This is a genomic window from Myxococcus llanfairpwllgwyngyllgogerychwyrndrobwllllantysiliogogogochensis (assembly GCF_006636215.1).
In the GTDB taxonomy this organism is placed as follows: domain Bacteria; phylum Myxococcota; class Myxococcia; order Myxococcales; family Myxococcaceae; genus Myxococcus; species Myxococcus llanfairpwllgwyngyllgogerychwyrndrobwllllantysiliogogogochensis.
The window spans coordinates 1-111116 of sequence record NZ_VIFM01000006.1 but is presented as its reverse complement, the minus strand read 5'-3'; the positions used below and the strand labels follow the sequence as shown (position 1 = coordinate 111116).

The following is a 111116-nucleotide window of genomic DNA, read 5'->3' as shown; positions in this document are numbered from 1 at the left end:
CCCAAGCCCCCCGCGAGTCCGCCCCCCGCTCCCAAGGAAACACCGACCAAGCGCACCTCCTCGGAGCTGCGCGCGCCGAACCAGATTCGCAACCGCAAGGCCGTCGTCGCGGGCATCAACAACTACCGTCCCCAAATCAATCAACTGTCGAGTTGTATCAACGACGCCAACCTGATGGTGAGCCTGCTGGGGACGCAGTATGGGTTCGCGCCGAAGGACATCCAGGTCCGGCTGGACGAGGCCGCCACGCTGAGCAACCTGAAGGAGTCGCTGGCCTGGCTGTTCGACGGTGCCACGCAGGATGACGCGCTGGTCTTCTTCTTCTCCGGCCATGGCTACCGCGTGCAGATAGACGAGGTCTGGCGAGAGAGCCTGGTGCTCTACGACGACTTCTTCTTCGACCAGGACTTCTCCAAGCTGACCCAGCCGCTCCCCGAGGGCGTGCTGACCACCGTCCTGGACGCGTGCCACTCCGGGGGGATGGAGAAGGACCTCTTCATCGCGTCGGATTTCGCCCGGAAGCTCCATCAACTGGGGGCCACCCGCCGCGTCGAGCTGGCCAAGGTGAAGGCATACATCGACCCTCGCGACTTCGGCGCCACCACGGGAGAGAAGGCCTTCCTGCCCGCCACGCAGGCGCACCAGCGCTCCTGGCTGCACCGGAGCTCCGACGAGCGCGCCGGGGAGATTCCCTTCCGGGGCTTCGGCCGGCCCGTCCAGATTCTCCCGGGAGTGGCCGTCACCAAGGCGTATGACCCGCAGGTGGCGGCCGAGCCACCCCAGGCCAACTGCACGCTGCTGACGGCCTGCACCGCCGAGCAGACGGCGGCCGCGGGCACGCAGCTCACCAAGAACCTGTCTGTGTTCACCTTCACGCTGGGACAGGTGCTCGGCGGGACGCCGAATGTCTCCTACGCGCAGTGCCTCCAGCAGGCCGCGGCCCAGATTTCCAGCCTGGGCTTCCAGCAGACGCCTGAGTTGCTGGTGACGCCCGACACCAACTGGGTGCGCAACCGCTCCGTCTTCCTCAACACCGATTTCGGCGCAGCGCCGAAAACCGTGGTCCCGGTCAGCCTGCCGTTCGGGCTGGGCGCTCCCACGGCTCCCGCAGTCACCCAGTCGAACGAAGGAGTCAAAACCATGACGTATCCGCAGATGCCGAATCTCCCTGGCCTCTCGCAGCTCGTTGGCCTGCCCATCGGCCTCACACATCCCCTGATGGCCACGGGTCCGCAGGGCGCGGACAAGGGCTGGACGGATGTGCTCCAGCACCTGGTCAGCACCGCGCCCGCGCTCATCGGGCCCCTGGTGAACACCATCGGCGGCGCGGTCTCCGCCGCCAGCAAGGGCTACCAGCCGGCCGCCGACAAGGGCTGGTCGGACGTGTTCCAGCACCTGGTCAGCACCGCGCCCGCCCTCATCGGCCCGCTGGTGAACACCATCGGTGGCGCCGTCTCCGCCGCCAGCAAGGGCTACCAGCCGGCCGGCGCGGACAAGGGTTGGACGGACGTGCTCTCGTCGCTCGCCTCCTCCGCGCCCGCGCTCCTCGGGCCGCTGGTGAACACCATCGGTGGCGCCGTCTCCGCCGCCAGCAAGGGCTACCAGCCCGCGGTGATGGGCACCGCCGCCGACAAGGGCTGGACGGACGTGCTCCAGCACCTGGTCAGCACCGCGCCCGCCCTCATCGGGCCGCTGGTGAACACCATCGGCGGCGCCGTCTCCGCCGCCAGCAAGGGCTACCAGCCCGCCGCCGACAAGGGCTGGTCGGACGTGTTCCAGCACCTGGTCAACACCGCGCCCGCCCTCATCGGGCCGCTCGTGAACACCATCGGTGGCGCCGTCTCCGCCGCCAGCAAGGGCTACCAGCCGGCCGGCGCGGACAAGGGTTGGACGGACGTGCTCTCGTCCCTCGTCTCCTCCGCGCCCCACCTCATCGGGCCGCTGGTGAACACCATCGGCGGCGCCGTCTCCGCCGCCAGCAAGGGCTACCAGCCCGCGGTGATGGGCACCGCCGCCGACAAGGGCTGGACGGACGTGCTCCAGCACCTGGTCAGCACCGCGCCCGCCCTCATCGGGCCCCTGGTCAGCACCGTCACCGGTGCCGTCGCCGCCGCGCGCCAGTGAGCCTTCGTCGCGGCTGAAACCGGGCCGGCTCCCATCCCTCCTTCTTGGATGGGAGCCGGCTCGGCGCGCATCAGCCGTCCGTCCGCTTGCGCCGCCCCGACAGCCAGCGATGGAAGCTGGCCTCGTCGCGAATCACCCCCGCCTGGGCCAGCGGCTGGACGAGCCGCTTGCGGGAGCGCTCCACGATTTTGCGCACGTTGGCGGGCGTCAGCCGGAGCGTCGCCGCGATGTCCGCGTAGCCCTGCTGTTCGACGAAGGCCAGACGCGCACAGGCCCTCAACTGCGGCGGCAACGACTCCAGCAGCTCCAGCAACAGCGCTTGCAACTGCTGCTCCTCCTGCTCCCCACACGGCCGCGCCGCCTCCAGCTCCGCGCCATCCCCCAGCTCCTCGTCGAGCGACGTCCACCGCCACGACTGGCGGCGCCGCTCACGCTGGAGGTCGATGCAGACGTTGATGGCCACCCGACGCAGCAGCGCCCAGGGCCACTCCTCCTGGGAGGAGGAGCGCGACATCTGAAGCCAGACACGAACTCCCGTGCGGCTCATCGCCTCCCTGGCCGCGTCCAGGTCCCCCAGCGTCCGCTCGCAGATTCGCAGCAGGGCGCGTTGGTGCTGACTCCAGAGCGCCTCGAAGCGCGTGGACCCGGACGCGCTCGACTCCTCTTGCTCGGGGCGCATTCAGACCTTCCCGAGCGACAGGTCCACCAGGTCCGTGAAGGGCGAGGGCGACTGCCCCACCGCCTCGACGAGCGCGTCCACCTTCCGCAGCTCGCGCTCGAGCGCCTTGTAGTGATTGCGATTCTTCAAGAGCCGCTTGCGGCCCAACAGGAGGAAGGCCTCCTCCCGCCCCACCTGCCGCACGGCGGTGCCGAGCACGAAGCCACGAAACGCATCCGCCAGGTCCAGGTCCCACGGCACCGCGGCGCGCTGGGCCTCCATGACGAAACACGCGGACGCCACGCGCAGCGCCTCGATGAGCGAGCGCGACGTGGGCGACTCCTCGTAGCCCAGCGCCTGCATCACATGACTGTCCCTCAGCAGGACCTCGTGCTCGACCTGGGACATCACCGCCAGCGAGTACGCACGGCGGACGATGTTGTCGAGCTGCCGGAGGTTGCCCGGCCAGCTGCGGCTCAGCAGTTGCGCCTGTGCATCCGGGGCCAACTGCGCCCCACCTTCGCGCTCGCGCTCCTGGTGTCGCCGACTCAACATGTACTGCGCCCACGGGATGATTTCGTCCCGGCGCGCATCCAGGGGCGGAATCTGGATGGGGAGGACATTGACGCGGTAGTAGAGGTCCTCGCGGAACCTCCCGGCCGTCACCGCCTCGTGGAGGTCCACGTTCGTCCCCACGATGAAGCGCACGTCGGCGCGGTGCAGCGTGCCCTCCCCCAGCACCCGGTACGTCCGCTCCTCCAGCACGTGCAGCAGCCCCGCCTGCGCGCGCAGGGACAGCTTGTCGATTTCGTCGATGAACAGCGTGCCGCCCTTCGCGAGCGCCAGGCAGCCCGGGCTGTTCTGCACCGCCCCCGTGAAGGCGCCCTTCCTCCAGCCGAACAGCGCCCCCATCTGCAGCTCCTCCGGCACCGTCATCAAATCCAGCACCTCGAAGGTCCCCTCCTTGCGCCCCGAGTGCTCGTGGCTCCAGCGCGCCAGCCTCGACTTTCCCGAGCCCGTGGGCCCGCTGATGAGGATGGTGTCCTCCTGCTGCGTGAAGACCCGCAGGACCTGAATCAGTCCGGACATGGATTCACCAATGACCGGAAGAAACGCGTCGGTTCGACTCGTCGGCATTCGTCCGCTCCAAACTCAAACATGGGTGGGGGAAGCGGGGCGCACCGGCCTGCAAAACCTCAACCAGTCAAAAATCTCGACAACCCTCTCCTTTCGCGCGCGTCTGGGATGAAAACGCGTGTGCCGGCGTCCCCGTGACAAGCAAATGCTTGTGGCAAGCAAGCAGCGCGGCGACTTTCGAGACGCGGGATGTGTCGCATCCCAGCGACAGGACTCGCGAGCGAGGCGGTGCCCGCGTCTGGCGTGCGTCATGCACAACGCGGCGGCGGCCCTGTCGAGCGTGTCTTCGCGTACTGGTTTTTCATCCGGGGCCGCTCACCACTCGCAGCGAGGCATGAACATGGCGGACTTCCGCACGGCGTACTCCAAGCTCATCCAGGATGTCTGGGCGAACCCTGGCAAGAAAGGCCAGATTGAGCAGGACCCGGACCTGTTGAAGGTCTACGGCTTCGACACCATCCCCAAGTCGGTGGCCTTCACCGAGGCGTACAGCGGAGCGACGACGACGGGCTACGACGAGCAGCTCAAGAGCTGGGACCGCAACAAGGACGGGAACATCACCCTGTTCATCCCGCCGCAGCCCACCGTGACGCCGGGCGGGGCGGCGGGCGCCGCGGCCAAGGATGTCTCGGTCTGCTGCTGCTGCTGTCCCTGCTGCACCTGCACCTGAGCCCCGCGCATCGCTCCGGACCCGGCGGCCGCGCGCCACCGGGCTCCGGTGTCGCCCCTGTCGTTCCAGCGGTGCCCACGCTTCATGCCCCCGGGAGTCACGAATGCTGTCGAGACCTGTCTGGAAGAGCCACTGCCGCGTGGAGCGCGTCGACGAGTCGACGGTGCTGCTCCTGCACGAGAAGGACTACCTGCTCCTGCGAGGTCGCGCCTTCCCCTTGCTCGTGCCGCTGCTGGACGGACACCACTCGCTGCCGGAGGTCTTCGAGGCGCTCTCCTCGCGACTGTCCCTGGTGGAGGTCTCCCACGCGCTGGAGATCGCCGCGGAGCAGGGCTGCATCCTCGAGGGAAGCACCGACGCGCCGGAGCAGGCGCCCTTCTGGCACGCGCTCGGCGTGGACATGGCCACCGTGGCCGAGCGCCTCCAGACGCCCGTGTCCATCGTCTCGCTCGGGGGCGAGTGGGAGGAGTCCCAGCGAGAGGCCTTGCATGCCCAGGGCCTGCGCTCGGAGGGCGAGGCGGGCTTCCAACTGGTGCTCTGCGACGACTACCTGCACCCCGCGCTCGACGCGCTCAACCGCCAGGCGCTCGCGGCGCGGCGGCCCTGGATGCTGGCCAGGCCCGTGGGCGGCACGCTGTGGCTGGGGCCCGTCTTCCGTCCCGCGTTGACGGCGTGCTGGGCCTGCCTCGCGCAGCGCCTGCGCTCCAACCGGCAGCTCGAGTCCTTCCTGGAGCGGGAGCAGGGCCACGTCCATCCCCTGGTGCTGCCGGCCGCGAGCCTGTCGGCCACCACCGGGACGGCCTTCCAGCTCGCGGCGCTGGAGGTGGCCAAGGCGCTGGTGCTCGGCCCCGAGCACCCGCTCAGCGAACAGCTGGTCACCCTGGACCTGACGACGCTGGAATTGGAGCGACACGCGCTCGTGCGCAGGCCCCAGTGTCCGGTGTGTTCGGACGCGGAGGCCACGTCGCGCGCGCCGCTGCCCGTCATCCCCAGGCCCTGTCCCAAGCGGTTCGACGGTGACGGGGGCCATCGCACCCAGTCCCCCGAGCAGACCTTCGCGCGACTGGAGAAGCACATCAGCCCCATCACCGGCGTGGTGCGCAACCTGGAGCCGCTGAGCGCGGACGACGGCGCGGGGCTGGTCCACAGCTACGCGGCCGGACACAACTTCGCGCTGATGCAGCAGGACCTGCGCTTCGTCCTGCTCAACCTCCGGGGCCGCAGCGGGGGCAAGGGGACGACGGATGCCCAGGCCCGGGTGAGCGCGCTGTGCGAGGCCATCGAGCGCTACTCCGGTGTCTACCGGGGTGAGGAGTGGAGCCACGTGGCAAGCCTCCACGAGCTCCGGGACGAAGCCGTCCACCCCAACGCGCTGATGAACTTCAGCCCCGCGCAGTACGCACAGCGCGCGGAGTGGAACGCCTCACACCCGTCCGGCTTCCACCATGTGCCGGAGGTCTTCGACCCCGACCGGCGCATCCATTGGACCCACGCGTGGTCCCTCACGCACGAGCGCTTCCGCCACGTCCCCAGCGCCTACTGCTCCTTCGGGCACCCGGACCTGCGCAAGTGGTTCTTCTGCTCCAGCGACTCCAACGGCTGCGCGGCGGGCAACACGCTGGAGGAGGCCATCCTCCAAGGCTTCCTGGAGCTGGTGGAGCGCGACTCGGTGGCGCTCTGGTGGTACTCGCGGACGCGGCGGCCCGCCGTGGACCTGGACAGCGTGGACCTGCCGTATGTCCACGCGCTGCGGGAGCACTACGGCCGACTCCAGCGAGAGCTGTGGGTGTTGGACATCACCGCGGACCTGGGCATTCCCACGCTCGCGGCGGTGTCACGGCGATGGGACTCGCCGGTGGAGGACATCGTCGTGGGCTTCGGCGCGCACCTGGACGCGCGCGTCGCGCTGCTGCGGGCGCTCACGGAGGTCAACCAGTTCCTCCCCGCCGTGCAGCACCGGGACGCGGACGGCAAGACGCTCTACTGGTTCCCCGAGCGGGAGGCCGTCCGGTGGTGGCAGACGGCGACGGCGGCGAACCAGCCCTACCTGCTCCCGGATCCGAACGCCGCCGCGCGCCCCCTGGGCATGCTCCCCGACCTGTCCTCCGGTGACTTGCGCGTGGACGTGGAGCGCTGTGTCGCGCACGCCAGGCGCGCGGGCATGGAGACGCTGGTGCTGGACCAGACGCAGCCCGACGTGGGGCTGCCCGTCGTCAAGGTGATGGTCCCCGGCATGCGTCACTTCTGGAAGCGCTTCGGGCCGGGCCGGCTCTACGACGTGCCCGCGCGGCTGGGCTGGGTCCAGCGGCCGCTGCGCGAGGAGCAGCTCAACCCCACCGGCATCTTCTTCTGAGGAGCGGACGCGATGCGGCTCCATGAATCCTTCGGGCTCACGCCCGGCATCAAGGTCCACACGCTGGAGGATGGGCGGCGCGTCGTCGCCAGTCCTCGCTTCGGTCTGGAGTTCGGCGGCCTGTCCGCTGGCGCCCGGGCCGCGCTCCAGCAATTGGAGACAGGCGGCACGGAACACGAGCTGCTCGACACCGCGGAGCCGCATGACGGGCCCACCGCGAGCCTCCTGCTGGACCACCTGCTCCAATCCCTCGCACGGAACGACTTCCTGTACCGGACCCTGCTGCTGGAGGACGCACCGCTCGCGACGCTGCTGCCGAGCACGGCCCCCGGCCACTCGGAGCCCCGGAGGCCCGAGGCGAAGTATGTCCTCTCACGGCTCGCGTGCGTGCGTCGCGAGGACCACCACCTCGTGGTGGAAGTCCCCGCGTCCCACGCCCGCGTGCTGCTGCGGGACACACGGGCGGCGGCGCTCCTCCCGGAGCTGTCTTGCCCGCGCTCCCTGGCCGAGCTGACGGAGCGCGCCGCCACGCTGCCCATCAAGGCCGTGGACCTCCTCCTGGGGATGCTCCTGGACGCGAAGGCGGTGCACGTCCCCGAGGAGGAGGACGCCGCGCTGGCGCTGTGGGAGCCGGAGGACCTGCTGTTCCATGGGCACAGCCGACTGGGGCGACTGCCGAGCCCCTATGGCGCCACCTATCGCTTCGAGCACCGGATGGAGCCCCTGCCCGCGCTGAAGCCCCGGATGACGGAGGCGGTGGTGCCGTTGCCCCGGCCCGACCTCAAGCGGCTCTCGCAGGAGGACGCGCCCTTCACCCAGGTGCTGGAGCGGCGCCGCTCGCTCCGCACGTATGGCGAGCCGCCCATCAGCCTCGAACAGCTCGGTGAGCTGCTGTACCGCGCGGCGCGCACGCGTCGGGTCCTCTCCACGGAACATGGCGAGCTGGGTGAGCGCCCCTACCCCGGTGGAGGCGCGCTGTATGAGTTGGAGCTGTACCTCGTCGTGGACCGCTGCGAGGGCCTGGAGTCCGGCCTGTATCAGTACCGCTCCGGGCAGCACGAGCTGTGCAGGCTGACGCCGCGAACACAGCAGGTGGAGCAGTTGTTGGAAGGCGCCTGGCACACGCTCGCCCGGGAGGGACGGCCGCAGGTCTTGCTTGTCATCACGGCCCGCTTCCCGCGCGTCTTCTGGAAGTACCAGGCCATGGGCTACGCGCTCATCCTCAAGAACGTCGGGGTGCTGTTCCAGACGCTGTATCTGGCGGCGACCGCCATGGACCTGGCGCCGTGCGCGCTGGGCGGCGGCGACTCCGAGCTGTTCGCGCGCGCCAGTGGAATCCCCCCGCTGGCCGAGGGCGCGGTGGGTGAGTTCGCGCTCGGCACCCGAGCGAAGGAGGACGGCACATGAAGGTCCTGTTGCTCTATCCCAACGCGAAGAGGGAGCTCATCGGCTGGGGAGATTTGGGCGCCATCGCGGAGCCGCTCGCCCTGGAGTACCTGGCCGCGGGGGCCCGTCAGGATGGCCACGAGGTGCGGCTGCTCGATTTGCGCCTGCATCCCCATGATTTGACGCTGACGCTGTGGAGCTTCGAGCCCGACGTGGTGGGCGTCACGGGCTACTCCATGCATGTGCCCCGGATGCTGGAGCTGTGTCGGCAGGCCAAGGCGTTGCTGCCCCGGGTGCGCACGGTGGTGGGGGGACACCATGCGACGCTGATGCCGGAGGACTTCTTCGAGCCCCAGATTGACTGTGTCGTGAGCGGCGAGGGAGTCCGCCCGTTCCGGCGCATCCTCCAGGCGCTGGAGGCGGGAGACGGGCTCACGGGAATCCCAGGCGCGTGGGCACGCGCCCCGGACACGTTCCGCTTCGGAGGCGAGGCGCCCAAGCTGGACATCGACGCGCTGCCCTTTCCGGACCGGAGCCTCGTGCCGGCGGACCGGGCGCGCTACTTCATCGACTGGATGAAGCCCATCGCGCTGCTGCGGACCACGGTGGGCTGTCCCTTCCGGTGCAACTTCTGCTCGCTGTGGAAGATCATGGACGGCCGCTACTACAAGCGCGACGTCGAGCGCGTCGTCGAGGAGCTGGCCACCATCCCCGAGCGCTATGTCTTCCTCGTGGACGACGAGCCCTTCGTCAACCCGCGTCGCATGTGGGCGCTGGCCGAGCAGATTGAAGCCGCTCGACTGGAGAAGGAGTACTTCGCGTACTGCCGCATCGACTCCTTCCTGAGGGATTTGGACCTGATGCGGCGGTGGCGGGACATCGGCCTGCGGCGCGTCTTCTTCGGGCTGGAGGCGGTGCTCGACCACGAGCTGAAGGACTACAACAAGCGGCAGGCGCGCGAGCAGATCCTCCAGGGGCTCCAGGCGGCGAAAGAGTTGGGCATCCACGTCTTCGCCAGCTTCATCGTCAAGCCGGAGTACACGCCTCGGGAGTTCGACCAGCTCGCGACATTCATCCGAGAGCAGGGCGTCGACTATCCGTCCTTCACCCTGCTCACGCCGCTGCCAGGCACGCCCGCGTGCGAGTCATTCGAGCACATCCTGGAGCGGCAGCCGAATGGCCGGCCCCACTGGGAGCACTTCGACTTGCAGCACGCGGTGACGCGGACGCGGATGCCTCGGGAGGAGTTCATGCGGGAGTACCGCAAGCTCCAGGGGGTGTTCTCAGCGTCGTACCGCGCGGCGAAACATCCCCTCTTCCAGGACCACGAGCCTGTGCTCAGGGTGATGCCATGAGCCTGGCGGACCTCAACCTGCCCCTGCCTCCGCTGGTGACGGATGCTCCTGATTTGGGAGCCCTGCGCGCCCGGCCGCTGCGCTTCCTCACGGAGAGCGCCAGCAGGTACGGGGGCCTCTTCCGCTACACGGCGGGAGGCTGGTCCACCGTGGTGGTGAACCATCCCCTCCACGCGCAGCACGTCCTCCAGAGTCACGCGCGCAACTACGTCAAGCAGGGCACGCCCGACTTGATGATGCTCCTGCCCATGCTGGGCCAGGGCCTGATGACGACCGAGGGTGAGCCCTGGGCCGAGCAGCGCCGCGTGGCCCGTCCCGCCTTCGAGCACAGTCGCATCGAGCCCTGGGTCCAGGTCATGGCGGAGTGCACCGAGGACATGTTGCGTCGCTGGGAGGACCCGGCGCGCACGGGCATCCCCTTCGACGTGGAGCGCGAGCTGGGGCACCTCACGCTGCGCATCGTCACCCGCTGTCTGTTCGGCTGTGATTTGGAGGACGCCACGACGGACTTCGCCGGGGCGGTGCAGCAGCTCAACAGCTTCATGTCCCGCTTCGACGCCGAGGACGCGGTGGGCCTGCGACAGTTCCGCGAGGCGAGCCAGCTCATCGACACGCTCGTCCAGCGCATCCTCTCGCGGCGGCGCGAGACGGGTGGAGGCACGGACCTGCTGGCCCTGCTCCTGGAAGGGCATCCTCCCGCGCTCGACGGACCCGCCGGTGAGCGCGTCCTGCGCGAGCAGATCTTCACCTTCCTGATGGCGGGCCACGAGACGACGGCCAAGGCGCTCACCTGGAGCCTGCACCTGCTCGGCCTGCATCCGGAGGCGCGGCTTCGCGTGCGCGAGGAGGCGCGGGCGCTGCTGGGCACGAAGCCACTGGTGGCGGAGCGGGTGCGGGCGCTCGACTTCGGAGGACGGGTGCTCCAGGAGGCGATGCGCCTGTATCCCCCGGTGTGGTTGATGTCGCGCATCTGCCGGGAGGACGACTGCGTGGGGGGCTATCACCTCCCCGCCGGCACCCTGGTCATCGTCAGCCCGTACCTGCTCCATCGCCATCCTGACTACTGGAGCGAGCCGGAGACCTTCGACCCGGAGCGCTTCCGGGACAGCCGCGCCTCGGCTCGACATCCCTATGCGTACCTGCCCTTCAGCGGAGGCCCACGTGTCTGCATCGGTCGCAACTTCGCGATGATGGAGGCGCGACTCGTCCTGGCCATGGTCGTCCAGCGCTTCCAGCTTCAGCACGTGGAAGGACACCGCGTGGAGCCGGAGGCGCTGGTGACACTGCGTCCCTCGGGCGGGCTGCCGATGCGTGCTCGCCGCTGGGATGCGGAATGAGCGGCTCGTATCGCCCGGAGGAGCACGCGGGAGGGCTCGGCGAGGAGCTCGCGAGGCTGAAGTCCCAGGTGGAGCTGAGCTGGCCGGAGGAGCGACGGCTCCTTCGTGCCCTGGGGCTGACGGAGGGGATGACAGTGGTGGAACTGGGCGGCGGGCCCGGGTTCGTCGCGGAGAAGCTGCTGGAGCTGGTGCCCTCCGGCGCGTTGCATGTCGTGGAGCTGAACCCTGGGATGTGTGTGCTCGCGGAGGCCCGACTGGGCGCACGCGCGCGGGTGCACCGCTGCTCCGTCCTGGAGACAGGGCTGCCCGACGCGCGCTTCGACCTGGCGCTGGCGCGCTTCGTGTTTCAACACCTGGAGGAGCCCCTGCTCGCGGCGCGCGAGGCCCTCAGATTGCTTCGTCCTGGAGGGCGGCTGGTGGTCAGCGAGTTGGACGCGGGACTGTGGGGCGTGGCGGAGCCGTCACTGCCGGAGCTGGAGTCCATCCACCGCAAGGCGGAGCGGCTTCAGCTCCAGCGCGGCGGCAATCGCTTCATCGGTCGCCAGCTCGTGCGCCTGCTCACCGCCGCGGGGTTCACGGACGTCCGGCTGGACGTCATCGCGTACCACAGCGACGCGCTGGGCCTGGAGGCGTTCCGACGCCAGCTGGACCCGGAGCGGCTGCGCCCGGCGATGGACGCCGGACTTATCTCCCAGGAGGAGCTGGAACAGGTGCGCGCGGGATACCGCCGTTTCTACAGCACCCCATCCGCCTCCATCCTGATGCTGGGCTTCGTGGCCCACGGCCTCCGGGCGCTTCCCGTGGAAACATTGTAACGACGCCGCTACTGGAGACCTAGGGGGGCTGAGACCCTCTTCAGGAGCAGGAACGTGACGGCCAAGGACATCTCCCAACTCCCCGCCTCGCCGCCCATCTCCCCCGGCTTCTTGTCGTGGGTGGCGGAGCTGGTGCATGAGCACCGGGAGCGTTTGCTCACCCATGCCCGCCGTCGGGGCCTGGATGCGGAGGATGCGCTCGACGCGGTCCAGGAGAGCTTCTTTTCGTTCTTCCGCCTCCCGGAGGCGCGGGAAATCGCGCGGGACTCCGACGACTCGGTGAAGCTGCTGACGGTCATCCTCCGCCACAACCTCATGAACCGCCGACGCAAACATTCCCGCCAGTCCAAGGCGCGACTGCTGCTCGAAGCGGGGGAGGCGGCGCGGGACACCGCGACGAGCGAGGAGCTCATCTCCCGCACCGAACAACTGGCCTGGATGCACGGGTGCATCTCCCGCATGGCCCAGCTCCAGCGTCGCGTGGTCATGCTCAGTCTGTTGGATGAACAGCCCAGCGGCGAGGTGGGAAAGCTGCTCGGCATCTCCGACGGCTATGTCCGAGTCCTCCTCCACCGCGCCCGTGAGCAATTGCGCCATTGCTCCTTCGAATACGACGGCCTGTAACAGTCCGGCGCATGACGACCTAGGCCCGTCGAGACGGGCTTTTCGCCCGTTCACGGAGCGAAGCCATGGGTTCACAGGTCGCGGTCGTCACGGGTGCGTCGAGTGGAATTGGTCTGGGCCTCACCCGGGCCCTGCTGGAGCGAGGGTTCTCGGTGGTGGGGACGGCGAGGCAGACGTCGCGCGAGCCCTCGCTCGTTCCAACGGAGCAACTGGCGCTCGTGGACGGCGATGTCGGGGACAAGGCGACGGCGCGGAAGGTCTTCGAGGTCGCGGAGTCGCGCTTCGGGCAGGTGGACCTGCTCATCAACAACGCGGGCCTCTTCATCGCAAAGCCCTTCACGGATTATGACGAGAGCGATTTCGCCCAACTGGTATCGACGAACATCGCGGGCTTCTTCCACATGAGCCAGCAGGCCCTCCGGTGGATGGTGCCCCGGAAGGCAGGGCACATCGTGAACATCGGCACGTCCCTGGTGGGTCAGCCCATCTCGGGCGTCTCCGGAGCGCTCGCCATCCTGACCAAGGGCGGACTCGAGACCGCCACCCGCGCGCTCTCCATCGAATACGCGGGCCAGGGCATCCGCGTGAACACCGTGGCCGCGGGCGCCATCGACACGCCCATGCACTCCCAGGACAAACATCCCTTTCTCAGGACCATGTCCCCCATGCACCGGGTCGGCACGGTGGCGGAGATGGTGGACGCGGTGCTCTACCTTCACGGCGCGACCTATGTCTCGGGCGAAGTCCTCCACGTGGACGGAGGCGCACACGCCGGCAAGTGGTGACATGACATTACATGCGAATTACACGAATAACAACTTTTGCGGATTTGAAACCCTGTGACTGATGCAAGATGTCCTCTTCCCCATCCCGAGGAGGACACCTTGCGACGGCTTCAATCCCTCATCAGCATGCTGGCTGCGAGTGCGCTCGTGAGCTGCGGAGCACCGGAGGGCGACGAGCGCGCCCTCCAGCCCGCGCAGCAGCGCGCCAGAATCGACGAGCTCATCAACGTCACCCTGAACAAGCCGGCCACGGCCAGCTCCACGCAGGACCCATTCCGTCCTGAGTACGCGGTGGATGGGGACATCAATACCGATACGTCGCGCTGGTGCCCTGGCATCTACAACCAGACGCGCCTGCTCGACATCGACCTGCAGGGGACGTTCGACCTGGCCCGGATGGAGCTCTACACCGGCTTCCGGGACACCCGCGTCATCCAGAGCTACGAGCTGTTCTACGACGACGGGACGGGCTGGAAGCCCATCCCCGGAGCCAGCCAGACGGCCAACACGAGCATCGCGGTGTCCACCACGTTCACGCAGCCGGTGACGGCGAACAAGGTGCGCTTCTCGTGCAGGGACCCGCTCGCGGACAACTGCCGGGTGAAGGAGCTGTGGGTCTTCGGCACGCCCCACTCGACGCAGGTGAACATCCCGCCCGTGGCCGACGCGGGCGCGGACAGGTCGCTGACGCTGCCCACCAGCAGCGTGACGCTGGTCGGCGGAGCCACCGACGCGGACGGCACGGTGACGTCGCTGGCCTGGACGCAGGTGAGCGGCCCTTCGGCCACGCTGAGCGGCACCACCACCGCCTCCTTGAGCGTCGCAGGCCTGTCCGCCGGCGTCTTCGTCTTCCGGCTCACCGCCACGGACGACGACGGAGCCACGGCCTCCGACGAGGTGAGCGTGACGGTGACGGCGCCGCCAGCCGTGCTCACCGACGTGGCGTTCAAGAAACCCGCCACAGCGGGCTCCTTCAACACATCCCTCCCGCCGGCGAACGCGGTGGATGGAGACCTCGCCACCCGGTGGGAGTCCGGTTTCCACTTCCAGACGCACAACTACCTCGACGTGGACCTCCAGGGCGCCTACGAGGTGAGCAGCGCGGAGCTGCACCTGGGCACCTCGGCGACCGCGACCAACGCGATGCCTGCCTTCGAGTTGCAGGCCTGGAATGGCGGCTGCTGGAAGACCATTCCCGGCACCGTGGTGGACGGCAACCCGCTCAGCACCACGCAGAAGACGCTCACCTTCACCACGCCCGTCATCACCACGCAGGTCCGGGTGGTGTGCAAGGACAAGCCCCATTGCCGGCTGCGCGAGCTGAAGCTCATGGGCATACCGGCCGCCACTCCCACCGGCCCCACCACGTGCGCGGCCGGACAGCAGACGCTGGTCCGCAACGTCCGCTACGACTACGCCCTCTTCCTGCCCGAGCAGTACAACAATGACCGCACCACCCGCTGGCCGCTCATCATCGGGATGCACGGCATCGCTGGCAGCACCCTCACCGTCGACCGCACCGCGGTGCTGAGCAATCCGGAGGGCCTGGCCCGGCAATTCTCCTCCGCCAGCTTCCGCGCCGCGATGAAGGCCATCGTCATCTCGCCCAATCAGCGCCTCCCCTTCGACAACGCGGGCACCGGCTGGTTCGCCGCGCCCTCGCTGCTCGCGCTCATCGAGGACGCCAAGAAGGACTACCGCGTGGACTCGGACCGCGTCTACGTCACCGGCCTGAGCGGCGGCGGCAACATCAGCATCGAGCTGGGCATGAACCACACCAGCCAACTGGCGGCCATCGTCCCCATCTCCATCACCTCCACGCCCACCAATAACGCGAACATCTGCAACCTGAAGCCGCTGCCCATCTGGGCCTTCCACGGCGCCCTGGACACGCCATCCCGCGCCACGAGCGTCAAGACGTGGCTCGACACGAAATGCGGCCCGGGTGAGAGCAAGATGCGCGTCACCATCATCCCCAACGCAGGTCACAACGAGGCGACGTGGGACACCGCCTACGCCACCCTGGAGCTCTACGACTGGCTGTTGCAGCAGCGAATCAGCGACCGGTTGTAATCGCCTGTCGGTCCCACCTCCGGGCGTGGTGTGCTAGGCACCAGCACGAGCACCCTGACGCCCGGGGTGGGGAGCGCGAATGCGAGCAGTCCGCTGGTTGGCGCTGGTGGCATGCATCCTGGGGGTGACGTGGGCCGAGCCTGCCCTGGCCGGCCGCCGCCCCTTCATCTGGACGTTCGACACCGACATCGTGCCCAAGGGCGATGTCGAGTTGGAGCAGTGGCTGTGGGCCCGCAGCCGCGCGCCCGCGTTCCCGGACCGTCCTTCCGTCTACTGGATTTGGTGGGGCCCCGTCATCGGCTTGAGCCAGCACCTGGAGCTCGCCATCCCCTTCCAGGTGCGCGCCAACCGGGACATCACGGAGCTGGACTCCTTCGAGGCCGACTTCCGCTACCGCCTCTTTCCCCGAGGCGATGACCGCGCGTTCCAACCGCTCATCCGCGCCGTCTGGCACCAGTCCATCCGCGAGGCGAGCCCGTCGCGCGTGGACGCAGACCTCGTCGGCTCCTACCAGTGGGACAGCGGGCTGCGCGTGGCGCTGGACCTGGGCGCACAGGTGGGCATCCCCGGGCTGCGCGGCGGCGACGCCCCGGTCCAAATCCTCGGGACGTACTCCGCGGGCGTCTCCTATCCCGTCATCCCGGACGAGCTGCGGCTGTCGTTCGAGTCCTTCGGTGAGTTCGGGCTGAAGGACGTGAAAGGCGACCCGCACCTCTTCGTCGGGCCGAGCGTGGCCTGGACGTTCGGGCGCATGTGGATTACCGCCGGCACCTTCGTCGGGTTGACGGGCATCACCGACGAAACCCCTCGCTTCATGCCGAGGCTCATCTGGGCGGTGGCGCTGTGAAGTCGCTCCTCCTGTCGCTCCTGCTGACCGCGTCCCTCGCGAGCGCCGAGCCGGGCGCGGTGCGAGGAGAGGTGCGCATCCTCGTCATCGGTCCGGACGGCAAGCCGACGCCCAAGGCGGACCGCTCCGGCGTGGTCGTCTACCTCACCGGCTACACCGAGGAGCCCCCCGCCGAGGTGGCGAAGATGAGCCAGCGGGACAAGACCTTCTTCCCCTCGGTGCTGCCCATCGTCGCGGGACAGAAGGTGGAGTTCTCCAACCGGGACGTGGTGCTGCACAACGTCTTCTCGCGCTCGGTGGCGCGCAGGTTCGACGCGGGCAAGAACCGGCCGGGCGAGGCCTACGTCGAGACCTTCAAGAAGACGGGCATCATCGACGTGTACTGCGACATCCACGAGCAGATGGTGGCGACGGTGGTGGTGGTGCCCAACCGCGCCTTCGCGGTGACGGACAAGGACGGGCGCTTCGAGCTGCGAGGCGTGCCTCCCGGACGCCATCCCCTCTTCGCCGTGCATCGGCGGGACGAGAAGAGCAACATCGCCCGCGTGGAGGTCGTCGTGGAGTCGGGCGGCACCGCCACCGCCACGCTCGAGCTGACCGAGACGCGCGCCGACGACACCCACCTGGACAAACACGGCAAGAAGTACGGCCCCCGGCCCGATTACTCCGGCAAGGGCCCCTAGACTCGCGGGGAGCGCCCGGGCGCGGCTATCCTTCGCGCGGTGACGCTGACCCGGAAGCTCGTTCTCGCCTTCATGGCGCTCGCAGGCGCGGCGCTCGTCGCGGCGCTCGTGCTCACCACGCTCGCGGTGGAGGCGGCGGCCAAGCAGAAGATCGCCAGCGACCTGGAGCGCACGCTGGTGGCCTTCCAGCAGCTCGCCCGCGCCAGTCAGGAGCGCATCCGCGACGTGGCCGAGGCGCGGACGATGGACCACTCCTTCAGGGGGATGTCCCTCTCGGTCAACTCCCTCGACGCCGCGGCCGGGCTCGGAGACGAGACGGCGGAGACCGACGGCATCCGCTATGCCCGCGAGGTCATCTCCTCCGCCGACACCGACGCGTTCGGGGGCGAGCCTCCCTGGGCCTTCTTCAACGCCAGCGGGCGGCTCGTCTACACCCGCGCGGAGCCGGAGCAGCTGGGGGACCAGCCGCTGGCGCTGCCGCTGCTCGACACCGCGCTGAGGCGCGGTCCCACGTCGGCGCTCTGGTCTCCCGCGCAGCTGCGCGCCCTGCCCTTCACGTTCATCCCCTTGGAGCAGGTGCGCGAGGGGGACCTGCTGCTCGTCCATGCGCAGCCCGCCTATGGGGCCTCGCGCGAACCGGTGGGGGTGGTGCTGTCGGGCCAGTGGGTGAAGGACGTGCTGATGGAGGACCCGATGGCTCCCAGGGCACCGGGGCCGCAGATGGCGGACACCCGCGCCAGCTTCGCTGTCCGCGCGGAGGACGGAGCCACGGCGTCCCAGCTCCCGCTGGAGACGCGGTTGGACGGTCCGGAGCTGGAGGCCGGGCAGGCGCGTGATGTGTACCTCGGCGACACGCACTACCTGGTGCGCGAGGGGACGCTCCTCGGCGTGGACGGGGCCCGGATGGGACAGGTGTTCGTCCTCCGGGACTTCGACGCTGAAATCAAGCCCATCCTCCGGCGCTTCCGACTGTGGTTGGTGCCCACGGCCGTGGGCATCGCGCTGTTCGCACTGGCGGCCGCCTTCTTCCTCGCGCGCGGGCTGGCCTCGCCGCTGGTGCGGTTGGAGGAGGCGGCGGGGCGCGTGCGGCTGGGAGACCTCACCGTCGAGGTGCCCGTGCGCGGCACCGACGAGGTGGGCCGGGTGGCGCAGGCATTCAACGAGATGGTCAGCGGCCTGCGACAGAGAGATCAGATCAAAGGCCTCTTCAAGCGCTACCTCGCGCCGCAGGTGGTGGACGAGCTGCTCAAGAATCCGGAGAAGGCCGCGCCGGGAGGCGAGCGGAAGCTGCTCACGGTGCTGTTCAGCGACCTGGTGGGCTTCACCTCGATGAGCGAGCAACTCAGCCCGGAGGAGCTGGTCGCGCTGCTCAACACCTACTTCGAGCAGGCGACGGGCGTGCTGACCCAGCACGGGGCCACGCTCGACAAGTTCATCGGCGACGCCATCATGTGCTTCTGGAACGCGCCGCTCCCGCTGGAGGACCATGCGGCGCGCGCGTGCCTCACCGCGTTGGACCTGCTCGCGGTGGTGGACCGGCTGTCTCCGGTGTTCGAGGCGCGAGGGCTGCCCCGGCTCGACTGCCGCATCGGCATCAACACCGGCCACGCCGTGGCGGGCAACCTGGGCTCCAGCGCGGCCCAGGACTACACCGTCATCGGCGACACGGTGAACCTCGCCTCGCGCCTGGAGGGTGCCGCCAAGGTCTACGGCACCCGCACGCTCGTCGCCGAGGACACGCTGCTCGCCGCGCGCGGTGTGGTGCTGGCCCGCGAGCTGGACTTGTTGCGAGTCAAAGGCAAGCAGCAGCCCGTCCGAGTGTTCGAGCTCGTGGGCGTGGCGGGCACCTCTCCCGCGCCTCACCTCGTCCGCTTCGCGGAGGGCCTCGCGCTCTACCGGGCCCGGCGCTTCACCGAGGCCCGCGCGGTGTTCCTCGCCTCGCCCGAGGACCCTCCCTCCCAGCGCTTCGCCGCGCGGTGCGACACCCTGCTCGTGACGCCGCCGCCCGAGGACTGGGATGGCGTCTTCACGCTCGACAGCAAGTAGCGCGCACTGGCGGCGCCCACTATGGCGCGTGGCAGGCGCGATAGGAGTCCGTCACCAACGGGGAGTAGTTGCCCAGCGCGTCGCGCACCCGGAGGGTCGGCTGCTCGTCGAAGGTCGCGGGCTGCTCTTCGGAAGGAGGCGTGCAGCCATAGGGGTACCAACCCCCCGTGCCCGGCCCCGTCACCGAGTACTGCCGCCCCGTCTCGTACTCGATGATGTTCCGCCCGAAATAGAAGGTGTAGGGCGCCACGCCCCCTGTCACGTACCCCTCGCACGACGTGAAGACATTCGGCGGGTCACAGACGATGAAGGCCTGCAACGACATGGCATGCACCTGTCCATCCGGGGTGCTGGGGAGGTGGGGTGCCATCTCCGGTGGGGCCGGACTTTCGACGGGCGCGTCACCGCACGAGGCCAGCAACAACCCAAGGGCCACCACCAGGGAACGGCGGCACCCACTGACGAGGTTTCGCATCGAGATGGACTCCAGTCAGGCGCGGCGCGAAAGCGCGCTCGAACGCCCGCGGTCATCATGAAGCCCTCTTCTCACGCCACCAAACAACCGTTGCAATCACGCTGCTGAGTTCAGCGTCGACCAGAATCCCCTTGAGTTCCGGCGCCCCGTGACTGGGGCACTGGCAGGCGCGCCACACCGACACCTCCCTGGGGTCTGCTTCCCCTCCGACCTCGCGGCCTTGGATTCGACCGGGGCGGGTCGACGGACACGGGGTCGAGGGAAGCGGATGAGCGCGTCGGTCATGGTGGGCCAGGCGAGGGCCTGACACACCGGCCCTCGCCAGCGCTCAAGCCGAGGCCGCTTCCGTCGACCGCGCCAGCTCCGCCAGGGTGGCCGAGACACCCTTGAAGCGCAGCTCCCGTCGGAAGTGGACGCAGTCCTTCACGAACCCGGGATGTTCAGCCAGACCCCACCCCTGGAACAGCTCCAGGCCCAGGGGCGCCTTCAAGTCCGTGGCGTGCGCGCGCCTCACCTCGGCCCCCGTCAGGTGCGGCTCCAGGGGAAGGAAGACATGGCCGCGCTCGTCGACTCCCCGCAGGTACTCGCAGAACGCGGCGAGCAGGAACGCGATGCGCCGGGTGTCGCGGCCCTGGCGCAACGCCTCTCGCGCCGTGGGCTGGACGAAGAGGGGGAGCTTGGAGGCACTGTCGCTGGCGATGCGCAGGAGCTGGTCGTTGATGGCGGGGTTGCTGAATCGCTCCAGCACCGTGTCGCCGTAGTCCCGCACGGAGAACCCTCGCGGCGGATGCAGCAACGGCTCCGCATCCTCGCGTAGGAACGCTTGCAGCAAGGACACCAGCGCGGGGTCCTCCATGGCCTGGGCGACGAAGCGGTAGCCCATCAGGAGGCCGGGGAATGCGAGCAGGCTGTGTGAGGCATTCAGCAGCCGCAGCTTGACCTGCTCATAAGGTCCGACGTCGTCGGTGAACTGGACACCCACCCGCTCCAGGGGCGGCCGCCCGGCGCAGAACCTGTCCTCGATGACCCATTGGATGAATGACTCGGAGTACACCGGCAGCGCGTCATCCAGTCCGCTGGCCTCGTTGAGCCGGGCCGCCTCGTGCTCCGTCACGCCGGGGGTGATGCGGTCCACCATGGCGCTGGGAAACGTGACGTGTTCCTCCATCCAGTTCGCGAGCGACGGCACCCGGGCCCGGGCGAATGACAGGAAGGCGTCCCGGGCCACCTCGCCATTCTGACGGAGGTTGTCGCAGCTCAGCACGGTGAACGGCCCCAGGCCCCGCTCACGTCGTCGACGCAGCGCCTCGGTGACGAGCCCGAAGGCGGTGGTCGGCACCTGGCTGTCCAAATCCCTCGCGACGGCGGGCGTCTCCAGCAGGAACTGCCCTGCCTCGTCCAGGTTGTAGCCCCCTTCCGTGAGCGTGAGGGTGACGAGGCGAAGGTCCGGAGCCGCCAGCAGCTCCAGCACGCGCTCGGGGTCCTCGGGTGCATGGAGGTAGCCCACCAGCGAGCCCACCACTCGCACCGTGGGACGGCCCCGCGCGGGAAACTCCGTCAGACTGTAGAGGCCCTGTTGCGTGTGGAGCGCGTCCGCCTTGTGTCGCTCCCGGGCTCCATCCAGGACGCCAATGCCGACGATGCCCCAGCGCTCCTGCCCGGGGAGGGCGAGGCAGCGGTCCAGGTAGAGCGCCTGGTGCGCGCGATGGAACTGGCCCACGCCCAGGTGGGCGATGCCCGGCGTCACCCGGGTGCGGTCATAGGCGGGGCCCTCCACGCCGGCCGGAAGGGACACCAGGGTGCTGTTGCTCAGACGAATCACGAGCCGACCTCCAGGGCGAACCGTCGCGCTTCCACGTCGGTCCAGGGCCGCGCGACCCATGCGTCGCTCGGAGCGCTTCCGCCCACGAAATGGACCGTGACCTCTTGGAGGAGATGCGTGTCCACGTTCCACCAATGAGGCAACGCCCGACCCTCGGCCCAGGGCTCGCGACCTCGGCCGCCGCGAAGCAGGCGTCGACGCGAATCCCCGAACCCGCCCCTTCAAGCGCGATGGCCCGAAACCCCACCCCGTGCCCTCTGGCTCCGTGGTCGACGAGCGCCCTCGGCCATGGTTAGTGGGGCCGCATGATTGTTCGTCCGCGAATGCACTGGCTTCGCATGCTGTTCGTCTGGCGCGGTTCCGTCGTCCCCCGCATCCTGCCTCGGCTGGGCTTCTTCCTGGCGCTCGCCTGCCTGGCGGTGGCCACCGGCCCCCATCCCTTCAACCTGCGGGAAGGCCCCCTGGGCCTGCTCGGCGTCGCGCTGGCCATCTTCCTCGGCTTCCGGAACAGCACCGCGTATGACCGCTTCTGGGAGGCCCGCAAGCTCTGGGGCTCGCTGATGATTGTCTCGCGCTCCTTCATGAGACAGGCCCTCACCCATCCCTCCCCCGCGCTCTCCCTGGAGGAGCGTCGCGAGGTGACGGACCTGCTCCGTGCCCTGGCCGTCTCGCTGAACCACCAACTCCGCGGCACCTCGGTGCCACTCGATGCCCTGGACTCCGGCGTGCGCGAGCGCGTGGTGGCCGCGGAGCACCGCCCCGCGCGGGTGGTCCTCGGCCTGGCCGAGTGGGTCGCCCGCCTGCGCCACCAGGGCCGCCTGGGCGAGGTGCTCGTGACCTCGTTCGACGACAACCTGGACCGACTCTCGGAGGTGCTCGGCGGGTGTGAGCGCATCGCCGGCACGCCCATTCCCTATGTCTACAGCGTGATGCTGCATCGCACGGTGTACCTCTACATCCTGCTGCTGCCCTTCGCGCTGACCGGCAGCCTGGGCTGGTCCACGCCACTCGTCTCCGTCTTCGTCGCCTACACCTTCATCGCGCTCGACACGGTGACGGCGGAGCTGGAAGACCCCTTCGGCACCGAACCCAATGACTTGCCGCTGGACGCCATGACCCGCGCCATCGAGCGCTCGGTGATGGACCTCGCGGGAGAGCCGCTCCCTCCGCCCCTGCTCCCGGACAAGGATTTCGTGCTGACCTGAGCCCTGGCGCGTTTTTCACTGCGAGCCCCCGCAAGACCATATTACGCTCATCATACGTCACCCGGGAGCTACCCCATGCAGCTGAAGAGCGCGGTCCCCTTGAGCACCGAGGCCAGCAGCGAGCGCGGGACGAGCCCCGGGGGAGCGAGCGGCATCCGAGAGGCCCTGCTCAACGCCCCCATCCTCCCGACGCTGCTGAAGCTGGCGGTGCCCACCACGGTGGTGCTGGTGGCGCAGGCGTTCGTCGGGGTGGTGGAGACCTGGTACGTGAGCTTCCTCGGCACCGACGCGCTGGCCGGGGTGTCGCTGGTGTTCCCCATCTTCATGTTGATGACGATGATGTCCAACGGTGGCATCGGCAGCGGAGTGGCCTCCGCGGTCGCCCGCGCGACGGGGGCGAATCGCAAGGAGGACGCGGACGCGCTGGTGTGGCACGCGGTGGTGATGGGGCTCGGGCTGGGACTGGCCTCCACCGTGCTCGCGTGGCTCTTCGGACCGGCGCTCTACCGGGCGCTGGGGGGCGCGGAGGGGGCGCTGGAGGCGGCGGTCCGGTACTCGAACTATCTCTTCGCGGGCGCCATCCCTTTCTGGGTCGTCAACCTGCTCGCGGCGGCGCTGCGCGGCGCGGGCAACGTCAAGCTGCCGGCGACGGTGACGCTGGCGGGCGCGGGCATCCTGGTGGTCATCTCCCCCGTGCTCATCTTCGGAGCCGGGCCGCTGCCCGCGCTGGGCATCGCGGGCGCGGGGCTGGCCATGGTCCTGTTCTATCTGGGGGCCTCGCTCTGGCTCTTGCGGCACCTGGCGTCGGGCCGCACCTCGCTGCGCCTGGCGCCGGTGCGGCTGGAGGCGCGGCTGATTCGAGACATCCTGCGCGTGGGCCTGCCGACGGCGCTGAGCGCGGTGCAGCCCAACCTGACGGTCATCATCGTCACGGGCGCGGTGGGGTTGTTCGGCGTGGAGGCGCTGGCGGGCTACGGAATCGCGGCCCGGCTCGACTACCTGCTCGTGCCGCTGCTCTTCGGCCTGGGCACGGCGGTGTTGACGATGGTCGGCACCAACGCGGGCGCGGGCAATTGGGAGCGCGCCCGGCGCACCGCCTGGGTGGGCGCGTGGCTGGGCTTCGGGGTGGCGGGGTCCATCGGGCTGCTCGCCGCCGTGGCGCCGAATGCGTGGCTGCACTTCTTCAGCAAGGACGCGGCGGTGCTGGCGCCGGGCGTGACGTACCTGCGCATCGTCGCGCCGTTCTACGGCCTGCTGGGGTTGGGCTTCGTGCTGGGGTTCGCGGCCCAGGGCGTGGCGCGCGTCTTCTGGCCCGTGCTCGCGGGCACCGCGCGCATGGTCATCGCGGCGGGCGTGGGCTGGGTCGCCGTCGTGTACTTCGACGCGGGGCTGCCCATGTTGTTCTCGCTCGTCTCCGCGGCGCTCGTGGCGTTCGCCGGCGTGACGGTGGCGGCCACCCTCGCGGGAGCCATCTTCCGCGAAGGGCCGAAGTAGTCCCCCATCCGGAAGCAACGCCGCGAAGGCCGCGGGGCCGGGCTTTACACCCATGCCCGGCCCCAGGCCCCGCGCGTGCGGCCTATGCGCCCACGACCTGCTTCGCCAGCAGGCGCACGAGCGGCACGTCGGAGGTGACGAACGGACGCGCGAGTTCGCGGCCCAGGTCCGGGTGTGCCCGCAGCGCCAGCAGCGCCCAGGCCAGGAGCGCGTACCCGTCATAGCCCGTCCAGTACTTGGAGGAGCGCGCCTCCCACTGCGTCAGCACGCCCGTCACCAGCTCGCGCAGGTTCGCCAGCGCCTCCTCGCGCCGAGCGCCTTCGGTGAGCCCGGCCATCGCGACCTCCAGCATCAACTGACCCGACGCCGCCACCGTCAGGCCGCCCACGTCGCGGAAGAGCCCGGCGATGGTATTCGGGTGCTTCTGCTTGTTCACGTCGATGAAGAACCCCTTCGAGAAGCGGTTGCTCTCGAGCAACGCGAGGGCCTTCTCGCGCGACGCGGGGTCGGCGGTTCCAGCGAGCCGACCGAGCGCGAAGCACGTCGCGGGCGAGCTGGAGAGCTTCCACGGCTTCTCCTCGAAGCGCGCCAGCAGGGGCGCCAGCGCCCGGGTCTCCCCCACCGCGCCCAGCGCGTAACAGACGGCCTCCGAGAAGGAGATGGGCGCCTCCTTGCCCACGGCGTCCACCGTGCGCTCCAGGTAGCGCAGGAGCGTGTCACCGACAGCCGGGTCCCCCAGCTCGCCGAGCGCGAAGACGAGCGCGCCGAGCATCCGGTTGCGCTCCGAATCCCCGTCCTTCAGCGGATACATGCGCAGCACCGCCAGCAGGTGCTTCGTGTTCGCCTTGTCTCCCAGGGCCTGGATGAGCTGGATGAACAGGTGGCGCTTGAGGTGGAAGCGGTCCTCGGCGAACGCCGCGTCACGGACGAGTTCGACGGCGCGAGGCTCGGCCCACGCCGCGAGCACCTCCAGCGCGATGAGGTCCTCGCCACCCTCCCCGTACCGGGCGATGGAGATGAGCAGCGGCGTGGCGCGACGGTCTCCTTCCGCGATGAGCTCCGCGATGACCCCCTCGTCGCGGTAGTTCTCCTCGTCCTTCCACGCAGACATCAGGGCGACGGTGGCCTGCATGGACGGATCCGCCGCATAGGCCTCCTGGATGGCGGCGCCGAGCGCGGGGTCCTTCACGGCCTCCCAGGCGAGCGCGTCGAGCGAACCCTCTCGCGCGGCGCTCGCGACCTTCACCGCCGCCGCCGCGGCCTCCTTCTCCTTCGCCCGCGCACGCCCCTCCTCGTCCCACAGCGCCAGTCCCATCACCCGCTGTCGCAGGGCCTGGACGTCGGAGATGGCGCCCAGCTGCTTGCGGCCCGCGCGAAGCTCCTCCATCAGCGCGACCAGGTCCTTCACCAGGGGGGCATCGCTCAGCCGACACAGCTCCAGTGCCTGAGTGAGCCGCGCCTCGTCGCCAGCGAAGAAGCTCGCCATGCAGAAGTAGAAGGCCGCGGGCGGATACGTCTTGAACCGCTCCGCGCTCGTGGCGAGTCGCTCCTCGGTGAGCGGCGGGTTCATCTCGACGTCGAAGGCTCCGCGCAGCTCCGCGTCGGACGCGCCCACTTCCGTCAGCAACGTCACCAGCCAGCCAGCCCTGAGGTCGTTTTTGTAGGCCGGCTCCTCCTTGGCCACGTAGGGCTTCACTCCCGCCAGGGTCTCCTCGAAGCCCAGCTCTCCGACACACGTGTCCAGCTTCTGACGGGCCTGCTTGAACGTCTCCGCGTCGACCTCGCCCCGCGCATGGGCCCGCACGAGCGCGGCGCGGAAGACCAGGGCGTCGAGGTTCTCGGCCTGCGGCGCCTCGATGCCATCCGTCTCATGGTTGAAGAGATAGATTTGCGCGCGAGCCTTTCCACGCTGGGGCTCACGGGCATACAGCCAGAGGTCACCCGAGGACGTGGCGCCAATCTCGACGAAGCCGCCCGTGAGTTCCTTCCAGAGCGGCCGGTAGCTCTGGGCCGCGACGATGCGCTGCTCCATCAGGTTGCCGGGCGTCGTCCGCGGAGCATCCGAGCCGAGCGTGAGCTCCTCGAGCGGCGGGGGCTCACACTCCGCCAGCGGCTGCAGCAACTGGGTCAAATCCTTGGGCAGGGGTTGCCCCCAGGACGCGAACGCGTCGCTGATGGGCCCCCCTCGCGACCACGGCTTCTTTCCGGCCGAATGCTTTTCAACGAACGACGGCCACTGCGTTCCCAGGAACTTGCCGACCTGGCTCCAGGAGGCCGCCACGGGGGACTCACTCGACGTGGACTTCTTCTTGCTCGCCATGCGCGGCACGCTACCAGCTTGCCCGATACCCCTGGCAGGCTGTTTCAGGCGGGGCGCGCCTCCCATTTTCCAGGGCTCCTGTCCTCTCGCGGCTCACGGGATGACACGCCCGGAACACGGCTGTGACGTGTCTCACGCAGGTGACAACCGGCCTGGCCCGACGGAGGCCCTCTGGTAGCTTGCGTCGCGGCATGGCCTCCCATCGCGACTCGACCTCCCTGGCTCCATCGACGCTCTGGCTCCTCCTCGCCTGGCTCCCATGGCTCACGGGTGCGGCGCCCGCGCCAGCCGACCCGGCGCAGGCCCTGGTGGGCACGTGGGGAAGTGAGCGCGTCCTGGGTCCGGAGGTCCGGGGCGAGCTGACGCTGACGCGCGATGCGCACGCCTGGCGCGCACGCATCGCGGGCTTCGACGTGCCCGCGCGCCTGGAGGGAAACGCGGTCTCCTTCATCCTCCCCGGCGGCCAGGGCGAGCTGCGAGGGACGCTCTCGGACGATGGCCAGCGCATCAGCGGCCACTGGATTCAGCCGCGCGTGCGCACCAGCGGCATGAAGTTCGCCACCCCGGTGGAGCTGCGTGCCCTCCGGGCCAACATCTGGCGGGGCGACGTCGCACCGCTCGAGGACCGCTTCTCCCTGTATCTGGTCATCCAGAAGCAGGCCGACGGCACGCTGAGCGCCTTCATCCGCAATCCGGAGCGAAACTTCGGCAACAGGCTGCTGTTTCGCGTCAGCGTCCAGGACGGCCTCGTCCAGCTCGTCGCGACCCGGGGCACCACGCGCCTCGAAGGGCGCTTCGACGCCCAGGCCCGGCGGCTGTCCCTGTTCTACCCACCGCTGGACGCCACGTTCGACTTCACGCCCCGGGAGCGGGACCAGGCCGTGGGCCTCCATCCGCGCATCCCCGCGACGGGCGCGTACGTGTATGAAAAACCCATCGCGGAGGAGGATGGCTGGACGACGGCTTCGCTCGACGACGTCGGCATGGACGTCCAGCCCCTGCGCGAGCTCGTGCAGCGCATCCTGGACCAGCAGCCCGGCCCCGACGCGGCGCCCGCCATCCAGGGGCTGCTCGTGGCGCGCCATGGGAAGCTGGTGCTCGAGGAGTACTTCCAGGGCTTCGACAAGGAGCGGCCCCATGACCTGCGCTCCGCGTCCAAGACACATGCGCCCCTCTTGATGGGCATCGCCCTGGACCAGGGCGCGCCCTTCACTGTCGACACGCCGGTGGTCTCCCTGTTTCCCGAGTACCGGGGGAAGCTCGCCCACCTGGATGCGCGCAAGCGCAAGCTCACCGTCGAGCATTTGATGACCATGTCGACGGGCCTCGCGTGTGACGACGACGACGAGGCCTCTCCGGGCAACGAGGAGCGCCTCGATGACACGGTGCCCGACTGGTACAAGTACACGCTGGACCTGCCGATGACGCGGGCGCCGGGCGAGAAGGGCGTGTACTGCTCGGCGAACATCAACCTGCTGGGCGGCGTGCTGCGCAAGGCCACGCGGACGTGGATACCGGAGTTCTTCACCCGGTACGTCGCCGAGCCGCTCCAACTGCGCGGCTACCACCTGGACCTCATGCCTTCAGGGGAGCAGTACCTGGGCGGCGGCATCTTCATGCGGCCCCGCGACGCGCTGAAGCTCGGGCAGCTCTACCTGTCGGGCGGCGTGTGGAACGGACGGCGCGTCGTGAGCCAGCGCTGGGTGGAGCGCTCCACGGCGCTCCACGCGACGATGGAGCCCGGCAGGACGTACGGCTATGCGTGGTGGCGCCACGAGCTGCGCGTGGGCGACCGGGTGTATTCGCAGTACGAAGCCAGCGGCAACGGCGGACAGCTGGTGATGGTCGTCCCCGAGCTGGACCTCGTGGTGATGTTCACCGCGGGCAACTACAACCACGTGGCCCTCTGGAGGAAGTTCCGCGAGGAGCTGCTCCCCCAGTTCATCCTCCGCGCGGCGCGGCCCACGTCGCCGAGCCGTAGTCCAGACGGAACGCGTCCGTGAGCCACTCCGCGAGCTGGGCCCGGTGGGCCGCGAGGTCCAGCTGAAGCGACTTCTCGCGCACCCGCTCGCGCACGCGCGTCATCACCTCCCCGCAGTCCCGCTCCTCCACCAGACGCCCGCCTTCGAAGAGCAGCTCCTGGATGCGCTTGCGACTCCAGGCGGGATGCAGTCCGTCCTGGACGGGCACCCCTCGGGTGAAGCCGTCCACCACCAGCAGGCCCCCGGTGAAGGCCACGGGCGCGCGCAAGCGCGTGTAGATGACCCGCTCGTGCGTCTCGCTGACGTAGGCGGGAAGCTGGCCGAACAGCGGCGTGCCCCGGCCCTCCTGGACGGCCTGCTCCTCCTGCGCCGACAGGCCGATGCGCAGCTCCTCCAGTTGGAGCCGCTTTTCCGCGACGCGGTACAGACAGAGGAAGCCTCGCTGGCAGGCCGTCGACATGGCCGCGGGAGTCAGCCCCTGCGTCGATGGCTCGAACAGGCTGGAGCCACGGACCCCCGCGAGCTCGAAGGCGTGCTTGCGGTATTCGACGGTGTCGCGGAGCTGCGCGGTCATGGTGGCGTGCCTTCGCTGAAGAGATTCCCCCACAGCGTACCCCAGACCACCCCCTCACGAGGGGACCGAGTCCCTGTTGTCAGCGAGGTCGGTTGGGTGATTCGTTGCGTCCCCTGTCGCCCGCGCGATGGGGGGAATCATGAACCGTGGCATCCGAGGAAGCTCCGGCGCTTCGAGCTGGGGTCCGTGCGAGCAGCCGAGGGCTTCGCTCGACAGGGCACGGTGCTCGGGGGTCGCAACCACTCCCTGGCCCTGCGCTCGGATGGGACGGTGTGGGCCTGGGGCGACAACACCCAGGGGCAGCTCGGAGTCAGCACGCCGGCCTTCTCACGGACACCGCCCCAGGTGCCGGGCCTCTTCGGCATCACCGCCATCGACGGTGGCGACGGGCACACACTCGCCTTGAAGACAGGAGGCACGGTGTGGAGCTTCGGCGCCAACGACACGGGACAGCTTGGCGATGGAAGCCTGGGGGTCCGGCGGACATCACCCGTGCAGGTGCAGGGGCTCTTCGGGATGGTGTCCATCTCCGCGGGCGCCCAGCACTCCCTCGCCGTGAAGTCGGACGGCGTCGTCTGGGGGTGGGGAGACAACTCCCAGGGCGCGCTCGGCAATGGCATGTCCTCGATTCGGCTCCGGCCCGTTCGCGTCTTCTAGGGTTTGGGGCTCCCCGCGATTCATTCCGGGCGAATGCTGAACCAGCGACAGCGGAACATTGCGTTCGTCCCGGGAACAACGGGTGGCATGTGAGGAATTGAGCCGGCGACGACACTGTGTCCCGGTAACATTTGCATTGGAGTGGGCGCACGGCGCACCGCGCGAGCAGGCGGGCGCCGGGTTCCCTCTCGACATCCCGTCGAGCCTCGCCAGGATGAGGAGACCGCCTCCGATGAGGTGGCCACACATCTGCTTGAGAAAGGATTCGACATGACCTCCCGCTCCATTCCCTTGTTCCTGCTGGGTGCCGCGCTGCTCGGTGGCTGTGGTGGTCCGGAGACGCCGTCCTCCATCGCGGAGGAGGAAGGCGCCCTGGTGCCAGCGGTCCGCACGGAGACAGGTGGCACCGCGGCCGGCGACGTCACGGCCAGCGCGGTCTGCGACGATGTGGCGACGTGGGACCCGGCCTGGGCGGGCTTCGAGGACCAGGTCCTCGCGCTCGTCAACCAGCGCCGGGCCGCGGGCGCGGTCTGTGGCGGGGTGACGCAAGCGCCCGCGCCCGCCCTGACGCACCACGCGAGCCTGCGGTGTGCGGCGCGCAGGCACTCCAAGGACATGGGCACCAACAACTTCATGAGCCACACCGGCTCCAATGGCTCCACGCCGTGGCAGCGCATCACCGCGACGGGCTACACCTACCGGCGCGCCGCGGAGAATGTCGCGGCCGGGTATTCCACGCCGGCGGCGGTGGTCAACGGGTGGATGGCCAGCAGCGGGCACTGCACGAACATCATGAACCCGCTGCTCGTGCACATTGGCATCGGCTACTTCAATGCCCCGAGCAGCACCTACCGGCACTACTGGACCCAGGACTTCGGCACGCCGTGACGCCGAGGGAGCTTCGCCGTGGGCATGGACGCGCCCACGGCGTCTGTCTTGCGCCTCCGGTGCGGGCCACGCGAGTAGCGTCACGCGCTACACCCCGGGCGGTTTCGTGGCGCAAAAGGCCACGAGCCCCTGTCCAAAGTCAGACACACCCCTCCCAAGACCTCCGCGTCAGCCCTGCTAAAACAGACATTTCTCATCAACCGGCATGGGACCTGCTTGGACAGACATTCACGGACGACAACCCCTGTCGACCGTGTCTCCTGCTTCATAAGGAGTTTCCCCATGTCATATCGTTCCGTACGAGGTCTCCTGGATCTCGTCTCGCTCCCCCTGCGTTCCCTTCCGCTGTCCGTGCTCGCGCTCGGGGGCCTGTTGCTGGCTCCGTCGGCGCGGGCCGCCGCCGAGCCTGGTGAAGGAGAGGAAGGCCCGGTCGCGACCATCACCAGCCTGAAGCTGGAGGAAGGAGCCCTGCGGGTGGGCATCCTCTGGTCGGACAAGCAGGCCCTTCCCGAGGGCGCGAAGCTCGTCTCCTATGACGGCAAGGACAGCGCCAATGACAGCGTGGAGGTGAGCCCGCAGCCCGGCAAGGAGTCGGAGGTCAAGCTGGAGAAGGCACTCCTGCGGCCCTGGGAGACTGGCTGGAACCAGCGGCTGGTCCTGGTGGACACCAAGGACCCGAAGGCCGAGCCCCTCGCCACCCTTCCCATCACCGTCAACCTGGACTGCACGGATGGGGACGACAAGTGCACGCTGACGGTGGCGCCCGGCGCGGCGTCCAACTCGGACGTGGTGCATTTGAGCGCGGAGCTGGATGAGGTCATCACCAAGCTCGAGGAGAGCAACCCCGACAAGGAGATTGACCTCATCGAGGCGGTGAAGGCCAACAACCCCCGGCTGCTCGGCGAGGCGCTCGCCTACACCCACGCGATGTCGAAGTACATGCTCAGCGGCCCCTGCACCTGCGTGTGGCAGGCCGTCTACACCCACAGCCCGGCCTTCCTGGGCTATGGCATCAACTTCACGAACGCCTCGGGCACCCTCGCGGGCTGGAACGGGCCGGGCGCCAAGCACTCCCTGGTCGCCATTGGAGGCAACGCGTCAGGCATCGCCACCAGCGTGACAGGCATCAGCCAGGTCAGGCTCAAGCTCAACTGCACGAAGTGGGTCTTCTATTACTACAAGGACATCATCCTCAACTGGCCCTGGGGCAAGGTGATTGTCATTCCCTTCCCCTTCCCTCGCCTCGTCCCCTGCATTTCCAGTTGCACGGCCCGCTTCGACCACCAGGGACGCGTCAGTGGCTCCACGTTCGTCACCTACACGAGCCCCGGCAGCTCCGCCACCGCGAAGGAGCAGGCCGTCTACCGCGTGGATGGCACCCCGTTGCTGACCCCGTCCGCCAGCCAGGGCGGCTCGTTCAATCAAATCAACGGCGCCACGGTCTTCTCCAACATCGGCAGCACGGGCCGGGTCGACTCGTATGGCTACGTGCAGGCGGCGGCGACCTTCCCCTACTTCGCGTCGGCCTCCGTGGCCAACGGCCACTCCATCGCCATCCACGGGTACGCCCGGTGCCCGTACGGCCCCAATGGGCATGCCGCGGTCTGGACCTACGGTACGTCGCAGGGCATCCCGCAGACCAACAGCCTGCGCTCGTCCATCCAGAACTTCTTCCTGCAGTGGGGCATCCTGACCTTGCCGTAGGCAGGAGCCGAGGCTGATGGCGCCCCGGAGGCCGGCCCCTGTCGCGGGTGCCCGGCGTCCGGGGTTCGTCGTTTCAGCCTCGCGGCGTCAGCGTCCCGACGCCTGTGCATCCACGGCGGCCAGTTCCTCCTTGCCGAGCTTCACCTCCGCGCCCGCGAGGTTCTCCTCCAGGTGCTTCACGGACGAGGTGCCCGGAATGGGCAGCATCACCGGCGAGCGGGCCAGCAGCCAGGCGAGGGCAATCTGCGCGGGCGTGGCCTGGTGCTTGCGTGCCACCGCGTCGAGCGCGCCGCCGGGCTTCGCCAGTCCGCCCGTGGCCAGGGGGAACCAGGGAATGAAGCCCAGCTTCTCCCGCTCGCAGTAGTCGAGCACCTTTTCGTGGACGCGGTCCGTGAGGTTGTAGCGGTTCTGCACCGACACCACGTCCACCACCTTGCGCGCCCGCTGGATGTCCTCCACGGAGACCTCCGACAGGCCGATGTGGCGAATCTTCCCTTCCTTCTGGAGGTCCTTCAGCTCCCCGAGCGACTCCTCCACGGGGACCTTCGGGTCGATGCGGTGAAGTTGGTACAGGTCGATGCGCTCCAACTTCAGCCGGCGCAAGGACAGCTCGAGTTCCTGGCGCAGGTACTTCGGCGCGGCCACGGGGTGCCACTCATGGGGGCCCGTGCGCACGAGCCCCGCCTTGGTCGCCACGACGACGCCCTTGGCGTAGGGGTGCAGGGCCTCGGCGATGAGTTCCTCGCTGACGTAGGGGCCGTAGGAGTCGGCGGTGTCGATGAAGTCCACGCCCAGCTCGACGGCGCGGCGCAGGACGCGCACGGCCTCCGCCCTGTCTTCCGGAGGTCCCCAGATGCCGGGGCCGGTGAGCTGCATGGCGCCGTAGCCCAGACGGTGGATGGGCAGGTCTCCGCCCAACTTGAAGGTTCCGCTTTTCTCGACGGGTCGTGACGAGGCTCCGCTCATGGGACGCTTCCTCCTGGACTGAAAGTAGGGTGTCTGGATGACGAGCCACGAGCTCGTCCGCACGGCCCGTCAGCGGGCGTGGAGGCGGGAGCGGCCAGTCGCCAGCCACCTCATCCCAGCATCGTCGGGTCGACGACGTCGAGGTCCTGGAGCACAAGGCCATGCGTGGGGAGTATCCAGAACACGCCGCGACCTTCTGGAGACCATCCCAGCGCCCTGCCGAGCAGGATGGCGGCGCGAGCGTCCTGAGGCACGGCGGCCGCGCAATCGACCATGCCGCCGTGCCTGTTCACCAGCTTCACCGACAGCACCGGGCCCACCGGCCGCTCGTCGTCGGTCTGGTGCCACGCGCGCAGCGACACCACGCGCCTCCCACCGATGTGGGACCAGTCGCCCGCCCAGGCGAAGGTGACGTCATCGACCACGATTCGGCGGTGCTTCTTCTTCATGCACGGAGACTCTCGGATTCACCCAAGGGCCCTGTCAACGCGGGCCCCTGGGTGGCGCCGCTATCCAAGGACTCCGGGAACGCAACGGGCGCCGGTGTCGAACTCCCGCCCAGGTCCTGGTGGCGATAGCAGCAGGGTTAGTGGTGATGGGTGGCCCCGGCAGGTGGCCGCACCGCACGTGCCGTCAGGGCCCCGCCGGTGACGTCCACCGCGACAACTTCCGACTCCTCCAGCTCGCGTTCCAAACGCTCGACGACACGCTCGCTCACCACCACGACGGACGCACCGCTCCGCGCGAAATCGACGGTGGGCACTTCACTCAGGCGAAGTTGGCCAAAAGGGGGCAGCACAAAGCCCGTGCGCCCGCAGGTACTGCAGGGCTCATGGGCAGCGGCTCCCGAAATGCTTCCGCCAGGCCGCACCTCAAGCTCGACCAGGTCACGCATCCCAGGACGCGCCTTGAAGCGCGTCGCGACGGGGATGAACCCCGTAAGCCCCTTGAGCCGCGCCACCACTGCCGGCTCCATCAGGAGCATCCACGGCACGTGGATGACCACGGGGGGAAATTTCCCACGGGCCCTGCCAGTCAACGCGCCAAACCCCGTGCCTGGTTTAACGATGGCTCCCGGCGGAACCAGCGGTAACACGCGCTCTCGCAGGCGCACGAATTGGTCCCAGGGCACGCACCGCGGCTGCTCGAAGTCCCGACGCTGCGGCAGTTCGGAGAGGTCGACCGTCGGGTAGTCGTACCCTCCACCTCCCCAAGCAGTCTTGCAGGTAGGGCACTCCACTCCGGGAAGTACCCACTCCCGTCCCAGGTCGTAGGCACCGGTCCACCTCGACGGCTCGACGCCTCGCTGTGTCAGCGTGTAGTACCGCATTCAATCTCCCGCCGCAGCGGACAGCGCCAGTCGCTTCCAGTACGTCATGGGGACGCCGATGAGACCATAGCGCTCGACCATTCGTCCGCCCTGCTGGAAGTGGTCCTCACGTGTCGCGTCCAGCTGGTGTGCGCGTATCCAGTCGTACCAGTCTTTGTTCCACGGGGCACCCGCTGTTCCCGCATGAACCCGCCGGTGTTCCGCGACGTCGACGAGCAATGTGTACTGGTGGATGTCGATGCCGACGCCCCGGAAGTACGCCTCAAAGGCGCGCGGGAAGATGTGGTGTCGCTCCTTCTCGCGACGGCTCCAATCCGCGATGGCCTTCCGCGCCGCCTTGACGCTCGGCAGACTGTCGCGCCGGTACCACGGGATGATGAACACCGGCTGCCGCCCTGGAAGGGGAACAGCTCCGCCCCAGTACCTCTGGATGCGCGCTGTCGCGCCTCCTGCGGCCTGCGCGGGTGGGAATCTCAGTGCATACGGCGGCGAGGCGAGGTCCTCGCAGCGGTAGAGGCCACACTCCTCCTCGCCACAGGAAGGGGCGTAGCAGCCTTCGTCGTTGTCCCCGGCTGACTGCGCGCAGTCCTCCGCCGAGTCATCCACGCTTGTGTCGAGCAACTCACCGGCACGGCTGTACTCGGGTGCTCCGGCGCAGCCGGTGACCCATAGCAGGACGATCCACCACCTGTGTGTCGTCATTCCGGCCCCCCGGGCAATCATCATCGTGAAGATGCCGAGGTGCCGCGCTCGCGTGACACCGCGGTGCGAGCGTGTTGTCGGACATTCACCACTTCATCGTCGGGGTGACCCACTCAACCCGCAGGTGCGTTGGAGCGCGAGCACGTCCCCATCGAGCCTGGACGAGGGAAGAGCCCTCCCCTCCTCGACGGTGACGAACGGCCCATGGAGGACCTGGTGGACGCTTCCGATATTCTTCGGGCGGCCGGACGTTCCAGCCCCGCCTGCGGAATTTCGAAGGAAGAGAGCCCTCCGATGCGTCGAGCCCTGGCCGGTCTCGTGTTGCTCCTCGCGGGATGTGCGACGACCGCGCGTCCCACGCAGGCGCCAGCCGTGGCGGAGGCCACGCCCCCCGTCGCGCCCGAACCCGAGCAGCCCCGTTACGAGCACATCTTCATGATACCCGTGGACAAGGCCCTGGCCGAGGCCACGAAGCTCATGACGGAGAAGGGCTGGGTCCTCAAGCCCCTCGAGGACCCGAGATATCTGCTGACCGAGTGGCGGACCGCGCAGCTCAGCGCGCAGTCCTGGGGCTGGCAGAGCGACGGTGACTCCACGCGTTACCTGGTGGCCGGCGAGCTGATCTCCGAGCGCGAGTCCGTCATCCGCATCTTCCGCATGAAACGCGTGGCCTTCAGCAACGACGTTGAAATCAAGCCCGAGGCGTCAGGGGAGCTGAACTCGCGGTTCATGCTGATGGAGCGGTTCGAGCAGAGCTTCGTGAGGCGAGGCGCTCCCGTGGAGCTCGCCCAGCGGGAGCGCGATGTGGCGCCCTGGGTCGAACTGAACGGAGCCGTGCAGGGCACCCGGGATTTGGAGCTGGAGCAGACCCTCACCTTGCGGTTGGAGTCGCGCCCCTCGCTGGAGACGCTCACCGGCTCGCTCCGCCTCGCACGCGATGACTCGTTCGCCAGGGACCCGTCCTTCTATCTCACGCGCTGGAAGGACGAGGTGCAGGAGCCCTGCGCACGGGAAGTCGCCGGCTTCCAGTCGCTGCTGCGGCCCGGGCTGACGGTGCTCATCGGCGAGCAGCTCGGCACCCGCGAGATTCCCGCCACCGTGGGCGACCTGGCGTGCGAGGCCGTCCAGACGGGGCTCGGCGTCACCGTGGCCCTCGCCATCCCGGAGAAGGAGCAGGAGCGCATCAATACCTATCTGGCGAGCCCGGGACGCCCCGCGGACCAGGATGCGCTGCTGCGCGGGAACTTCTGGCGCAAGCTGCAACAGGACGGCCGGGGAAGCCGCGCGGTGATGGACCTCATCGACCGGGTCCGGGCGCTGCGTGCCGCCGGGCGCTCCGTCTTCGTCGTGGCCATGGACACGGACATGAACCATGGGAAGGCACGCGATGCATACATGGCCCGGAAGGTGCTGAACCCGCGCAGCGCGCGCCCCCAGGACGTGTTCCTGGTGCTCGCGGGCAATGCCCACACACGGCTGGGGGACGCGGACTGGAGCGACGACTTCGTCCCCATGTCGAAGCACCTGCTTCAGAGCACCCGGGATTTGAAGGTGCTGGAGGTGGGCTACGCGCAGGGCCGACGGTGGGGATGTGACCTGGAGCTGAACGGGGAGATGGACTGCAACATCATGGGCATCACCCCGGGTCCCCAGGTCGCGATTCGCCCGGAGACGCCCGCGGCAATCCGCATGCTCCCGGAGCTGGCCGACGAGGGGTTCCACGGCTTCCTCGACGTGGGTGTGCTGACCGCCTCACTGCCCGCCATCGCCCTGCGCGGACACGAGCCACCCGAGCCCGAGGTGCCAGGAGAGTCCCCGGGCCCCGCGAACCTCGTGACTCCGACGGGGACCTCCGCGCCCGTGAACACCGTGGCTCCTCCACAAGACACCGTGCCCCCCGCGCGGCCTCCGACGCCGTAGGCCCCTGGGCGTCGCGGAGGTTGACCGGCGCCGAGGGCCTCGTCTACGTGAGCAGCCCGTGAGCCCCCCGCCCTCCATCGAGCGCTTCCCCGCGACCCGGTATCAGGGCAGCAAGCTCAAGGTCCTCGGGTGGCTCTGGGAGCAGCTCCAGTCCCTGGAGTTCGACTCCGTCGTCGACCTCTTCGGCGGCACGGGCTCGGTGTCCTATCTCTTCAAGGTGCAAGGCAAGCAGGTCCACTACAACGACTGCCTTCGCTCCAACCACCTCATCGGCAAGGCGCTCATCGAGAACCCCTCGACGCGCTTCGAGCGCGACGACGTGTCAGCACTGCTCGCCCGGCGGCAGCGGACCTATGGAGACTTCATCGCGCGGACCTTCGGTGGAATCTACTACCCGGACGACGAGAACCAGCTCCTCGACGTCCTGGCGCAGAACCTGGCCGAGCTGCCGGGTGATTACAAACAAGCCCTCGCGTACCACGCGGTGTTCCAGGCCTGCATCGCCAAGCGCCCCTACAACCTGTTCCACCGCGCCAACCTCTACATGCGAGAGGCGAGCGTCGAGCGCTCCTTCGGGAACAAGGCGACGTGGGACAGGCCCTTCGCGGACCACATCGCCAAGGCCGCCTCCGCCGCGAGTGACGCCATCTTCGACAACGGCCGGGCGAACGTCGCGACGTGTGGGGACGCGGTGCGGCTCGAAGGCCAAGCAGACCTGGCGTACCTCGACCCGCCATACATCTCGGCCAAGGGTGTTGGCGTCGACTACCTGGGCTTCTATCACTTCATGGAGGGATTGACGGAGTACAGCAATTGGCCGGAGCGGTTCGATGCCCGCTACAAACACAAACCCTACCGGCGGGTGGAGACGCCGTGGGCCAGCCCGGCGCGAATCGCGTCGGCCTTCGAGGCGGTGTTCGAGCGGTGGCGGGACAGCATCCTCGTCGTGTCCTATCGCTCGGATGGAGTCCCCTCGGTGGAGGAGTTGAAGCGGATGCTCCAGCGTCACAAGCGCAAAGTCACAATGAGAGCGCGGGACTACCAGTACGCGCTCTCCACGAACCAGACGAGCCGCGAGGTGCTGCTCATCGCCGAGTAGGTGAGGGAATCACACCACGGCGGAGCGCGCGCGCTTGAGGGCCCGCGCCGCGGCGTCGAGGAACTCGTTGCTGGCCTCGGCGAGGTCCACCGCACGGGCATCCACCCAGCCCTGCAAGGAGTTGTAGCCCATCACCGCGGGGATGGCGACGAGCAGCCCGAAGGCGGTGGTGACCAGCGCCTCGGAGATGCCTGTCGAGATGGTGCCAATGCCGCCCGCCCCTGCCTCGCCCATCTGCTCGAACGCGGTGACGATGCCCATGGTGGTGCCGAGCAGGCCCACGAAGGGGGCGGTGGAGGCCACGGTGGCCAGATGGCCCAGGCCGCGCTTGAGGCTCTGCACCTCGCGCTGAGCCTGGCGCTCCAGGCTGCGCGCCACCGACTCCATCACCTCGTCACGACTGTCATCGGAGGAGATGCGGTACGCGGTCAGCCCCGCGCGGATGGTCCGGCCGAGGTAGCCCACGTCCGCGCCCAGCTTCGCGTGGGACGCGGTCTCGAAGTCCCCTTGAGAGAGCAACGTGGCCATCTCCGAGGCGAACCTGCGGGAGTGTCGACGGGACGCACGGAAGACCAGCGAGCGCTCGGCGAGGATGACCAATGACAGCACCGACATGATGCCCATCGCGATGACGATGCCCTGCGCGAAGAGGCCCATGTGGCCCCACAGCCCCGAGAGGGTGAATTGCATGGCGGATCCGGGACGCGCCTCCTCGCGCGTGGGGCCACGAAGGCCCCTGGGTGGGAGCACCCAACCGCCACGGTACGCAGCCACTCGCCCACGAGGGTGTGTTCGCCTCCATCAGACGGTCATCATTCAGTCATGGCCGACGCGAGGGCTCAGAAGTAGCTGGGCGACTCGATACCTCCACCTTGAAGGACGGTGATGAGCGAGGAGGCGCTGAAGTCACCTTGGTAGCGCGCGCCGTTGATGAAGAAGCCCGGGGTGCCGCTGACTCCGCTGCGAACCCCGCCCATGAAGTCGCGACGGATGCGCTCCAGGTAGCGGTGCTCGGAGACTTCGCGGGTGAAGCGCTCCATGTCCAATCCCAGCTTCTGGGCGTAGGCCAGCAGTGACTCGGGGTCGAGCGCCTGCTGGTTCTCGTAGAGCATGCCGTGCATCTCCCAGAACTTGCCCTGGCCATCGGCGGCCTCCGCGGCTTCGGCGGCCTGGAGCGCGTAGGGGTGCGCCTGGGTGAGGGGGAAGTGGCGGAAGACGTAGCGCAGCTGGTCGCCCATCGAGGCCAGCACCTTGTTCACTTCCTCGTAGGCCTGTCCGCAGAAGGGGCACTGGAAGTCGCCGTACTCCACCAGGATGACGGGAGCGTCGACAGGTCCGAGGATGTGGTCATGGGAACCCACGGGAGTGCGCAGTCTGCTCATGGCCGTGCCTCCTGCTCGGTGCTCTCCTCGCGCTGACTCAGGGACGGACCTCCATCGTCTTCGGCGGTGCCCTGCTCCGCGAGGCGCTCCAGCGCGTCCAGGACTCCATCGGCACCAGGGTTGACCGCCACGGGCGAGACATAGCTCCAGAAAATCTTGCCCTCGGCGTCGATGACGAAGAGCGCGCGTTCGGAGATACCGTCCTCTTCCCGGTAGGCATGGTAGGCGCGCGAAATCTCTCCCTTCGGGTGGAAGTCGGAGGCCAGCACCATGTGGAGGTTGCGCGCGCGGGCGAAGGCCAGGTGGCACCACACGCCGTCGCACGAGATGGCGACCACCTTCGCGCCGAGGCGCTCGAACTCGGGCATCAGCTCGTTGAAGAGTGCCAGCTCATCGCTGCACACCGGGCTCCAGTCGGCTGGGTAGAACACCAGCACCAGCGGGGCTCCTCGGAACTCCTCGAGCGAGACCTTCTGGTCCGGAGTCACCGGAGCACGGATGGGCGGCGCGAGAGTGCCGAGAGGCAAGGGCGCGGTCGACTGTCTGGCGGAAAAGGCCATGGAATCCTCCTCGCGCAAAGCTGGGCCGTGGGGCCGCTGGCTGCACCGAGGGGCTCGGCACTCCACCGTCAGCGTGGCTGCTCTCGCGCCACTGCCACGCTGACCGTTCCAACGACTACCAGAGGAGGCTGCGCAGCGTGGCGCCGTCTTCCACCCGCACCCACGGCTGGACGACCTGCGCCAGCGAGGGAAAGGGCCGTCCCGGGTCGGCGACGAAGAGCATGCCCGGGTCGGCGTTCACCAGCGTCTCCTGTCCGCGCCCGTCGCCATCGGAGAAGAACACCGTGAACTGGGCCGTGGCCCTTGTCGGGTCGTAATAATCGAGCTTCGCGGGCGTCGGCATGAACCAGGCCAGGGGCACCTCCACCTCCACGGCCTCCGGGGAGGTCCACCGAATCGTCGGCGGTGGCGTGTCCTTCTTCTTGGGAGGCTTGAACCACGTGGCCACGGGCGCCCCCTGTTTGTTGCGCGCGACCCCGAGTTCCACCTGCTGGTCCCTCATGAACCTGGTGGTGCCCCACTCCATCCATCGCAGCTCGAGGTGGTCCGCGGCGAGGATGGCCTTGGGACTCGCATCCGCGGCGACCACTGTCTTGTCATCCCTCAGCCGGACACTGACCACCATCAGGTCGCCCCGACGACGCAGGCTCACCGTCAGGTCCGCATCCTCGGGCCCCTTCCAGTTCTTCTGCCCCCAGGTGACCTGTCCCGGAGAAGGAAGCACCGTGGACTCCAGGTCCGACACCACCCGAGCCGAACCCTCCCACTTGGACTCATTCCCTTCGGAGTCCGGGTCCTCGGGGTCCGGTGGTGTGTAGTGGAACGTGGCGGCGCTCTGGGCCAGCAAATCCATGCGCCTCAAGCTGAAGCGTGGATTCACGTTGCTCGCCACGAGCATCGGGCCCTTCCGGTCGAAGCGCAGCGTCACCGATGACGAGGTCCCCGCGCCGGCACGTTGCAGGAGCAGGGTCGGCAAGCCCGAGCCGGAGGCGGTCGAGGTGGGCGACGGACAGCCCAGAGGCTCGTCCACTCCCGCGCCTCCGCTCATCGCGAAGCGCTCGCCACTGGCCAGTCCCACCAGCGTGACGGGAGGTCCGTCCCAGGTTTTCGGACGGTCGACTGACGCCATGGGAAAGCAGACCACCTCGTCCTCGCGACCATCACCGTCGAGGTCCACCTGGTACCGCTCAGTGATATTCGGCGCCTCCTCCTTTACGCGCGCGTCGAACCAGCTCGCGAAGGAGACAGGTGCAGGCGCCGGTTTCGCTGGGGCGGCGGGTACGGAATGCAGGGCGACGAGCAAGGGCAGCCAGGGGACGAAGGCCATGGCTGTCTACTGAACCCTGGATGCAACAGTCTCGCAAGGACAGCCTTCAGGGAGCGCCAGCTCCATGTCCCAGGGGAGCCATGTGTCACCCCTCGGTGGGCGGTGAGCGAGACACCGAGTACGGCGACAGGAAGCGGAGTGTCTCCCACCACGAGGGCGCGCGGTGTAGGGTGCGCGAGTGCTGCTCAACGATGGCTATGTGTACCGCGAGAAGCTCGGGAGCCGACCGGGCAGCAGCGCGCTCGCCCACCTGACGGACAAGTATCGTCACTCCTCGGAGGAGGAGTGGCGGGCGCGCTTCGCGCGGGGCGAGGTGCGACTCGATGACGTCATCGCCGACGGCTCGGAGTCACTGAGGCCGGGGCAGCTACTCTGCTGGCACCGCCCACCCTGGGAAGAGGCGGACACTCCGCGGTCCTTCGAACTCGTGTACGAGGACGCGGAGCTGGTCGTCGTGGTGAAGCCGAGCGGACTGCCGACCCTGCCCTCGGGGGGCTTCCTCAAGAACACCCTGCTCTCCTTCGTCCAGGCGCGATGGCCCGAGGCGGTTCCCATGCACCGGCTGGGACGCGCGACGTCGGGCCTCGTGCTCTTCACCCGCACCCGCGACGCCGCCGCGCGCCTGGCGAGCGATTGGCGAGAGGGCCGCGTACACAAGCGCTACCGCGCACTCGCCCAGGGAATCGCGACCCAGGAGACGTACGACATCCGCGCGCCCATCGGACTGGTGCCCCACCCGCTGCTGGGCGAGGTGCATGGCGCCACTGCACGGGGAAAGCCCTCACACAGCACGGCCCGCGTGCTGGAGCGGCGCACCGAGCACACCCTCTTCGAGGTGGACATCCACACGGGACGCTCCGAGCAGATCCGCATCCACCTCGCCTTCATCGGCCACCCGCTCGTGGGAGACCCGCTCTTCGCCGTGGGGGGCCTGCCGTTGGCGGAGCACCCCGGCCTACCCGGAGACGGCGGCTACCTGCTGCACGCGGAGTCGCTCACCTTCCAGCATCCACGCTCGGGCGAGCAGGTTCAGCTTCAGGCGCCGCTCCCGCTCGAACTCCACGCCCAAGGATCCTCGCGGTAACGCCGAGCAACTCCCCATCCAGCGGTCGAACCGCTCGTGCGCGTCGGGCACCGGTTGCCACGCAATGGGCTGTCCGACCGTGAGGCACGGACAGTCCTCTGGCCCATCACCCAGGCGGGCCGCGTCCGCACGGGTCTGTTCGACCGTGAGGCACGGACAGGAGGTCATCGGCCGGGATGCCGCGGGCGGCCTGCCTGCGTCAGGTGCCAGTCTTCTGGCTCTGGCTCAGGTCCAGGTCCGCGAACCGCCACAGCCCCATGTGGCGGCCCTTGTGAGCGTCCTCCACCAGGTGGATGGGCTCCGGAAAATGGAACGGCGCCAGCCGCAGGTTCACCGGCCGCCACAGGCCAGTGACGATGTCCTCGTTGCGGCTCAAGCCCACATGGGTCGTCGCGAGCAGGTGCTCGGTGCCGCTGCGCCGGAGGTTGGCCAGCGCCCGGAAGATGTTCCGATACGACAGGTGGATGAACAGGTCCCTCACCATGACCAGTCCCACCTTCGGCAGGTCATCCTGGATGAGGTCTCGGACGATGAACTGGCGGCGCTCGCTTCCATGTCGCTGCTGGTTGAGCGCGATGAGGTCCGGGACGATGTCCGCGCCGATGTACTGCTCCAGGTCCAGCTCCACGTGCTGCATCCAGTTGAAGTCGCCGCAGGGCACGTCCAGCATCGTCCTTGCCTGGGCCTTGCGGAGCACCTCCGGCAACTCGCGGCGGATGGACTCCGTCGCCTTCAGCGTGGAGCCCGGCCCCGAGCGCGACTCCGAATCCAGCCAGAAGTTGTGCTGGTAGATGCGCGAGAACCAGAGCTGCCGGTACTTCTGCTCCAGCGCCCCGAACTGGGGAACGTGCTCGTTGAGCCGCGTCCGCGCCGACGACACGGCCTCGTTCAGGTACGACTTCATCGTCGACCACACCACGGCACGCCGAGGGCTCTTGGGCGAGGAAGAGGAATCCATGGTGCGAGGGGCCTTTCGCTGACGCGGAGAGAGTGAAACATTGTATGCGAAGCTTCACTCTCCGTGCCACACCCCGCCATTCCCCTCCCGGCCTCCGCGCGCGGGGACTCAGCCCCGAGCCTGCCAGGTCAGCCACTCTCCCGGACGCGCCAGCTCCACGTTCACCTTCCTCTTGCGCGCCGTGGCCAGGAGCAGCGCTTCCGCGCCCGGAACCTCCTGATAGTCCTCGGAGGACGTGACGCCGTAGTGGATGGGCACGAGGAGCTTTGCTCCCAGCACGACAGCCGCGGCGACCGCCTGCTCCGGGGTCAGGACGCCATGCACGTCACTGACGGGCTTGCGCCAGCCGAAGCGCGCCCCGTTGATGGGCAGGAACGCCGCGTCGAAGGGGCCGAACTGACGTCCGATGTGCCACCAGGACCCGTGCCACAGCGTGTCACCGCAGTGGATGACGCGGCGGCCTCCACCGGAGACGATCCACGACACCTGGGTGTCTCCGTAACCATCCTCGGCGGGAACGGCGGTGGCGGTGAAGTCATTGAGCAGGACCGGCTCGTAGAGCGGAGCGGGCCGCACGCGGAAGCCCGACGCGGCGGCGGTCGCGGCCATGTCCGGGGGGCACACCAGCGTGCCGGTGTCGCCCAGCGCCTGACGGACGGCCATCCGGTCGAAGTGGTCGGGATGGCGATGCGTCACCAGCACGTAGCGCCCGCCGTCACCCGCGTCCATCGGGACGAGCGGATCCTTCAGCGCGGCCCCCCACACGGTGGAGTCGACCAATGGGTCCAGGAACAGCGTGTCCTGACCGAGCCGCAATCGCACTCCGGCCCAGGCCAGCCGCTGGGCGCGCAGCGTCGCGGTGTCGACAGGTTTCGTCGCGCGTCCCACGCCAGGGGATGACAGGACCGCGCCCGCGGAGAGCACGGCCGCCGCACGCAGGAAGTCCCGGCGGCCCGTCCGCGCGGGCCGAACCAGCATGTCCCCGTTGTCGATGCTCATCGCGCCACCGAGGAGGCCACGAGATTGATGCCGAAGAGGCGCACGCCGGTCTCGGTGCGCGGCTGGTGATGGCTCGCGGGCGGGAAGAACAGGTAGGTGCCTGGGCCCAGGCGCTGCTCTCCCTCGATGAGCTCACCGCTCACCACGAAGACCTCCTCGCCGGTGTCGTGGACGTCCACGGAGGGCCACTGAGCTCCGGGAGCCATGTCCACGACCCAGACCCTCACGTCACGCGTGCTTGGCAGGTCCCTGCGCAGGCAGCCAGGGCCGACGATGACGGGCTCGATGTCGTCGATTCGCACGGACGACCAGGGGGATACGACAGGGCTCTGCGGGCTCGGGAAGCTGTCGGTGTGGGGCATCTGTCCGCCCTCCTTGCATGGGGACGCCAACGTTAAGGAGGCCAAGGCCATGAGCGCAGCGAAACGATTTCTCCATGATGCTGAATAGGGTTCATGTGAAACTGCCCGGCATGCTCGAGCTCCGTCACTTCAAGCTGATTGCCGCGGTCGCCGACACCGGGAGTCTGGCCGCCGCGAGCCGGCAGCTCCACCTCACGTCCTCGGCGCTGAGCCATCAGCTCCGCGATGCCGAGGAGCGCCTGGGCGTGCAGCTCTTCCAGCGCCGCCAGCGCCGCCTGCTCCTGACCGGCTCGGGCGAGAAGCTGCTCGTCTCCGCGCGGCGCGTCTTGAGCGAGGTGGCCCAGGCCGAAGCCATCTGCCGCGCGCACCCGCAGGACGACCTGCTGCGGCTCAGCACGGGTTGCTACACGGTGTATGGCTGGCTGCCGCCCATCCTCGGGCGATGGCAGGCCGAGCACCCGCGCGTCGAGCTGCGCATCGTCCTGGAGGCCACGCGCCAGCCGCTGGGGGCGCTGCTGAATGGCGAGCTGGACCTCGCCTTGACGACGGACGTCCCTCGGCAGGCCCGCCTGGCGCAGACGGCGCTCTTCGAGGACGAGCTCATGCTGGTGGTCCCCGAGGGCCACGCGCTGGCGCGACGAGCGCACGTCACGGCGCGGGAACTGGTGTCGGAGAACCTGCTCACCTATGCCGCGCCTCGGGAGCAGCTCGACATCTTCACGCGCGTGTTCTGGCCCGAGGGCCTCGAGCCGCAGCGGGTCTCCCCCGTGCCCCTCACCGAGGCGCTGATTGAGCTGGTGCGTGGCGGCGTCGGCGTGACGGCGCTGCCCGAATGGATGCTGCCGGCCCAACGCAACGGGCTGCACACGGTCCGACTCACCCCTCGCGGAATCCGCCGCCGCTGGAGCGCCGTCACCCGCGCCTCCCGCCAGCGCTCCGCGCCGCTGACGTATTTCATCCAGCTCCTGAGCGAGCGCTTCTCCCTCCAGGGAAAGGCACGGCCACGGGCGGCCTCACGAAAGGGGATTCAGCCGAACATGGAAGGCCGCGCTCGATGAACCACCCGAGGATGGAGGGGTGCGGGACCTGCTCCCGACCACTTCACCGCGGATAGGAGTCTCGAGCGCCTTGTTCGCGCGCCTGCTGCGCGTCCTTCCGCGCCTTCAGCTCGCGGTCGTACGCCTCTCTCTGCTCACGCTGCCGGAGAAGCACGGGCGGGTACTGCTCGAGGATGAGGGGCGCGAGCTGCTCCAGGGCGCCCTTGAGCGCGGGGAGCGCCACCCGGTCCTTGTCGACCAGGACCTCCCACGGCTCCGCCCTGGACTGACGGGCCATGTCGAAGGTGACGCCCTCCGTCCTCCGCTCGACGGGCACGTCGACACCGACGACCTCACTGGACTCGGCACACGAGAAGACCTTCACCGAATCCGAGGAGCCAAAGACCTGGCGACCGCCACGACGCGCGCCATACTCAATCCTGCACGCGTCCAAGGGCTGCAACTGTGACTGGATGGACGCCAGCTCCGCGAGGCCCCCGACATCCTCCGAGGTCCGCGCGAAGTTCCGGCCGCCACGGAGAAGCATCATCGCGAGGCCCAGGACGACGAGCAGCCCCACTCCTGCGGCGATGAGGAGGGGGGACTTCGTGCGGCGGTTGTCCGGAGGCGGCATGGGCGGAGTGTGCATCAGGCCCGCACGCTAACGAAGCGCCATACCCAAGACCACCGACGTCTGAGTGGCGTCGCTCTGGAAACGCGCGCTTGAAATCGTCTTCGCACGCCGGCTTCGCTACAAAGGAGCCCAGACATGCGCGGACCGAGCTGGCGACTGGTGATTCTGGCGTGGGTACTCACCTCCTGTGCGGCTCGCCCCGCCCTCCGCCAGGCCGAGGTCCTTCAACCCTCCCCGACCGAGCAGGACCTCCGCGCACGCGTGTATCTGGCGAAGGGGGACACAGCCCTCGAGTCCCGACAGTGGGGGCTCGCCGTGGGCTACTTCTCCGTGGCTCGGGCGACACAGGACTCCGCCGATGCGCGATGGGGCTTGGGGTGGGCAACGGACCGGGCCTCCCGCCAGCTCTGGACGACGAAGACAGAGGGCTCCGTGCTCGCGGCGGCCTTCTCGCCGGACGGGAAGCTGCTGGCCTCCGCGGGCTTCGACGCCGTCATCCGTCTCTGGAACACGGCCAGCGGTGAGCCGGTGGCGGAGCTGAAGGGCCATGCGGCGGAGGTGCACGCCGTCGCGTTCTCTCCGGACGGCCGCCTGCTGGCCTCCGCCGGACGACCGGGAGAGATTCGCCTCTGGGATGTTCGCAAGGGCCAGCAGGTGGCCGTCTTCCAGGGACACACCGATGTCGTGCGGGGACTGGCCTTCGCCCCCAGCGGGAACCAGCTCGCGTCATGCGGATTGGACAAGACCGTGCGCGTCTGGGACGTGGGGACAGGCACGGAGCAACTGCGTTTCGAGCACGACGCGTATGCCGTCGCCGTGGCCTTCTCGGGTGACGGCCGGTTGCTGCTGTCGACGAGCATGGACAAGACCGCTCGCGTCTGGGACCTGGAGACCCGCGAGGCGCTCCATCGCCTCACCGGCCATGAGGAGATGGTGGTGTCGGCCGCCTTCTCCGCCGATGGAAGCCTCGCCATGTCGGCGGCCTCGGACCATTCCATCCGCTTCTGGAATCCCCGGTCCGGGCAGCTCGTCGACGTGTTGAGGATTCAGGCCGACATCTCGACGACAGCCATCGACCCCCTGTTCCGACTCGTCGTCCAGGCGGGCTGGGATGGGCGCGTGCAGCTCTTCGATGCGCGCAGCGGCGAGCTGCTGGAGCGCCTGGATGCCCACCGCGCCGCCGTGGCGTGCATCGCCTTGTCGCCGGATGGACGCACCTTCGCGTCCGGGGGAATGGATGGAGCGCTGCATGTCTGGGCCCGGCCCGCCTCACCCGCCGAGGTCCTGCTTCGAGGTCACGAGGCCTGGGTGGAAGCGCTGGCCTTCACCCAGGAGCAGGAACTCCTCACCGGGGCGGAGGACGGCGTGCGCCGCTGGAACCTCGCGGACAGGAGCGCCCCCGCATCACGAGCAGAGCGCGCGGAGGCGGTGGTCTCGCTCGCGTCGAGCCCGGACCGTCGGCTTCTCGCGGCGGGCACACTGACGGGACAGGTGCGCTTGCTCGAAGCCGCCACGGGCCTGCAGCTCCGTGAGCTGCCCACGGTGAAAGGCTCGGTGCGGGCGCTCGCCTTCAGTCCGGACGGGAAGGTCCTCGCCGTGGGCGATGAGCGGGACGTCTCCTTGTGGTCGGTGCCGGACGGCGCGCAGCTCGGGCGACTCGTCGGGCACACGGGGAAGCTCTGGGCCCTGGCCATCGACTCGACTGGGACGCGACTTGCCTCCGGAGGCGCGGACAAGGTCGTGCGTCTCTGGGACCTGGCGCGGCGCCAGCCCCTGCGCCAGTGGGACGTCGGAGACCGCGTCCGCGCCCTGGCCTTCACGCCGGGCGACAACCACCTGGTGACGGCGGGGATGAAGCAGCCCATCCGGCTCTGGAACGCCAGCGATGGCCTCCTGCTGAAGAGCATGGATGAGGGCGCCGTGGGCGTGCTGTCGCTGAGCGTGTCGCCCGATGGCAGGTTCCTGGCCTCCGGCGGCATGGACATGCGGGTGAAGGTCTGGAGCCTTCCCAGCGGGGACTTGCTGGGCAGCGTCCGAGGCCAACAGGGCTTTGTCTCGGCGGTGGCCTTCTCACCTGGGATGTCCGTGCTGGCCTCGGCGTCCTCCGACCGCACCCTCCGACTCCTCCACTTCGACACCCTGGCGCATCCTCCGCCCGCGGGAGCACCACTCTCGGAGACCTTGCTGCGTCATGGGCTCGTCTGGGACGAAGCGCGACTCGTCATCCAGAACCGCTAAAGGCCCCCGCTTCCGCCTCGGCACCTACGAGCCCGCGCGGATGAACTGCCCAAGGGGGCGAGAGTCGGCGGGGCCTGGCTCGTTGATGACAGCTCAACCGGCGACAGGTGGCCACGCGAGCATCGCGGCATCGATGATGGCGGTCAGCTTCTCGACGGAAGCACCATCGCGGGCCTGGATGGACAGGCCCTCGAGCACCGTGGTGTAGAACGCGGCGAGCTTCTCCACGGGAGTGGACTTGGGAAGCTCTCCGTTGGCGACTCCCCGCTGAAGCCGGCGCTTCAACGCGCGCTCACCGCTCAGGCGGTTCTCCGCGAGGAAGGTCCGCACCGCCTCGTTCTCCGGCGCACCCAACAGCGACGCCAGGACAATCATGCACCCGCGTGGCTTGTCGGCGGCCGTATAGGCCCGTGCATTGGCGCGCAGCATGTCCTCCACCGCCTCGCGCGCGGAGGTCGCTTCCTCCAGGCTGCGCGAGACATGGATGCCTTCGGTCCGGTCATAGAGTTCGACGGCTTCACGGAAGAGTTCCTCCTTGCAGCCGAAGATGGAATAGAGGCTGGGCTTGTTGACGCCCATCGCCTCGACGAGGTCCTGGATGGACGTGCCTTCGTAGCCACGTGCCCAGAAGACACGCATGGCCTCGACGAGCGCCTCGTCGCGGTCGAACCCTCGGGGCCGCCCCATCACGGAGACGGGCTTCTGCTTCTTCGCCTTCTTCGTCGTCATCTGTCGCCTGCTGACGCGGGTCACGCGGTGAAGCCGCCATCGACCGCGATAGAAGCCCCCGTGATGAAGCGCCCGCTCGGGCCCGCCAGATGTCCGACGGTGGCGGCGATGTCCTCGGGTCGAGCGAAGTGCTTGACCGCCATGAGCGCCAGCTCGGCCGAGACCTGGGGGCCATCCGCCGGATTCATGTCCGTATCGGTCGACCCGGGGTCGACCACGTTCACGGTGATGCCTCGCTCACCGACTTCCCGCGCCAGGCCCTTCGTGAGGCCCACCAGCGCGGACTTGCTCATCGCGTAGAGCGTGACGCCGCCATAGGGAACGCGCTGAGCGAAGCACGAGCCGATGGAGATGATGCGGCCACCGTGGGTCATGTGGGCGAGCGCGGCTTGAGCGGCGACGAACACGCCTCGGACATGGACCGCCAGGGTCCGGTCGATTTCCTCGAGGGAGACTCCTTCAAACGGTCCGGACGGGAAGATGCCGGCGTTGTTGACCAGGATGTCGAGGCGCCCCAGCTCCGACGCCGCGCGCTCCACGGCTTGCCGGACCGCGTGGGCGTCACCACTGTCCGCCTGGATGGCCACGCAGCGGCGGCCCTGCGCCGTGAGTTCATCCACCAGCGCGGCCGCCTTCTCCCCGGAGCTCGCATAGGTGAAGGCGACGTCCGCGCCGCCCCTCGCCAGATGCCGGACGATGGCAGCGCCGATTCCCCGCGTACCACCCGTCACCAATGCCGCCTTGCCACTGAACTCCGCCATGTCGGCCTCAACTTATGTACCGGTCGTTTAAAATATCTAGAGCCCGAGGTCTCCCTCGTCAACACTTTTTAACCGACCAGTTCATATGTGCGTGTGGGCCGCCCCGCGCATCGAAGACCCATTCGATACGCTCGGGGCCCGTGCGCTGTCAGCGTGTCGCCTTCGCGCGTGCGTCCTGCCTCAGTGGACAGGACGGACTGGGACGTGCTCACGCCTTCGGTTCATCGTGAGGCGTGCCTGTCGGGCGAGGCGGCGGCGTGGGTGGCGCCCCCTTCTGACCTGGCAGCGGGGTCTCCCGGGCAAATGTGGCCGTTGCGTCCGCGAGCACCTGCGTGGCCGACTTGCCCGTGTCTGGCAGCTCATCGCGCAGATGGAAGGAGAAGCGGCAGACGACCCCAAGCCAGTAGCGGATGGACTCGATGGGGAGTGAATCGACTGACTTCTCCAGGTCGAGCTGCGCCAGGGTCCGCGCGAGCTGGGCAAGCCGGGTATCGCTTGCGAACAAGTCCCTGAGCTCGCCCCAGTTCTTCTGGGTCAGCCCTGGGTCCTTCGCCCGTTGCAGGACGTGCGAGAACTCCTCGGGGAAGCCGATCATCATTGCCAGCAAGGTGACCACCAACGGGTACTCCGCGGGGCCTGCCTTGCCAAGGAACGCGGCCTCGCGTGACTCCGAGAGGCGCACGCGCAGGAGTCGGTAGCAGTTCGCAAGCCGGTTGGTCGCGCGGGGTGTGGGAATGAGCCGCCACATGCGCTTGATGACCGCGACTTCCGTGGGGGAAAGCTGGAGCAGCCTGGGCCGCAACTTCAGCATCGGCTTCGGTGTCACCACGGCGGGCTGCTTGCTCGTGCCCCCAGCCGTGGGATGAACGTCCCGCTGTGGCCCCTGCATGGGCGGCACGGGAGGCCGCGCTGGCGCCTCGGGCGACACCGCGAGGGGGCTCGTGGACGGCGTCACGTGGGCCGGAGGGGCTGTTCCCTGGCTTTTCGTCGCGGTGGGCAGGAGAAAGTCGATGAGCTGTCCGAACCCATCCGCCTCCATGCGATGAAGCGTGAAGGGGATTTGAAAAATCTTCTCGAGATACGCCTGCGGCGTCGCGGCGTCCTCCGACGAGAAGGCCTCGAAGCGCTTCTTCAAGGCATGCAGCAGCCAACGAGAATCCACCCCCACGACCACGACGAAGAGTGGGAAGGCGAGCAGGAGATGCACGGCCTCCAGCACCTGGACGATGCGCTCCTCGGGGCAGCGGTCGAGGTCGTCGATGTAGAGCACGATGCGGTCGACGGCCGGCAACCCGGCGCTCTGGGTGTCTCGCGCGCTTCCGAGCAAGTCGCTCAGCGCGGAGAGGTCGTTGCGTATCAGGGAGATGAGTCCCAGGTGCTGCCGGTAGTCACCACTCTGGTCCCGGTCGGAGAGGAAGTCGCGCAGTCGCTGCGTGGGATGAGCCTTGGCCAGGTCGGTCTTGAGGCGCTCGACCTCCACGCTCGCCTTGCGCGCGACCTCCTGGGCACTGGCCTCCTCTTTCTCGAGCTCACCCAGCTTCGTCTGCACGTCCTTGACGAGCGTGGCGTCTATCGTGTCGAGGTCCTTCCGTGCGGCATCGAGCGCGGCGAAGACCTTGTTCACCTTGGGAAGGAGGAAGGCGCTCCACCCCGCCAGGGACGTCAGCAGCCCGCCTACGGCGCTGACCACCTTGCCCCAGAATTCCGAGCCGAACAGCGTGGCGAGGGCGAACGGTCCCACCGTGGTGACGAGCGCGGCGAAGATGAGCAACGCCGCACGGGCGCGTCCGCCCTGTCGGACCCAGGCCCAGAGTTCGGTGAAGCGTCCCCAACCCTGGTGAAGCTGGTCATGCCACTTCAGCAACTCCTTCGGGCCGAACTCGGGCCACCTCGCGGCGATCTGCTCGGAGAGCTGATCCTTGACCTTGTCGAGCACTCCCTTGCCCACGCCTCGAAGGAAGGTCGCCTCCAACTGGCGCTGTCGCTGATGCACGTCACGGGCGTGCTGCTCGGCCTGCTGGCGCCGGGCCTGGGCGACGGTGATTCGTCCCTGGGCGTCACCGAGGACGACTTCCGCACTGCGGAGCTGAGCCCGGAGTTTCTCCTCCACATCCGCGCGCCCGTTCTCCATGCCATAGCGTGACAGTCCCTCGAAGAGACGCGCCATCAGGCTCGCCCAGAGGTTTCCATCGGAGTAGTGCCAGGCATTGAAGCGAATCTGCGCGATGTGACGGAAGTAGTAGAGATTCCCAGCCGCGTCCTGCACGGGGGGCTCCTGGGCGCAGATCATCCGGAGCCGCTTCTCCATCTTCGACATGAAGAAGCTCTTGCCCGTGCCCCAATCACCGAAGAGCCCAATGGCCAGGGGAGGCTCGACCGAGCGCGCGGCGATGATGGACGCCAGGGCGCTCACATCGGGCTCGATGTTCAGCCGGTCCGCGAGGTCCACTCCATCCACGACGTCGGAGCGAATCCCGCCGACTGGCTCCAGCAGGAAGTCCGAGCCAATCGACGAGGCAAGTCCTGCGCCATCGTTTGGCGGGGCGGCGTGTTCAGCCGGGCCCTCTGCCCCCGTGGGGGCCTGCGGTCCCTGCGTTTCAGGGAGCGGGCTCTCGTGGATGGAAGGGGACGCTCCTGTCGTGGGCTCCTCGGGTGGAAGCAAGGAGAGCAGGCGCGGAAGGCTGAAGACGATGCGCCAGGTCGCTGGTGGATCGTGCCGTTGCTCGCCACCGTCCAGGAACATGACGAGTCCCTGGCGCAGGCTGTGGAGCACCTCGGAGGCTGCCTTCTCGGAGCCCATGCTCCCCGCCAGCTCCAGTTCGAGTGGAGAGAAACCTTGAGGTGCGGGGGCCAGGAGCGCTCCCGCGAGATGGCGGGCGTGGACTTCTCTTGGATGCGTTCCCGTGAACTGGGCGTAGACACGGGCGGCCCTGAGCAAGGGAACCAGGGTCGGGTGCGACAGGTCCACCGCCCCTCCTTCTCCCCGTGGGCCTGAGACGTTCATCCATCGCTCCAGCCCCGGAAGCGAGTCAGCCAGGTGATAGATGTAGCTCGCCGAGGTATCCCGGACGCGGGCCCCCACATGAAGGAATCCCGCCAGCACGTGAAGCGGCGTCACCGCCGGGCTGCCGGAAATTTCGCGAGCGGCATCCAACACCGCTTGCGTCGTGTCACTGAGCCTGAGGTTGGAAGGAAGGCCGCCCCAATCGGGGTGCTGAAGCATGGCCGCGAGCGCTCGCGCTCGGTTGGCTTCGCTCAGGAGCGGGTCCCCAAATCGACGTGCCGCGAGCAGCTTGAAGACGCGACCTGGCAACGGGTCATTGAGGTCTACTCCTGGCAGAACACTCATGAACGATTCCCCCCGGGGGCAGCACTGGCACGACCACGCATGCGTGTATGCCCATGCTAGCGGTTCGCCAGACAGGAAGTCGAAACGGGCACGCATCACGACGCAGCCCGGCGCGTCAGGACAGAGTCAGGTGAAGCGCTCCACCACGGACGTTGGGACAGGGTGCCTTTCGACCTGGCACGGTCCGCCAGGAAGGCGCTCCCCTGCCCCCCTTGACAGGATTCTCGAAATCGTTATTTTGAAATCCATCAAACAATCAAAAAGGTAGCGATGCGGACGCAGGAAGTCTTCAAGGCGATTTCGGACCCGACCCGGCGCAAGGTGCTCAAGCTCCTGCAGGGCGGCTCGAAGAGCGCGGGGGAGCTCGCGGAGGCGTTCGACATCACGAAGGGGTCGTTGTCGCATCACTTCAACGTCCTCAAGGCCGCCGACCTGGTGCGCTGCGAGCGACGCGGACAACAAATCGTCTACTCCCTCAACACGACTGTGTTCGAGGACGTAGCGGCCCTGCTTCTCGACCTCTTCAAGGTCGACAAGCCGAATGGAGAAGAGCGATGAGAATCAGCCGCGCGAACGTGCTGAGCCTGGGACTCGTCATCGCGTCGTTCGTGATGGCGGCCGTGCTCTACAGCCGACTCCCGGAAGCGATACCCACCCACTGGAATGCGCGGGGAGTCGTGGATGGCCACACGCCGAAACCGTGGGGGCCCTTCGTCCTGCCGTTGATGATGGCCGGCATCTACCTGTTGCTGGTGGTGCTCCCCCGGATTTCGCCCAAGGGCTACCGCATGGAGCGGTTTCAGGGTGTCTTCGAATTCGTCCTGGCGACGACGCTCGCGTTCCTGTTCCTGATGAATGCCTTGCTCCTGCTCGCGGGCATCGGGACCGCCGTGCCCATGGAGCGCGTGGTTCCCGCGGCGACGGGTCTGCTCTTCGTGCTCCTGGGCAACGTCATGGGGAAGCTCACCAAGAACTTCTTCGTTGGCATCCGAACCCCCTGGACGCTGGCGAGCGACGAAGTCTGGCTTCGCACGCACCGCCTGGGCGGAAGACTCTTTGTCCTCGCGGGCATCGTCATCTTCGTCTCGGGGCTGCTGGGCGCCGGGCCGAACCCCGTGCTCGTGGCCGTTTCCATCGCCTGCATCATCCCTGTCATCTACTCGTACGTCCTCTATCGCCGCATCGAGGGGGGCAAAGGCAGGTCGACGAACAACGAAGGCCCACGACGTTTCGTGTGACGAGGAGAGCCACATGCTTCGCGCTGCCTGTCGCCCATCAGACGCCGCCCCTCATCGGGCGAAGATGCTTGGAGTCATCACCCTGTTCGCCGCGGCCTGTGCGAGTTCGCCGGAGCCGCGTGTGTCGGAGCCCGCCCCCGCGAAGGCCGTCGTGCAACCCACGTCCGCCACGCCCGCCGTCACCGGCGCCGCGTTCCGGACCGAGGAAGTCTCCGTGGGACGAGCGCCGTTCCTGCTGAAGGGCACGTTGACGGTGCCGACCGGGAGCGGCCCATTCCCTGGCGTCGTCCTGGTCCACGGCTCCGGTCCCCATGACAGGGATGAGAGCATTGGCCCCAACAAGCCCTTCAAGGATATCGCGGAGGGGCTCTCATCTCGCGGCATCGCCGTCCTGCGCTACGACAAGCGAACCTTTCAGTACGGCCCGCAGCTCACGAACTTCTCCATCGACGATGAGGTCGTCGTGGATGCAGTCGCGGCCGTGGGCGTCCTCAAGGCACGTCCGGAGATTCATCCCGAGCGGGTCTTCGTGGTGGGGCACAGCCTGGGCGCCCTCCTCGCTCCGGAAATCGCGGTCCTCGCGGCGCCCGTCGCGGGCGCGGTCCTGTTGGCGCCTCCCGGACGTCCGCCCTGGGACCTGGTGCTCGCACAACTGCGGTATCTCGAAGTACCGGCCGAGAAGCTCGCCGAGTTCGAGCAGACCGTGGGCCTGCTGAAGGCAGGGAAGCTCGGCACCGGGACACTGCTGGGAGCGCCCGCCGCATATTGGCAGGACTGGGCGTCACGCGACGGCGTCGCGATGGCCCGGAAGCTCCAGCGCCCCATCCTCATCATGCGAGGCGCACGAGACTACCAGGTCACCGACGAGGACCTGACGTCCTGGAGAAGTGGTCTCGCCAGCGTTGCCCAGGTCGAGGTGGTGACTGTTCCGGAGAACAATCACCTGTTCATCAAGGGCACCGGCAAACCCGGGCCCGCCGAATACGCGGTCCCAGGTCATGTGGACGAGCAGGTCGTCGAGAAGCTCGCGTCCTTTCTCCTCTCCAAGCCGTAGCGCCGGCTCCGTTCGACGTGCGCCCTGGGGGGCATGGTAGACAGAGGGGCATGGATGCGACGCACGCTCCGTGCCCCCTACATCCCGAGCGCCCCGCGGAGGGGACCTGCAGCCGCTGTGGCACCTTCCTGTGTGAAAGGTGCCGCAAGTGGCAGGTGGGACGGATGCTCTGCTCGCGCTGTCACACGGTGGCGTTGGGGGAGAAGCCCTCTCAGCGCGCGACGCTGGCGCTCATCTTCGCCACCGTGGGCTTCATCGGCTTCGTGCCGGGACTCGTGGGGCTCGTGCTCGGCTACCAGGAGCTGGCGGCCATCCGGCGCGGCACCTCACCGGGCTCGGGCGAGGGCTGGGCCCTGCTCGCTCGCAACGTGGGCTGGTTCCACCTGACGGTGCTGCTCATCATCGGACTGGGATGGATGGCGCGGAGCTGAGCTTTGCATCGCCCCTCTTCGGACGGCTAGCGTCGGCCTCCCGACCCGGTCCGGGTCGGAGGTGGGGGCTTCACATGGGTGCGAAGAAGCTGGCGCTGGAGGAAGGCGGGCCGCAACGACTGGAGCTGTCGTGGGGACTGGCCTGGAAGAAGTTCACGGTCATCCTCGATGGCAAGGTCGTGGGGACCACGGACGGCGGGTCGTCCGAGCTCAAGAAGGGCGTGAACTTCACGCTCCCGGACGGAAGCACCCTGAGCGTTCAAATCCAATCCGGGGTGTTCAACGTGGAGCTGGCGGTGCTGCGCAACGGGCTGCCCCTGCCCGGGTCCTCCACGGACCCCGAGCAGCGGATAAAGTCCGCCGCGTACATGCTCTACTTCCTGGCGGGCTTGAACACCCTGCTCGGCGTGGTCGCCATGGTGACGGAGAATGAGGCGCTGACAGCCCTGGGGATGGGCGTGGGCTCCCTCCTCTTCGGCGCGGTGACCGCGGTGTTTGGATTCTTCACCTATCGCGGCACCCGCGCGGGCCCCATCCTCGCCATCCTCCTGTACCTCAGCGACACGGTCCTGACGGTGATGGACACCATCAACCAGGGCGGCAAGCCCCAGGTCTTCGGCCTCATCATCCGCGCCTATATCGTCATCACGCTCGTCAAGGCGGTGCAGGCCGCGGGCGAGCTGAAGCGCCGTGGCGAGGCGGGCGTGTCGCTCCAGCCCTGACGCCCGAATCCCAGACGCCGACGCGCCTGGCGCGCGGTCGGCGTCAACGGACCACTTGCTCCCGCTGCATCAGGGGCGCGACCTGGCGCTGGATGGCCTGCAGTTGATGGAGCTTGTCCCTCAGCGAGTCGCGCAGCTCGCGCATGTCGGTGTGGATGACCTCGTCATGCAGGTCCTCGATGCTTTCAGCCAGACAGGCGTAGAGGAGATGAATCTGCTGCTGGGAGAGCTCCAGGACCATGGGACACCTCTCTGACAGCGGAACAGCGGTGGCACTCATCCCTCACACCCGAGGGAGCGGGTGCGAGCGCGTCAGGCTCGCGAGGGTCGCTGCTGCTGCCCCCCCATGCCTGGTGCGCAGGCGGTCGCGAAACACCCCGAAAGGTAGCACGCGCGCACGCACCGCCCCGGTGCCCCGCATGGCGGAGTCCGTGAGGTGTTCGCTGTCTGACATTGGAGGAGCGAGCCGCTTGCGGGCTCACGCGTCCAGGAGGTGCGCAGGGGCCAAAGGCCCGCGTCTTCCTCCCGTCGGAGCTTCCGAGGACCCACGCGGCCCCTGGAGGAGGCCGCGAGGTCCGTGCCACTGACTGCCATGCGGCGCCTCGGAACCGAGGCGCCGCGCCACATCACGCGGACTACCGGAGCGCGATGAGGGAGGCCACGAGCAGCGAGACGACGCTCATGACCTTGATGAGGATGGCAACGCCAGGACCCGAGGTGTCCTTGAACGGGTCGCCCACCATGTCGCCGACGACGGCGGCCTTGTGGACGTGCGAGCCCTTCGCGTGGCCCGGCAGCTTGCCCTTCTCGATGTACTTCTTGGCGTTGTCCCACGCGCCACCCGCGTTGGCCATGTAGAGGGCCATGGTGGCGCCGACGACGAGCGCACCGGCCAGGAGGCCCGCCAGGGCGCTGGGCCCCAGCACGTAGCCCACCAGCGGCGGGGCGACGACGGCGACGAGGCCCGGGAAGATCATCTCGCGCAGCGCGCTCTTGGTCGCGATGTCGACGATCTTCTTGGGGTCCGGGTCCGCCTTGAGCTCCATCAGGCCCGGAATCTCGCGGAACTGGCGGCCAATCTCCTCGACGATGGCACCCGCCGCGCGACCGACGGCGAGCATCGTGGAGGCGCCCACCATGAACGGCAGGATGGAGCCGAGCAGCAGGCCCACGATGACCTTCGGGTTGGTCAGCAGCAGGCTCATCTCCGGCAGACCCGCCGCGATGCGCGTGTGGTTGACCTCCATGTTGAACGCCGAGAAGAGCGCGATGACGGTGAGCGTCGCCGAGCCGATGGCGAAGCCCTTGCCGATGGCCGCCGTGGTGTTGCCCACCGCGTCCAGCTCGTCGGTGATGGCGCGGACCTCGGGGCCCAGGCCGGACATCTCGGAGATGCCACCCGCGTTGTCGGAGATGGGGCCGTAGGCGTCCACCGTCATCACGACGGCGGTGCCACCCAGCATGCCCACCGCGGACAGCGCGATGCCGTACAGGCCGAGCGCCTGGTCGGCGATGTAGGCCACCAGCGCGATGGTGGCCATCGAGATGCCCACGCTCTCCATGCCGACGGCGAGGCCGCGGATGAGGTTGGTGCCGGCGCCGGTGATGGACGCCTCCGCGATGCGCTGCACGGGCGTGGAGGACGTGTAGTAGTCCGTGACGAGGCCGATGATGGCGCCGCCGAAGGCGCCCGCGGCCAGGGCCACCGTGATGTTCTGGGAGAGTCCGAACACGTTCATCATCACGAACGACAGGCCCACCAGGATGACGGGGGGCAGGATGAGGGCGCTGCGCAGCACCTGCGCGGGGTTCATCTTCTTGAGGGCGCGCGCGATGAAGATGCTCAGCAGGCTGACGATGAGGCCCACCGCGGACAGCACCAGCGGGAGCACCACGCCGGCCACCTTCGCGCCTCCCGTAGCCGAGGAGTCGACGACGAGGCGGGAGAGCTCCGTGGCGTTGGCCGTCAGGGCAATCGCCATGGCGGCGACGATGGCGGCCACCATGGACTCGTAGATGTCCGCGCCCATGCCGGCCACGTCGCCCACGTTGTCGCCCACGTTGTCGGCGATGACGCCGGGGTTGCGCGGGTCGTCCTCGGGGATGTTCTCGATGACCTTGCCGGCGATGTCGGAGCCGACGTCCGCGGCCTTGGTGTAGATGCCGCCGCCCACGCGCGCGAAGAGCGCGATGGAGCTGGCCCCCACGGCGAACGAGTGGAGGATGGGCGACAGCTGCGCGTGGCCCTTGAAGAAGTAGTAGACGCCGCCCATGCCAATCAGGCCCAGGCCGGCGACGGCGAGCCCCATCACCGCGCCGCCATCCAGGGCGACCAGGAGCGCGTTCGGCTTCGAGCCGGTGCGAGCGGCCTGCGCGGTGCGCACGTTCGCGAACGTCGCGGCCTTCATGCCGATGTAGCCCGCGAGCAGCGACAGGAACGCGCCCACCACGAAGCTCACGCTCGCGAGACCGCCGAGGGCCCAGCCGATGAACACCGCGATGACCGCGCAGTACACCGCGAGCACCTTGTACTCACGGACGAGGAACGCCATCGCGCCTTCGCGGATGTAGCCCGCGATGCGATTCATCGTCGCGTCGCCGTCGGGGAGTGCCTTGACCCGGAAGTAGAAGAACGCAGAGAAGAGCAGCCCCACGGCGCCGATGACACCCGGTGCGATTGCCCAGAAATTCGACTCGAGACTCGACAACTCCATCCAATCCTCCAGAGCAGTCCCCGGGGCTGATATCCCCCCTCTGGGGCGCTCGCGTGCCGCGCACGTTGCGAGCAGGCCCTATACGGGATTTCCACCGAACCTGGGAGCCTTCTGGGAGCGATCAGGGAGGCGGCCTGTCGAGGGAGGGCGCTGGTGCAGGGAGGCGAAGAAGGGCTCATGACGCCCGCTCTCACGCCTCCACGGGGAAGGGGCTTCACTCCGAGTCATTCTCGGCGAGCGCCTGGCCGGGGAGCGGGGAGCACCCGCTCCCAGTGTCACATCCCAGGCGGGAGCCAGGCCGCACGCACCCAGAGCGAAATCATGGTCTGTGTTTCACCCGTGGGGTGAATCCCGACTTCTTCGTCCGCGCCCGTTTCACCGGGCGGAAGCGGTGCTCAGCGCCTGTATCAGGGCTCGCGGAGACGACGCCCGCCCGCCCTGGGAAGGGCGGATCGGCTGTCCATCTTCTTGGTGGATGTAGACATGTTTATCTCGAAATCTCTTATTCCAGAGAAGACGTGAGCGCCACGCATGCGCCCCGGCCCTGGCACATGCGTGGCGGCACCGGCGAAGACGGGAGGCGCCGCTCAGCGACTTGAGGACGCGGGCTTGTTGGGGGGCTCCGCGCGCAGAATCTGGAGCGCGCGCTCCAGCAGCTCGTCACGCCCCGCCTGGAGTCCCGCCACCGTCGGCCGCAGCTTCACGTCGGGCTCCAGGCCCTTGCGCTGCAGTTGCCGGCCGTCCCCGTGGAGCACTTGCTGACCGGTGAAATAGAAGGAGATGTCTCCGGGCAGTATCGCCTCGGTGACGTCGCCATTGGTGCCCGCGGTGGCGCTGCCCACGAAGACGGTATCCGCCGCGGCCTTCAGCAGCAGCCCGGTGTGCTCGGCCTGGCTGATGGTGCGCGAGTCGATCAACGTCACCGTGCGGCCCCGATACTTGGGGAGGTCCGTCTCCCGCAGCGAGTCGACGTACTTCACCCAACCGACGTTCTGTCCTCCCGCGTAGGGGCGCATGTACCAGGCAAAGGGGCGTGAGCCCTTCACGTCGAAGTAGGGCCCGAGCGCCCACATCGTGCCACGGGGATAGGCGCGCAGGTCGAACACGATGCCGCGTGTGTCCTTGAGCTTCTCGAACATCGCGGGCACGTCCTGGACCTCCAGCTTCCCCAGGTCCACGAAGCCGAGGTTTCCCTCCAGCAGCCGGTAGGACTCCGCCTTCGAGGGAGGCAGATTCCGCCGAGACGTGCGGACGAGCTTTGCCTCCTTGGGCCCCTTGGCACCTCGCACGCCCAGGACGGCGGTGGAGCCCACCTCGCCCCCAAGCGCGATCTGCAGGGTCAGGTCCCTGTGGTAGCTGGCGAGGGAGGCCGCCACGTAGGGGGCGAACCGGCGCGCCAGTGCGTCGATGGGCTCCCCGTCAACCTTCTCGATGATGTCACCTGGAACGAGCCCCGACGAGGAGGCCGCTTCGTGCACCTCCACCACCACCGCCTTGCCATCGAGGTCCGTCACCCAGACCGGCGGGATGGCGCCGTAGAACCGCTGGAGCTCCGGGTGGCCTCGCACCATCGCATGGGCGTCCTGGAGCCAGGTGGTCGCCTCGGCCAACGCGAGCACGTACGCCTTCGCGTCCTTCGCCGCTTCCAGCTTCTCGAGCAGCCCTGGCAGGCGACTGTCCCAGGGCCGGTCCATCAGCTCCCGGTAGGCGAAGAAGAAGCGCACCACCGTCCACAGCTTGGCCCCGGCCAGCAGCCGCAGCTCACGAGAGGGATAGAGCGCCTCCTTGTAGGTTGGCTCGGGGCGCCAGGGGAGCGCGGGCCGGGGGAGCGCGGCCGAAGCCTTCGGCTTGGGAGGAGGGCGGGAGGCCAGCAGGAGCGCCTGGCGCATCCCTTCATCCGGGCCCTCCAGACGAACACGCGCGGGGCGACTCACGTCCGCCTCCAGGGGCAGCACCGGCTCGTCCACGCTCAGCAAGGCGTTGTAGCCCTCTCCCAGCGGCAAGGTGTCCTGGTTGTTCATGGCGCCGTCATCGAGTGGGCCTTCGGCGACCAGGAGCGCCTTGCCGCGAGCGCGCAGGGCCAGGACGGGCTGGTCGATGGCGGAGTCCGTGTCGACCAGGAAGACGAGCAGCGCGGGCTTCTTGCCCGGAGTGCCCGTGACGACATCGTCCGTGGGTATCCTGAACTCACTGCCGTAGAAGCCCTGCATTTCACCCTGTGGCCGCAGGCCACTGTGGCGAACATCGCGCAGACCGGGAACACGCAGCTCACCGTCGACGAGGTGGGGCAACAACGACGCCACCATCCAGGCGAGGCCGTAGCGCTTGAGACCGCGCATGCGCAAGTCCAGCACCACCGCGCGAGCCTTCGCCGCGTCCGCGTCCAGCGTCGTCCTCAACTCCTGCAACGACGTGGAGCCCTGTGGCCCCAGGAGGTTGCGCAGGTCGAGCACGAGGACATCCTTCTCCCAGCTCTTGAGCGCGCGAAGCGTGGGGGGCTGGCCCGCGTCAGGACGCTTCTCGGACTCCACTCGCGTGGCCCCGTCTCCCAGGGTCGCGAGCATGCCCTGGACCGCGGCGGCATAGGCCGCCGAGTCCCCCGCCGCCTCCACCTTGGGCAGCGCGGAGAGGAACGCGGCATCCCACTCGGCGGGCATGGAGAAGGCCCTGGGATGGCGGAACCGGACGTCGCCCCACAGCTTCACCAATTTCACCCGACGTTCGGCCCGGAGCGTCTCCGGCGACACCGTGACGGGAGCCTGCGCCAGGGCATTGCCCGTGACGAACAGGGCTCCCAGGCTCAACACCGACATCCATCGCAGCCAAGCGCGCTTCATCGTGCCAACCCCCATGTCGCATGGAGCCTGCGAGAGTAGCCCAGTTTCAAGAAGCCTTCGAAGGGATGGCGGCGGCACTTCGAATCCGCCACGGAGTGGGCGGGGAGCCCTGGCCCAACACATCACAAACATCATCGCCATTGAGGTCGTGCGACGCTGACGCGGTCAGGGTTAGGCTGGGCGGATGCGCACAGCGATCCTCACCCTCCTCTTGTCTTCCATGGCCGCCACCGCGTGTAGCGCCGCGGGGCGCTCCACCCCGCCCACCCCGGAGGACTTCTTCCGCCGCCCGGACCGGGTGCAAATCTTCCTCGCGGACAATGACCAGACGTGGGACATGGGGCCCGCACGCGACGACACCACTCCTCGCAGCGGCTTCTTCCTCCTCCCCAAGGAGGGTCCCGAGCTGAGCTCGAAGCAACGCCGGGCCCTGGCGGACCTCTGGGTCTCCGCCAAGGACCCCGCGTCCTATCCTCCGAGGAAGTGTGGGTTCAACCCGGACATCGCCTTCCGCTTCTGGATTGGCAAGACGTGGGTGGACGCGGTGGTCTGCTTCACGTGTCGGGAGATCGCCTTCCATGACGCGAGCGGCAAACCCATCCCCGCCGCCCAGGCAGGCTTCCTGGACGGCTTCCCGGTGATGCAGGAACTCGCGAAGCAGGCGTTTCCCGAGGGAGGCTTCAACCCGGGGTTCTGAATGGCGGCAGTGGACGTGGAGCCCCTTTCGACTGGAGACAGCCATGGGCGCATTGGATGGGAAGCTCGCAATCATCACGGGTGGCAGCACAGGCATTGGACTGGCCATCGCCGAGCGATATGCCATTGAAGGGGCCGAGGTCGTCATCGCGGGACGGAACAAGGGGCGCATGGACGAAGCCCTCGCGCGAATCGGGCATGGCGCCCGGGGCGTGGTGACGGATGTCGGTGACGAAGCGCAGGTGCAGCGGCTCATCGACTCCGTGCCACGCGTGGACCTGCTGGTGACGTGCGCGGGCGGCGCGGTGTTCGGTCCCGTGGAGACGGTGCCGATGAGCGCCTGGCGGGCCCTCTTCAATGACCGCTTCTTCGGCCAGCTCTCCGCATGTCGCTACGCCGTCCCGAAGATGGCCGAAGGCAGCGCCATCGTGTTGTGCTCGGGCATCGCGGGCCACGCGGCGCTCGCCAACTACGCGGGCGGCGCGGGCCTGTGCGGCGCCATCAACGCCATGGGCCGCTCGCTCGCCATCGAGCTCGCGCCCAAGGGCATCCGGGTGAACGTCCTGTCTCCGGGCCTCACGCGCGACACCGCCATCGACTGGGGCGTGCCCGCCTCGCAGGTGGGCGCGTTCCTGGACACGCTCGCGAGCAACGTCCCGATGAAGCGGCCCGGTGTCCCTCGGGACATGGCCGACGCGGCCTGGTTCCTGGCGACGTGCGCCTACGCCACCGGCATGGTGCTCGACGTGGACGGAGGATGGACGGCGGTGTGAGCGCCTCGTCGACTTGAGGCGATGTCGCGCGACCCCGCGTGAGCAGCCTCGTTCTTCCTGTCGAGGACCGGGGCGCGGCCGCCGCGCCCTGGCAACCCACTCCATGCCAGGCCCCTTCATCGACCTCCACGCCCTGAACCACTCCTCCGACGAGGCCCTCGAGTCGCTGCTGAAGCAGGCCGACTTCAGCCACTTCGAGGCCCACAGGGACCTGCCTCCCCTGCGGGCGCGGCTGCGGCGACTCCAGCGCCGAAGGGGCGTCACGGACCTCCACCGATGGGTCTCCGAGCGCGTCCTGGATACGGGCGCGCGGCTGGTGGAGACGCCGCACTCCTCGGGCGACCAGAGTTCCTTCGCGTTGAGCCCTTCCGGAAGGCATCTGGCCGTCGCCAGCCTCCGCGTCGACGCCTGGTTCGGCTTCTTCGGGGGCGACGTGCGCATCTGGGAGTTGGCGACGGGCCGAGTCGTCGCCAGCCACGGCTTCGACAAGGGCGTGGCGAGTCGCAGGGTGTCCTCCTGCCTCCAGTGGTCTCCGTCGGGCCAGTGGCTCGGCGTCGTCTTCAATGACGTCGTCATCGGCGCGCTGCGTCCCTTCTCCGCGGGCCCTCCGTCCTTCAAGGTCGACGTCACCCGGCGCTGGGGCTCGCCGGATCCCCGCTACGTCAAGCGCCCCGAGGACGTGAAGAACCTCGGACACCTTCCCGCCTGGTGCTGGTCGCCCGACGAGACGCGCCTGTTCGTCTCCACTCCCGGCCCCGACGGAGGACTCGGCTGTATCGTCCCATTCCGGGAAGGCGCTTCGCTCAACGAGGACTGCACGGACGTGCGCTGGTGCCCGCCACCGCCGGTCCCGCCTCGCGACCGCCCGAACCCGGACACGTGGGTTCGCTGGAGCCGCGATGGCTCCCGCGTTCATGGCTACCGTTTTACGCCGGGAGGCGATTGGGACGAGGAGACCTTCGATTACGCCGGCACGGGCGGCGCATCGTCCACCGACGTGGCGAGCGGCACGAGCCAGTTCCAGCTCGGAGGCGTGAAACCACCCATCGCGTTTTCACCCGACGGTGCGCGCCTGGTCCATGACGACCAACGGCTCGAGCTCATCGATGGGCACACCGGCGAGCACCTCGCCACGCTCGTCGAACGCATCCCCGGCAAGCAGCCTCATGTCGGTATCAGCGAGGTCGTCTGGTCCTCCGATGGACGACGCCTGGCGGTGCTCATGGATGACTATGTCCATCCCACCGTCTGCATCTTCGAGGACGAAGCCTTCCTGTGTCGGCTGAAGCTCTCCGCGCTCGCGCACCCCAGTGACCAGACCGACACCCACCGTTGGGCCTGGTCCCCCGATGGCACCGTGGCCGCGTGCCTGACCACTGACGGTGGCGTCGAGCTATGGGCCATCGGGCGGAAGCCCCGCCGCCTGCGCCGGCTCACCGCCATCAAGGGCCTCCAGGGATTGCTCTGGGGAGGCGACGACACGCTCGTGGGCATCGGTCCCTATGCGCTCGCGTTCTGGAGCGCATCCAACGGAGAGCTGAGGACGCAGGCCTCGTTCGACCTCGAAGCGGGCCGTCTGCCCCCACCCGCCTCCTGGTGTCCCTGGCCAGAGAAGCCAGGGCAGTTCCTCCCGACGGAGCGAGGCTGGGCCTTCACCCACGTGCGGTCGGACGGCACCGTATCCTGCCCTCCTGGACTGCTCGAGAAGCTTGAACGCCGGCTGATGTTCGCCGTCGACGGGCAATATGCCTGGCCCTGGAGCTGGGCCCTGGGGACGCGGCACACGCGACTGGAGGACAGCGCCAGGGGACATGCGGTGAAGCCCCCGACTCCTCCGCCCGGCGAACTCCCCACCAATCACTACCAGGCCCAGCCCGTCTTCACGCGGGGCCCCGACCTTTGCCGCGACAACCTCACCCCCTATATCGGTCAGGTGATGCTGGTGCGGCTCGGCTACCACGGCCTCGTCACGGACCTCGCGACCCTGTTGGAGGTCACCGGGAAAGGGGTCCGCCTCCGCATCCAGGGCCGCATCGGGCCGGGCCCCGAGGAAGTCCTTCCCTACTCCTCGATTGGTTGGATGGGGCCCGCCGTCCAGCTCGAAGCGCCTGAGTCCCTCGCGGGCGCGCCGGAAGACTCCCGCTAGCGCGAGCCCCGGGTGCGCCACGGACCGACGTGGAAAGAGGCGACGGCGGAGCCGAGGTTTCAATCAACCGTGTGGAGTGACGACCCGTGCCCCGACAGGCCCCGCGAGGAGCGCGATGCCCACGCCGGGCACGAAGGTGGCCACCGGCTCGCTCTTTCCCTTCACCGCTACCGGGGCCGCGGGGGACCAGGTGAAGGTCTCTCCCGCGTTGGCGCGCGTGGTCGCGGACACGAGCAGCGGCGTTCCCACCTGCTTGGTGAGCCCTTCGATGCGGCTGGCCAGGTTCACCGCGTCGCCAATCACCGTGTACTCGCGCCGCTGGGTGCTGCCCACGTCCCCCACGACGACGCGGCCGGTGTGGATGCCAATGCCGATGCGCAGCGGCTCCTCGCCCCGCGCCACGCGCTCCTCGTTGAGCACTGTCAGCGCGTCGAGCATCTCCAGCCCGCACGCCACCGCCGCGCGCGCATGCTCCGGGTGGTCCAGAGGCGCGCCAAAGTACGCGAGGATGCCGTCGCCGATGAACTTGTCGAGCGTCCCGCCATGGCGGAACACCACCTCCACCATGCGCGACAGGTACTCGTTGAGCAGCGCCACCACCCGGGGGCTGTCCATCCGCTCGGACATGGAGGTGAAGTCTCGGATGTCGGAGAACAGCAGCGTCACCTCGCGATGCTGGCCATTCGCCAGTCCAGTCCCCCGCTCCGCGATGTGGCGAGCCACCTCGGGGGAGAAGTAGCGCCCCAGCCGCTCGAGCCGGGCCTGCTCGCGGGAGATGCCGTGCAGCAGGCGTTGAATGCGGTGCGTGGCGTAGCCGAGCGTCAGGGCCGTGACGCCGAGGATGACGACGAGCACGGGGGCGAGATTCCACGCGCCAGGCTCGCCCAGCTTCATCAGGGTGACCGTGAAGCCCATGCTCATCACCGCGCAGAGCGCGACGGTGCCCACGTCCAGCGACAGCACCGACAACGCGAGGAGCACGCAGTACACCCCGCAGGACATGGGCCCCACGAGGTCGGCGGGCACTCCGGCCTGGAGGGTGACGTACTGCTGGAGGAAGACCATGGGCGCGTCCACCAGCGCCACGGCCATGCCCGCGAACCGGCACCAGCGGGCGACCCCTCCCGCCACCGCCCAGAGCGCACCCGCGAGCACCAGATACCCGCCCAGCGCCACCGGGGACGCGGGCCACGCAAGGCCCACGCTCAGGCAGAGCCAGGCGAGCACACCGACGAAGCGCAGCGCCCCCAGGCGCCGCGCCACGCGAATCTGCTCGTTGACGAGGTTACGCTCGAAGGCGATGGACAGGTCCGGCTCAGCCGGTTCGGGAAGAGGAGTCACGAGCGTCGAAACCATGTATCGCGCACGCTACCAGAGGCCCCGACTCACGGGGTGACAGGTGATACTCCCGGTACGGCCCGGGATACACGGCGATACATCGCGCCCCTCACGCCCGATTTCAATCCAAGGCGCGGGACACGGGCCTGGGACACATCGCCAACCCGCCTTCCGTCCCGCGGGACAATTCATTGCGAACCCCGCGTCTGTCGCCCCCAGGGGCAATGACATTGCACGTGTCGACAATGCCGTGATTGAACAGACAAACCGCACCAGCAGCCCTGCCCCACCAGCAACATCATCGCGAGCGCCACCTGGGTGGACACCACCACCGCGCGCACCGCGGCGCACAGCCACCCATCAACGCCAACCCCGCCGTGCAGGCGAGCGCCATGGAGCAGGTCCAGGAAGAAGGAGGGCATGCCCCACCAGGCCGGACGGCATCGAGCCACGGCGCTGTTGCTCCCACCACCTGGTTGCGAGGGCCACACAATGGCAGACCATCCTCGACTGTGCGAGGATTCCCGGGAGCGGGCGCAGGTGCTGCTCACGCGCGCTGATTCCCGCCACTCGACATGGAGGGCCGATGACAAAGCAAGCGTGGCTCGTGGGGTTCGCGGTGACCGGAGTGCTGGCATGCGGGACTCCGGTGGCGGCACCGGAGGCTGAATCCATCAGCGCGGCAACCCAGACCATCCGGGGTGGAGATGATGCGCACGTGGGGGAGTTCCCCTATCACGTCCGCATCCTGGGACGTGGCGTCACGAAATGCGGCGGCGCACTGGTCCAGCCTGGCTGGGTTGTCACCTCCGCGCACTGCCTCCAAGGATTCACGGCCTCCGAGCTGACGGTGGTGATGGGCGAAGTCAGGATCGACGTCACCGAGCCCACCCAGCAGGCCCGGTCGGTGATGCGCTGGATTCCCCATCCCGACTACGGGGTGGTGGACGATGCACCCCTTCATGACGTGGCTGTCATCCAGGTCGCCCAGCCCTTCATCGTGACCACCGCGGTGTCTCCCGTCGCCTTCCCGTCCGGCCCCCCAAACATCGGAACCTCGCTGACCGTCACGGGGTGGGGCACATCGGGGACAGGAGGAGGCACCACGACCCAGCTCAAGTATGCGAGCATGCCTGTCTCACCCCCGACGAATTGCGCGTGGGTCATCCTCCGAAATCCGGTGGAAGGTGCTGAGCTGTGCATGGTGCTCGTGAACCAGCGCATCGGCGCCTGCCAGGGGGATGAGGGGGTTCCGCTCGTCCTGAATGGCAAGCTGCACGGTGTCATGAGCTGGGATGGCACGGGCGGCTGCCAGCAGTTCACCATCTTCACCAACGTGGCGAACTACGTGACGTGGATTCGCTCCTATACCGGATAGCGCCTCATCAGGCCCCGTGCCACTCTCCTCGGACATCTGCTGGAGCGCTCCTCACTGCCCCATCCGCCGCGTCCCCTCGAGGGGGGTGACCGCTCCCTCTAGAATGGCACCGAGGCTCCATGCTCAAGATATTGAAAACCACCTTCATCCTTCTGTCTGTCGTGCTCGTCATCGTGGCCACCACCATCACCTTCTTCGGCGACCACATCCGCAAGCACTTCGGGGGGGGTGCCCCGCCGCTCCCCAGCGACGACGGGAAACCGCCCCGCCCGTAGCGCGGGCTCGGCGTGGGAGAGGGCTTCCGGACTGAGCGAAGCGAGTTGACGACGGCCCTTCGCGTTGGCCTCATGCGCCGCCCGTGAGGGTCCTCGCCAGCCGCGAGCGATAGTGCCGAGAGGATGAGTTCCTGCGCGCGCTGGTCGCTCGCCAGCATCCGGTTGGGGTGCATGTGCAGGAAGCTCTCGGCCAGTCCGGCCACGGGGAGCGTGAGCCGGCCTTCACGTTCGGCTGCTCGAAGCTTCTCCGCGAAGGGCCGCATCTGGGCTCCGCGCCGCGCCAGGATGCCGAGCATCACCGCGCCCGAAGGCCCCGAGAGGCTCTCCAGGACGAGCCGGTAGGCGCCGTTGTCCACATGCTCGGTGCTGGCACCCACCACCACGGTCGCCACGATGGAGAAGGGCTCCGGCAGCGGTGGTGTGTCCCGGGACTCCAGCGCGCGAAGGTCATCCTCCGTGAGGACCAGCTCCCACGACTTCTCACGCCAGCAGGCCGCCAGCCGGGTCAACAGGTGGCGCCAGTGGGCTCCAGCGCGTCCAGCCATCCGCGCGAAGTACCGCACGAGGGTCCGCTCGACCTTCCGGCCCTGCTCGGAGTCGGCGTCCTCCAGCCAGTAGTGCAGGCTCTCCACCAGCGCCGGGGACGCGATGAAGAGCGACTCCCGGATGAGCGGTGCTTCCACCCAATGCCGCAACCGCGCGCGCAGTCGCGACGTGTCTCGCTGGAGCGCCTCCTCGAGCTCACCCGGCGCGGCCTCCAGGCCCTCCAATCCCTTGCTCCATGACGTGAGGGCATCGAAGGGCAGCAATGGGGTGCGAAGGACGAAGAAGTCCGCGGCGACGAAGGCAGACGCGCGCTCCGGGCGCGTCCGCCCCGCCAGGCGCTCACGCCCGTCTGTCGAGGGGGGAGTTCGGGGAGGCCTGTCGCGGGGCGATGTCGTCTCGGAGAGGGAACCCTCGGGTTTCGAAATACAGCAATAGTGCAGGTTTTTCTTGAGGCTGTCGTTTTGCGTGACCTAGGCTTGCCCGTCCCGTGCGACCCGTGGGGCGTGCGGTGTTCGAACACTCATCCCGGACCAGGAGCGCCCAGCCATGAGCACCCGACCCTCGAAGAAGCTCACCCTGAAGAAGGAGACCCTGCGCACGCTCGATTCCGCCGAGCTGCCGCAGTTGGAGGGCGTGATGGGTGGCGTGTCGCTCGCCATCGATGACATCGACAACAGCCCCTCGAAGACGGTGCAGCCCACCGTGGTGCCGCGCACCCGCACCCTGTGAAATCACTGACGGGCGCGCTGAACCGGGATTGCGACATCCGCGCGCGAGTCATTGAACGAACGTCGCGCCGCGAGGCCGTCCCGGTCGGCAGCCCTCGGGCTGTCCACCGAGACTCGCGCGCGAGGACCGACGGCAGGGAGTGCGCCTTTCGTCCGCGCCTCTTCGCTCGCCAGCCTGTCACCCGGGCCCCCGCCGCCAGCGTGTCGAGGCCCGCCTCCTGAGCTACACTGCGGTGAACGGCATGAGTTCCAGGCAAGCAGTGCGTTACCGGCGGAGATGGGCGCGGGCGGGAGCCCTCACGGGGCTGATGCTGGCGACCTCGGGGCGCGCGCTGGCGCAAACGCCCACGCCGGCCCCCACGGAGCAGGTGCTGTCCGCGCCGAGGCCGCTGCTGGGCGTGGTGGTGGCCAGTCAGGTGCTGGACCTGGTGGCCGAGGTGGAGGGCCGGCTGAGCGAGGTGAAGGCTCACGTGGGCCAGCGCGTGGACGCGGGCGAGCTGGTCGCCTCGGTGGACTCAGAGCCCATGCGGCTGGAGCTGGCCGCGCGTCAGTCCACCGCGCGGGCGTCCGAGGCCATCGCGCAGCGTGCCGTCATTGTCCTGGCCCAGGCCCGACAGCGCCTGGAGCGCGAGCAGCGCATCCGTGACTTCTCCGCCGCCCAAGCAGAGGAGACCGCGCGCAACGACGTGGCCATGGCGGAAGCGGACCTTTACCTGGCGCAAGCGCAGCTGGGCACGTCGAAGGCCCGGATGGCGCAGGCCGAGCGGGACGTGGCCCTGGCGCGGTTGAAGGCGCCCTTCACCGGCATCGTCACCGAGCAGTACCTCACGCCCGGCATGCGCGTCACCAGGGACACGCCGGTGCTGCGGCTGGTGAGTGAACAACTGCGGCTGCGCTTCGCCGTGCCGGAGCGGCTGGCCCCCGGGCTGCGTCCCGGAGACACCGTGCGGGTGCTGTTGAGCACGGTGGGCGTGGAGCTGACGGCCACGGTGGACCGGCTGTCGCCGGAGGTGGACCCCGCCTCGCGCCACCAGAAGGCGGAGGCCCTGCTCCAAGTCCCCGACGCGCTGCGAGGCCGACTGGCCAGCGGACTGGTGGCGGACGTGTACCTCCAGCCCGACAGCCCCGCGCGCGGCCGCGCCGCCACGGTGCCCTGAGCGCTTCCTTCAGCGCGTGACGTCCAACCGCAGCTCGCCACGCTCGAAGCGCGCCACGTCTCCCGGGCTCCAGTCCAGCACTCTCGTGTCGGCGCCCAGCGCCGTCAGGTGGTCGCGCACCGCCGCGCCACAGGCCGCCTCGGAGGGCTCTCCCAGCCCCCAGCCGACATCGCGGATGGCGCTGCCCACGCCCTCGAAGCCGTTGGCGTAGGGCATGAACCAGCGCGCCCCCGCGGCGGCGCACACCTCGGCCACACCCGAGGGGCCCGCCGTGGCGCTGCGCAACCGCCCGCCCAGATGGTCCGCGTACAACGCACGCAGCCGCGCCCATGGCAGCGCGGCCCAGTAGTGGCTCAGCCCGCCGAAGAAGGGCGAGAGGAACTCGCGCTGGCACGACAGCACCACGTCCACCGGCCCCAGCTCCCGTCGCGAGCGCGCCACCACCGCCTCCATGCGGCCCTCCGGGTCCGTCCCGCTGTCCACCAGCAACAGGCAACTGAAGTCCTCGGTGGTGAAGCGGTAGCAGTTGCCCCAACTGCGCAGGCCCTCGCCCAGCGGGGGACCTTCCGGCGCGGGCTGCTCTCCGTAGAAAGGCAGCACGTCCACGCGGATGTCGCCCACGTGCACCGTCTCGCCCCACCTGGGCGCCAGCGCATGCTGGCCGCACGTGCCAAGCACCTGGGCGAAGTCCTGCATCGTCAGCAGGTTGGGCCGGGGCACCTGGGGCACCAGCACCGGCACCGTCGCGTCCGTCAGCTGGGACAGCAGCGACGGCACGTGCCAGTGGTCCACGTGGCCATGGGTGATGGCCACCGCGCCCAGCCTCCCCGGAGCGAGGTTCCCCGGCGCCTGACCGATGTGATTCATCCGCCGCTGGAGCGGAATCGGGTCCACCAGCACCGACGTCGTCCGCGAGCGGATGACCACGCTGGCGTGCTCGCGCCGGTAGATGCCTGGACCGGAAGGCTCCTTCCAGGGCGTGGGATGCGGCACGTGTGCGAAGAGCGTGTCGCGCCATCCCGCCTCGTCGAAGGGCCACGCCTCGCGCACGTCATCCAGCGTGGAGGCGAGCGCCGTGGCACGCAGGAAGTCGGCCACCGCCGCCACGTCCGCCACCGCCAACCGCGTGTGCCAGCGCGCCTCGCCCTGCTGGAGCACCCACCACCACTCGCCCTGTTCAGGGAAGAGCACCGACGGCTCCACCAGGAAGCCACCGTCGTCCACGCCCTCGGGGCGCAGCAGCCCTCCCAGCCGCGCGCGGGCCTCCTCCAGCAGGCGCCTCGAACCCTCTGGCTCGAAGCCCTCGCGCAGCAACCCGTGCAACAGCTCCGTGAAGGGCACGCCGCCCACGCCTTCCGGCAGCGGCGTGAGGTCCATGATGACGTCCGGCGCGAAGCGCATGGCCCTACCCCGCAGCCTTCCGCGGACGGTCCTGCGCGGACACCAAATCGAAGTAGTCCCCGCCCTTCTCCATCAGCGCCTCATGCGTGCCCTGCTCCACCAACTGGCCGCCCTTCATCACCAGGATGAGGTCCGCCTCGCGCACGGTGCTCAGTCGGTGGGCGATGACCACCCGCGTGCAGCGCAGCTCCGACAAGGCGTCCTGCACCGCGCGCTCCGTGCGCGCATCCAGCGCGTTGGTGGCCTCGTCCAGCAGGAGGATGGAGGGGTTGGAGGCCAGGGCGCGAGCCAGCGCCAGCCGCTGCCGCTGACCGCCGGACAGCGAGGAGCCCATCTCGCTCAACACCGTCTCGTAGCCCATGGGCATGGCCGAGATATCGTCATGCACCTGGGCGCGCCGCGCCGCCTCCTGCACGACCTCCAGCGGCATCAGCGGGTCCGAATAGGCGATGTTGCGGCGCACGTCGCCCCGGAACAACGAGGGGTTCTGCAGCACCACCCCCATCTGCCGCCGCAGCTCCTTCAGCTCCAGCTCCGGCAGCGCAACCCCGTCGTAGCGGATGGTGCCCGAGCTGGGCAGGTACAGCCCCAGCAGCAGGTGCGCCAGGCTGGTCTTGCCCGCGCCAGACGCGCCGACGACAGCCACGAACTGGCCCGGTTCGATGGTGACGGACACGTCCCGCACCACCAGCGGCGAGTGGGGGCCGTAGCGGAACGACACGCCCTCCACCTGGATGCGCCCCTCCAGCCTGTGGCTGCGGCGCTGTGCGCCCGGCGGCTGCTCGGCGGTCGCCTCCAGCACGTCGTCCACGCGCGCCAGATAGCTGCCCACCAGTTGGAGCTGGAAGGCCGTCGTCACCAGGTTGGAGACGGGCAGCAGGAAGCCCGCCGCGAGGGCGTTGAGGGCCAGCATCTGCCCCAGCGTCAGCTGCCCCTCCATGACAAGCAGCGCCCCCAGCCCCATCACCACCAGCGGCGAGGCCATCCGCAGCGTCGCGGTGAGCGAGTCGGTGAGCGCCGACACCCTGCCCCGCTCCAGCGACACGTTGAGCACGTCCACGTAGAGGTTGGACCAGTGCTGCACCGCGCGGTCCTCCATCCCCATCGCCTTCAACGTCTGGACGCCGGTGAAGAGCTCCACCTCGTAGTTCTGCGCCGAGGCGCTCACCTCCAGGTTCTGCGCCATCAGCTCTCGCTGACGCCGACTGGAGAAGAGGAACACCGCGCCCTGCAGCAGGGCCAGCACCGTCACCAGCGCGCCCATCTTCGCGCTGCCGGCGAACAGCAGCCCCAGGTAGAGCAGGACGAGGCTGCCATCCAGGAGCCCGGACAGCGTGCCCGCCGTCAGCAGCTCGCGCACCGTGGCGTTGCTGTTCAGGCGGTTCATCAGGTCGCCCGCCGAGCGCAGCTGGAAGAAGGAGAACGGCAGGTGCACCAGGTGGTCCAGGAAGCCCAGCGTCAGCCGCGCGTCCAGGTGCGTGCGCAGTTGCAGCAAGAGGTGCGCGCGCACCAGCGACGACAGGAACTGGAAGCCCACCAGCGCCGACATCCCCGCCCCCAGCGTGGCCAGCAGTGGCACGTCGCCGCTGGGCACCACCCGGTCCACCACCGCGCCGGTCAGCGACGGCAGCGCCAGGGCGAACAACTGGAGCAGGAGCGACATCACCGCCACGCGCAGCAGCGCGGGCCGCTCCTCCAGCAGCAGGCGCAGATAGCGATTGGGGCCACGGCGCGGGGCCGCCGTCTCGAAGGTCTCCGAGGGCTCGAAGAGCAGAGCCACCCCGGTGAAGGACTTTCGGAACTGCTCCAACGAGATGTGGCGCCGACCGAAGGCGGGGTCCACCACCTCCACGCCCGCGCGCGACAGGCGCTCGAAGACGACGAAGTGCCGGAACTCCCAGTGCAGCACCGCGCCCGGCTCCAGCAGGTGGAGCTGGTCCATGTCCACCTGCGCCGCGCGGCCCACCAGGTCGAAGCGCCGGCCCGCCTCCAGGATGGCGCGGGCGGAGATGCCACGAATGGTGAGGCCGGCGGCCGCATGCACCTCGTCCAGCTTCACGTGGCGGCCCCAATAGCCCAGCACCATGGCCAGACACGCGGCGCCGCAGTCGGTGGCCGCCATCTGGGAGACCACGGGGATGCGACGACGGCCGAAGCGGGCCCCCAGCCGCTGCAAGGCCGGGAAGCGCTCGGACCACGAGGGCGGAGAGGTGGGCTCAGTCACGGCGCTTCCCGAGCAGCTCCAGCACCGGCAGCAGCGTCAACCAACCATTGCGCGCGCGCACCTTCACCCAGGCCTCGCCCGCCATGCCGGGGTGGTACGCGTACGTCTCTCCATCCGATTCGAAGGTCTCCCGGGGCAGGCGCGCCTCCACGAGCACCACCGGGCCGTCGTCCACGGTGACGGCGTCTCCCATGCCGGGGCCCAGGTAGCGGCGCACCTCGGCGGGGCCCACCAGCTCGTCGCTGATGGAGGCCACCTGGAGCGACTGCCACGCATAGGGGAAGCCCGTCAGCTCCAGGCGCAGGGGCTGCCCCGGACGCAACATGGGGCGGTACTGGCCGGGCAACAGGGCCACGGCCCACGCCTCGGCGCCTTCGCGCACCAGCGACACGACGATTTCGCCGGGCGCCAGGAACTGCTGCTCCCGCACGCGCACCTCGCCCACCTGTCCGTCCCGAGGCGCCTTCAACACGCGCTCGCCCATCCGGGCCTCGCTCAGCTCCAGTTGGGCCCGCAGGCCGGCCAGGGCCTGCCTCGTGTCCGCGTTGAGCGGCTCCAGCAGCCACGTGGCCAGCTGCGAGCGGAACTCCTCCTCCACCCGCTCCCGGTCCGCCGTCTCGTCGCCCGCGTACAGCTCCACCAGGGGCTGGCCCGCGCGCACGTGCTCCCCCCGGTGCACCAGCACGCGACTGACGCGGCCTCCGGCGGTGGCGGTGACCTCCTCCATGCCCTTGATGCGCACCAGCACCGGGCCGCGCGCGTAGTCGTTGACGTCCACCAGCGCCAGGCCCACGCCGCCTACGACAACGAGCGACACCACCAGCCACCAGACCGCGTTCGTCCAGCCAGGCACGATGCGAAGGAGCGAGCCCCGGGCCTCCGGACGGGCGTGGTGCTCCAACGCCTCCTGGCGGAAGAGCTTCTGCGGAGGCGGTTGCGCGTCGCTCATGTCTTCATCGTCCGGGCCCTGCGCGAACGATACAGGCGGGCCAGGAAGTCATAAAGGATGAGTTCCTGGGCACGCTGGTCGGCGGGCAACAGCCGGTTGACGTGCATGTGCAGGAGGCTGTCCGCCAGCACCGCCACCGGTGTGGTGAGCCGGCCTTCGGCTTCCGCATGTCGCAGTCGCTCGACAACGGGCCTCATCGCCTCGCTCCGGCGCCGCAGGGCGACCAGGCCCGGCTGCCAGGGGCCTTGCGCGTCGGACGGCGTCTGGAGCAGCGCCTCCAGCGCGCGACCCTCCTTCCGGAAACGGGAGTCCAGCTGCGTCTCGAAGGGCCGCTTCACCCTGAACTCCGCGCCGAAATCGCGCCGCAGCCGCTCCATCACCTCCAGCTTCGCGTCCAGGCCCAGGCCCAGGTCCTCGAGCAGCGCGTCCAGGCCCTTCACCGCCAGACGCCACCGGAGGTCCGCGCCGGCGTCTCCCGGGTAGGACTCCAGCAGGGAGAGGACCGCCTCGCTGTCCGCCTGGAAGACGGCCTCACAGGCCTCCATGCCAGCGGGGCCGCCGTAGCGCTCCTCCTCGCGCTCGTACGTGTCGAGTTGCAGCCGCCACGCCTCGCCCGAAGCCAGGGCGCTCGCGCACGCCTCGCGCAGGAGCGGCCACACCTCCGTGTCCAATCGCCTCGGGCTTCCGTGGAAGCGCAGCCGGAGGTGAGGCTCGGGGTCGTGGTAGCGGAGGAAGAACCAGCGGTCCACCTCGCCGCTCGCCACCACCGCGCGCACGGCCTCGCCCAGCGTGGTGCGCAGCAGCCGGTCCAGCGTGCCGGTGCCGCCATACAGCTTCACGTACAGCCACTCCGAGCCCGGCGGGAAGGCGCGCACCGCGGCCGGCTCGGATGCGCGGGTCCGCGTGGGCGAGGCCGTGTCCGTGGCGGGCTCCCGAGCCTCCGGCGCCTGGTGGAGGAAGGGGATGACCACCTCGTGTGTGTAGCTCCCCGCCTCACCCTCGATGCACACGTCCCCAGGGCCGGGCAGCAACTCCTCCAGCGTCGCGCGCGGGCGCGCCTTCACCACCTGCACCAGGGACTCGACGCTCAGCACGTTGTCCAGGTCCACCGGGAGCTGGTTGTCGAAGTCGCTCAGGCACACCCATCGCGGCAGGCGCGCCTCCTCGCGGAAGCGCTGGACCGCCTCGAAGCGCGCCACGCCTCGGGCCGCGCCCCACGCCTTCAACGTGTCGCCGCGCACCTGCCACCTGGCGGCAGCCAGCACCAGTCGCCCATGCACCACGCGCGGCAGGAAGGGCGCATCCGCCAGCGGTCCCCACTGGAACTGCAAGCCCTCCACGCCCTGGGACTGGAGCATGCCCAGGAAGCGGTAGGCGCCCAGGCCGTGGGCCCCGAAGTTGTGCGCATTCGTCAGCCGCGGCACCACCTCGCGCCCCGCCCGGCCCGCGCGCAGCACGATGCGGCCCTCCTCCACGGACACCCACAGGTCCGTCATCTTGACCTGAGACGCCTCCGGCAATCCCGAGCGGCCCAGGAAGACCAGGTCGTGCTCGCGCAGCGCGGGCCGGCAGAGGATGTTGCCCACGCGGCCTTCGGGCAGGTGCACCACCTCCGCGAAGAGGCAGTCCGGACGCAGCGCCTCCTCGGCGCGCAGGTAGCGCCGCACCGCCGCCTCCAGCGCCGCGTCCCCATGGCAGAAGCGCCCCAGGTACAGCGCCCCCGATGGGCCGTGCACGTTCTCCAGCAGGAAGCGGAAGCGGCCCGCATCCACCGCCTCCTGGGAGTCCGCCAGCACCGTGCCCACCACGCCAAAGGCCTCCGGCAGCCGCGCCGGTCGGGGCGCTTCCAGCGCCTGGAGGTCCGCCTCGTCCAGCGACAGCTCCAGCTCTCCCGCGCGGCGCACGGACTCCAGCCGGTGGAGCAGGTGGGTCCAGCGCGCTTCCCACCGGGCGCCGTCCTGCCCTCCCTTCACCGGGAAGTAGAAGCCGGCCAGCAACGGCCCGGTGCCCGCGCCGGGTGCCCTCGACGTCATGAAGCCGACGCCGCTCTCCTCATCCAGCGCCTCCAGCAGCGGCACCGGGCGCCCCTCGTACCGCTCCATCAGTCGCTGGCGGAAGCGGGCCAGGGGTGGCGCATCTCCCACCGAGGGGGAGATGCGCTGGAGCAGCGTCACTCCGCGGGCCACCTCGTCCAGCACCTGGCGAGGCAGCCGCACCTCGCCCGCGGGGCGGAACATGTCCACCTGGAACAGTCGCGACAGCTCCGCCGGCACCGGCAGCGCCTCCAGCGTCCGCGCCAGCTCGCGGTAGGCCCCGGTCGGCAGGCCGGCGGGCCGCGCGTCCAGGTCCGCCAGCGTGGCGGCCACCGAGGCCAGCCGCTCGCTCACGGCCGCCAGCGCGGGGGTGGCCCGGGCCGCCTCCAGCAGCGAGGGCAGCGGCTCCGGCCCCGTGACGACGGGCGCCCAGGTGCTCACCAGCAACTGCGCCTCCACCAGGGTTCGCGCGTACTCGAGCGCCTCGTCCTCGGACACGTCCTCTGAGACCACCAGCGCGGCGGACAGCGCCGCCAGCGTGGCGCCACCCCGGGCCAGCTCCAAGGTGCGCTCCAGGTGGGCTTCCGGCTCCACCGCCACCAGGTGGTACGAGCGCTCACGCCCGCGCAGCCGCGACTCCAGGTAGCGCAGCTGACCGCCGGCCCGATACAGGCTGGAGTTGGGCACGTAGTGGAGCGCGCTGAGCACCTCCGGCGTCTGGCTCACGTGCGCCACCAGCGCGCTCACGTAGTCCATGTCCAGCCGGGTGTGTCGCCGCACGCCGGAGCGCCCCTGGATGCGCAGCGCCGCTGTCTCCCCCATGCCGCCCACCGCATGGCCCGCGAACAAGCCAAAGGGCGTGGCCCGCCCGGCCATGCGCGACAGATAGCGCACCAGCGTGTGCTCCACCTTCTGCCCTGACTCGGACTCCGGCGTCTCCAGCCACGTCGGGAGACTGTCTGTCAATGAGGGCGAGGCGATGAACAGCGCCTCGCGCACCAGCGGGTCCTCCACGTGCTCGCGCAGCCGCTGACGCAGCAGCGTGCGATCTTGCGCCAGCGCCGCCTCGCGCTCCTCTGGACGGGCGCCTGGCGCCTGGAGTCCCCTCGCCCACTCCACCAGCACGTCCAAGGACAGCAGCGGGGTGCGGATGGCGAGGAAGCCGTCGTGACGGAAGGGAGCCTTCCGCGCGGAGGGGCGGCGGGTGTCGTGGGTCAAGAATGTCTCATGGTGACGGACTGGGTCGTGGGCATGGGGATAGTGGATGCGCTTACCTCCGTCAACGCGCCCCTCTCCCCGGTCCCAGGCTTTTCATGAATTAATGATTTGAAGCAATGATTGAGGCGGTCCGCGGCAGGCGGGCGGGTTGCCTGCAACGGATTCCGCACCGCGTCACGCTTCGTGGCGTGAACCTTGTATTGCCATCCATCCCCTTCACCGTGACGGCGCTCCAGGGGCTGGCGGTGCTGTCACAAAGCAGTCCACGGATGGCTTCACGAACAGACCCACCGGGTCGCAGGCGCCCTGGGTGCTGATGTTCTCATCCTCTGCCATTGCGCCCGTTCCGCGCCCTGGCCTTCCAAGCACTCATGACTTGATGTGATAGTGAAATCTGTCCGTGGCGGGCAGGCTGTCTGTGTTGTGTCCGGCGGAATCCGCACCGCGTCACGCTTCGTGACGTGAAACCCGTGTCGTCATCGCTGATGAACAGGAGTTCCCGTGAACGAGCCGAAGAAGATGGTTGCCGCGAAGCGCAAGCTCACCCTTCACCGCGAGACGCTGCGCTCCGTGGATGAGGGTGCGCTCCAGGTTCTGGATGGCGTCGTGGGCGGCACCAAGACCACCTACACCTCCCAATTCCCCTCCGGTCAGTGCAACGGGGAGGCCCAAAAGACCAAATAGTCCGTCACCGGCACGGTGTGAGGCTTCACTGTTCGCGGACGTCCTCCGCCAGCTCACACCGGGACGGCGCTCCAAGGATTGGCGGTGCCCGGCCAGACAAGCTGCCGGCCAGGCACCGCATCCGGGAGCTGGCATGGAAGCAGTCCACGGACGTCTCCGCGCAGTGACGGCCCCTGGTGGACGGGGCGATTCGAGAACAGACACTCGAGGTCCCCCACTCGTTGGCGCATGCCCTGGAGCGACTGCCCCGCCCGGACACCCGACGATGTCTGGAGTGTGCGTGGTGGCGCGGCTGGCGGAATCGGCCGAGGACGGGAGCCGGGTGAGCTGGGTCAAGAATGTCTCATGGTGACGGACTGAGTCACGGGTATCGGGTTCGCGGATGCGCTCCCCCGTGAATGTGCCCTTCCCTCAAGTCCCTGCCTTTCCACGCATTCATGGCTTGGTGTAATAATCAAATCTGTCTGGAGCGGACATTCAGTGTTGTCCGCCGCGGATTTTGAACCGCGTCACGCTTCGTGACGTGAAACCCGTGTCGCCATCCTTGATTGATCAGGAGTTCCCATGAACGAGCCGAAGAAGACGGTCGTCGCGAAGCGCAAGCTCACCCTTCACCGCGAGACGCTGCGCTCCATCGATGAGGGGGCGCTCCAGATTCTGGATGGCGTCGTCGGCGGCACCGGCACCACCAACCCCTACACCAACTTCCCCTCGGGCAAGTGCGGCGTGATCGACACCGCGCCGGAGCAGGCCGGGGAAATCATTCCGTAGTCGCCCGTCGCGGTGCGTGACGTCGCTGTCCGACGTGCTTCGCCGTCAGGCCGCACCGTGAAGTTCATTCCGAAGGTCATGGGTGCCCGGCCGGCCAGGTCGTTGGCTGGGCACCCATCCCCGGGACGCCGAGGTGAGATGGACTCGGTCCACACGGGGTGCCCAACGAGACCGAGCCGTCGTAGAAGCAGTGCATGAACGGCGCCCCGCTCTGGCGACCCCTCGTGGACGGGGCGCTTCGCGAACAGACACTCCGGGTCGCCCACGCGCTGGCTCGGGCACTGGAGGACGTTCTCCCGCACCGTGCACCCGATGCATCACTGGCGACGGGAGACACGGGCCTGGCGCTGCTCTTCACGTGGCTGGACCGTGTGCAACCCTCCGAGCACCACGCCGCCCTGGCGCGGAGGCTCCTGGATGACGCGATGGAGGCGGTGGCCTCCCGTCCCATGGGGATGGCGCTGCACTCCGGCGTGAGCGGCGTGGCCTGGGCCTTGGAGCACGTGCACGGCGGCGGCGCGGAGGAAGAAGGCGACGCGCTGGAGGACGTGGACGCGGCGCTCGCCCAGCGGTTGGCCGTGTCACCTTGGACCGCGCCCCAGGACCTCATCACCGGGCTGGTGGGGCTGGGGGTATATGCGCTGGAGCGACTGCCTCGCGCGGACGCACGGCGCTGCCTGGAGGACGTGGTGGCTCGGCTGGCGGAATCGGCCGAGACGTGCCCGGAAGGGCTCACCTGGAAGACGTTGCCGCGCTGGCTGCCCGAGGCCCAGCGGCGCGAGTTGCCAGACGGACGCCACGACCTGGGCGTGGCCCATGGCGTGCCGGGAATCATCGTCGTGCTGGCGGGCGCCGCCCGGGCTGGGGTGGCGGAGCCAGAGGCGCGACGCCTGCTGCATGGCGCCTGGTCCTGGGTGATGGCGCAGCGCCTGCCCCATGCTGGCCGTCGGTTTCCTTACGCCCATATCCCCGGGAGGACGCCGAAGCCCACCCGCGCCGCGTGGTGCTACGGAGACCCGGGCGTGTCGCTCGCACTGTTCACCGCCGCCCGCGCGGTCCGCGAGCCGGCGTGGGAAGCCGAAGCGCTGGAGCTGGCGCGCGAGGCCGCGCGGCGCACGATGGATGACTCGGGAGTGAAGGACGCGCCGCTGTGCCATGGGGCAGCCGGGCTGCTCCACATCTACAACCGCTTTCATCAAGCCACGGGGGAAGAGGTCTTCGCCTCCACGGCGCGCCAGTGGCTGGAACACACCCTGCGGCAACGACAGCCAGACCGGGGCATCGGGGGCTATGCCTTCTGGAGCCAGGACGACCAGGGTGCATCATCGTGGGTGGACCGTCCTGGCCTGCTGGAGGGCACGGCGGGCATCGCGCTCGCGCTGCTCGCGGCGGCCTCTTCCGTGGAGCCGTCCTGGGACCGGGTGCTGCTGATGTCCCTGCGCGACGTGGCGCCCGAAACAACTCCCTGAAACCGCGGCCCCATGAACGCTCTCACAAGAGCGTCAAAGACAGTCACGAACGCGCCCATGAAAAAGCCCCGGGCCCCATGCCGTGAGCATGGAACACCGGGGCCGGTGACACGGGAGCCTCGAGGGCTCCCAGCGAGGACTACTGACCGCCGCGCAGCAGCTGCGACTGCGCGAAGGCGGCGAGCTGCTGGGCGTTGAACTTGCCCTGCGCGATGTCGCCCACGGCGGTGGCCGCATTGCGGACCGTCTCCACGGTGTCCGCCAGCTTGCCCACGTTCTGCGCCTGGCCGAGCATGCTGCTCACGCCCGCCAGCGGGCCACCGGCCACCATGGACAGCCCGTTGTCGATGAACTTGTCGGCGAACGGCTTCGCCAGCTGGCCAATGCCGAACGGCAGGGAGTCCAGCGCCTTGCCGACGATGTCCTTGAGAGGACCGGTGATGGCGCTGAGGCCCTTCTCGAGCAGGCCGGAAATCTTGCCGAGCGCCTCGGAGACCTTGCCGACGGCGTCGCTGAGCCCCTTGGCCAACCCGCCCAGGCTACTGGCCAGTCCACCCAGCCCCCCCAATGCCTTGCCGAGCCCACCCAGTGCGTTGCTGATGCTGTTCGCGGCCTTGCTCGCCGCGTCGGCGGCCTTGCTCGCCGCGTTGCTCGCGGAGTTGCTCGCGCTGTTCGCACCGTTGCTACCACCCGCGCCACTGGAGCCGCCGACGGACATGGGATTTCCTCGTGAAATGTAGGTTTGCCTGATTATCGGGGACTACCCGGCGGAGTTGCGTCCGGCCCCTCAAAGGCGATCAGGCCCCCGGGGCAGGTTCTTGAGGAGGGCCTGGCTGGTGGCCTCGTCGACCTCGACCCGCGTCTGGTTCTCGTCGCCCCGCAGGGAGGGCTTGTTCTGGGAGGCTGCCTGGGTCGCCTCGAAGCCCGTGGAGTAGGAGGCCGGTGGGCCCAGGCCCAGCTCCCCTCGCGCCGCGCTCTTGAAGAACTCCCCCACCTCCTGGATGGAGGGTGGATCATACCCGGCGGCCCGCAGCGCCTCGTCCGGGACGACCTGCAGCACCGGCTCCTTCTCCGGGTGCTGGGCATAGTCGAGCACCAGCTCCACGTAGGCGGCCAGCTCCATGCCCACCGATTTGGCGATGCGCTGGGTGTCTGGGTCCGCGAGCAGCTCGGCGCGGACATTCTCCACGGGACGCGTGAGGCGGGGCTTCTGCTCGGACATGTCGGACCGGCTCCCTGGGCGGTGAAGTGCGGCCCTGGAGGTTAACCGGACCTGGAAGCAGGCTCCAATCTCTCGACAATTCCAGGGCTTACGCACCCTGGCACCGGCCTCCGTCGCAATGCGTCTCATGAAAAGAAGCCCCGGCGTCTGCCCTGTCTCCGAGACGACAAAGAATGGCGTCTGCCATCCGCCGCCGCGCCAGGAGTGTCCGCAGGCCAACACTCCTCACGCCCTCCGGGGCACACCCTCAGTGAAGTGTAAAATATAAGGAACTCGGGGATTTCTGGCGCCCTCCCGGGCCTCCGTCATCCCCGTTCCAGACAGTCATTCACTGCCGAGGGAGCCATTCCATGCACCATGTCTTGAAGTCCGCTGTCTGCCTTACCGCCCTGCTGGCGGCGCCCGCGTGGGCGTTCAAGCCAGAAGCGCCTTCCGCGCCGGGTTCGCTGGCGAGCCAGGCCTTCTTCAAGCCCGAGCTCACCATCCCCAGCGGACAGGTGCCGCTCGAGGAGGCGCTGCCGAAGCTGAGCCGTTCGGGCGCCAGCGCGTGGGATGACTTCTTCGCGCGCAACGGCCGCGGCTTCCAGGTCTACGTCGATGCCCAGACGGGCACGGCCGCGAACCTCATGGGCTCGGTCCCCCTCATCCCGGGCACCGGTGCGGGCAACAAGCTCACGCTGGACTCCGTCCGCAACCAACTGGGTCGAGCCGTCGCGCGGGTGGACGCGGCCGTCGTCGGGGACCTGGTCCTCCAGTTCATCGAGGCCAACCAGGCCGCGATTGGCGTGGACGTGCTCCAGTTGGGAGAGCCCCGCGTCGAGCAGATCGCCGAGCACCTGTGGCAGGTCTCCATCCCCCAGCAGCTCAAGGGCATCCCGGTCCGCTACGGGCGCATGGCGGCCACCATCAGCCACGGCAACCTGGTGCTGCTGGGCACCGAGTCCTGGGCCAACGTGGACATCTCTCCCCTGCCCCTGCTGGCCGCGGACCAGGCCATGGTGGCGGGCTACGAGCGCTTCGGCCTCTATGAGAGCCCCTCCACGCTCTGGAAGGCCCCCACGCTGGAAATCGTCCCCGTGGCCCGCCAGGGCGCGGGCTTCGGCGCGGCCTACGGCCACCAGCTCGTGTGGAGCTACGGCTTCCAGCAGCCCGGTGAGCACGAGCGCTGGAAAGTCACTGTGGATGCCACCCGCGGCGAGGTGCTGTCGCTCGAGGACGACAACCACTACTTCGACCAGACCATCAAGGGCGGCGCCTATCTGTTGACCAACACGGACACCTGCACCGCGACGGCGACGTGCGGGGTGAGCTTCGCCAACACGCCCATGCCGTGGGCCGACACCGGCTTCCCGGGGCCGGACGACTACACGGACAGCGCGGGCGTCTTCAACTACACGACGGGCACCACCACCACGACCCTCAACGGCAAGTACATCCGCATCCAGGACAACTGCGGCCCCGTCACCGCCTCCGCCCCGGGCACCATCGACCTGGGCGGCGTCACCGGGCAGCACGACTGCACCACGCCGGGCTTCTCCGCTGGCAACACCTCCGCGTCGCGCAGCTCCTTCTACGAGCTGAACCGGATTGCCCAGATTGCCCGAGGCTGGCTGCCCACCAACGTGTGGCTCAACGGCCAGCTCACCTCCAACATGAACATCGTCAGCACCTGCAACGCGTTCTGGACGGGGTCCACGGTCAACTTCTTCCGCAGCGGCGGAGGGTGCCGGAACACGGGCGAAATCGCCGCCGTGTTCGACCACGAGTGGGGCCATGGCATGGACGACAACGACGTCGCCGGCACGTTGAGCAACTCCAGCGAGGCCTACGCGGACATCGCGGCCATCTACCGCCTGCCGACCTCGTGCGTGGGCCACGGCTTCTTCCAGACCGTCGACCAGGGCTGCGGCATGACGCCGGACGGCACGGGCTACAACGTGAACGAGGCGCAGACGGGAGCGCCCTGGTGCGCCAGCCGCTGCTCGGGCGTGCGTGACGCGGACTGGGCGGCCCAGGTGCCCAACACGCCCGCCACGCCGCAGAACTTCGTCTGTGGCCGGTGCGGCGGCGGCGGCGGCCCCTGCGGCAGGCAGGTCCACTGCGCGGCCTCTCCCGTCCGTCAGGCGGCGTGGGACCTCGTCGCCCGCGACTTGCGCGCGGCCCCCTTCAGCTACGACGCGAACACTGCCAACACCATGGGCAACAAGCTGTTCTACCAGGGCAGTGGCAACATCGGCATCTGGCACGCCTGTGACTGTACGCTCGGCACGTCCAGCGGCTGTGGCGCCACCAACGGCTACATGCAGTGGCTGGCGGCGGACGATGACAACGGCAACCTCATCGACGGCACGCCGCACATGACGGCCATCTATGCCGCCTTCGCTCGCCACAACATCGCCTGCTCCTCGCCGGCCCGCATCAACGCGGGTTGCGCGGGCGGACCCACGGCGGCGCCCGCGCTCACCGTGACGCCGGGCGTTGGCCAGGCGAACCTGTCCTGGAGCGCGATGGCCGGAGCCACCGAGTACTGGGTGATGAAGTCGGACGGCTTCGCCGCGTGCAACTACGGCAAGGCGAAGGTCGCCACCGTCACTGGCACCACGTACACGGACACGGAGGTGATGGCGGGACGCTCGCACTGCTACTCCATCGTCCCGGCCAGCAGCAACGCCTGCTACGCGCCCGCGAGCACCTGCACCTGCACCACGCCGACCTGATTCATCCGGTGAGTCCCGGCGCGGCCCACATGAGGCCGCGCCGGGGTTTCAGGCCCGGCCTACGGGTTGTAGACGAACGTCACCGTGGAGTTGCACGGCTGGGTGTTGTTCACGATGTCCGTCAGGGTGATGTCGCCGAAGGGGGTGACGGTCGACTTGGGGAAGCCCGTGCCGCCCCAGGGCGCGCCCGAGTTGAACTGGGTGAAGCCGCCCGTCGGGGTGTAGATGGGATAGGTGGACGGGTCCGTCGGGTTGGGGTTGGAGAAGATGGTCATGTTCGCCGCGCAGTCCGCGGGCGCACCGAGCGGGAACTCGACGCCGACTTCCTGGTCCACGTTCGGACGGTTGTTGTAGAGGACGACGAACGGGATGGCCGGCGTCACCGTGTCCGTGAAGGGGACGAAGGTGTTGCCCGCGTTCTGCATCGCGAGGTTGAGCTTGATGTCGTAGCAGTACGCGGGGAAGCCCACGAACTCGACGATGGTGCAGGCCGGGTTGGTGAACTCCAGGTCGATGTTCCAGGTGCCGAGGCCGCCGTTGGAGGGGACGACCGAGCTGGGCGTGGACGCCGGCCCGCCGATGAGCGTGAAGGTGCTGCCAGCGCTGTTCGGGCGGAAGTTGGCGCGCTGCTCCACCCAGCGGTTGATGGTCGCGTCGAAGCGCCACCCGGCCGCGCGGCAGGTGCCGTTGAGCACACAGGGAGGCATGCGGCCTCCGGCGGCCTGCGGAACGCGGAGGGTGACCTCGGCGGTCCGGTCCTTGCCGAGGTTCACCGGCTGGCCGTCGAGCGTCGTCGCGCCGATGAAGAAGGCGCCCACGGACTCGAGCGCGACCTGCCTGCCGCCCTGGTTCACCGCCGTGAAGTCACCCGGCATGCCGCGCGGGTTGTAGGTGGCGGCGGAGACGAGCACCGTGCCCGTCACCGGCTGGCCCGCGGCGTTGAACAGGGAGCCCGCGGGGATGACCACGGACAGGTCACCGGCCTCGATGGTGATGGCCTGCGTCGCGCTGAACTGCCGGATGGGCGCGCGGGGCAGGACGTGGGTGTTGTTGAGCAGGCCCGCGCTCAGGTAGTCGGTCATCGGCGCGAAGCCCGACTTGCTCACGCTGATGATGTAGCCGGTCGTGCTGTTGACGGACACGAAGTACTTGCCGGCCGTGTCGGTGGTCCGGTTGATGCCGTTGATGACCACCGTGGCGCCGGCAATCGGCTGACCGCTGGGGTCGAGCACGGTGCCGGTGAAGGTCGCCAGGCCCTGCGACACCGTCCCCTCGAGGACCTCCTCGGGAGCCGTCTCCGTGGGACCTACCGCGGGACCGTCGAGGCACCCGAACGAAAGCACCGCGGGAGCCAGGACTGAGAGACACCACTTCTTCATCGTCGTCATGACAGGTTCTCCTCGGCTGCGTTTGCTGCGGCCAGCGCCAGGACTGGCGCCGACCGGCACGGCGAGGACACGGTAGTGAAACCGTGAAGAACCACACACTGCGGGTATGCCCGAAAGGACAAGCAAGTGTCGGGTGGCTGACGATTCATCGTGGATTGCCCGTATCACCGAGACTTGATGGCGCAGGGCGGCAAGGAGGAGCAGGGTCGGTGGAGACCGTGACAAGGTTGAGTGCAGGCGGCCACAATGTACGGAGTCCACGCATAACTTCGGAGGATGTGTCCAAGCCGCCGCGATGAAGGTTTGTCAGGCTCGCCTGATTTTCCTCGGGGAGGCTCGCGCTGCGTGCCCCTCGCGCTATCCTGTTCATCTCCGCGAGGGGGGCGTCATGCCTGTCAACACGGGTGTCAACAAGATGTCCGTGGTGACCAAGGACAGTGGGGGCGTCAGCACGGCGTTCCCAGACGTGTGCAGGACGCCCAGCCCGGGAGGCCCTGTGCCCATTCCCTATCCCAACGTGGCGCAGTCCTCGGACACGGACAAGGGCACAAAGAAGGTATCCGTGGGCGGCAACCCGGTGTGTGTGAATGACTCCACCTTCAAGACGAGCACCGGCGACGAGGCCGGTACCGCTGGCGGCGGAGTAGCCTCCAGCAAGACCCAGGGCAAGGCCGAGTTCGTCAACTACTCGTTCGACGTGAAGTTCGAGGGCAAGAATGTGGCGCGCGCCTTTGACCTGATGCTCCACAACGACAAGAACACGCCTCCCTTCCCCGTCATGCAGGGCCCCGTCGTCGCCATGGGCGACAGCGCCACCAACAAACCGTGCCCATGCTGCGATGAGTGAACTCCACCGAGGCGCGAGCCATGCCGCCTGAGACCTGGCCCACCGGTGCGCTCGCTGTCACGGCGCTCGGCGCTGTCTCTCCGCTCGGTTGGGATGCGCCGTCGAGTTGTGCGGCCGCGAGAGCGGGCCTGCTCCGGATTGCGCCGCTGGACGACTACGTCGGGCGCGACCCGGATACCGGGAACGCCGAGTCGGTCCGCGGGCACACCGTGGCCGGCTGCACGGAGGGCTTCACCGGAAACGGGCGGCTGCTCCGCCTGGGCGCGGTCGCCATGTCGGACCTGCGGCGATCCTGCCCGGAGGAGGACTGGAGGCAGACTGGCCTCGTCCTCAACCTCCCCAGCGGACTGCCCCTCCAAGCCGCCGCCAAGGCCAGCGGCCTTCAGCCCAGCCTGGACTCCGAAGCGGAAGAGGAGTCCGAACCGGACACCCTGGAGGCACTGCGCCCACAGCAGGAGCAGTTGCTGCTCACCCGGCTCACACGTCTGGCGGACGTCCCGGTGCCCGCAGGCCACTGGCGTGTCACTCGGGGTGACCAGGCCGGATTCCTCCATGCGCTGGCCGCCGCGACACAGCTGCTCGCGAAACGCGCCGTCTCGCGCTGCATCGTCGGTGGCATCGACAGCTACGTGGACCGGCCCGTCGTGGAGGCGCTCGACTCACTGCGGCTGCTGAAGACCCCGTCCAGGCCCCATGGAGTCCTCCCTGGGGAGTGCGCCACCTTTCTCCTGGTGGAGCCCCTGGCGCTCGCTCGGCGGCGGGGTGCCCGCATCGACTGCGTGCTCGGGGCGCACGCGCTGCGTCGCGAGCCCCATGACCGGTTCGCGGGGCGCCCCTGGAATGGCGAAGCGCTCGCCGAGGCCTGCGCCCAGGTCTGGCAGGCGCTGCCCGCCGCGCAGCAGCCGGGCCGCCTCATCGGCAACCTGACGGGTGACGAGCGCCGGGCGTATGACTGGGGCTGCGCGCTCAGCCGGCTGATGGGACGGGGCCTGCCCTCCGAGTTGCCCGCGTGGAACACGGGGATTTGCTTCGGGGAGATTGGCGCCGCCACTGCGCCCATGGCCATCACCATGGCCGCCCGCGCCTTCGCCCGAGGATATGGGGGTACCCGGAGCATTCTGGTCTGGCTTGCAAGCGACAGTGGTGAGCGAGGCGCCCTGCATGTGCTGGCGCCTCCTTCTTCTTGAAGTCGGTCCGGAGGACGGGACATGAAACGCCACATCTTCGCGGAGCTGGCCGAGAGCAAGGGCATCTGGGTCTTCAAGCAGGACGACTCCGCGACCAACTACCGGAAGAACGGGCACGCAGCGACTCTGGGAGACCCGGGCCGCAACAACCGCTACCGGACCCCCAAGCGCATCCTGGCCACACTCAAGGCACGGGGAACCAAGCCATCCATTCTGCTTCCCAGCATTCTCGCGCACGGTCCCGAGCACGTCGGGCGCTACTATTTCGAGTACGTCGCGGTCAGCATCCTCGGCCTCTCCTTCGCGAACTTCTCCAAGGGCTTCACGCCTTACGAGAACGAGGCCCACCACCTCATCCCCCAGGCTCAGTTCCTGGCCCTGTTCGGCGAGCGCGAGGCCGCGATGCTGAAGCGGGTCGACTACAACGTCCACAACGGGCGCAACCTCATCTTCCTCCCCGGAACCCTGAAGGGATGCGACTTCCACAACCTGCCCTACCATCTGGGTTCGCACCCGACCTACGACACGCACGTCGCCAATGACGCTCGCCAGCTGTCCAACGAATTGAAGGAACTGTCCGACGACGCCTGCACGGAGGAGGTCCTCATCAACATCAAGGAGCGGCTGATGTCCCTTCAGGAGAAGTATTGGAAGCTGCTGGCGAACGCGGGGGCCAGGACAGTGAATGATAGTGTCTAGGCGCCCAAGCAGACCCGTGCCTTCATGAACTACCACCCTTGGACCGAAGAAGATGATGACGATTCCTTCGTGAGGCTCCTGAAGCTTCCGAAAGAGCTCGACGCCAAGAGCTACATGCTCACCAAGGGCGTCCTGGTGAGCAGTTGGTTCCCCTCCGACGTTGTCTTCGACTTCGCTCCCAATGGGGGCATCAAGCCGGGGGACTCCGTCCGCAACGTGCTGGGCCTGCACATCGTCTCGGAGAAGCTCCGGGGCATCCTCGCGTCCAGCGCGGGTGCCCGCTTCGAGTTTCTGCCCGTGAAGCTGCGCAACCACAAGAAGAAGGTCGTGCCAGAGCCCTACTACCTGGCCAACCTGCTCGACGTGGTGGCTTGCGTGGACCGGGAGCGTTCGGTCTTCACCGTGAACGAGCTGTTCAAGGACCGGCTCCGCGACTTCGAGAAGCTGGTACTGGACCCGGGAAAGCTGGGGCCAGACACGAAGCTCTTCCGGCTGGGGGAGAATACGGAACTGGTCATCGTCCGCGAGGATCAGGCCCGCGCGATCCTCCAGGCTGGCTGCACGGGCATGAAGTTCATGCCCATGGAGGACTACGGCGCGGAACTCAGGCTCAAGGACAACTACGATCTCTGAGTCCGCGGCCTCCGCCCCATGCGAACGGTCATCCTCAACCTCAGCCTTGAGCTGGAGCTATTGCGCGAAGCCATGGGCAAGCCGGCGGCGGGACCGGCTCAGCGGGCCCGGCGGATGCACGAGGTCTCCCGGCACGAGCGCATGCTGGGCATCGCCCTGTTGCTGGCGGAGGCGGACACCGACGGCTTTTTCCGCCACTTGACCCTATCGGCGGAGGCCCATGCCCGGCTGCTGAAAGAAACGCGGGACAGCGGGCAAGCCGTGCGCTTCGCGGGGGCTGGCAACATCCACCCCTTCTGCGACGCGCTGGTCGCCGGCCAGGACACCCTTGCACGGGAGCTGGCGCGGTTGGCGCCGGAGCAGTGGATACCCGGGGAGGAGTACGAGGAGGACTTCGTCTACGGTCGCTTCCTCCATGTCCTGCTGCTCGAAGGTGATCAAGACCTCGCGCGGCAAGAGGCGCTGCTTGACCGGATGGCCCAGCTGGACCCCGAGCCGGAGCCCCGCCAGCGCCTGTGCCGAGCACTCTTCGACCGGGACGCCGACGCCTTCGAGGTCGCGCTGGTGGAGGCAGCCAGCGCTCACCATCGGCGCAGCAACGAACTCGCGGCGACACGCTTCTCCCCTACTCCCGAAGGTCAGACGGAGCGATATGTCTTCATCGAGGGCCTGGCCCTGCTTCGTCTGGCGAAGGCGGCGGGGCTCCGGACGGAACCGGAGCACCGGCTGATGCCTTCCCTGGCGCGATGGTGGGATTAAGGCAGCCCCCTGAGCGCGCCCCTCATTTGAAGGATCTGGAACGCATCCCGAGGCGATTCCGAGATGCGGAGACTGAGACTCCGACTGCTGCGAAGGGGCAGAGCCTGGTGCCTGGAATGGCCCCAGGGGCTTGAATCTGGCGCCAGGCCGCGCTGAGAAGGGATGGATGACTCCCCGTCCAGGATGCTCAGCACTAATTGCTACGAGGAACCGCTGGGAACTGCTCTTCGGGCGGGCATTGCCTTCCATCCGCCTACAGACCCGCGCGGTCCGCGAGGTCGTCATAGTGAATGACGGTGCGTCATTCACTGCCGAACAGCAGGCGGCACTGCGGTGGCTGCTCCATCCGCTGCCGCTCGTCATGCTCGACAATCAGAGAGCCAATGGGGCCGCGGGCGCCTGGAACACCGGGCTGGCACACCTGCTCGCCTCGTCAAGCGAGGGGTTCGTGGCTCTCCTCGACGATGACGATTCCTGGGAATCGTCGCACGTCGCTGAAAACCTCCGTGCCGCCGAACGCGAGCAAGCCGACATCGTCGTGTCTGGACTCCGGCTGGTGATGGATGGCCAAGAGCGGGAGCGCGCGTTGCCTGAAGGGCTTATCCCCAGCGACTTCCTCGTCGGAAATCCGGGATGGCAGGGGTCGAATACATTCGTGTCCCGACGCCTGTGGGCGACGGTTCGGGGCTTCCGCGACGGGCTTCGGAGCCTCAACGATAGGGACCTCGCCATCCGCCTGCTGCGCGCACAGGGGAGCCGCGTCGCATACACCGGTCAATGGACGGCGACCTGGCACCTGTCCACCCAAGGGGATGCGTTGTCGTCGCCGCGCTCACCCGCGAAAATCTCGGGCCTGCGCTGGTTCTGGCGGCTCTATGGTGGTGAGCTGTCGGAGGCACAGGCCAAGGCGTTCTTCGCGCGCGCCGAGTGTCTTTTCGGCGTGCGGCGCACCGAGATCGAGGCGGGCGGCGAGGATGTCCCACCGCACCAGCTTCCGTGGGGGGATTTGCATGAGACCGGCTGAGAGCAGCTTCGACAGGCCACCAAAAACCTCAAGTCGGTGGCTGTTCCCGCTGCGAGGGTGGTACCGGGCTCGGGCATGGTGGCGCCATCTCCGGGTGTCCCGAGGCCTCACGCAAGTGCTGGGACCTCAGTACGCCCGCAGCCGGGACTTGATCGAGATAGACATCACCTACCTCTGCAATCTGAGCTGCTTCAACTGCAACCGCTCCGTGCGGCAGGCGCCGGAAGCACTCCACCTGCCCCTCGATGGCGTCACTGCTTTCGTCGAGCAATCACTTGCTCGAGGGAAGCGCTGGCGGAGAATCCGTGTGCTCGGCGGCGAGCCGACACTCCATCCCGCCTTCTTCGCCATCATCGAAGAGCTGCGCCGCTATCGCCGGTCAAATCCGGAGTGCATCATCGAGGTCGTGACCAACGGACATGAGGAGGCTGTCCGGTCGCGGCTCGCCCGGCTGCCAGCGGATATCTGGGTTGAGAATTCCGCCAAGACGAGCGATGTGCAACCAACCTTCGGGCCCTTTAACCTTGCCCCAGTAGACGACCCTGCGTACCGGCACGCCGACTTCCGCAACGGCTGCGCCATCATGCGAGACTGTGGGATGGGATTGACGCCGCTCGGCTACTTCCCCTGCGCCGTGGCGGGCGGAGTGACGCGCATCACTGGAGAGGGCGGCGGCCGGACGGAGCTGCCCACCGATGACGATGAAATGGAGGACCTCATCGAGCGCAACTGCCGGCTGTGCGGACGATTCCGCGATGGACATTACGTGCCCACGAACATCAGGCCGACGATGCTCGAGGAGCGGATGTCTCCCTCCTGGATTGCGCTCTACCGGGATTGGTGGCGGAAGCACAAGCCAGGCCGACAGCTCCCCGCCGCTCTCGCTGGAGAGGCCGCTGTACCTGTGCTCGCGCCGAAGGCCTCGCATCTCGAGGAGCCGTCATGACGCTGGAACTCGCCGGGTTCGGGCACGTACGGTCCGTGAGCCTTGCCGGGACATCCGTGGCAGCGGTCGCCAGCGAACAGCACGCCTGGAACTCCGAGGTGGTGGTCTTGGTCAATGTGCACAACCAGGCCGGGCCACTCACCAGATGCCTCGAATCCATCGCGAGGCAGGAGCGCCCCACCGGCGGCCTCGGGGTCGTGGTGGTCGATGACGATTCAAGCGACGACTGGGCGGTCACGGTCGGTCATTTCCGGAAACAGCTTCCGCTCGTTGTCTGCAGCACACGGTGTGGTTCTCCATCGCGAGCACGGAATGCGGCACTTTCTCTTGTTGCTGAGGCAATGCGAAACGCACGATGGGTCGCTCGACTCGATGCGGACGATTGCTTCTCGACGGTGCGATCCCTGGCCTCGGCGTGCGCACTGGGTGACCGCCGCGATGCACGCTGGGTGCTTGGTGGAAACCGGCTCGTCCGGGAGGGACGGCTCCTCGAACAAGACAACCCGGCGACGGAGGAGCTCCTTCGACCAGCCCACGTGCTCTCCATGCTGAGGTCCATGGCCGAGGGCACGGCCAAGAACGAGCTGCCATCCTGCAATCTCCTGCTCCATCCGCGAGCAGGTTGGCGGTATCCCGAGGTCGAGAGCGCCGAGGATCACTGGCTCGTCACTGACCTCCTCTTGAACCAAGCCTCTTCAGGCGCGGTGCTCACGGCCCCGTCGTACTGCGATTACAACCTGGGGGGAGAGGTGACGGCGGCGAACCGGCGCTCGGAACGATACGTCGCCTCGCGGCAGGCCCTGTTCGCACAGGCACAGGTGTGGGCGGCACGGCTGGACGGCGGACGATGATTCTGGGGACGGGCCAGGAGGGGGTGGTCCAACGCATTGGCGAATTCGTCGAGAAGCGATTTCATCCGGGCGCCATCGAAGCATCGAAGGTGGACTGGTTGAGCGGTGCACTCCGCGGCACCATGCCTTTCATTCCCGAGCCAGAGTGGACGTTCTCTGAGGGAACGTGGGTGCTGCGCTACCCTTGGTTCGAGACACTTTCCGCCGAAGACCTCTCCCTGGACGAGGTCAGGGAATTTTTCCTCTTTTGTCTCGAGAAGAATCTTGTCTGCGCAAACATCAAGCGTGCGAACTTCCGCCGACGCATAGGGGGCGGACTGACGTTCATCGACGTTGGTGCGTGGATTGTCCCAATGAACGTGGACTACTTCCGCGACGCCGCGGCACGAGCATTCACCCTTGCCTCGCTGGGGTGGACGGATGAGGAGCTTCGACAGCGCAGCCGTGAGCTGCGCGAGGACGGTTCGCTCACAAGGCTCCCGGGCTTCGCCGACTTCTACCGGGAGTTGCTCACCCAGCACGCGCTTCGGCAGTGGAGGACCGCCGGACCGACAGAGCCACGAGAGCTCGCGCCGGCCTCCGACGTCACGCTCCTCATCAAGGCGTGCGCGATGGATGTGGCGATGCTCCTCACCCAGGTGCGTCACATCGTCGGGCAGCTCGAGTCTCCGCGCCGCTTCGCGCGACGCATCCTCCTCGTGGACCCCTATCCCGGACCGTTTCCTCGCGAGTACGCGCCGGGGGACCTGCCGGGCCTGATTTCTTCGGCCGAGCAGCTTCAGCGAGAGGCGACCCTCGACGAAATCTGGGTTGCGCCTGGGGAGCCGGGGCTCGTCGCGGCGGTGAACGCGGCATGGTTTGGCCTCGCATGTGACGTAACGCACTCCGCGCGCGGGATACCCGTCACGCCGCAGCTCTGGGGCTTCGACCAGATACAGACCCGGTACGTGCTCCAGTGCGACCTCGACGTGCTGGTCGGCCGGCGCGACTTCGGCCACGACTACCTGGGGGAGATGCGAGCGGCCGCGGCACCTGAGGACGTCCTGGGGGTGGCGTTCAACATCCCGCAGCCCGAAAATGTGACGTCGCGGCCGTACGACGCGCCCCTCGGCGCGTTCGTCCCTGAGGTGCGCTGTGGCCTGCTCGACCTGGAGCGGGTTCGTGCATGTCGACCGCTCCCGAACGAGCTGATTGATGGGCGGCTCGCCCGCTCCTGGTATCGCTCGCTCGAAGCGCATCAACAGCGGCACGGGCTGAGGACCCTGCGTGGCGGCGATGCACGGACCTTCTACATCCACCCACCGAACGTCTTGAAAACGGATGAGGCGTTCCTCTCCCGCGCACGCGACCTGGTCGGCCAGGGACAGGTGCCTGAAAGGCAGCGGGGCCAATGGGACCTCACGGGACTCCCCGAGGACTGGGCGTATGCGCAGCGCCATGAGTCCATCGTGTTTCTCATCAAGGGGCAGGATACGGGCCTTTCACGGGTGCGGCGCTGTCTCAGGAGCCTCGCCATGCAGGAGGACCAGCGCTTCGGAATCGTCCTCATCGACGATGCCAGTGAAGGACTGTTGCCGTGGCAGATGGGCCCGCTGCTCGAGCCTTTCAGAGGCCGGTGCACGCTGGTGCGGCACGCACGGCATGCGGGACGAATCCTCAATTTCCGGTTGGGCATCCTCGAACTCTGTGCCGACCCTGAGACGCTCGTGGTGGTGCTCGATATGGATGATGCGCTGCTGAGCCGTACCGGCGTTGGCCGACTGCGCGCCGAGTATGAGCAGGGCTGCGACGTCGTGTTGGCGGCCATGTTCCGACCGGATAAGCCGACGAAACTCTACCACCCCGACTTCGTCGAGCCCCGGCGGCACTGGGGCGGCGAAGTATGGATTCACCTGCGCGCCTTCAGGAAGTGGCTCTTCGACGCCATCACACCGGAGGACTTGCAGCTCGACGGACGGTGGATTGAGCAGTGTACCGACTACGCGACGATGCTCCCCATCGTCGAGGCATGCCGACAGCCCGTGTACATCCCGGAGTACCTCTACTTCCACGAGCGCTCGACGCCTCGCACCCTCGAGGTGAGGGCTGTCAAAGACGACCTCATCCGGCGAATTCTCGCGAAGCGAGGGTGAACAACCGCTGGGCGGGTCTGTGTCTCCAAGGCAATCACTGGCCTCCGGGTTCCCTGTCATAAGGAAAATGCCGTGTGAGCAGGCTCAGCCAATCGCTGGCGAGGTCCTCGCACTGCGGCGTCAAATCGCCGACGTGAGGCGGCAGATGCCCCAGGACCGGGACGACATCAACGCATGGAGCATGATTGCCGTCCTCCACCAGCCGCCGAGAACTACCACGTCAGCGCACCGACTGATGGCCGACCGGGACGCGGCTCCAAACGACGTCTACGCGCGATGCAGGAGGTGCCTGGCATCTATGCCGGGGACGATGGACTGGTCCAGTCTTGCAAGTCGAAGGGTGTCCGCGTGGCCGTAATCTCCTGGAATGGTGAGCTGCAGATCGCCGACGCTAACGGAATCCAGCCTGTGAACTACGAGGAGAGCGGGCAGACAGAGGCGCTGCGGAATGCGCTGCTTGAAACCGACATCTCCCTCTACAAGTCACCGGGGCATTGGGAGCGAATCGAACGGGCTGGAGATTCGCGAAGCGCTCCAGCCCATCAACAGGGGTCGGGGTGACGGGAGCGGTGGCGCAGACCCTGGCGAGGAGTGAGGGGCCGCTTGACGTGCAAGCGCGAAACCAGACGGGCCGTCGCGCGCTTATTCCCCACCGCGCACGCCTCGTTCCCCTTCACGGAGCAAGTGTTCCCACGAGCAGAGCGAATTCAAAGGGGCAGCCACTTTGATCGTGATGCCCGCAATCATGCATGGCGTCTCCCCTCGAGGTTCCCCGATGCTGTCCTCCTCTCGCTCGTCCTGGGTGCTCTTCCTCACGTGGAGCCTGCTGCTCTCCTCGGCTCCAGGCTGCCGAGACTCGCCCCAGCCCACGCCCGATGCAGGCGTCCCCGGGGATTCGGGCACACCCGACTCCGGGACGCCGCCCTGGGACGGCACGTACACCGTGCTGGAGGAGCTGGGAGACGGCACGGGTGACCCCGGCGTGCTCTCGTCCTGCGCGCTCGTGCCTCAGGTGGGCGAGAGCCCCGCTGGAGGCTGCCTCGACCCGGCCATCTTCGACCTGTCCGCCTGCGACGCCCGAACGCTCGCCAACGTCCCGAAAGACGGCATCTACCATGTCCGGCTGCGGCGGGAATTCGCGCTGGCGGATGGCGGAGTGGGCGGCTCGTACTCCACCGTGACAATGGGCCTCATCGGCGATGGCGGCCCCAGCAGGTTCTACTACGCGCCCGTCACTCACGAGGAGCGCGACGCGGACAGCCTGCTCCTCGGCACCCACACGCTGTCCCGGGACGGGGGCAGCACCACCACCGTGCTGGCGGGATGTGAGGCGCCCAGCAACCGCTACTTCACGGGCTGCTTCGCCCGGTGCGTCAACGGCCGGGTGGTGCAGCGGGCCACCGCCGACGCCCACCGCATGCTGTGGCGTGAAGGCGAGGATGAGTCCGCCGGCGGCCTGGAGCTCGTGTCGGAAACGTACGTCGAGCAGGGCACCCCGTTGGACATCTACGTCGCGAACAACCACGCCTACGTCGTCTCCGCCAACGCCTACCTTCGCCCGGGCAAGCCGGGCGGCATCACCGTCTTCGACGTGACGGACCGCCGCAAGCCCGTGCTGAAGAAGCTCATCAGCCTCCCAGACGACCAGCTCTGGAACAGCGTGTGGGCCAAGGGGAACGCGCTGTACGTCGCCAGTCAGGACACTGGCATCGTCGTCTTCGACATCTCCAACCCCGCGGACCCTCGGCTCGTGCGCCGCGTGCCATCCAGCGCCCCCTTCGCCGTGCACACCGTGCTGGTGGACGGGGACCGCCTCTACGGCATGGGACTCTGGCCCTCGAGCAACACGCTCGTGTTCGACGTGTCCGAACCGCTAGAGCCAGTGATGCTCCAGCGTCTCGCCCTTCCCCTGGTGGGGCCCTACGACGGGGCCCATGACGCCTTCGCCTACCAGGGCAAGCTCTACATCAGCCACTTCGAGGGCGGCCTCAAGGTCGTCGACGTCGAGAACCCGAACAACATGAAGCTGCTGGGGACCTACACATACCCAAACACCACCGCCCACCACAACGCCGTGGGCACCTTCGCCGGGCGAACCATCGTCTTCGAGGGCGGCGAGAACCATGGCGCACACCTGCGCGTGCTGGACGCCAGCGACCCGGCGCACATCGTGAAGATCGGCGAGTTCAAGCTCCGGCCCACGACCTCCATCCACAACATCCTTCTGGTGGGCACGCGCCTGTACGTCGCCTGGTATCAGGAGGGCGTGCGCGTGCTGGACGTGTCCAACCCCACACAGCCCCGGCAGGTGGCCTATTACAATACACACCACGAGACGGACCCGGGGCGCACCGACGACGTCTTCGAGGGAGCCATCGGCATCCGCGTACCCGGCGATGGCTCCGTGTACATCATCGATTCGTCGCGCGGCCTGCTCATCATGAACGAGCTCTAGCCAGACATCCGGGGAAGGCGCGGCCAGGAATGGACATGCGCAGGAGTAGAGCGAAGGCGGGTAGCAAGGGGCCCATGGCCTGCCGCTCCTCGCTCACGGCTCATCCTCGACAGGGCGCTCGGGGGTCAGCTTCCACAACTGCCCCGAGTCATTGCAGCTTGTCTTGGCGAGGATGGGGATGTTGTTGGCCCTGCTGTCATTGACGATGTCGAGCGACAGCACGTCGCCCTGCGCCTGGGTCGTCAGCCTGTAGATGCCGTTGGGCTCCGGAGTCAGCTTCCATCGCTGCTCCGGAACAGCCGCCGATTTGACGAGGAGGGGGCGATTGCCAGCGGTGTTGGCCAGGGACAGGCTGGTCCCACGCCACTGGGTCGTCAGTCGGTAGAAGCCGTTGGCCTCCGGAGTCAGTTTCCACAGCTGCCCCGTGTATCTGCCCGTCGTGGCGAGGATGGGGGTGTTGTTGGCCTTGCCGTCCCCGATGATGTCCAGCGACATGCCATCGCCCTGCCACAGGGTCGTCAACCGGTAGTAGCAGCGGGCATCGACGGGGGCGGACACCGGCGGAGGAGTGGAGGTCGTGGGCGGGGTGGGTGCCGTGGTCGTGGGCAGTTGCCACACCTGCTGGAGCAGCGCGAGCATGCCCGGGTCGTGCCTGGCCAAGTCTTCACGTGTGAAGGGATAGTAGTCGTTGCGTCCGAAGAGCGCCTCCGAGGTCTCCGCGAAGTACTCCCAATCATCGGTCATGGCATAGGCACGCTCGAACGTGATGGGCACCTCGGGCCCACGCCAGCGCTCCACACAGTCGTAGCTCTTGTTTTCCCTCGCGCGCGCATAGGCCGCCTCGATGCCGGCGTGCTCGCCGAGCACATGGTCGTGATAGGCATGGCTGAGCTCGTGGAGCACGAATATGGGCATCCGCCGGGTTTCCTTCTCGAAGATGAGGACGTTCGTGAACTCGATGCTCTTCAGCATCGTCAGGCTGCGACCACTCCGGCGCAGCAAGACATCGCCCGCATGGTACCGAGCCGCCTCCGGCTCGTTGGGATAGGGCGGCGACAGCCACAGCGTCACCTTGCGGAGCTGAGCCACGGGGCCCGCGGGGACAATCCGGATGACCTCCTTGAGCTGCGCCGCCAGGAGCACCAGCGCCTTTTCCGTCAGGGGCCTGTTCGCCCCTGCCATCAGGCGGTCATCGATGCGAACCGTCCAGCCCTCGAGAGTCTGGGTTTGATAGGTGGGGACGGGGCTGGCCGCGGAGGCGACGCAAGCGAATGCCAGGGCGGCCAGGAGGAGCCATTTTGGAGAGGGCATGCCTCATCCTACTCTCCGTGTGGCTGGCGGCGGCTACCCTCCACGCTGGCGACTCCAGGAGCGGCTGCTCGACGAACGACGAGACTCCGTCGCACCGAGGACGGAGTCAGGGGCGTGGAGCGCTCGGGCGGCACAGGACCAGCCCCACGTCATCCGGGAGCGCGCCGCTCGCGAGTCGAGGCAGCGCGGCCAGCGCGAGCACCGCGGCGTTCGCGTCGGAGAGGCTCACTTGCGCCTGGATGCGCCGAAGGTCGGCGTACCTGAACAAGCCGTCCGACGCGCCGAGGAGGACGCCACCTCGCCACGCGAATTCGAAGGTGACGGGCCGCGCCTGCCCGCTGCCGAGCAGGGGCTTGCGGTGTTGATGCTCCGTCAGCGCGGTCGATTCGCCGCCCTGGAACAGCCACAGCTCCGAGTCCCCCACGCTGGCCCCCACCACGCGCCGCGGGGTGACACAGGCGACCACGGCGGTGGTTTCCCCTCCCTGTCCCGAGGCCATCCGCTCCGCGTCGCACCGCCCCAGCACCTCGCGCCAGGTCTCCGCGCGCTCCACGTCGGCCCCGGCCTCCACGGCGTCCTGGACGCCACGCAGCACGGCCTCCGCGGCCTCGGCGCCACGTCGTGAGTTCCCCGCCCCATCCGCCACCACGAGCACCGTCGCGTCCCCTCGCGTCAGGACTCGCACACGGTCCGCACCCGTCTTGCCCGCCGGTTCCACATGCCACGCCGTTTCGAAATCGCTCATGTGTCGCGATCCTGGACGAGCTTCTCATGCCATCAGCCGCGCGGCGGCGGGTACCTGGCGACAGGTTTGTCATCCAGAGTCCACGTCGGGTGGTCAACTCAGCCGGGTCAGCCGAGCCGGCACCTTCCCTGACGCAGGGGCGGTAGTCGAGGTGCACGCGTGTTCGAGGGTACGCTCGCGCGAATGAATGCACCCGGCTCCGAACAGGAAATCAAACAGCTCCTGAAGAGCTCCGAGCCGGCGCAGGTGCGGCAGGCGCTCGACCTTCTTCCTGAATTCCCCACGCTGTCGCCGCTGCTCGAGCTGTTCGACTCCATCTGGCGGATGACCTACGCCAATGCCGAAGAGCCTGATGTGACAAGGGTTGCGCGGAGTGGCTTGGAGTACCGAATCGCGCTGATGAATGAGCAGGAGGACCTGGTGCCCTCGCCCCTGGCGGCGATTGAGGCCGTGGAACAGCTCGACCTGGGTGGATTCCCGAAGGCCTCTCTTTCTCCAGAACTGGCGCGCTACACCCATCTCCGGAGGCTCGACCTCTGGGAGAACGGCCTGGAGGAGTTGCCTGACGAGGTCTTTTCGCTGCGGAGCCTGGAAGTGCTTTATGTCTCGGACCCACTCCGCAGACTCTCACCGAAAATCGGCAACCTCACGAACCTCCGACAGTTGAGACTGGCTGGCGGCGCCCTGGAAGCCTTGCCCGAAACCCTCACCCAGTTGAAACGACTGGAGTTGCTCGAACTGGACAGCAACTGCCTGGGGCGGTCGCCCGATTTTCTGCTGGAGTTGCCATCCCTGCGGGAGGTGCGCCTGAGCTGGGACGAATCGGAACCGTTCAACGAACGGATTCTGAAGGAGTGGGACAAACGTGGCGTGCGCTACCTGTTCTGATTCAACGGGGAGGCACGCCCTATTGCCAGCCCACATGGGCAGGTTTCGAGGGCCATTGAATTGACGCGGAGTCCCCAGGGCATGGTGGAATGAGCTCATGCCCTCCGTCAAGCGCAGCCACTCCCGCAGTGCATCCCGATGCGAGGCGGCGAGGTGGCTCTTCGCGGTGGGGTTGCTGGTCGTCCTCGCGGCCTGTAGTGACTCCGGCCCGCCGGTGTCTCCGCCGTCCGAGGAGAAGGAGATCCCCCTCCCGCCGCCCCCCTCGGTGGATCCTGTCCCGGAGGCCGTCGCCTATCCGGAGTCCCTGCTCTGCCCGGAGCCGCCTGGCACCGATGCCCGGTGCGGCACGCCCTACGTCCCAGCGAACGCGCTCACCGAGGAGGAGTTGGCGGCGCGCTATTCGGCGGGGCTCAACGCCTGGCGCTACGAGGGCACGCGAGGTGCGTGTGCTGGCTGCCACAGCCCGGACGCCATCGAGCTGGCGCGAGTGGGCTACACGGACGCGGACCTCCGCCGCCGAGCGGTGACACACGTCGACGAGGCCCGGGCCAGCGCCATCATCGAACTGGTCCGGGTGGTGCGGCAACGACACGGGATGACGCGACTGCTTCATCCGGCGCGCTTCCGGCCGCTCCAGCCCGCCTATGAGCCCTTCGCCGCCCGGACGCCGGGCCTCCCCGTCCACGACTCCGCCGCGCAGAGCGAGCGCGACGAGGCCTTCATGGACCACCTCGTGGGTGACCGGAAGCTGCTGTGGGCCACCGGGCGCATCGACTCGCTGGCCAAGGCGCGGCAGGCCTATGACGAGTTGCACGCCATCGACCTGCGCCACCTGCGGCTGGGGCTGCCGTTCGACCATCTCGCCGAGGATGGCTTCCATGGAAACGAGCACCGCTCCGTCTTCGAGTGGTTCCCCGACCTCGCCTCGAGCCCTCGCGCCGCCGTGCGTGAGGAGTGGTATCAGCGGGTGGACGCCTACCTGAGCCAGCCCACGGACCAGAACCTCTGGGGCTACTACGACGCCGCGAAGGACCTGACGGAGTGCAATCCGGACCTCGGCGGCGCGCGGCTGGAGGACTACCCACGCGCCTGCGAGTGGATGCGGCTGAAGTACCGCTCCCTCCAGGTGTTCCAGCACATGCTGCGGCACGGCACCCACCGCCACCCGGACTTCCTGGTGGATGTGGACTCGAGCGGCGGGACGCCCCGAATCCCCGACCACCTGGAGAAGGTCATCGCCCGCAATCCCATCTGGGAGACCGGAGACCACCTGCGCATCCAGCCGCTGGCCCGCTCCGCGCAGACGGCCTGCAACGCCACCAACCATCCCTGCACGTTGCTGCCGCCCATCATCGACCAGACCATCCACGACACGCCGTCCTACACCGAGGCTCGAATCAAGCAGAGCCAGGTCTTCCAGCAGACGTGGTTCGTGATGTCCTTCCTCAGGGACCCCGCGCTGCTCTACGAGGGAGACAGCTTCGCCACCTTCATCGGTGACTACCTGGAGTCGGTGCTGCTGCCCTTCTATGACGTCCACCACGCCTTCGTCTTCGCGAAGATGGCCGTGGAGAAGTCGTCCGCCCAGGGGTGGATGGAGGCGGAGGGCTTCCGGGCCGGGACGGGGAAGCTGGCCAGCGTGCGCACCTTCAGCTTCAAGCAATTGCGCGACAACTTCAGCCCGCCGCCCTCGGGCAATCGCAGACGTCCGGTCCATGACCGGATGTTCGCCAACTTCGCCCGGATGTTCATCTATCTCGTGGAGGAGGACCTGACGCGGACGGGTGAGGTTTTCGACCGCACCGAGGTGCTCTACGCCGTCCGCTTCATGCGGACCTGGATTCTCAGGCTGGAGGGCGCGGAGGACGCGGACATCAACGCGCGGGTGAGGTCCATCGAGGCGCTGGCCGCGGCGGCCCGGGAGCTGCGCACCGAGGCCAATCGCCGGGAGAATCCCGGCACGGGCCTGCAACCCAACAACCGCTGGGGTGAGTTCACCGCGCCCTATGGCGGGTGAGGCCACGCCTTCACGTGAAACGGCGCGCGTCTGAATTCAGGATGGGACGCGCGGGGTGTCGAGGTTGCAAGCGATGGCGGGTGGTATCTCTGGCTCCAACCCTGATTGCTTCGACAGGCTGCTAGATATCGCCCGACGGCCTCCCACACGAGAGCAGGAGTCCGCGGAACGCCCTACGACTCCACCATCACGACCTGCAAGCTGTAGAGCGTCTGGCCCGACGGCCCACCAACCTGGGGATACCGCGTTGTCGGCACGGTCCACCATGGACGTGGACATGATGACGTCGTGGAGGATGCCGCCCTCAACGCGCGGGGGCCGCTGCCTCCAGCGTCAGCCTCGCATCCGGCTTCGCCGAGGCCTGGAGCCTGGGCATCCGCTGGCCCAGCAGGAAGAGAACGTTGTCGAGGACCGAGTCCATGGAGCAGGTGCCTCAGCCCGGAATTGTCTTGCCCGCGAGGTGGACCGCGAGTCCGGAGAGCCCCGCCTGCTGGAAGGCCTCGAGCAGGTCGGAGCGTAGCACCATGAGCCTCGGGAGCTCGCCCAGCCGGAAGAGCTGGGCATCTTCAGGGACGGCATCTTCTCGCACGTGCAGCAGCTTGACCTCGGCCAGCTCGTTCGGGTCGCTGGCGGTACGTCGGTACTTCGAGCGCTCGAAGTCCAGACACGACACCCGCACCAATGGGTTCACAATGGCATAAGACTCACGGACGCGACGGCCGCGCTTGTCCAGCAGGACGAAAGGCAGCAGCTCGACAGCCGCGCCCACCAGTCCCCGACTCTTCAGCACGTCCTGTACGCGCTGGGACGCGTAGAGCATGCGGTCCGGGTTGTCGATGAAGTCCGTGAGCATGTCGCCCGCCCCCTCGTAGAAGCCAAGCTCTGTCGTTGGCGGCACATAGGAGGCACAGGGAACGCCATCGCTCAGGTAGAAGTAGTCCTCGACCCTGTCGGGAAGGTCGACGACCTGCACGGCTCGCGGGTCCAGGGAGGGCCCCAAGGTGTAAAAGGAGTAGGTCATGGTTCGTGGCTCAGACGCTGGCGGCGGTGAGCTGCACCCCAGCGCTCATGCTCTTGACCTGCTCGAGCAGGTCCTCCGACAGGCTGTTCAGGTCCGCGAGGATGTCGGCCTTGATGTCCTTGGGATGCTTCTCCTGCCGGATGGCACGGTCGATCTTCTGCCGCAAATCGCGCAGCCGGCTCTGCAAGGATGACTGATAGACAACGTGGGCCGGCAGCCCCACGATGAGCGCCTCGAACTCCTGCTGGGGCAGCAGGACCATGCCCTGGGTGGATGAGAAGACCAGAAGCCGCGGCACCTGAATCAGACCTGGACCAGACGAGAATCTCGTCTCCTCGCGCGTACTTCCTGACAAAGGAGCGCATACAGCTTGCTCCGCAACCGTCGAGTCAGAGGACCACAATCTTGTCGTACATCTCCGTGGCAGTGGAGTTGCTGCCCATGCTCAAGCGACGGCCCTCCCTGTCGCAAGTCTCTACCAACTCCGTGCCGAGGGTCAGGTTGTTCAAATCCCCGCCCACCGTCACATAGCCGCTGCGTTTCAGCTCCCCGGCGAGCGCGTCCTCCTTGCCGTTGAGGAGGTGCGTCATGGCGTGCAACTCATCGCTGGGCCCATATTTCAAAGTGAGCAGATTCTGTCGGGTGCCGTCCGCGAGGGTCAGCAACGAGGCTTCGATTTCAATGCCGGGGGATGGGTTGCTGGTGTTGAGAAACAGGTACCCCGTCAAGGCGTGGACGCCCATGCCGGCGACAAGCTTCCCGCCCTTGTACTCGGACTTGCTGGCGTTCTCGAATCTCAAGTCGAAGTCCGGGGCCTGCGTCTTCGCGCCATACACGTTCACCGAGTCCTCGGAGACACTGTGGATGTCATTGAGGTCCAGGTCGTTCTGGACACGATACAGGATGCTCTCGAGGATGCCCTTGTGGATGGCGAGCGAGCACTCTCCTACGACGACCAGGACATTGGCCTGCTCGTTCCGGGCGATGCCGAGCAGGAAATCGAGTTCCTGATGGAGGCTGTCAAGGAAGGCCTCACGATGGTCATGCACGGCGAGCTTGGAGGACTTCTCGGGGTCGAACTTCCCCGAGCCCTGCTTGAAGAAATTGAGGCTCGACTGGGAGCCATAGTTCCACGCGGTCCGGGTGTTGGTGTGCTGATGCCCGTGCTCCAGCGAGTGGTAATAGATGAAGAGGGGCGGGGCCCCCTGGCATGAGAATTTGGAGACGAAGCCCGCATGGTCGCTGAAGACGCTGGTGTCGAACTTCGGCGGGACCTGGTACTTCATTTCGATGGTGGTGCCCTGATCAGTCTTCGCCCAGGTCATGCGCTCATCGGAGTTGTTTTTCTTGGTCGAAACCGCCAGCAGATGGGCGAAGGTGTTCTGCTTGTTCCTGTAGACATTCGACCCTTTCAGCAAAGGGAGGAGGGTCTGTCGGGGCGTGAGCGTGGAGAAATAGTCGGTGACCACATCGTCCTCGATGGTGTGGCTGTACGCGACGTCGTAGCGGTCGAACAGCACGTTCATCAGCTGGAACTTGGTGTCGTCGTCGGTGTTCATGCCGAAGATGGCCGCCGCCGCGTTCCGGACGGCCTCGGAGCTCTCCTGGCGGAGTAAGACGAAGCACCGTTCGATTTCATCCAGGGCATCCTGGAACCGCCGCGCGGTGACACGGCTCTTCTCAAGCACGCCCTCGAGTTCCGGGCCGAACGGCTCGTCCTCGTCCCGCTCGACGGAGAGCGCGGCCTCGACCAACGCCCACATCTGCTGGCTGTAGGACTCGGTCAGGTCCGCCATCTTCACGCCAATGGCCCTCGGGAGCTTCGCGCGGTCCAGCAGCAAGCCCAGCTTGGGGATTCCGTTCTGGATGGGCTCCTCGAGGGAGAGCCGCTCCTGCTTTTCGAGCCGCTCCCGGAGGATTTTGTAGGACCGATCGGTGAGGGGCTGGGTCGTGTTTGCTCGCCCCGAGATGCCCTTCAGGTGGGGGGCGGTCGCCCCTTTGGGGTCCGTCAGCGGGGAGGCATCCGTCATCTTGGCGACAGGCATTGGCGTGGCCCTCGAATGCCTCGAGAGTACCACCCGAGCGGGGGCAGGAACCCTCTCGCGCCCCCTGACGGATGGCCCGTCACGCGGCCCAAGGGTCAACGGACCCGGCAGATGAACATGACCGGCCTGAAACGGAAACGGGCTGGAGATCCGTGAAGATCTCCAGCCCGTCAAAAATGGTCGGGGAGACAGGATTTGAACCCGTGGACACGGGGCGCCCTAAACCTGCGACGGCGCATGCCCTTCGCTGATTCGTGAGTAAATCCGGGCACTTCGAGTCCACGAGGCAGTCCTCGCCCGTCCCGCCTGTCGCCCGGAGTCCCCTCCAGACTTGGAGACATTTTCGAGACGGAATCAGGGGCGCACGGTTCTCCAGGGAGGTTCGTGGAAGCCCAACGGTAGCGCTGCAGGCGTCTGAGTGACGCTACACCTGGGGCGGTGACTTCAAGAGCAACTTCGACCCGATGCACTTCCAATACGCCAGCGGCTACTAGGGAGCGCCGTGAGAGTTCGTCTCCGGCTGCTGCTTCATGGCCGCGACGGAGAGGCACTCCGGGTCATCGGTGAGCACGCTCCACGGACGGGTGGGGGGGCGTTGTGTGACGCGGATGATGTCCATGACGGCGTTGACGATGCCCTGGGGCCCCGCGTTCTTGTCGTTGAGGACCTGGAAGAACGAGGCGACGTCATATCCGGGAAAGAAGCCCGCCAAGTCGGCATTGACCTTCTTCCAGATGTCCTGCGCCACATGTCCCGAGCAGCCAATCGGGATGGGGAAGTGCCGGAACGACTGGGTGAGCTCGAACTCCTTCTGGACGCCCTCGGCGTTCTGGATGCTCCCGTCCGCTCCCACCTTGTTGCCGCAGATGAAGACGGTGTAGCCGGCCTTTGAGACCAGCTCCTGGCGGTACTGCTCGTAGGCAAGCTTCCGCTGTGCAGCAGGGATGTCCTGGGGGAAGTGGACGAGCATCAAGCGATCGCCAATCTCGGTCTGCTCCTTGTAGATTTCGGTCATTGCTCCCGTGACCACGGCACTCCCGATGCCCAGGCCGGTGCCCGACAGCAGGCGCAGCCCCGTGGCAATCAGCCGCTCCCCAAGCATCCGGCAGATGTCCTCGACGTAGCTCTGGGTGAGTGGCTCGAAGATGGTGGCGCTGCCGGAAATCAGGATGGATTTCCGAGCGTACCGTCGGCTGATCTCCTCGAGGATGAGGGTGATGCCCGCGTAGTCATCCACGAGCACGGTCTGGATGCCGTAGCGCTTCAGGTCATTGATGCGCAGTTGCTGTTTGTGGCGCTCGTACCGAAACTTCGCGCGCTTGTCCGCCTCGCTGCCTGGGTGATTCTTGAAGTCCGCGAGGGTGAAGCACCGGGTGATGTAGAAGTGGTCCCTGCGGTTCTGCCCCAGCAGGACGCGCAGGCGCCCCAGCACATAGTCGATGTTGGGGTCCGAGAAGCTGAAGCCCAGGAAGAGGAAGGTCTTCGAGGCGAGGTCCCCTCGGAGCAGGTCAATGAAGAGCGGGTGGGTCCGCTCATAGTTCTCGTAGTCGTCCCGGGTGAGGATCGTGCGGTGGGGGGCCGAGATGTCCCCATGCATCTTGAAGACGGTGGTGGCCCTACCGGGGAGCGTGCTCGTGAGGTCCTCGGAAGTGACCTTCTTCTCGAACCGTTTCTTCTGCCGCTGGAGGGCCTCCTCAAGCAACGTGTCGTAGTTGGTTGTCCAGATTCTCTGGAGGGGAAGCTTGGCGAGCAGGTCGTGGTTGGGGGTGGGCCTTGCGCGGCGGGTGAACTCCCGCAGAAGCAGCTCGTTAATCTGGCCGCGCCCTGCGTTCTCGTTCACACAGTACTGGGCCACTGCGAGCAGGTCATGCTCCTGGTCGACGTCCAGCCGGAGCTGGGAGGCCACATCGCGCAGCAACTCCTTCCAGGATGAGAAGCCCCCTGGAACGGAGAGCCCCGCGCCCACGAACACGGCCGCCGAGCCGTCAATGAGCGCGCGGACGTACTGCGACAGCAAATACTCGACCGAGGCCACGGAGTCCTATCCTTTGAGGTTGGGGATGATGAGGTGGGAGGTAAGCCACAACTTGAAGTGGAGTGGGTCCCATGGAAAACAGAGGATGCGATGGGCTGCCAGGTGCGGTGGGAGCGGCCCTCTACAACCCAGTCTCCCTGCATGATCTCGCAGCTCGTCAATGAAGATGCCGACTAAACCAACGATCTCGATTCTCGCACGACGTCAGGAGGCACGCCTGAGGTCGGCTCGGCGCAGGGATGGACAGGCAGAGCGCTGTGCATTCCGCGCGTTGAGGTAGGCATGTACCCGCACCATGAGCTGGTCCATGGTGCGGCAGCGGTGGTTTCGCGTGACGTTGGCGTGCAGGTCCAGCCACACGCGCTCGATGCGGTTGCCCTGGGGACAGTAGGGCGGCAGGAAGTGGAGCACGATGCGCCCTCCAAGTTGGGCAAGGGCCTTGCGAGTCTTCTGGCTGGTGTGGACCGCAGCATTGTCCAGCACGAGGTGGATGCGGCGAGCGCGCCGGTATTCACCCGCGAGGCGCCAGAGCAACTGGATGAAGAGGTCGCTGGCCTTGGATTTGCCCTCCACCCACGTCAGCTTCCCCGTCCGGACATTCAACGCTCCGGCCAGGAAGCGCTTCTGGTTGTTGCCCGGTGTCACCATCACCCGGCGCTGCCCCGGAAGACACCAGTCGTGTCCCACCTTGGGGTTGAGATGGATGTCCACCTCATCCACGTGGAGCACGGGCTCTTCGGGGGGCTTGTGGGCGTGCAGGCACTTCAACTCGTAGAGCCGGCGCCGACGCTTCCAGGCGGGCCAGGGACACTCGACGATGGGCCTGGCCGCCTTGCGCCTCGCGCCGAGCCAGGTGAGCGCGCGTCCCATGGTCGCCACGGACACCTGGGGCAGCCCCCGGCGCTCAAGCTCCAAGCACAGCAACTCCCGTGTCCAGGTGGGCCGGCACCAGCCCCAGTCCTCGGGCGTTCCCACCAGTACCCGCGCCAGCCTCTCTCGGAATCGCTCGTCGACCTTGCGCTGGCCGTTGCCCTCCCTCCTGTCTCGCAGCGCTCCGCGTCCGTCCTCCCGGTAGCGGCGCACCGCGCTGACGACGGTGGAGGTGGCGCAGCCCAAGTCCCGGGCTGCTGCGTTGCACGAGGCACCCCTCCCCACCGCAGCCACCGCCATGCACCGTCGCATGGTGAGCGGGCAGCCGCTCTTCTCGCCCCATCGCAGCAGCGCCTGGCGCTGCTTCCTCTTCAGCCACTGCCTACCTTTGCCCTCGGGCAGGGCCTTCTCGCTCTCAGGTCTTCTGCGCACACAGAGCCGAACGAGAGGTGCCCCTGCTCCCTCTTCCCGCTCACTTCACGCCCGCCCGCCCTCCGGCCTGATCGAGAATCACGAACTCCGGTTTAGGGGCAGTCGCCATTCCAGGCTGCGGAGGATTTCATAAGCGACATACCTGCGCTCGAAGGTGCGTGTGCCAATCAAAACGGCGGTAGCAGCGCACTGTTGGAGCGAGGCGTCGATGCGGCTGTGGAGGAGTTGCTCGTCGAGTATCTTGGATGATTCGGCGAGTGAGCCGTCGACGTACCCAGCGGCCTCAAGGCCGACCTGCTGGGGGTAGGTGCGGATATGGCGCGCACGCCAGTGGTCCAACTCGTAGTGGAAGCTGAAGTAAATGCGCGGGACGCCGTCGGCCTTATGGCAGGGGGCGCGATGCGGGTCAGCAACGTTAGGAGGGCTCGCTGGCAACTCGCTCAAGGTACGTTCCCGAGGTTCATGGGGAAGCCTTGAGTATAGGTCGAGGCGGAGGAAACCTTGCTACCGGCAGGTGGGCCACCGAGTAGGGCCCCCTGTGTCAGGGAAGATGTCGCCTCGGCTGACGTGCCGAGCTGACGACGCCCTGGGGGCGAGCGCAGGCGGTTGAAGTGCCGTACACAGACGCATTCAAGGCGCAGATGGTGAAGCGGATGATG

The 111116-nt window shown here is 68.1% G+C and carries 93 protein-coding genes and 1 pseudogene; 52 read left to right on the top strand and 42 right to left on the bottom strand.

The window, feature by feature from the left end; genetic code table 11:
* Positions 1–2124, top strand: a 2124-nt coding sequence (locus FJV41_RS02920) for a caspase family protein (protein ID WP_141640846.1), incomplete at its 5' end; no start/stop codon positions are given.
* A gap of 70 nt (positions 2125–2194) precedes the next feature.
* On the opposite strand, the gene FJV41_RS02915 is transcribed toward FJV41_RS02920, so the two are convergent.
* Entirely contained in the window at positions 2195–2803 is a 609-nt protein-coding gene (locus FJV41_RS02915; protein WP_141640845.1) for an RNA polymerase sigma factor, read from the bottom strand.
* The gene (locus tag FJV41_RS02910; protein WP_281291373.1) at positions 2804–3871 is read right to left on the bottom strand and encodes a sigma-54-dependent transcriptional regulator; all 1068 of its coding nucleotides are present in this window, start codon (positions 3869–3871) and stop codon (positions 2804–2806) included. It lies immediately after the preceding gene.
* 388 nt (positions 3872–4259) lie between these two features.
* Here FJV41_RS02910 and FJV41_RS02905 point away from each other — a divergent pair, with 388 nt between their 5' ends.
* From FJV41_RS02905 to FJV41_RS02850, 12 genes are all read left to right on the top strand, one after another.
* On the top strand, positions 4260–4589 hold the full coding sequence (locus FJV41_RS02905; RefSeq protein WP_141640843.1) for a hypothetical protein: 330 nt from the start codon (positions 4260–4262) through the stop codon (positions 4587–4589).
* Between the two features lie 103 nt (positions 4590–4692).
* Positions 4693–6942, top strand: a complete 2250-nt coding sequence (locus FJV41_RS02900) for a TOMM precursor leader peptide-binding protein (RefSeq protein ID WP_141640842.1) — start codon at positions 4693–4695, stop codon at positions 6940–6942.
* 12 nt (positions 6943–6954) lie between these two features.
* Positions 6955–8349 carry a SagB/ThcOx family dehydrogenase gene (locus FJV41_RS54515; RefSeq protein WP_141640841.1) on the top strand — a complete coding sequence of 465 codons (1395 nt, stop codon included), beginning with the start codon at positions 6955–6957 and terminating at the stop codon, positions 8347–8349.
* On the top strand, positions 8346–9683 hold the full coding sequence (locus FJV41_RS02890; RefSeq protein WP_141640840.1) for a B12-binding domain-containing radical SAM protein: 1338 nt from the start codon (positions 8346–8348) through the stop codon (positions 9681–9683). The genes FJV41_RS54515 and FJV41_RS02890 overlap by 4 nt, the downstream gene beginning before the upstream one ends.
* Positions 9680–11020 carry a cytochrome P450 gene (locus tag FJV41_RS02885; protein ID WP_141640839.1) on the top strand — a complete coding sequence of 447 codons (1341 nt, stop codon included), beginning with the start codon at positions 9680–9682 and terminating at the stop codon, positions 11018–11020. Before FJV41_RS02890 ends, FJV41_RS02885 begins: the two co-directional genes overlap by 4 nt.
* On the top strand, positions 11017–11835 hold the full coding sequence (locus FJV41_RS02880) for a class I SAM-dependent methyltransferase (protein WP_141640838.1): 819 nt from the start codon (positions 11017–11019) through the stop codon (positions 11833–11835). The genes FJV41_RS02885 and FJV41_RS02880 overlap by 4 nt, the downstream gene beginning before the upstream one ends.
* 54 nt (positions 11836–11889) lie before the next feature.
* Complete coding sequence (locus FJV41_RS02875) at positions 11890–12459, top strand: RNA polymerase sigma factor (RefSeq protein ID WP_141640837.1); 570 nt, start codon at positions 11890–11892, stop codon at positions 12457–12459.
* 65 nt (positions 12460–12524) lie between these two features.
* On the top strand, positions 12525–13244 hold the full coding sequence (locus FJV41_RS02870) for an SDR family NAD(P)-dependent oxidoreductase (protein WP_141640836.1): 720 nt from the start codon (positions 12525–12527) through the stop codon (positions 13242–13244).
* A gap of 99 nt (positions 13245–13343) precedes the next feature.
* A complete protein-coding gene (locus FJV41_RS02865; protein ID WP_141640835.1) occupies positions 13344–15317 on the top strand; it encodes a discoidin domain-containing protein in 1974 nt (657 codons plus the stop codon).
* Positions 15318–15396: 79 nt separating this feature from the next.
* Positions 15397–16164 carry a hypothetical protein gene (locus FJV41_RS02860; RefSeq protein ID WP_141640834.1) on the top strand — a complete coding sequence of 256 codons (768 nt, stop codon included), beginning with the start codon at positions 15397–15399 and terminating at the stop codon, positions 16162–16164.
* A complete protein-coding gene (locus FJV41_RS02855) occupies positions 16161–16847 on the top strand; it encodes a carboxypeptidase regulatory-like domain-containing protein (RefSeq protein ID WP_246136958.1) in 687 nt (228 codons plus the stop codon). The genes FJV41_RS02860 and FJV41_RS02855 overlap by 4 nt, the downstream gene beginning before the upstream one ends.
* A gap of 72 nt (positions 16848–16919) precedes the next feature.
* Positions 16920–18893, top strand: a complete 1974-nt coding sequence (locus tag FJV41_RS02850; protein WP_246136957.1) for an adenylate/guanylate cyclase domain-containing protein — start codon at positions 16920–16922, stop codon at positions 18891–18893.
* A gap of 19 nt (positions 18894–18912) precedes the next feature.
* Here the strand turns inward: FJV41_RS02850 and FJV41_RS02845 are convergent, their stop codons facing one another.
* On the bottom strand, positions 18913–19368 hold the full coding sequence (locus FJV41_RS02845) for a hypothetical protein (RefSeq protein ID WP_141640832.1): 456 nt from the start codon (positions 19366–19368) through the stop codon (positions 18913–18915).
* Between the two features lie 328 nt (positions 19369–19696).
* Positions 19697–21190, bottom strand: coding sequence for a mannitol dehydrogenase family protein (locus tag FJV41_RS02840; RefSeq protein ID WP_220137826.1), 1494 nt, complete (start codon positions 21188–21190; stop codon positions 19697–19699).
* A gap of 305 nt (positions 21191–21495) precedes the next feature.
* Here FJV41_RS02840 and FJV41_RS02835 point away from each other — a divergent pair, with 305 nt between their 5' ends.
* Both FJV41_RS02835 and FJV41_RS02830 read left to right on the top strand, forming a co-directional pair.
* Positions 21496–22395 carry a bestrophin family protein gene (locus FJV41_RS02835; RefSeq protein ID WP_141640830.1) on the top strand — a complete coding sequence of 300 codons (900 nt, stop codon included), beginning with the start codon at positions 21496–21498 and terminating at the stop codon, positions 22393–22395.
* 75 nt (positions 22396–22470) lie between these two features.
* Positions 22471–23889: an MATE family efflux transporter gene (locus FJV41_RS02830; RefSeq protein ID WP_141640829.1), complete on the top strand. Its 1419-nt coding sequence runs from the start codon at positions 22471–22473 to the stop codon at positions 23887–23889.
* An 82-nt stretch (positions 23890–23971) separates the two neighbouring features.
* On the opposite strand, the gene FJV41_RS02825 is transcribed toward FJV41_RS02830, so the two are convergent.
* Positions 23972–26209 carry a HEAT repeat domain-containing protein gene (locus FJV41_RS02825; protein ID WP_141640828.1) on the bottom strand — a complete coding sequence of 746 codons (2238 nt, stop codon included), beginning with the start codon at positions 26207–26209 and terminating at the stop codon, positions 23972–23974.
* A 191-nt stretch (positions 26210–26400) separates the two neighbouring features.
* On the opposite strand from FJV41_RS02825, the gene FJV41_RS02820 reads away from it, so the two are divergent.
* Positions 26401–28212 carry a serine hydrolase domain-containing protein gene (locus tag FJV41_RS02820; RefSeq protein ID WP_141640827.1) on the top strand — a complete coding sequence of 604 codons (1812 nt, stop codon included), beginning with the start codon at positions 26401–26403 and terminating at the stop codon, positions 28210–28212.
* Here FJV41_RS02820 and FJV41_RS52030 read toward each other — a convergent pair.
* Entirely contained in the window at positions 28151–28765 is a 615-nt protein-coding gene (locus FJV41_RS52030) for a hypothetical protein (RefSeq protein ID WP_174461137.1), read from the bottom strand. The two genes, FJV41_RS02820 and FJV41_RS52030, sit on opposite strands and share 62 nt — an antisense overlap.
* 186 nt (positions 28766–28951) lie before the next feature.
* Between FJV41_RS52030 and FJV41_RS52025 the strand changes: the two genes are divergently transcribed.
* From FJV41_RS52025 to FJV41_RS02800, 3 genes are all read left to right on the top strand, one after another.
* Positions 28952–29422 (top strand): RCC1 domain-containing protein, encoded by a 471-nt coding sequence (locus tag FJV41_RS52025; RefSeq protein ID WP_181790355.1) that lies wholly within the window; start codon positions 28952–28954, stop codon positions 29420–29422.
* A gap of 270 nt (positions 29423–29692) precedes the next feature.
* Positions 29693–30310 (top strand): CAP domain-containing protein, encoded by a 618-nt coding sequence (locus FJV41_RS02805; RefSeq protein WP_141640824.1) that lies wholly within the window; start codon positions 29693–29695, stop codon positions 30308–30310.
* Positions 30311–30592: 282 nt separating this feature from the next.
* The gene (locus FJV41_RS02800; protein ID WP_141640823.1) at positions 30593–32014 is read left to right on the top strand and encodes a hypothetical protein; all 1422 of its coding nucleotides are present in this window, start codon (positions 30593–30595) and stop codon (positions 32012–32014) included.
* 87 nt (positions 32015–32101) lie between these two features.
* On the opposite strand, the gene FJV41_RS02795 is transcribed toward FJV41_RS02800, so the two are convergent.
* The 4 genes from FJV41_RS02795 to sitA6 form a co-directional block, all read right to left on the bottom strand.
* Positions 32102–32980, bottom strand: a complete 879-nt coding sequence (locus FJV41_RS02795) for an aldo/keto reductase (RefSeq protein WP_141640822.1) — start codon at positions 32978–32980, stop codon at positions 32102–32104.
* A 110-nt stretch (positions 32981–33090) separates the two neighbouring features.
* On the bottom strand, positions 33091–33429 hold the full coding sequence (locus FJV41_RS02790; protein ID WP_141640821.1) for a hypothetical protein: 339 nt from the start codon (positions 33427–33429) through the stop codon (positions 33091–33093).
* Positions 33430–33566: 137 nt separating this feature from the next.
* Positions 33567–34310: a SitI6 family double-CXXCG motif immunity protein gene (gene sitI6, locus FJV41_RS02785; protein ID WP_141640820.1), complete on the bottom strand. Its 744-nt coding sequence runs from the start codon at positions 34308–34310 to the stop codon at positions 33567–33569.
* Positions 34311–35012 carry a SitA6 family polymorphic toxin lipoprotein gene (gene sitA6 / locus FJV41_RS02780; protein WP_174457815.1) on the bottom strand — a complete coding sequence of 234 codons (702 nt, stop codon included), beginning with the start codon at positions 35010–35012 and terminating at the stop codon, positions 34311–34313.
* A 294-nt stretch (positions 35013–35306) separates the two neighbouring features.
* Between sitA6 and FJV41_RS02775 the strand changes: the two genes are divergently transcribed.
* Complete coding sequence (locus FJV41_RS02775) at positions 35307–36932, top strand: hypothetical protein (protein WP_141640818.1); 1626 nt, start codon at positions 35307–35309, stop codon at positions 36930–36932.
* A 58-nt stretch (positions 36933–36990) separates the two neighbouring features.
* Positions 36991–38031 carry a DNA adenine methylase gene (locus FJV41_RS02770; RefSeq protein WP_141640817.1) on the top strand — a complete coding sequence of 347 codons (1041 nt, stop codon included), beginning with the start codon at positions 36991–36993 and terminating at the stop codon, positions 38029–38031.
* 9 nt (positions 38032–38040) lie between these two features.
* Here FJV41_RS02770 and FJV41_RS02765 read toward each other — a convergent pair whose 3' ends face one another.
* The 4 genes from FJV41_RS02765 to FJV41_RS52020 all read right to left on the bottom strand — a co-directional run bounded on the left by FJV41_RS02765 (position 38041) and on the right by FJV41_RS52020 (position 41300).
* Positions 38041–38721, bottom strand: coding sequence for a MotA/TolQ/ExbB proton channel family protein (locus FJV41_RS02765; protein ID WP_141640816.1), 681 nt, complete (start codon positions 38719–38721; stop codon positions 38041–38043).
* Between the two features lie 149 nt (positions 38722–38870).
* Complete coding sequence (locus FJV41_RS02760; protein WP_141640815.1) at positions 38871–39413, bottom strand: DsbA family protein; 543 nt, start codon at positions 39411–39413, stop codon at positions 38871–38873.
* Positions 39410–39973, bottom strand: a complete 564-nt coding sequence (locus FJV41_RS02755) for a redoxin domain-containing protein (RefSeq protein WP_141640814.1) — start codon at positions 39971–39973, stop codon at positions 39410–39412. Before FJV41_RS02755 ends, FJV41_RS02760 begins: the two co-directional genes overlap by 4 nt.
* 115 nt (positions 39974–40088) lie before the next feature.
* Positions 40089–41300 carry a hypothetical protein gene (locus tag FJV41_RS52020; protein WP_181790353.1) on the bottom strand — a complete coding sequence of 404 codons (1212 nt, stop codon included), beginning with the start codon at positions 41298–41300 and terminating at the stop codon, positions 40089–40091.
* Positions 41301–41478: 178 nt separating this feature from the next.
* On the opposite strand from FJV41_RS52020, the gene FJV41_RS02745 reads away from it, so the two are divergent.
* Positions 41479–42384, top strand: a complete 906-nt coding sequence (locus tag FJV41_RS02745; RefSeq protein WP_141640813.1) for an RluA family pseudouridine synthase — start codon at positions 41479–41481, stop codon at positions 42382–42384.
* 199 nt (positions 42385–42583) lie between these two features.
* Here FJV41_RS02745 and FJV41_RS02740 read toward each other — a convergent pair whose 3' ends face one another.
* The 3 genes from FJV41_RS02740 to FJV41_RS02730 all read right to left on the bottom strand — a co-directional run bounded on the left by FJV41_RS02740 (position 42584) and on the right by FJV41_RS02730 (position 44703).
* Positions 42584–43288 (bottom strand): class I SAM-dependent methyltransferase, encoded by a 705-nt coding sequence (locus tag FJV41_RS02740; RefSeq protein WP_220137825.1) that lies wholly within the window; start codon positions 43286–43288, stop codon positions 42584–42586.
* A 162-nt stretch (positions 43289–43450) separates the two neighbouring features.
* Entirely contained in the window at positions 43451–44341 is an 891-nt protein-coding gene (locus FJV41_RS02735) for an MBL fold metallo-hydrolase (RefSeq protein ID WP_141640811.1), read from the bottom strand.
* Complete coding sequence (locus FJV41_RS02730) at positions 44338–44703, bottom strand: cupin domain-containing protein (RefSeq protein WP_246136956.1); 366 nt, start codon at positions 44701–44703, stop codon at positions 44338–44340. Before FJV41_RS02730 ends, FJV41_RS02735 begins: the two co-directional genes overlap by 4 nt.
* A 110-nt stretch (positions 44704–44813) precedes the next feature.
* Here FJV41_RS02730 and FJV41_RS02725 point away from each other — a divergent pair, with 110 nt between their 5' ends.
* A complete protein-coding gene (locus FJV41_RS02725; RefSeq protein WP_246136955.1) occupies positions 44814–45761 on the top strand; it encodes a LysR substrate-binding domain-containing protein in 948 nt (315 codons plus the stop codon).
* Positions 45762–45804: 43 nt separating this feature from the next.
* On the opposite strand, the gene FJV41_RS02720 is transcribed toward FJV41_RS02725, so the two are convergent.
* Positions 45805–46389, bottom strand: a complete 585-nt coding sequence (locus FJV41_RS02720) for a hypothetical protein (protein ID WP_141640808.1) — start codon at positions 46387–46389, stop codon at positions 45805–45807.
* A 120-nt stretch (positions 46390–46509) separates the two neighbouring features.
* Between FJV41_RS02720 and FJV41_RS02715 the strand changes: the two genes are divergently transcribed.
* Entirely contained in the window at positions 46510–48612 is a 2103-nt protein-coding gene (locus FJV41_RS02715; RefSeq protein WP_141640807.1) for a WD40 repeat domain-containing protein, read from the top strand.
* Positions 48613–48705: 93 nt separating this feature from the next.
* Here the strand turns inward: FJV41_RS02715 and FJV41_RS02710 are convergent, their stop codons facing one another.
* From FJV41_RS02710 to FJV41_RS02700, 3 genes are all read right to left on the bottom strand, one after another.
* Complete coding sequence (locus tag FJV41_RS02710; RefSeq protein ID WP_141640806.1) at positions 48706–49341, bottom strand: TetR/AcrR family transcriptional regulator; 636 nt, start codon at positions 49339–49341, stop codon at positions 48706–48708.
* Positions 49342–49361: 20 nt separating this feature from the next.
* A complete protein-coding gene (locus tag FJV41_RS02705) occupies positions 49362–50102 on the bottom strand; it encodes a 3-oxoacyl-ACP reductase family protein (RefSeq protein WP_141640805.1) in 741 nt (246 codons plus the stop codon).
* Positions 50103–50310: 208 nt separating this feature from the next.
* The gene (locus tag FJV41_RS02700) at positions 50311–53451 is read right to left on the bottom strand and encodes a P-loop NTPase fold protein (protein ID WP_181790351.1); all 3141 of its coding nucleotides are present in this window, start codon (positions 53449–53451) and stop codon (positions 50311–50313) included.
* 270 nt (positions 53452–53721) lie between these two features.
* Between FJV41_RS02700 and FJV41_RS02695 the strand changes: the two genes are divergently transcribed.
* The 5 genes from FJV41_RS02695 (at position 53722) to FJV41_RS02675 (ending at position 56896) form a co-directional block, all read left to right on the top strand.
* Positions 53722–54009: an autorepressor SdpR family transcription factor gene (locus FJV41_RS02695; RefSeq protein ID WP_141640803.1), complete on the top strand. Its 288-nt coding sequence runs from the start codon at positions 53722–53724 to the stop codon at positions 54007–54009.
* A complete protein-coding gene (locus tag FJV41_RS02690; RefSeq protein ID WP_141640802.1) occupies positions 54006–54689 on the top strand; it encodes an SdpI family protein in 684 nt (227 codons plus the stop codon). Before FJV41_RS02695 ends, FJV41_RS02690 begins: the two co-directional genes overlap by 4 nt.
* A gap of 13 nt (positions 54690–54702) precedes the next feature.
* Positions 54703–55743 (top strand): alpha/beta hydrolase family protein, encoded by a 1041-nt coding sequence (locus FJV41_RS02685; protein WP_246136954.1) that lies wholly within the window; start codon positions 54703–54705, stop codon positions 55741–55743.
* A gap of 164 nt (positions 55744–55907) precedes the next feature.
* Entirely contained in the window at positions 55908–56174 is a 267-nt protein-coding gene (locus FJV41_RS02680; protein WP_246136953.1) for a hypothetical protein, read from the top strand.
* A gap of 74 nt (positions 56175–56248) precedes the next feature.
* Complete coding sequence (locus FJV41_RS02675) at positions 56249–56896, top strand: hypothetical protein (protein ID WP_141640800.1); 648 nt, start codon at positions 56249–56251, stop codon at positions 56894–56896.
* 43 nt (positions 56897–56939) lie between these two features.
* Here the strand turns inward: FJV41_RS02675 and FJV41_RS02670 are convergent, their stop codons facing one another.
* The 3 genes from FJV41_RS02670 to FJV41_RS02660 all read right to left on the bottom strand — a co-directional run bounded on the left by FJV41_RS02670 (position 56940) and on the right by FJV41_RS02660 (position 62447).
* Positions 56940–57137, bottom strand: a complete 198-nt coding sequence (locus FJV41_RS02670) for a hypothetical protein (RefSeq protein WP_141640799.1) — start codon at positions 57135–57137, stop codon at positions 56940–56942.
* A gap of 394 nt (positions 57138–57531) precedes the next feature.
* Positions 57532–59610 (bottom strand): sodium-translocating pyrophosphatase, encoded by a 2079-nt coding sequence (locus tag FJV41_RS02665; RefSeq protein WP_141640798.1) that lies wholly within the window; start codon positions 59608–59610, stop codon positions 57532–57534.
* A 587-nt stretch (positions 59611–60197) separates the two neighbouring features.
* Positions 60198–62447, bottom strand: a complete 2250-nt coding sequence (locus FJV41_RS02660) for a S41 family peptidase (protein ID WP_141640797.1) — start codon at positions 62445–62447, stop codon at positions 60198–60200.
* 184 nt (positions 62448–62631) lie between these two features.
* Here FJV41_RS02660 and FJV41_RS02655 point away from each other — a divergent pair, with 184 nt between their 5' ends.
* From FJV41_RS02655 to FJV41_RS02645, 3 genes are all read left to right on the top strand, one after another.
* Positions 62632–63144 carry a hypothetical protein gene (locus tag FJV41_RS02655; protein ID WP_141640796.1) on the top strand — a complete coding sequence of 171 codons (513 nt, stop codon included), beginning with the start codon at positions 62632–62634 and terminating at the stop codon, positions 63142–63144.
* Between the two features lie 43 nt (positions 63145–63187).
* Positions 63188–63916: an SDR family NAD(P)-dependent oxidoreductase gene (locus FJV41_RS02650; RefSeq protein ID WP_141640795.1), complete on the top strand. Its 729-nt coding sequence runs from the start codon at positions 63188–63190 to the stop codon at positions 63914–63916.
* Positions 63917–64019: 103 nt separating this feature from the next.
* A complete protein-coding gene (locus FJV41_RS02645; protein ID WP_141640794.1) occupies positions 64020–66062 on the top strand; it encodes a WD40 repeat domain-containing protein in 2043 nt (680 codons plus the stop codon).
* Between the two features lie 63 nt (positions 66063–66125).
* On the opposite strand, the gene FJV41_RS02640 is transcribed toward FJV41_RS02645, so the two are convergent.
* Together FJV41_RS02640 and FJV41_RS02635 are read right to left on the bottom strand one after the other, a co-directional pair.
* Positions 66126–67418: an adenylate/guanylate cyclase domain-containing protein gene (locus tag FJV41_RS02640; RefSeq protein WP_246136952.1), complete on the bottom strand. Its 1293-nt coding sequence runs from the start codon at positions 67416–67418 to the stop codon at positions 66126–66128.
* 170 nt (positions 67419–67588) lie between these two features.
* Positions 67589–67822, bottom strand: a complete 234-nt coding sequence (locus FJV41_RS02635; protein WP_141640793.1) for a hypothetical protein — start codon at positions 67820–67822, stop codon at positions 67589–67591.
* 164 nt (positions 67823–67986) lie between these two features.
* On the opposite strand from FJV41_RS02635, the gene FJV41_RS02630 reads away from it, so the two are divergent.
* Positions 67987–68778, top strand: coding sequence for a S1 family peptidase (locus FJV41_RS02630; protein WP_141640792.1), 792 nt, complete (start codon positions 67987–67989; stop codon positions 68776–68778).
* Between the two features lie 7 nt (positions 68779–68785).
* On the opposite strand, the gene FJV41_RS02625 is transcribed toward FJV41_RS02630, so the two are convergent.
* A complete protein-coding gene (locus tag FJV41_RS02625; RefSeq protein ID WP_181790350.1) occupies positions 68786–69823 on the bottom strand; it encodes a lantibiotic dehydratase in 1038 nt (345 codons plus the stop codon).
* 322 nt (positions 69824–70145) lie between these two features.
* On the opposite strand from FJV41_RS02625, the gene FJV41_RS02620 reads away from it, so the two are divergent.
* A complete protein-coding gene (locus tag FJV41_RS02620) occupies positions 70146–70328 on the top strand; it encodes a class I lanthipeptide (protein WP_141640790.1) in 183 nt (60 codons plus the stop codon).
* A 241-nt stretch (positions 70329–70569) separates the two neighbouring features.
* Complete coding sequence (locus tag FJV41_RS02615) at positions 70570–71484, top strand: efflux RND transporter periplasmic adaptor subunit (protein ID WP_141640789.1); 915 nt, start codon at positions 70570–70572, stop codon at positions 71482–71484.
* 9 nt (positions 71485–71493) lie between these two features.
* On the opposite strand, the gene FJV41_RS02610 is transcribed toward FJV41_RS02615, so the two are convergent.
* Genes FJV41_RS02610 through FJV41_RS02595 form a run of 4 tightly spaced genes read right to left on the bottom strand, consistent with a single transcriptional unit; the run spans position 71494 to position 79309 of the window.
* The gene (locus FJV41_RS02610) at positions 71494–72885 is read right to left on the bottom strand and encodes an MBL fold metallo-hydrolase (RefSeq protein WP_141640788.1); all 1392 of its coding nucleotides are present in this window, start codon (positions 72883–72885) and stop codon (positions 71494–71496) included.
* 4 nt (positions 72886–72889) lie between these two features.
* Entirely contained in the window at positions 72890–75109 is a 2220-nt protein-coding gene (locus tag FJV41_RS02605) for a peptidase domain-containing ABC transporter (RefSeq protein WP_141640787.1), read from the bottom strand.
* Positions 75102–76058, bottom strand: coding sequence for an efflux RND transporter periplasmic adaptor subunit (locus tag FJV41_RS02600; protein ID WP_141640786.1), 957 nt, complete (start codon positions 76056–76058; stop codon positions 75102–75104). The genes FJV41_RS02605 and FJV41_RS02600 overlap by 8 nt, the downstream gene beginning before the upstream one ends.
* Positions 76055–79309 (bottom strand): lantibiotic dehydratase, encoded by a 3255-nt coding sequence (locus FJV41_RS02595; RefSeq protein WP_141640785.1) that lies wholly within the window; start codon positions 79307–79309, stop codon positions 76055–76057. The genes FJV41_RS02600 and FJV41_RS02595 overlap by 4 nt, the downstream gene beginning before the upstream one ends.
* Positions 79310–79810: 501 nt before the next feature.
* Here FJV41_RS02595 and FJV41_RS02590 point away from each other — a divergent pair.
* The 3 genes from FJV41_RS02590 (at position 79811) to FJV41_RS02580 (ending at position 82233) form a co-directional block, all read left to right on the top strand.
* The gene (locus tag FJV41_RS02590; protein ID WP_141640784.1) at positions 79811–79993 is read left to right on the top strand and encodes a hypothetical protein; all 183 of its coding nucleotides are present in this window, start codon (positions 79811–79813) and stop codon (positions 79991–79993) included.
* A gap of 564 nt (positions 79994–80557) precedes the next feature.
* Positions 80558–80764: a hypothetical protein gene (locus FJV41_RS02585; protein WP_141640783.1), complete on the top strand. Its 207-nt coding sequence runs from the start codon at positions 80558–80560 to the stop codon at positions 80762–80764.
* 194 nt (positions 80765–80958) lie between these two features.
* Positions 80959–82233 (top strand): lanthionine synthetase C family protein, encoded by a 1275-nt coding sequence (locus FJV41_RS02580; protein ID WP_141640782.1) that lies wholly within the window; start codon positions 80959–80961, stop codon positions 82231–82233.
* Between the two features lie 139 nt (positions 82234–82372).
* On the opposite strand, the gene FJV41_RS02575 is transcribed toward FJV41_RS02580, so the two are convergent.
* Together FJV41_RS02575 and FJV41_RS02570 are read right to left on the bottom strand one after the other, a co-directional pair.
* A complete protein-coding gene (locus tag FJV41_RS02575) occupies positions 82373–82951 on the bottom strand; it encodes a hypothetical protein (protein ID WP_141640781.1) in 579 nt (192 codons plus the stop codon).
* A gap of 69 nt (positions 82952–83020) precedes the next feature.
* Positions 83021–83455, bottom strand: coding sequence for a hypothetical protein (locus tag FJV41_RS02570; protein ID WP_141640780.1), 435 nt, complete (start codon positions 83453–83455; stop codon positions 83021–83023).
* Positions 83456–83805: 350 nt separating this feature from the next.
* Between FJV41_RS02570 and FJV41_RS02565 the strand changes: the two genes are divergently transcribed.
* A complete protein-coding gene (locus tag FJV41_RS02565) occupies positions 83806–86172 on the top strand; it encodes a hypothetical protein (RefSeq protein WP_141640779.1) in 2367 nt (788 codons plus the stop codon).
* Between the two features lie 59 nt (positions 86173–86231).
* Here FJV41_RS02565 and FJV41_RS02560 read toward each other — a convergent pair whose 3' ends face one another.
* Positions 86232–87560: a carboxypeptidase-like regulatory domain-containing protein gene (locus tag FJV41_RS02560; protein ID WP_174457980.1), complete on the bottom strand. Its 1329-nt coding sequence runs from the start codon at positions 87558–87560 to the stop codon at positions 86232–86234.
* Between the two features lie 388 nt (positions 87561–87948).
* Here FJV41_RS02560 and FJV41_RS02555 point away from each other — a divergent pair, with 388 nt between their 5' ends.
* The 10 genes from FJV41_RS02555 to FJV41_RS02510 all read left to right on the top strand — a co-directional run bounded on the left by FJV41_RS02555 (position 87949) and on the right by FJV41_RS02510 (position 99093).
* Positions 87949–88407 carry a DUF4150 domain-containing protein gene (locus FJV41_RS02555; RefSeq protein WP_141640778.1) on the top strand — a complete coding sequence of 153 codons (459 nt, stop codon included), beginning with the start codon at positions 87949–87951 and terminating at the stop codon, positions 88405–88407.
* 20 nt (positions 88408–88427) lie between these two features.
* Positions 88428–89594 carry a hypothetical protein gene (locus FJV41_RS02550; RefSeq protein ID WP_141640777.1) on the top strand — a complete coding sequence of 389 codons (1167 nt, stop codon included), beginning with the start codon at positions 88428–88430 and terminating at the stop codon, positions 89592–89594.
* A 21-nt stretch (positions 89595–89615) separates the two neighbouring features.
* Complete coding sequence (locus FJV41_RS02545) at positions 89616–90293, top strand: AHH domain-containing protein (protein ID WP_141640776.1); 678 nt, start codon at positions 89616–89618, stop codon at positions 90291–90293.
* Positions 90294–90362: 69 nt separating this feature from the next.
* The gene (locus FJV41_RS02540) at positions 90363–90926 is read left to right on the top strand and encodes an imm11 family protein (protein ID WP_220137824.1); all 564 of its coding nucleotides are present in this window, start codon (positions 90363–90365) and stop codon (positions 90924–90926) included.
* 18 nt (positions 90927–90944) lie between these two features.
* Positions 90945–91685 (top strand): Imm49 family immunity protein, encoded by a 741-nt coding sequence (locus FJV41_RS02535; protein ID WP_141640774.1) that lies wholly within the window; start codon positions 90945–90947, stop codon positions 91683–91685.
* A gap of 166 nt (positions 91686–91851) precedes the next feature.
* Complete coding sequence (locus FJV41_RS02530; RefSeq protein WP_141640773.1) at positions 91852–92709, top strand: glycosyltransferase family 2 protein; 858 nt, start codon at positions 91852–91854, stop codon at positions 92707–92709.
* Positions 92710–92857: 148 nt separating this feature from the next.
* A complete protein-coding gene (locus FJV41_RS02525) occupies positions 92858–93655 on the top strand; it encodes a radical SAM protein (protein WP_174489897.1) in 798 nt (265 codons plus the stop codon).
* Complete coding sequence (locus FJV41_RS02520) at positions 93652–94506, top strand: glycosyltransferase (RefSeq protein WP_141640772.1); 855 nt, start codon at positions 93652–93654, stop codon at positions 94504–94506. The genes FJV41_RS02525 and FJV41_RS02520 overlap by 4 nt, the downstream gene beginning before the upstream one ends.
* Before the next feature lie 353 nt (positions 94507–94859).
* A complete protein-coding gene (locus FJV41_RS02515; RefSeq protein ID WP_181790349.1) occupies positions 94860–96638 on the top strand; it encodes a glycosyltransferase in 1779 nt (592 codons plus the stop codon).
* A 775-nt stretch (positions 96639–97413) separates the two neighbouring features.
* The gene (locus FJV41_RS02510; protein WP_141640770.1) at positions 97414–99093 is read left to right on the top strand and encodes an LVIVD repeat-containing protein; all 1680 of its coding nucleotides are present in this window, start codon (positions 97414–97416) and stop codon (positions 99091–99093) included.
* Between the two features lie 93 nt (positions 99094–99186).
* On the opposite strand, the gene FJV41_RS02505 is transcribed toward FJV41_RS02510, so the two are convergent.
* Together FJV41_RS02505 and FJV41_RS02500 are read right to left on the bottom strand one after the other, a co-directional pair.
* A complete protein-coding gene (locus FJV41_RS02505; protein ID WP_141640769.1) occupies positions 99187–100404 on the bottom strand; it encodes an RICIN domain-containing protein in 1218 nt (405 codons plus the stop codon).
* 106 nt (positions 100405–100510) lie between these two features.
* Entirely contained in the window at positions 100511–101149 is a 639-nt protein-coding gene (locus tag FJV41_RS02500) for a protein phosphatase 2C domain-containing protein (RefSeq protein WP_141640768.1), read from the bottom strand.
* Positions 101150–101308: 159 nt separating this feature from the next.
* Between FJV41_RS02500 and FJV41_RS02495 the strand changes: the two genes are divergently transcribed.
* On the top strand, positions 101309–102037 hold the full coding sequence (locus tag FJV41_RS02495) for a leucine-rich repeat domain-containing protein (protein WP_141640767.1): 729 nt from the start codon (positions 101309–101311) through the stop codon (positions 102035–102037).
* Between the two features lie 97 nt (positions 102038–102134).
* Positions 102135–104054, top strand: a complete 1920-nt coding sequence (locus FJV41_RS02490) for a hypothetical protein (RefSeq protein WP_141640766.1) — start codon at positions 102135–102137, stop codon at positions 104052–104054.
* 433 nt (positions 104055–104487) lie between these two features.
* On the opposite strand, the gene FJV41_RS02485 is transcribed toward FJV41_RS02490, so the two are convergent.
* From FJV41_RS02485 to FJV41_RS02475, 3 genes are all read right to left on the bottom strand, one after another.
* Positions 104488–105075 carry an imm11 family protein gene (locus FJV41_RS02485; RefSeq protein ID WP_141640765.1) on the bottom strand — a complete coding sequence of 196 codons (588 nt, stop codon included), beginning with the start codon at positions 105073–105075 and terminating at the stop codon, positions 104488–104490.
* A 10-nt stretch (positions 105076–105085) separates the two neighbouring features.
* The gene (locus FJV41_RS02480) at positions 105086–105373 is read right to left on the bottom strand and encodes a hypothetical protein (RefSeq protein ID WP_181790348.1); all 288 of its coding nucleotides are present in this window, start codon (positions 105371–105373) and stop codon (positions 105086–105088) included.
* Positions 105374–105464: 91 nt separating this feature from the next.
* A complete protein-coding gene (locus FJV41_RS02475) occupies positions 105465–107120 on the bottom strand; it encodes a hypothetical protein (protein ID WP_141640763.1) in 1656 nt (551 codons plus the stop codon).
* Between the two features lie 425 nt (positions 107121–107545).
* Here FJV41_RS02475 and FJV41_RS54910 point away from each other — a divergent pair.
* A pseudogene (locus FJV41_RS54910) lies at positions 107546–107614 on the top strand (M15 family metallopeptidase); the annotation flags it as partial.
* Here the strand turns inward: FJV41_RS54910 and FJV41_RS02465 are convergent.
* The 3 genes from FJV41_RS02465 to FJV41_RS02455 all read right to left on the bottom strand — a co-directional run bounded on the left by FJV41_RS02465 (position 107611) and on the right by FJV41_RS02455 (position 110901).
* On the bottom strand, positions 107611–109155 hold the full coding sequence (locus FJV41_RS02465; RefSeq protein ID WP_141640762.1) for an SIR2 family protein: 1545 nt from the start codon (positions 109153–109155) through the stop codon (positions 107611–107613). The pseudogene FJV41_RS54910 and the gene FJV41_RS02465 sit on opposite strands and share 4 nt — an antisense overlap.
* 204 nt (positions 109156–109359) lie before the next feature.
* Positions 109360–110457, bottom strand: coding sequence for an IS630 family transposase (locus FJV41_RS02460; RefSeq protein WP_438616727.1), 1098 nt, complete (start codon positions 110455–110457; stop codon positions 109360–109362).
* A 78-nt stretch (positions 110458–110535) separates the two neighbouring features.
* Positions 110536–110901, bottom strand: a complete 366-nt coding sequence (locus tag FJV41_RS02455) for a TIR domain-containing protein (protein ID WP_141640761.1) — start codon at positions 110899–110901, stop codon at positions 110536–110538.
* Between the last annotated feature and the right edge of the window lie 215 nt (positions 110902–111116).

What these genes read in the sequence shown, in the direction of transcription:
- FJV41_RS02850 (WP_246136957.1), top strand. Translation starts at nt 16,920, where the DNA reads ATGGCGCTCGCAGGCGCGGCGCTCGTCGCGGCGCTCGTGCTCACCACG.
- FJV41_RS02490 (WP_141640766.1), top strand. Translation starts at nt 102,135, where the DNA reads ATGCCCTCCGTCAAGCGCAGCCACTCCCGCAGTGCATCCCGATGCGAG.
- FJV41_RS02795 (WP_141640822.1), bottom strand. Translation starts at nt 32,980, where the DNA reads ATGAGCGGAGCCTCGTCACGACCCGTCGAGAAAAGCGGAACCTTCAAG.
- FJV41_RS02735 (WP_141640811.1), bottom strand. Translation starts at nt 44,341, where the DNA reads ATGAGCATCGACAACGGGGACATGCTGGTTCGGCCCGCGCGGACGGGC.
- FJV41_RS02685 (WP_246136954.1), top strand. Translation starts at nt 54,703, where the DNA reads ATGCTTCGCGCTGCCTGTCGCCCATCAGACGCCGCCCCTCATCGGGCG.
- FJV41_RS02510 (WP_141640770.1), top strand. Translation starts at nt 97,414, where the DNA reads ATGCTGTCCTCCTCTCGCTCGTCCTGGGTGCTCTTCCTCACGTGGAGC.
- sitI6 (WP_141640820.1), bottom strand. Translation starts at nt 34,310, where the DNA reads ATGCGGTACTACACGCTGACACAGCGAGGCGTCGAGCCGTCGAGGTGG.
- FJV41_RS02530 (WP_141640773.1), top strand. Translation starts at nt 91,852, where the DNA reads ATGACTCCCCGTCCAGGATGCTCAGCACTAATTGCTACGAGGAACCGC.
- FJV41_RS02845 (WP_141640832.1), bottom strand. Translation starts at nt 19,368, where the DNA reads ATGCGAAACCTCGTCAGTGGGTGCCGCCGTTCCCTGGTGGTGGCCCTT.
- FJV41_RS02600 (WP_141640786.1), bottom strand. Translation starts at nt 76,058, where the DNA reads ATGAGCGACGCGCAACCGCCTCCGCAGAAGCTCTTCCGCCAGGAGGCG.
- FJV41_RS02505 (WP_141640769.1), bottom strand. Translation starts at nt 100,404, where the DNA reads ATGCCCTCTCCAAAATGGCTCCTCCTGGCCGCCCTGGCATTCGCTTGC.
- FJV41_RS02665 (WP_141640798.1), bottom strand. Translation starts at nt 59,610, where the DNA reads ATGGAGTTGTCGAGTCTCGAGTCGAATTTCTGGGCAATCGCACCGGGT.
- FJV41_RS02570 (WP_141640780.1), bottom strand. Translation starts at nt 83,455, where the DNA reads ATGTCCGAGCAGAAGCCCCGCCTCACGCGTCCCGTGGAGAATGTCCGC.
- FJV41_RS02830 (WP_141640829.1), top strand. Translation starts at nt 22,471, where the DNA reads ATGCAGCTGAAGAGCGCGGTCCCCTTGAGCACCGAGGCCAGCAGCGAG.
- FJV41_RS02775 (WP_141640818.1), top strand. Translation starts at nt 35,307, where the DNA reads ATGCGTCGAGCCCTGGCCGGTCTCGTGTTGCTCCTCGCGGGATGTGCG.
- FJV41_RS02760 (WP_141640815.1), bottom strand. Translation starts at nt 39,413, where the DNA reads ATGAGCAGACTGCGCACTCCCGTGGGTTCCCATGACCACATCCTCGGA.
- FJV41_RS02915 (WP_141640845.1), bottom strand. Translation starts at nt 2,803, where the DNA reads ATGCGCCCCGAGCAAGAGGAGTCGAGCGCGTCCGGGTCCACGCGCTTC.
- FJV41_RS02905 (WP_141640843.1), top strand. Translation starts at nt 4,260, where the DNA reads ATGGCGGACTTCCGCACGGCGTACTCCAAGCTCATCCAGGATGTCTGG.
- FJV41_RS52020 (WP_181790353.1), bottom strand. Translation starts at nt 41,300, where the DNA reads ATGGCCTTCGTCCCCTGGCTGCCCTTGCTCGTCGCCCTGCATTCCGTA.
- FJV41_RS02670 (WP_141640799.1), bottom strand. Translation starts at nt 57,137, where the DNA reads ATGGTCCTGGAGCTCTCCCAGCAGCAGATTCATCTCCTCTACGCCTGT.
- FJV41_RS02545 (WP_141640776.1), top strand. Translation starts at nt 89,616, where the DNA reads ATGAAACGCCACATCTTCGCGGAGCTGGCCGAGAGCAAGGGCATCTGG.
- FJV41_RS02620 (WP_141640790.1), top strand. Translation starts at nt 70,146, where the DNA reads ATGAGCACCCGACCCTCGAAGAAGCTCACCCTGAAGAAGGAGACCCTG.
- FJV41_RS02820 (WP_141640827.1), top strand. Translation starts at nt 26,401, where the DNA reads ATGGCCTCCCATCGCGACTCGACCTCCCTGGCTCCATCGACGCTCTGG.
- FJV41_RS54515 (WP_141640841.1), top strand. Translation starts at nt 6,955, where the DNA reads ATGCGGCTCCATGAATCCTTCGGGCTCACGCCCGGCATCAAGGTCCAC.
- FJV41_RS52030 (WP_174461137.1), bottom strand. Translation starts at nt 28,765, where the DNA reads ATGACCGCGCAGCTCCGCGACACCGTCGAATACCGCAAGCACGCCTTC.
- FJV41_RS02860 (WP_141640834.1), top strand. Translation starts at nt 15,397, where the DNA reads ATGCGAGCAGTCCGCTGGTTGGCGCTGGTGGCATGCATCCTGGGGGTG.
- sitA6 (WP_174457815.1), bottom strand. Translation starts at nt 35,012, where the DNA reads ATGACGACACACAGGTGGTGGATCGTCCTGCTATGGGTCACCGGCTGC.
- FJV41_RS02805 (WP_141640824.1), top strand. Translation starts at nt 29,693, where the DNA reads ATGACCTCCCGCTCCATTCCCTTGTTCCTGCTGGGTGCCGCGCTGCTC.
- FJV41_RS02555 (WP_141640778.1), top strand. Translation starts at nt 87,949, where the DNA reads ATGCCTGTCAACACGGGTGTCAACAAGATGTCCGTGGTGACCAAGGAC.
- FJV41_RS02650 (WP_141640795.1), top strand. Translation starts at nt 63,188, where the DNA reads ATGGGCGCATTGGATGGGAAGCTCGCAATCATCACGGGTGGCAGCACA.
- FJV41_RS02575 (WP_141640781.1), bottom strand. Translation starts at nt 82,951, where the DNA reads ATGTCCGTCGGCGGCTCCAGTGGCGCGGGTGGTAGCAACGGTGCGAAC.
- FJV41_RS02585 (WP_141640783.1), top strand. Translation starts at nt 80,558, where the DNA reads ATGAACGAGCCGAAGAAGACGGTCGTCGCGAAGCGCAAGCTCACCCTT.
- FJV41_RS02835 (WP_141640830.1), top strand. Translation starts at nt 21,496, where the DNA reads ATGATTGTTCGTCCGCGAATGCACTGGCTTCGCATGCTGTTCGTCTGG.
- FJV41_RS02710 (WP_141640806.1), bottom strand. Translation starts at nt 49,341, where the DNA reads ATGACGACGAAGAAGGCGAAGAAGCAGAAGCCCGTCTCCGTGATGGGG.
- FJV41_RS02800 (WP_141640823.1), top strand. Translation starts at nt 30,593, where the DNA reads ATGTCATATCGTTCCGTACGAGGTCTCCTGGATCTCGTCTCGCTCCCC.
- FJV41_RS02485 (WP_141640765.1), bottom strand. Translation starts at nt 105,075, where the DNA reads ATGACCTACTCCTTTTACACCTTGGGGCCCTCCCTGGACCCGCGAGCC.
- FJV41_RS02615 (WP_141640789.1), top strand. Translation starts at nt 70,570, where the DNA reads ATGAGTTCCAGGCAAGCAGTGCGTTACCGGCGGAGATGGGCGCGGGCG.
- FJV41_RS02880 (WP_141640838.1), top strand. Translation starts at nt 11,017, where the DNA reads ATGAGCGGCTCGTATCGCCCGGAGGAGCACGCGGGAGGGCTCGGCGAG.
- FJV41_RS02610 (WP_141640788.1), bottom strand. Translation starts at nt 72,885, where the DNA reads ATGCGCTTCGCGCCGGACGTCATCATGGACCTCACGCCGCTGCCGGAA.
- FJV41_RS02900 (WP_141640842.1), top strand. Translation starts at nt 4,693, where the DNA reads ATGCTGTCGAGACCTGTCTGGAAGAGCCACTGCCGCGTGGAGCGCGTC.
- FJV41_RS02870 (WP_141640836.1), top strand. Translation starts at nt 12,525, where the DNA reads ATGGGTTCACAGGTCGCGGTCGTCACGGGTGCGTCGAGTGGAATTGGT.
- FJV41_RS02520 (WP_141640772.1), top strand. Translation starts at nt 93,652, where the DNA reads ATGACGCTGGAACTCGCCGGGTTCGGGCACGTACGGTCCGTGAGCCTT.
- FJV41_RS02630 (WP_141640792.1), top strand. Translation starts at nt 67,987, where the DNA reads ATGACAAAGCAAGCGTGGCTCGTGGGGTTCGCGGTGACCGGAGTGCTG.
- FJV41_RS02680 (WP_246136953.1), top strand. Translation starts at nt 55,908, where the DNA reads ATGCTCTGCTCGCGCTGTCACACGGTGGCGTTGGGGGAGAAGCCCTCT.
- FJV41_RS02560 (WP_174457980.1), bottom strand. Translation starts at nt 87,560, where the DNA reads ATGACGACGATGAAGAAGTGGTGTCTCTCAGTCCTGGCTCCCGCGGTG.
- FJV41_RS02635 (WP_141640793.1), bottom strand. Translation starts at nt 67,822, where the DNA reads ATGCCCTCCTTCTTCCTGGACCTGCTCCATGGCGCTCGCCTGCACGGC.
- FJV41_RS02565 (WP_141640779.1), top strand. Translation starts at nt 83,806, where the DNA reads ATGCACCATGTCTTGAAGTCCGCTGTCTGCCTTACCGCCCTGCTGGCG.
- FJV41_RS02475 (WP_141640763.1), bottom strand. Translation starts at nt 107,120, where the DNA reads ATGCCTGTCGCCAAGATGACGGATGCCTCCCCGCTGACGGACCCCAAA.
- FJV41_RS02660 (WP_141640797.1), bottom strand. Translation starts at nt 62,447, where the DNA reads ATGAAGCGCGCTTGGCTGCGATGGATGTCGGTGTTGAGCCTGGGAGCC.
- FJV41_RS02725 (WP_246136955.1), top strand. Translation starts at nt 44,814, where the DNA reads ATGCTCGAGCTCCGTCACTTCAAGCTGATTGCCGCGGTCGCCGACACC.
- FJV41_RS02500 (WP_141640768.1), bottom strand. Translation starts at nt 101,149, where the DNA reads ATGAGCGATTTCGAAACGGCGTGGCATGTGGAACCGGCGGGCAAGACG.
- FJV41_RS02655 (WP_141640796.1), top strand. Translation starts at nt 62,632, where the DNA reads ATGCGCACAGCGATCCTCACCCTCCTCTTGTCTTCCATGGCCGCCACC.
- FJV41_RS02885 (WP_141640839.1), top strand. Translation starts at nt 9,680, where the DNA reads ATGAGCCTGGCGGACCTCAACCTGCCCCTGCCTCCGCTGGTGACGGAT.
- FJV41_RS02515 (WP_181790349.1), top strand. Translation starts at nt 94,860, where the DNA reads ATGAACGTGGACTACTTCCGCGACGCCGCGGCACGAGCATTCACCCTT.
- FJV41_RS02740 (WP_220137825.1), bottom strand. Translation starts at nt 43,288, where the DNA reads ATGAAGTCGTACCTGAACGAGGCCGTGTCGTCGGCGCGGACGCGGCTC.
- FJV41_RS02695 (WP_141640803.1), top strand. Translation starts at nt 53,722, where the DNA reads ATGCGGACGCAGGAAGTCTTCAAGGCGATTTCGGACCCGACCCGGCGC.
- FJV41_RS02910 (WP_281291373.1), bottom strand. Translation starts at nt 3,871, where the DNA reads ATGTCCGGACTGATTCAGGTCCTGCGGGTCTTCACGCAGCAGGAGGAC.
- FJV41_RS02640 (WP_246136952.1), bottom strand. Translation starts at nt 67,418, where the DNA reads ATGGTTTCGACGCTCGTGACTCCTCTTCCCGAACCGGCTGAGCCGGAC.
- FJV41_RS02700 (WP_181790351.1), bottom strand. Translation starts at nt 53,451, where the DNA reads ATGAGTGTTCTGCCAGGAGTAGACCTCAATGACCCGTTGCCAGGTCGC.
- FJV41_RS02580 (WP_141640782.1), top strand. Translation starts at nt 80,959, where the DNA reads ATGAACGGCGCCCCGCTCTGGCGACCCCTCGTGGACGGGGCGCTTCGC.
- FJV41_RS02730 (WP_246136956.1), bottom strand. Translation starts at nt 44,703, where the DNA reads ATGCCCCACACCGACAGCTTCCCGAGCCCGCAGAGCCCTGTCGTATCC.
- FJV41_RS02720 (WP_141640808.1), bottom strand. Translation starts at nt 46,389, where the DNA reads ATGCACACTCCGCCCATGCCGCCTCCGGACAACCGCCGCACGAAGTCC.
- FJV41_RS02550 (WP_141640777.1), top strand. Translation starts at nt 88,428, where the DNA reads ATGCCGCCTGAGACCTGGCCCACCGGTGCGCTCGCTGTCACGGCGCTC.
- FJV41_RS02790 (WP_141640821.1), bottom strand. Translation starts at nt 33,429, where the DNA reads ATGAAGAAGAAGCACCGCCGAATCGTGGTCGATGACGTCACCTTCGCC.
- FJV41_RS02825 (WP_141640828.1), bottom strand. Translation starts at nt 26,209, where the DNA reads ATGGCGAGCAAGAAGAAGTCCACGTCGAGTGAGTCCCCCGTGGCGGCC.
- FJV41_RS02675 (WP_141640800.1), top strand. Translation starts at nt 56,249, where the DNA reads ATGGGTGCGAAGAAGCTGGCGCTGGAGGAAGGCGGGCCGCAACGACTG.
- FJV41_RS02690 (WP_141640802.1), top strand. Translation starts at nt 54,006, where the DNA reads ATGAGAATCAGCCGCGCGAACGTGCTGAGCCTGGGACTCGTCATCGCG.
- FJV41_RS02715 (WP_141640807.1), top strand. Translation starts at nt 46,510, where the DNA reads ATGCGCGGACCGAGCTGGCGACTGGTGATTCTGGCGTGGGTACTCACC.
- FJV41_RS02705 (WP_141640805.1), bottom strand. Translation starts at nt 50,102, where the DNA reads ATGGCGGAGTTCAGTGGCAAGGCGGCATTGGTGACGGGTGGTACGCGG.
- FJV41_RS02645 (WP_141640794.1), top strand. Translation starts at nt 64,020, where the DNA reads ATGCCAGGCCCCTTCATCGACCTCCACGCCCTGAACCACTCCTCCGAC.
- FJV41_RS02755 (WP_141640814.1), bottom strand. Translation starts at nt 39,973, where the DNA reads ATGGCCTTTTCCGCCAGACAGTCGACCGCGCCCTTGCCTCTCGGCACT.
- FJV41_RS02535 (WP_141640774.1), top strand. Translation starts at nt 90,945, where the DNA reads ATGCGAACGGTCATCCTCAACCTCAGCCTTGAGCTGGAGCTATTGCGC.
- FJV41_RS02765 (WP_141640816.1), bottom strand. Translation starts at nt 38,721, where the DNA reads ATGCAATTCACCCTCTCGGGGCTGTGGGGCCACATGGGCCTCTTCGCG.
- FJV41_RS02890 (WP_141640840.1), top strand. Translation starts at nt 8,346, where the DNA reads ATGAAGGTCCTGTTGCTCTATCCCAACGCGAAGAGGGAGCTCATCGGC.